Source organism: Pseudomonas sp. G5001 (assembly GCF_013385475.1).
GTDB lineage: Bacteria > Pseudomonadota > Gammaproteobacteria > Pseudomonadales > Pseudomonadaceae > Aquipseudomonas.
In genome coordinates this window covers 1-115,343 of record NZ_JACAPZ010000035.1, presented here as the reverse complement: position 1 = coordinate 115,343, position 115,343 = coordinate 1, and the positions used below count along the sequence as shown (strand labels likewise).

99 protein-coding genes and 1 pseudogene (1 of these 100 running past the window's edge) are annotated in these 115,343 nt (G+C 62.3%); 42 read left to right on the top strand and 58 right to left on the bottom strand.

The annotated features are described in order from the left end of the window. Positions 1-74: the end of a LysR family transcriptional regulator gene (locus HX805_RS25620; protein ID WP_003215222.1), read on the top strand. Its footprint begins 817 nt before the window's first position; the window shows 74 of its 891 coding nt (coding positions 818-891); its start codon lies off the left edge, out of view; the stop codon is at positions 72-74. Positions 75-207: 133 nt separating this feature from the next. Beyond that, on the top strand, positions 208-882 hold the full coding sequence (locus HX805_RS25615; protein WP_177019813.1) for a GNAT family N-acetyltransferase: 675 nt from the start codon (positions 208-210) through the stop codon (positions 880-882). Here the strand turns inward: HX805_RS25615 and HX805_RS25610 are convergent. Further along, the gene (locus HX805_RS25610; protein ID WP_032899501.1) at positions 879-1,481 is read right to left on the bottom strand and encodes a TetR/AcrR family transcriptional regulator; all 603 of its coding nucleotides are present in this window, start codon (positions 1,479-1,481) and stop codon (positions 879-881) included. The genes HX805_RS25615 and HX805_RS25610 overlap by 4 nt on opposite strands. 92 nt (positions 1,482-1,573) lie before the next feature. Between HX805_RS25610 and HX805_RS25605 the strand changes: the two genes are divergently transcribed. Continuing rightward, entirely contained in the window at positions 1,574-2,179 is a 606-nt protein-coding gene (locus HX805_RS25605) for an NAD(P)H-dependent oxidoreductase (protein ID WP_177117403.1), read from the top strand. On the opposite strand, the gene HX805_RS25600 is transcribed toward HX805_RS25605, so the two are convergent. Continuing rightward, on the bottom strand, positions 2,176-3,033 hold the full coding sequence (locus HX805_RS25600; protein ID WP_177009435.1) for a LysR substrate-binding domain-containing protein: 858 nt from the start codon (positions 3,031-3,033) through the stop codon (positions 2,176-2,178). The two genes, HX805_RS25605 and HX805_RS25600, sit on opposite strands and share 4 nt — an antisense overlap. A gap of 107 nt (positions 3,034-3,140) precedes the next feature. Between HX805_RS25600 and HX805_RS25595 the strand changes: the two genes are divergently transcribed. The 3 genes from HX805_RS25595 (at position 3,141) to HX805_RS25585 (ending at position 4,171) form a co-directional block, all read left to right on the top strand. Beyond that, positions 3,141-3,419: a carboxymuconolactone decarboxylase family protein gene (locus HX805_RS25595; RefSeq protein WP_177117402.1), complete on the top strand. Its 279-nt coding sequence runs from the start codon at positions 3,141-3,143 to the stop codon at positions 3,417-3,419. Between the two features lie 5 nt (positions 3,420-3,424). After that, entirely contained in the window at positions 3,425-3,799 is a 375-nt protein-coding gene (locus HX805_RS25590) for a tautomerase family protein (protein ID WP_177117401.1), read from the top strand. Positions 3,800-3,952: 153 nt separating this feature from the next. Further along, positions 3,953-4,171 carry a hypothetical protein gene (locus HX805_RS25585; RefSeq protein WP_177117400.1) on the top strand — a complete coding sequence of 73 codons (219 nt, stop codon included), beginning with the start codon at positions 3,953-3,955 and terminating at the stop codon, positions 4,169-4,171. A 528-nt stretch (positions 4,172-4,699) separates the two neighbouring features. Here the strand turns inward: HX805_RS25585 and HX805_RS25580 are convergent. The 3 genes from HX805_RS25580 to HX805_RS25570 form a co-directional block, all read right to left on the bottom strand. Continuing rightward, on the bottom strand, positions 4,700-5,089 hold the full coding sequence (locus HX805_RS25580) for a hypothetical protein (protein WP_177035594.1): 390 nt from the start codon (positions 5,087-5,089) through the stop codon (positions 4,700-4,702). A 32-nt stretch (positions 5,090-5,121) separates the two neighbouring features. Then, positions 5,122-6,378 carry a 3-phosphoshikimate 1-carboxyvinyltransferase gene (aroA, locus tag HX805_RS25575; RefSeq protein WP_177117399.1) on the bottom strand — a complete coding sequence of 419 codons (1,257 nt, stop codon included), beginning with the start codon at positions 6,376-6,378 and terminating at the stop codon, positions 5,122-5,124. Positions 6,379-6,478: 100 nt separating this feature from the next. Next, entirely contained in the window at positions 6,479-7,279 is an 801-nt protein-coding gene (locus HX805_RS25570) for an isocitrate lyase/phosphoenolpyruvate mutase family protein (protein ID WP_177117398.1), read from the bottom strand. 174 nt (positions 7,280-7,453) lie between these two features. On the opposite strand from HX805_RS25570, the gene HX805_RS25565 reads away from it, so the two are divergent. Beyond that, positions 7,454-7,807, top strand: a complete 354-nt coding sequence (locus HX805_RS25565; protein WP_003215254.1) for a DUF1428 domain-containing protein — start codon at positions 7,454-7,456, stop codon at positions 7,805-7,807. A 213-nt stretch (positions 7,808-8,020) separates the two neighbouring features. Continuing rightward, on the top strand, positions 8,021-8,650 hold the full coding sequence (locus HX805_RS25560) for a lytic polysaccharide monooxygenase auxiliary activity family 9 protein (protein WP_177117397.1): 630 nt from the start codon (positions 8,021-8,023) through the stop codon (positions 8,648-8,650). 84 nt (positions 8,651-8,734) lie between these two features. Here HX805_RS25560 and HX805_RS25555 read toward each other — a convergent pair whose 3' ends face one another. From HX805_RS25555 to HX805_RS25535, 5 genes are all read right to left on the bottom strand, one after another. Next, positions 8,735-9,289: a UPF0149 family protein gene (locus HX805_RS25555; protein ID WP_008430812.1), complete on the bottom strand. Its 555-nt coding sequence runs from the start codon at positions 9,287-9,289 to the stop codon at positions 8,735-8,737. 87 nt (positions 9,290-9,376) lie between these two features. Continuing rightward, positions 9,377-10,630 carry a chloride channel protein gene (locus tag HX805_RS25550; protein WP_087692701.1) on the bottom strand — a complete coding sequence of 418 codons (1,254 nt, stop codon included), beginning with the start codon at positions 10,628-10,630 and terminating at the stop codon, positions 9,377-9,379. Positions 10,631-10,744: 114 nt separating this feature from the next. After that, the gene (locus tag HX805_RS25545; protein ID WP_008430808.1) at positions 10,745-11,428 is read right to left on the bottom strand and encodes an anti-sigma factor domain-containing protein; all 684 of its coding nucleotides are present in this window, start codon (positions 11,426-11,428) and stop codon (positions 10,745-10,747) included. Next, on the bottom strand, positions 11,425-11,952 hold the full coding sequence (locus tag HX805_RS25540; protein WP_177117396.1) for a sigma-70 family RNA polymerase sigma factor: 528 nt from the start codon (positions 11,950-11,952) through the stop codon (positions 11,425-11,427). Before HX805_RS25540 ends, HX805_RS25545 begins: the two co-directional genes overlap by 4 nt. Positions 11,953-12,022: 70 nt before the next feature. Beyond that, entirely contained in the window at positions 12,023-12,544 is a 522-nt protein-coding gene (locus tag HX805_RS25535) for a DUF3455 domain-containing protein (protein ID WP_177117395.1), read from the bottom strand. A gap of 137 nt (positions 12,545-12,681) precedes the next feature. On the opposite strand from HX805_RS25535, the gene HX805_RS25530 reads away from it, so the two are divergent. Both HX805_RS25530 and HX805_RS25525 read left to right on the top strand, forming a co-directional pair. Continuing rightward, positions 12,682-13,461, top strand: coding sequence for a class I SAM-dependent methyltransferase (locus HX805_RS25530; protein ID WP_087692698.1), 780 nt, complete (start codon positions 12,682-12,684; stop codon positions 13,459-13,461). An 82-nt stretch (positions 13,462-13,543) separates the two neighbouring features. Next, positions 13,544-14,329 (top strand): sulfite exporter TauE/SafE family protein, encoded by a 786-nt coding sequence (locus HX805_RS25525; RefSeq protein ID WP_008430805.1) that lies wholly within the window; start codon positions 13,544-13,546, stop codon positions 14,327-14,329. Here the strand turns inward: HX805_RS25525 and HX805_RS25520 are convergent. Next, the gene (locus tag HX805_RS25520) at positions 14,326-15,561 is read right to left on the bottom strand and encodes an acyl-CoA dehydrogenase family protein (protein ID WP_177117394.1); all 1,236 of its coding nucleotides are present in this window, start codon (positions 15,559-15,561) and stop codon (positions 14,326-14,328) included. The genes HX805_RS25525 and HX805_RS25520 overlap by 4 nt on opposite strands. 263 nt (positions 15,562-15,824) lie before the next feature. Here HX805_RS25520 and sfnG point away from each other — a divergent pair, with 263 nt between their 5' ends. Continuing rightward, a complete protein-coding gene (sfnG, locus tag HX805_RS25515) occupies positions 15,825-16,916 on the top strand; it encodes a dimethylsulfone monooxygenase SfnG (protein WP_087692696.1) in 1,092 nt (363 codons plus the stop codon). On the opposite strand, the gene HX805_RS25510 is transcribed toward sfnG, so the two are convergent. Next, positions 16,900-18,000: a GNAT family N-acetyltransferase/peptidase C39 family protein gene (locus tag HX805_RS25510; RefSeq protein ID WP_177009424.1), complete on the bottom strand. Its 1,101-nt coding sequence runs from the start codon at positions 17,998-18,000 to the stop codon at positions 16,900-16,902. The genes sfnG and HX805_RS25510 overlap by 17 nt on opposite strands. A 94-nt stretch (positions 18,001-18,094) precedes the next feature. On the opposite strand from HX805_RS25510, the gene HX805_RS25505 reads away from it, so the two are divergent. After that, positions 18,095-19,681, top strand: coding sequence for a RimK family protein (locus tag HX805_RS25505; protein ID WP_003215278.1), 1,587 nt, complete (start codon positions 18,095-18,097; stop codon positions 19,679-19,681). A gap of 6 nt (positions 19,682-19,687) precedes the next feature. Beyond that, positions 19,688-20,629 carry a magnesium transporter CorA family protein gene (locus HX805_RS25500; RefSeq protein ID WP_008430799.1) on the top strand — a complete coding sequence of 314 codons (942 nt, stop codon included), beginning with the start codon at positions 19,688-19,690 and terminating at the stop codon, positions 20,627-20,629. Positions 20,630-20,764: 135 nt separating this feature from the next. Here the strand turns inward: HX805_RS25500 and map are convergent, their stop codons facing one another. Both map and HX805_RS25490 read right to left on the bottom strand, forming a co-directional pair. Then, the gene (map, locus tag HX805_RS25495; RefSeq protein WP_177042233.1) at positions 20,765-21,520 is read right to left on the bottom strand and encodes a type I methionyl aminopeptidase; all 756 of its coding nucleotides are present in this window, start codon (positions 21,518-21,520) and stop codon (positions 20,765-20,767) included. Further along, entirely contained in the window at positions 21,517-21,720 is a 204-nt protein-coding gene (locus HX805_RS25490; RefSeq protein ID WP_003215288.1) for a ParD-like family protein, read from the bottom strand. The genes map and HX805_RS25490 overlap by 4 nt, the downstream gene beginning before the upstream one ends. Before the next feature lie 258 nt (positions 21,721-21,978). On the opposite strand from HX805_RS25490, the gene ilvA reads away from it, so the two are divergent. Together ilvA and HX805_RS25480 are read left to right on the top strand one after the other, a co-directional pair. Then, positions 21,979-22,998, top strand: a complete 1,020-nt coding sequence (ilvA, locus tag HX805_RS25485) for a threonine ammonia-lyase, biosynthetic (protein WP_177081636.1) — start codon at positions 21,979-21,981, stop codon at positions 22,996-22,998. Between the two features lie 505 nt (positions 22,999-23,503). Further along, entirely contained in the window at positions 23,504-23,779 is a 276-nt protein-coding gene (locus HX805_RS25480) for a DUF1652 domain-containing protein (protein WP_003215295.1), read from the top strand. A gap of 161 nt (positions 23,780-23,940) precedes the next feature. On the opposite strand, the gene HX805_RS25475 is transcribed toward HX805_RS25480, so the two are convergent. Then, positions 23,941-24,201, bottom strand: coding sequence for a DUF2790 domain-containing protein (locus HX805_RS25475; protein WP_177035605.1), 261 nt, complete (start codon positions 24,199-24,201; stop codon positions 23,941-23,943). A 278-nt stretch (positions 24,202-24,479) separates the two neighbouring features. Between HX805_RS25475 and aqpZ the strand changes: the two are divergent. Next, a pseudogene (aqpZ, locus tag HX805_RS25470) lies at positions 24,480-25,173 on the top strand (aquaporin Z). A gap of 2 nt (positions 25,174-25,175) precedes the next feature. On the opposite strand, the gene HX805_RS25465 reads toward aqpZ, so the two are convergent. The 16 genes from HX805_RS25465 to HX805_RS25390 form a co-directional block, all read right to left on the bottom strand. Beyond that, positions 25,176-27,842 (bottom strand): autotransporter outer membrane beta-barrel domain-containing protein, encoded by a 2,667-nt coding sequence (locus tag HX805_RS25465; protein WP_177117393.1) that lies wholly within the window; start codon positions 27,840-27,842, stop codon positions 25,176-25,178. A 159-nt stretch (positions 27,843-28,001) separates the two neighbouring features. Next, a complete protein-coding gene (locus tag HX805_RS25460) occupies positions 28,002-28,940 on the bottom strand; it encodes a carbohydrate kinase (protein WP_177117392.1) in 939 nt (312 codons plus the stop codon). 12 nt (positions 28,941-28,952) lie between these two features. Beyond that, the gene (xylB, locus tag HX805_RS25455; protein WP_177117391.1) at positions 28,953-30,434 is read right to left on the bottom strand and encodes a xylulokinase; all 1,482 of its coding nucleotides are present in this window, start codon (positions 30,432-30,434) and stop codon (positions 28,953-28,955) included. A 146-nt stretch (positions 30,435-30,580) separates the two neighbouring features. After that, the gene (locus tag HX805_RS25450; RefSeq protein ID WP_177117390.1) at positions 30,581-32,062 is read right to left on the bottom strand and encodes a mannitol dehydrogenase family protein; all 1,482 of its coding nucleotides are present in this window, start codon (positions 32,060-32,062) and stop codon (positions 30,581-30,583) included. 18 nt (positions 32,063-32,080) lie between these two features. Beyond that, positions 32,081-33,184 (bottom strand): ABC transporter ATP-binding protein, encoded by a 1,104-nt coding sequence (locus HX805_RS25445; protein WP_003215310.1) that lies wholly within the window; start codon positions 33,182-33,184, stop codon positions 32,081-32,083. A gap of 37 nt (positions 33,185-33,221) precedes the next feature. Continuing rightward, a complete protein-coding gene (locus tag HX805_RS25440) occupies positions 33,222-34,052 on the bottom strand; it encodes a carbohydrate ABC transporter permease (protein ID WP_003215312.1) in 831 nt (276 codons plus the stop codon). A 10-nt stretch (positions 34,053-34,062) separates the two neighbouring features. Then, on the bottom strand, positions 34,063-34,989 hold the full coding sequence (locus HX805_RS25435) for a carbohydrate ABC transporter permease (protein ID WP_003215314.1): 927 nt from the start codon (positions 34,987-34,989) through the stop codon (positions 34,063-34,065). 178 nt (positions 34,990-35,167) lie between these two features. Further along, complete coding sequence (locus tag HX805_RS25430) at positions 35,168-36,478, bottom strand: sugar ABC transporter substrate-binding protein (protein ID WP_003215317.1); 1,311 nt, start codon at positions 36,476-36,478, stop codon at positions 35,168-35,170. Between the two features lie 336 nt (positions 36,479-36,814). Further along, the gene (locus HX805_RS25425; protein WP_003215319.1) at positions 36,815-37,720 is read right to left on the bottom strand and encodes an AraC family transcriptional regulator; all 906 of its coding nucleotides are present in this window, start codon (positions 37,718-37,720) and stop codon (positions 36,815-36,817) included. A 71-nt stretch (positions 37,721-37,791) separates the two neighbouring features. Next, positions 37,792-39,075, bottom strand: a complete 1,284-nt coding sequence (locus HX805_RS25420; protein WP_177117389.1) for a glycosyltransferase — start codon at positions 39,073-39,075, stop codon at positions 37,792-37,794. Positions 39,076-39,146: 71 nt separating this feature from the next. Beyond that, complete coding sequence (locus HX805_RS25415) at positions 39,147-40,229, bottom strand: nucleoside hydrolase (protein ID WP_008436139.1); 1,083 nt, start codon at positions 40,227-40,229, stop codon at positions 39,147-39,149. Positions 40,230-40,256: 27 nt separating this feature from the next. Continuing rightward, positions 40,257-41,567 carry an MFS transporter gene (locus HX805_RS25410; RefSeq protein ID WP_008436141.1) on the bottom strand — a complete coding sequence of 437 codons (1,311 nt, stop codon included), beginning with the start codon at positions 41,565-41,567 and terminating at the stop codon, positions 40,257-40,259. 223 nt (positions 41,568-41,790) lie between these two features. Further along, entirely contained in the window at positions 41,791-42,423 is a 633-nt protein-coding gene (locus HX805_RS25405) for an N-carbamoylsarcosine amidohydrolase (RefSeq protein ID WP_003215327.1), read from the bottom strand. A gap of 139 nt (positions 42,424-42,562) precedes the next feature. Next, complete coding sequence (locus tag HX805_RS25400) at positions 42,563-43,315, bottom strand: hypothetical protein (protein ID WP_003215329.1); 753 nt, start codon at positions 43,313-43,315, stop codon at positions 42,563-42,565. 11 nt (positions 43,316-43,326) lie between these two features. After that, entirely contained in the window at positions 43,327-44,136 is an 810-nt protein-coding gene (locus HX805_RS25395) for an alpha/beta fold hydrolase (RefSeq protein ID WP_177117388.1), read from the bottom strand. After that, complete coding sequence (locus HX805_RS25390) at positions 44,133-45,266, bottom strand: FAD-dependent monooxygenase (RefSeq protein WP_003215332.1); 1,134 nt, start codon at positions 45,264-45,266, stop codon at positions 44,133-44,135. Before HX805_RS25390 ends, HX805_RS25395 begins: the two co-directional genes overlap by 4 nt. A gap of 308 nt (positions 45,267-45,574) precedes the next feature. On the opposite strand from HX805_RS25390, the gene HX805_RS25385 reads away from it, so the two are divergent. The 4 genes from HX805_RS25385 to HX805_RS25370 all read left to right on the top strand — a co-directional run bounded on the left by HX805_RS25385 (position 45,575) and on the right by HX805_RS25370 (position 51,537). Further along, positions 45,575-46,627 (top strand): 2,5-dihydroxypyridine 5,6-dioxygenase, encoded by a 1,053-nt coding sequence (locus HX805_RS25385; RefSeq protein ID WP_102606101.1) that lies wholly within the window; start codon positions 45,575-45,577, stop codon positions 46,625-46,627. A 189-nt stretch (positions 46,628-46,816) separates the two neighbouring features. Further along, positions 46,817-47,251: a MarR family winged helix-turn-helix transcriptional regulator gene (locus HX805_RS25380; protein WP_003215338.1), complete on the top strand. Its 435-nt coding sequence runs from the start codon at positions 46,817-46,819 to the stop codon at positions 47,249-47,251. Between the two features lie 256 nt (positions 47,252-47,507). Next, positions 47,508-47,984, top strand: coding sequence for a (2Fe-2S)-binding protein (locus HX805_RS25375; protein WP_008436149.1), 477 nt, complete (start codon positions 47,508-47,510; stop codon positions 47,982-47,984). Between the two features lie 16 nt (positions 47,985-48,000). After that, entirely contained in the window at positions 48,001-51,537 is a 3,537-nt protein-coding gene (locus HX805_RS25370; RefSeq protein WP_177117387.1) for a molybdopterin cofactor-binding domain-containing protein, read from the top strand. Positions 51,538-51,658: 121 nt separating this feature from the next. On the opposite strand, the gene HX805_RS25365 is transcribed toward HX805_RS25370, so the two are convergent. Further along, the gene (locus tag HX805_RS25365; RefSeq protein ID WP_177117386.1) at positions 51,659-52,315 is read right to left on the bottom strand and encodes a TetR/AcrR family transcriptional regulator; all 657 of its coding nucleotides are present in this window, start codon (positions 52,313-52,315) and stop codon (positions 51,659-51,661) included. 153 nt (positions 52,316-52,468) lie between these two features. On the opposite strand from HX805_RS25365, the gene ggt reads away from it, so the two are divergent. Further along, on the top strand, positions 52,469-54,193 hold the full coding sequence (gene ggt / locus HX805_RS25360) for a gamma-glutamyltransferase (protein ID WP_177117385.1): 1,725 nt from the start codon (positions 52,469-52,471) through the stop codon (positions 54,191-54,193). On the opposite strand, the gene HX805_RS25355 is transcribed toward ggt, so the two are convergent. The 4 genes from HX805_RS25355 to HX805_RS25340 all read right to left on the bottom strand — a co-directional run bounded on the left by HX805_RS25355 (position 54,190) and on the right by HX805_RS25340 (position 58,756). Beyond that, a complete protein-coding gene (locus HX805_RS25355) occupies positions 54,190-55,707 on the bottom strand; it encodes an FAD-dependent oxidoreductase (RefSeq protein ID WP_177035615.1) in 1,518 nt (505 codons plus the stop codon). The two genes, ggt and HX805_RS25355, sit on opposite strands and share 4 nt — an antisense overlap. A gap of 141 nt (positions 55,708-55,848) precedes the next feature. Then, entirely contained in the window at positions 55,849-56,370 is a 522-nt protein-coding gene (locus tag HX805_RS25350; RefSeq protein WP_177117384.1) for an AAA family ATPase, read from the bottom strand. Next, positions 56,367-56,930 carry a nicotinamide riboside transporter PnuC gene (gene pnuC, locus HX805_RS25345; RefSeq protein WP_003215352.1) on the bottom strand — a complete coding sequence of 188 codons (564 nt, stop codon included), beginning with the start codon at positions 56,928-56,930 and terminating at the stop codon, positions 56,367-56,369. The genes HX805_RS25350 and pnuC overlap by 4 nt, the downstream gene beginning before the upstream one ends. 191 nt (positions 56,931-57,121) lie before the next feature. After that, a complete protein-coding gene (locus HX805_RS25340; RefSeq protein ID WP_102369157.1) occupies positions 57,122-58,756 on the bottom strand; it encodes a methyl-accepting chemotaxis protein in 1,635 nt (544 codons plus the stop codon). 229 nt (positions 58,757-58,985) lie between these two features. Between HX805_RS25340 and HX805_RS25335 the strand changes: the two genes are divergently transcribed. Together HX805_RS25335 and HX805_RS25330 are read left to right on the top strand one after the other, a co-directional pair. Next, positions 58,986-59,816: an undecaprenyl-diphosphate phosphatase gene (locus tag HX805_RS25335; protein ID WP_003215357.1), complete on the top strand. Its 831-nt coding sequence runs from the start codon at positions 58,986-58,988 to the stop codon at positions 59,814-59,816. Further along, a complete protein-coding gene (locus HX805_RS25330; protein ID WP_003215359.1) occupies positions 59,813-60,196 on the top strand; it encodes a DUF1294 domain-containing protein in 384 nt (127 codons plus the stop codon). Before HX805_RS25335 ends, HX805_RS25330 begins: the two co-directional genes overlap by 4 nt. On the opposite strand, the gene HX805_RS25325 is transcribed toward HX805_RS25330, so the two are convergent. Beyond that, positions 60,179-60,541 carry an MmcQ/YjbR family DNA-binding protein gene (locus tag HX805_RS25325; protein WP_032899493.1) on the bottom strand — a complete coding sequence of 121 codons (363 nt, stop codon included), beginning with the start codon at positions 60,539-60,541 and terminating at the stop codon, positions 60,179-60,181. The genes HX805_RS25330 and HX805_RS25325 overlap by 18 nt on opposite strands. Beyond that, positions 60,538-61,446 carry a LysR substrate-binding domain-containing protein gene (locus HX805_RS25320; RefSeq protein WP_003215364.1) on the bottom strand — a complete coding sequence of 303 codons (909 nt, stop codon included), beginning with the start codon at positions 61,444-61,446 and terminating at the stop codon, positions 60,538-60,540. The genes HX805_RS25325 and HX805_RS25320 overlap by 4 nt, the downstream gene beginning before the upstream one ends. A 125-nt stretch (positions 61,447-61,571) precedes the next feature. Here HX805_RS25320 and HX805_RS25315 point away from each other — a divergent pair, with 125 nt between their 5' ends. Both HX805_RS25315 and HX805_RS25310 read left to right on the top strand, forming a co-directional pair. Then, positions 61,572-62,183: an FMN-dependent NADH-azoreductase gene (locus HX805_RS25315; protein ID WP_003215366.1), complete on the top strand. Its 612-nt coding sequence runs from the start codon at positions 61,572-61,574 to the stop codon at positions 62,181-62,183. A gap of 227 nt (positions 62,184-62,410) precedes the next feature. Next, the gene (locus HX805_RS25310) at positions 62,411-63,448 is read left to right on the top strand and encodes a dienelactone hydrolase (protein ID WP_008436172.1); all 1,038 of its coding nucleotides are present in this window, start codon (positions 62,411-62,413) and stop codon (positions 63,446-63,448) included. Here the strand turns inward: HX805_RS25310 and HX805_RS25305 are convergent. From HX805_RS25305 to HX805_RS25290, 4 genes are all read right to left on the bottom strand, one after another. After that, positions 63,442-64,626, bottom strand: coding sequence for an MFS transporter (locus HX805_RS25305; RefSeq protein ID WP_177117383.1), 1,185 nt, complete (start codon positions 64,624-64,626; stop codon positions 63,442-63,444). The two genes, HX805_RS25310 and HX805_RS25305, sit on opposite strands and share 7 nt — an antisense overlap. A gap of 347 nt (positions 64,627-64,973) precedes the next feature. Next, positions 64,974-66,563 carry an ABC-F family ATPase gene (locus tag HX805_RS25300; protein ID WP_008436174.1) on the bottom strand — a complete coding sequence of 530 codons (1,590 nt, stop codon included), beginning with the start codon at positions 66,561-66,563 and terminating at the stop codon, positions 64,974-64,976. A gap of 162 nt (positions 66,564-66,725) precedes the next feature. Continuing rightward, a complete protein-coding gene (locus HX805_RS25295) occupies positions 66,726-67,964 on the bottom strand; it encodes an MFS transporter (RefSeq protein ID WP_087692676.1) in 1,239 nt (412 codons plus the stop codon). 541 nt (positions 67,965-68,505) lie between these two features. Then, positions 68,506-68,892, bottom strand: coding sequence for a TIGR03067 domain-containing protein (locus tag HX805_RS25290; protein WP_008436175.1), 387 nt, complete (start codon positions 68,890-68,892; stop codon positions 68,506-68,508). Positions 68,893-69,292: 400 nt separating this feature from the next. Between HX805_RS25290 and HX805_RS25285 the strand changes: the two genes are divergently transcribed. Together HX805_RS25285 and lpxO are read left to right on the top strand one after the other, a co-directional pair. Continuing rightward, a complete protein-coding gene (locus tag HX805_RS25285; protein ID WP_177117382.1) occupies positions 69,293-70,633 on the top strand; it encodes an LPS O-antigen chain length determinant protein WzzB in 1,341 nt (446 codons plus the stop codon). A 262-nt stretch (positions 70,634-70,895) separates the two neighbouring features. Continuing rightward, a complete protein-coding gene (gene lpxO / locus HX805_RS25280; protein WP_102369153.1) occupies positions 70,896-71,795 on the top strand; it encodes a lipid A hydroxylase LpxO in 900 nt (299 codons plus the stop codon). An 18-nt stretch (positions 71,796-71,813) separates the two neighbouring features. Here lpxO and ligD read toward each other — a convergent pair whose 3' ends face one another. Together ligD and HX805_RS25270 are read right to left on the bottom strand one after the other, a co-directional pair. Beyond that, complete coding sequence (gene ligD, locus HX805_RS25275; RefSeq protein ID WP_102369152.1) at positions 71,814-74,312, bottom strand: DNA ligase D; 2,499 nt, start codon at positions 74,310-74,312, stop codon at positions 71,814-71,816. Positions 74,313-74,323: 11 nt separating this feature from the next. After that, complete coding sequence (locus HX805_RS25270) at positions 74,324-75,172, bottom strand: Ku protein (protein ID WP_003218456.1); 849 nt, start codon at positions 75,170-75,172, stop codon at positions 74,324-74,326. A 196-nt stretch (positions 75,173-75,368) separates the two neighbouring features. On the opposite strand from HX805_RS25270, the gene HX805_RS25265 reads away from it, so the two are divergent. After that, complete coding sequence (locus HX805_RS25265; RefSeq protein WP_087692672.1) at positions 75,369-75,689, top strand: hypothetical protein; 321 nt, start codon at positions 75,369-75,371, stop codon at positions 75,687-75,689. A gap of 30 nt (positions 75,690-75,719) precedes the next feature. Continuing rightward, positions 75,720-76,880 carry a PQQ-dependent sugar dehydrogenase gene (locus HX805_RS25260; protein ID WP_003218452.1) on the top strand — a complete coding sequence of 387 codons (1,161 nt, stop codon included), beginning with the start codon at positions 75,720-75,722 and terminating at the stop codon, positions 76,878-76,880. 126 nt (positions 76,881-77,006) lie between these two features. Here HX805_RS25260 and HX805_RS25255 read toward each other — a convergent pair whose 3' ends face one another. Further along, complete coding sequence (locus HX805_RS25255) at positions 77,007-77,486, bottom strand: nuclear transport factor 2 family protein (RefSeq protein WP_008436190.1); 480 nt, start codon at positions 77,484-77,486, stop codon at positions 77,007-77,009. A gap of 32 nt (positions 77,487-77,518) precedes the next feature. Beyond that, positions 77,519-78,070, bottom strand: a complete 552-nt coding sequence (locus tag HX805_RS25250) for a TetR/AcrR family transcriptional regulator (protein ID WP_177117381.1) — start codon at positions 78,068-78,070, stop codon at positions 77,519-77,521. A 125-nt stretch (positions 78,071-78,195) separates the two neighbouring features. Here HX805_RS25250 and pssA point away from each other — a divergent pair, with 125 nt between their 5' ends. Then, positions 78,196-79,539 carry a CDP-diacylglycerol--serine O-phosphatidyltransferase gene (gene pssA, locus HX805_RS25245; RefSeq protein ID WP_102604991.1) on the top strand — a complete coding sequence of 448 codons (1,344 nt, stop codon included), beginning with the start codon at positions 78,196-78,198 and terminating at the stop codon, positions 79,537-79,539. An 18-nt stretch (positions 79,540-79,557) separates the two neighbouring features. On the opposite strand, the gene HX805_RS25240 is transcribed toward pssA, so the two are convergent. The 8 genes from HX805_RS25240 to HX805_RS25205 all read right to left on the bottom strand — a co-directional run bounded on the left by HX805_RS25240 (position 79,558) and on the right by HX805_RS25205 (position 88,436). Then, positions 79,558-80,001 (bottom strand): hypothetical protein, encoded by a 444-nt coding sequence (locus HX805_RS25240; RefSeq protein WP_008436193.1) that lies wholly within the window; start codon positions 79,999-80,001, stop codon positions 79,558-79,560. 107 nt (positions 80,002-80,108) lie between these two features. Beyond that, a complete protein-coding gene (locus HX805_RS25235; RefSeq protein ID WP_003218442.1) occupies positions 80,109-81,329 on the bottom strand; it encodes an MFS transporter in 1,221 nt (406 codons plus the stop codon). Between the two features lie 3 nt (positions 81,330-81,332). After that, entirely contained in the window at positions 81,333-82,112 is a 780-nt protein-coding gene (locus HX805_RS25230; protein ID WP_003218440.1) for an ABC transporter ATP-binding protein, read from the bottom strand. Between the two features lie 26 nt (positions 82,113-82,138). Continuing rightward, positions 82,139-83,206, bottom strand: coding sequence for an iron ABC transporter permease (locus tag HX805_RS25225; RefSeq protein ID WP_023658859.1), 1,068 nt, complete (start codon positions 83,204-83,206; stop codon positions 82,139-82,141). Continuing rightward, complete coding sequence (locus HX805_RS25220) at positions 83,203-84,318, bottom strand: ABC transporter substrate-binding protein (RefSeq protein ID WP_003218435.1); 1,116 nt, start codon at positions 84,316-84,318, stop codon at positions 83,203-83,205. Before HX805_RS25220 ends, HX805_RS25225 begins: the two co-directional genes overlap by 4 nt. Continuing rightward, positions 84,315-85,166: a PepSY domain-containing protein gene (locus tag HX805_RS25215; RefSeq protein WP_177117380.1), complete on the bottom strand. Its 852-nt coding sequence runs from the start codon at positions 85,164-85,166 to the stop codon at positions 84,315-84,317. Before HX805_RS25215 ends, HX805_RS25220 begins: the two co-directional genes overlap by 4 nt. Positions 85,167-85,171: 5 nt before the next feature. Further along, positions 85,172-87,400 carry a TonB-dependent siderophore receptor gene (locus HX805_RS25210; RefSeq protein ID WP_003218431.1) on the bottom strand — a complete coding sequence of 743 codons (2,229 nt, stop codon included), beginning with the start codon at positions 87,398-87,400 and terminating at the stop codon, positions 85,172-85,174. Between the two features lie 133 nt (positions 87,401-87,533). Continuing rightward, positions 87,534-88,436: an AraC family transcriptional regulator gene (locus tag HX805_RS25205; protein ID WP_003218429.1), complete on the bottom strand. Its 903-nt coding sequence runs from the start codon at positions 88,434-88,436 to the stop codon at positions 87,534-87,536. A gap of 352 nt (positions 88,437-88,788) precedes the next feature. Between HX805_RS25205 and HX805_RS25200 the strand changes: the two genes are divergently transcribed. The 9 genes from HX805_RS25200 to HX805_RS25160 are packed head-to-tail and all read left to right on the top strand — an operon-like array spanning position 88,789 to position 106,343. Beyond that, positions 88,789-90,441 carry a (2,3-dihydroxybenzoyl)adenylate synthase gene (locus HX805_RS25200; protein ID WP_003218428.1) on the top strand — a complete coding sequence of 551 codons (1,653 nt, stop codon included), beginning with the start codon at positions 88,789-88,791 and terminating at the stop codon, positions 90,439-90,441. Continuing rightward, complete coding sequence (locus tag HX805_RS25195) at positions 90,434-92,182, top strand: ABC transporter ATP-binding protein (RefSeq protein ID WP_177117379.1); 1,749 nt, start codon at positions 90,434-90,436, stop codon at positions 92,180-92,182. Before HX805_RS25200 ends, HX805_RS25195 begins: the two co-directional genes overlap by 8 nt. Further along, positions 92,179-93,936 carry an ABC transporter ATP-binding protein gene (locus HX805_RS25190; RefSeq protein WP_003218423.1) on the top strand — a complete coding sequence of 586 codons (1,758 nt, stop codon included), beginning with the start codon at positions 92,179-92,181 and terminating at the stop codon, positions 93,934-93,936. Before HX805_RS25195 ends, HX805_RS25190 begins: the two co-directional genes overlap by 4 nt. Then, the gene (locus HX805_RS25185; RefSeq protein WP_177117378.1) at positions 93,926-97,333 is read left to right on the top strand and encodes a non-ribosomal peptide synthetase; all 3,408 of its coding nucleotides are present in this window, start codon (positions 93,926-93,928) and stop codon (positions 97,331-97,333) included. Before HX805_RS25190 ends, HX805_RS25185 begins: the two co-directional genes overlap by 11 nt. Beyond that, a complete protein-coding gene (locus HX805_RS25180; RefSeq protein WP_177117377.1) occupies positions 97,330-102,753 on the top strand; it encodes a non-ribosomal peptide synthetase in 5,424 nt (1,807 codons plus the stop codon). The genes HX805_RS25185 and HX805_RS25180 overlap by 4 nt, the downstream gene beginning before the upstream one ends. Next, the gene (locus HX805_RS25175) at positions 102,750-103,838 is read left to right on the top strand and encodes a saccharopine dehydrogenase NADP-binding domain-containing protein (protein ID WP_177117376.1); all 1,089 of its coding nucleotides are present in this window, start codon (positions 102,750-102,752) and stop codon (positions 103,836-103,838) included. The genes HX805_RS25180 and HX805_RS25175 overlap by 4 nt, the downstream gene beginning before the upstream one ends. Next, positions 103,835-104,614 carry a thioesterase II family protein gene (locus HX805_RS25170; protein ID WP_003218418.1) on the top strand — a complete coding sequence of 260 codons (780 nt, stop codon included), beginning with the start codon at positions 103,835-103,837 and terminating at the stop codon, positions 104,612-104,614. The genes HX805_RS25175 and HX805_RS25170 overlap by 4 nt, the downstream gene beginning before the upstream one ends. A 12-nt stretch (positions 104,615-104,626) precedes the next feature. Then, positions 104,627-104,941: an isochorismate lyase gene (locus tag HX805_RS25165; protein WP_003218417.1), complete on the top strand. Its 315-nt coding sequence runs from the start codon at positions 104,627-104,629 to the stop codon at positions 104,939-104,941. Next, positions 104,934-106,343, top strand: coding sequence for an isochorismate synthase (locus HX805_RS25160; protein WP_003218416.1), 1,410 nt, complete (start codon positions 104,934-104,936; stop codon positions 106,341-106,343). The genes HX805_RS25165 and HX805_RS25160 overlap by 8 nt, the downstream gene beginning before the upstream one ends. Positions 106,344-106,390: 47 nt before the next feature. Here the strand turns inward: HX805_RS25160 and efeO (HX805_RS25155) are convergent, their stop codons facing one another. The 4 genes from efeO (HX805_RS25155) to efeU are packed head-to-tail and all read right to left on the bottom strand — an operon-like array spanning position 106,391 to position 110,620. Further along, on the bottom strand, positions 106,391-107,209 hold the full coding sequence (gene efeO, locus HX805_RS25155; RefSeq protein WP_003218415.1) for an iron uptake system protein EfeO: 819 nt from the start codon (positions 107,207-107,209) through the stop codon (positions 106,391-106,393). Positions 107,210-107,236: 27 nt separating this feature from the next. After that, a complete protein-coding gene (gene efeB / locus HX805_RS25150) occupies positions 107,237-108,544 on the bottom strand; it encodes an iron uptake transporter deferrochelatase/peroxidase subunit (protein WP_008436218.1) in 1,308 nt (435 codons plus the stop codon). Positions 108,545-108,558: 14 nt separating this feature from the next. Continuing rightward, positions 108,559-109,761 (bottom strand): iron uptake system protein EfeO, encoded by a 1,203-nt coding sequence (gene efeO, locus HX805_RS25145; RefSeq protein WP_008436219.1) that lies wholly within the window; start codon positions 109,759-109,761, stop codon positions 108,559-108,561. A gap of 10 nt (positions 109,762-109,771) precedes the next feature. Next, positions 109,772-110,620 (bottom strand): iron uptake transporter permease EfeU, encoded by an 849-nt coding sequence (gene efeU, locus HX805_RS25140; RefSeq protein WP_003218412.1) that lies wholly within the window; start codon positions 110,618-110,620, stop codon positions 109,772-109,774. Between the two features lie 168 nt (positions 110,621-110,788). Here efeU and HX805_RS25135 point away from each other — a divergent pair, with 168 nt between their 5' ends. The 3 genes from HX805_RS25135 (at position 110,789) to HX805_RS25125 (ending at position 115,201) form a co-directional block, all read left to right on the top strand. After that, the gene (locus tag HX805_RS25135; RefSeq protein WP_177070119.1) at positions 110,789-111,811 is read left to right on the top strand and encodes an AraC family transcriptional regulator; all 1,023 of its coding nucleotides are present in this window, start codon (positions 110,789-110,791) and stop codon (positions 111,809-111,811) included. Between the two features lie 189 nt (positions 111,812-112,000). Then, positions 112,001-113,431: a glutamate decarboxylase gene (locus HX805_RS25130; RefSeq protein WP_008436222.1), complete on the top strand. Its 1,431-nt coding sequence runs from the start codon at positions 112,001-112,003 to the stop codon at positions 113,429-113,431. 69 nt (positions 113,432-113,500) lie between these two features. Further along, on the top strand, positions 113,501-115,201 hold the full coding sequence (locus HX805_RS25125; RefSeq protein WP_168197511.1) for an aspartate:alanine exchanger family transporter: 1,701 nt from the start codon (positions 113,501-113,503) through the stop codon (positions 115,199-115,201). Positions 115,202-115,343: the final 142 nt, after the last annotated feature.

Below are 115,343 nucleotides of genomic sequence, written 5' to 3'. Positions count from 1 at the left end.
GGCACCCGCGCCTGGACGCCGACCTGGCCCATCGCTGGCTGCGCGGTTGCCTGCGGGAGGTATGTGCGCAATGAGCCGAGCCCGGACATCCAGCCCCCCTGTGGCGAGGGAGCTTGCTCCCTCGCCACAATGGGTGCTTGCGGGTCCACGGCGGCCCTTCAGCAGGTACAATCCGCCGGGCCTTGAAATGAAACACCAGGAATTCAAATGTTCAGCCTTACCCATTACGAAACCCCATGCCCCGAGCCGATCAACGCGCAGATCCTGCAGATGGTGGTCGACTACCTGACGGACATCAGCATGGTCGCCATCCCGCCAAGCAACCTGCTGTACAACGTCTACCAGTACGCCATCGGCTACGAGGTGCACCTGTACCTGGAAGCGCTGGACGGGTCCAAGGGCATTGCGGTGGAATTGATCGTCGCGCTGGACGCGCAGGAGCAGGTGATCGGCTTCCTGCTGTACCTGCCGGTGAAGGACGATCCCGAGGCGTGCGGCGTGGCTTACATGGCGGTGCACGCCAGCCATCGGCGCAAAGGCGTGGCGCGGGCGATGATGCAGGACATGCTGGCCCGCTACCCCCATGCCGAACTGACCTGCGCAGTGGAGAAGGTCCCGGCGTTCGAGTCCATGGGCTTTCAACTGCGCGGTGTGCGCGGTACCCAGGTGTTGATGAACACCCGCGACTACAGCACTGACGGCTTGATGGGGTTGCTGGATGTGGCGTCGATCTACAGCTCGCTGGAGGTGCGGCAGATCCACACCTACCTCCTGCAAAAGCACGGCAAGCGGGCGATGGTCGATGCCGAAAAACAGCGTGATCGTCACTTCGACCAGATGACCCACAAGGCTCGGATGTTCGTGCACGCAAGGCTGGGCTAACGCGCTCCTCGACTCACCATCGACTTGATGCTCGCAAACAGCTCCTCTTGCGCCTCCAGCGGGCTGATCTCCCCGCTGGCCGCAGCATGGGACAAGGCGTCCGCCGCGCCCAGCATTGCGCGTAAACCGGGCTGGCCAATCACACCGTCCACGGCAAAGGGGGCGAGGGCATCGCGACACTTGCCGAGGAAAATCACGTCGTACTCGCGCTTGATGGTTTCCAGTTCCGGGCTGCCGGCCAGGGCCGCAATCACTCCCGGAATTTCCCGCCCCTGCAACAACACACAGTCGACATAGCACGAGGCAATCACCCGGGCGCGATCATCCAGGGTGGGTTCGCTGGCCTCGATTGCAGCGGCAAATACCTGGTTCTGCCGCGCGTCGAAATCTTCATACAGCGCGGCCAGCAGCCCCGCGCGATCGCCGAAATGGTCATACACCACCGGCTTTGTAACGCCGGCCAACTCGGCCAGATGCCCGAGGGTCAGGGCATCGGTGCCTTCTTCGCGCACCAGTTGCCAGGCCACGTCGAGCAACTGGCGTAGCCGGTCATCCCGGGACAGGCGACGGCGAGGGGCAGGGGATTGATCGCTTGACATGCTTATATACCAAAAGTAACTTACCAACGGTAACTTAGCTCAAGCCTACTCAATTTGCCTGCTCATCGCCACCCCCCGAAGGAGTCATTGCCATGCACGCGCTGATCGTCGTTGCCCATCACGACCCACAATCCCTCACCCACAGCCTCGCCAAACAGGCTGCTGCCGGCATCACTGCCGCAGGGCACACCTTCGAGATCGCCGACCTCGCCGCTGAAGGTTTCGACCCGCGTTACAACGCCGCCGACCATAAAGTGCATCGCACCCGCGCCACGCCGCCGGCCGACGTACTGGCCGAACAGGCCCGACTCGACCGCGCCGACGCCTTGGTGCTGGTGTACCCGATCTTCTGGTGGTCGATGCCGGCCTTGCTCATGGGCTGGATCGACCGGGTATTCGTCAACGGTTGGGCGATCGACTACAGCCTTGAGACGAAGGTGGTGAAAAAACTCGGCCACTTGCAGGTGCACTTACTGGGCGTTGGCGGGGCGGACGAAGGGGTGTTTGAACGCCACGGCTATGCCGACGCCATGCGCACGCAAATCGACCATGGGATCTTTGATTACTGCGGTGCGAAAGTGCTGACATCCGAGCTGCTGCTGGACTCGGAAAGCGGCGCTGCCGAACAGCATCTGGAGACGGCGACGAAGTTGGGGCGACAACTGTTCGTCACCCTGCAACCCTGCGAAACCGCCTAAACCAGGCTGCTCTGTATGAGCGCTGCCAGCTGTGCGACCGCAGCGCCTGGCGCTGGATGGCTGCAATGCAATTCATAGCCAAGGGACGGCACCGGCGGCAGACCGTCGAGTACACGCAGGTGCGCAGGCAAACCGATACGGGTGCGCAAGGTCACACCCAACCCGGCATCGACCGCCGCCCAGATCCCACCCACGCTGGGGCTGGTCAAGGCAATGCGCCAGGCAATGCCGGCGCGGTCCAGGGCTTCGGTGGCGGCGCTGCGCAATACGCAGGGTGCCTCGAACATCACCAGCGGCAGCGGCGCGTCCTCGGCGCGCGGTAGTTGGGGTTTGTCCCGGGGCCCGATCCAGTGCATGGGTGTTTGCCCCAGGCGGGTGCGGCAGGACGATGTCTGACCGGTTTCCCAGGTCAGCGCCAGGTCCAGGCTCGCGCTGTCGATCAGGGTCAACAGCTCGGCATTGCGGCCTATCCGCACTTCAAGGCTGATCATCGGATAAAGCCTGGCGAAGCGCCGCAGGATGTCACTGAGCACATGCTCGCCGAAATCCTCCTGCAAACCGAGGCGCAAAGTGCCTGCGGTTTGGGTTTCGTTAAGGCTGCTGAAGACAGTGTCATTGAGGTCCAGCAACCGCCTGGCGTGGCCGAGCAGCGCTTCACCCACCGGCGTCAGCACCAGCCCGCGCCCGGATTTGCTCAGCACCGGCGTGCCGACCTGTTCTTCGAGTTTCTTTAATTGCGCGCTGACGGCTGAGGTCGAACGGCCCAGGCGATCCGCCGCCTTGGCAAAACTGTTCAGCTCGACGCCGGTGACGAAGGTGCGCAGTACATCAAGGTCGAAGGTGGGGCGGCGCATTGAATGGTCCATTAAAACGGGATGGTGGATGCTATTAAATCTGATATTCGGAATGATCCTGGCTTGCTAGTTTTTGCCCGTCAACTGAATTGTCGGAGCGAGCGTCCATGAGCAACAAATTTACCGAGCTGACCCGCGACGTGCTGTTCGCCGATATCTGGGAGCGCGAGGGCCTGTCGCCCAGGGAGCGCAGCCTGATCACCGTGGCGGCACTGGTGGCGATGTACCGTCTGGAGCAACTACCGTTTCACTTGCAGCGGGCGGTTGGCAATGGCTTGAGCGTCGAGGAACTGGGTGAAGTCATCACTCACCTGGCGTTTTACTCCGGCTGGCCGACAGCGGCGTCGGCGCTGAACGTGTTGGCAGCCATCCATCCTGCGGAGTAACCACCATGCCTTACGCTCGAATCTCCCTGCATCGCGGGAAATCCCCTGAGTATCTGCAAGCGCTTTCACAGGGATTGCATGATGCCCTGGTTGAAAGCTTCAAGATTCCTGACGCGGATCGCTTCCACGTGATCCACCAGCACGAAATTGGCGAGATGATCATCGACCCCAACTATTTGGCCGGCCCGCGCAGCCACGACTATGTACTCATCGCGATCACGGGCGGTAAACCTCGTGATACCGAGACCAAACGGCGGTTTTACCAGGTGTTGGTGGAGCGGCTGGAGGCTGCGATTGGGCTGAGCCCTGAGGATGTGATGGTGGTGATTACGACGACGGCGGCGGATGAGTGGTCGTTTGCGGGGGGAAGAGGGAATTAGTAGCACGGGCGTACTTTTCCAATTGGAATGATTGCCCACAAGATATGGAGAGGTGATCGGGAAATGTCAGTCTGGAAAGGAGGACCTTTCTGACAACCTTTCAGGCGGCTCAGTCTTACTCTTTGCGCTCTCGTGGAATCCAGGAGTAAAGGAATGACTTCCAGCGTCTTGAAGGACGGTTTTCCAGCTGCCTATCGCACCACCCGCGAACGGATCGAAGGCAGTATCGACCTCGGCCGGTTGTTTGCCGCGATCGATGCTCACTCGGCGATTGCGGGGGCAGGAGTGGGTGCAACCATGAGTGTCATAGGCAGCGGCGTCTCCGGGAATATCCGGACACTGGCCATCGGCCTATATGAAGAGTTTGAATAATGGAGCTGAGAAATTCCCCTAGAGCTTTTATGGCTCACTATTTCCCTGTTTTCATCAGTGCTTTTATGTTTGCGCTTTTTGCTCTTGCGGTAGCGGGGTCGTCGATGGGTAGTACCTACATGCGAGGCGTGCCTGCTTATCGTAGTTACACGGGACTGGATGTGGGCATCGCTTCCATTATCTTGTCAGCGGGCAACTTTCTTATCCTCCGAGGTCGCGCCTGGGGCGTCTGGATACTGGCAGGCAGTTGTGTGATGAGCTTTTTCATTGTGCTGTTCACCTACAGCTATCAGCCCCATCCTTTTATCTACACAACGGGGCTGTTGTTCCCGCTGCTAAGCCTCTACCTGCTCAATACCCACCGCCACCGCCAAATGCGCGCAGAACTCGTTCTACTTCGTCACGAACGCGAGCGCTACAAAGCCGGCTTTCGGCCCCCGCGTACTCAGGAGATGGCCCAGGCTCGCCTCGAATACAAAACGGCCCGCAGACTCAAGCGTGAAAATCGCCGCAAATGGAACGCGGCCCTCAACCCTCGCGAAACAAGTCATGAGCATCCAGCAACCGATACGCAATCTCCGGGCGCTTCTCCATGCCCTTGCGAATCGCCGCTGGAATCGACTGCCGGGTCTTGCGACACAACCCCGGCAAGTCATCGATAACGATCTGAATCCCGCGCATCGTCTTCACTTCCGTATGGCCCGGCGCGATATGCACGCGAATGCCCAGTTGCTGATACATCAGCTGTTGCATGCGCTCAAGATCGGGCAGGCTTTGCAGGTTTTCGAGGCGTTCGAGCAGGCGTTTTTCTTCCTGGCGCGTCAGGTGCAGGATGCGTGCATCGGCGCCGGGAAGGTCGAGCAGTTGCTCACGATTGCAGTCGCAGACGCCGGGTGGGCAGGGTTGGCGAATCGTCATGCAGTCTCCCTCCCGTTACCGGCGCCGGCGGCTTACCAGGTCAGATGGACCCCAAGGCTTTCCAGCTCTTTCCAGTACTCAGGATAGGTCTTGCCGACGCAGTCCGGGTCCTGAATCCTGATCCCCGAGACCTTCAGGCCCGCCAAGGCAAAGCACATCGCGATGCGGTGGTCGGCGTGGGTGTCGATCAGCGCGTTGCACGTGGTGCCCGCCAGGGCCGGATCGCTGGCTACCAGCAAGTCATCACCTTCAATGGTCGCCAGGCCTGGGCGGATTTCATTCAGACCGTCATGCAGTGCCTGCACCCGATCACATTCCTTGACCCGCAGGTTGGCCAGTTCCGTGAAACGTACCGGCGTGTTGTTGAACGCGGCGAGCACGGCGAGGGTGGGGATTGCGTCCTGCATCTGCGAACCGACAACCACCGGTTGCATGTGCGGGAACTGCGCGATCACTTCCTGGGCCTTGGCATCGGGCTGGGTGAAATCCTGCGGGGCGACACCGAGGTCGATGCGGCCACCGGTCAGCACTTCGGCAGCCCACAGATAGGTGGCGGCGGAAGCGTCAGGTTCGATCAGGTAATCGTGGGCGGTGTAGCCGGTCGGGGCCACGCGCCAGGTGCTTTCATCGACGATGTCCACCTGGGCACCGAAGGCGCGCATGCAGTCCAGGGTCAGGTCGACATAGCCACGGGCGCCGATGTCCTTGCCGGTCAGCGCTACTTCAATCGGCGCTTCGCCGCACGCCGCCAGCATCAGCAGCGCCGACACGTACTGGCTCGACAGGCCGCCGTCGATCTCGAAACGCTTGGCTTGCACGCGGCCAGTGCCATGGACGGTCACGGGGGGGCAACCGGTAGGGCTGTCGACCTGGATGCCATTCTGGCCGAGGGTCGCGAGCAGCGGGCCGATCGGACGCTTTTGCATGTAGGCGTCGCCATCCAGCACCACGGTGCCTTGCACGGTGGCCACGGCGGCGGTGAGAAAGCGCATCGCGGTGCCGGCGTTGCCGAGAAACAACGGCTGCGCCGGCAATTGCAGCTTGCCAATGCTGGTGACGACGAAGGTGGTGTCGTCCGGTTCATCGATCACCACGCCCATCTGCCGCAGGGCCACCGACATGTGGCGGGTGTCATCGCTTTTCAACGCGCCGCTCAGGCGGCTGGTGCCCTTGGCCAGGGCCGCCAACAGCAGGGCACGGTTGGTAATGGATTTGGAGCCGGGGGGCGCTACCTTGCCGTTCAGAGGAAAGTTGGGCGGTGTAACGGTCACGGTTTTCTGCGAACTCAAGGTACAAGGCTCCTGCTTCAAGGCGGGTGGCGTTTGGCGGACACGAATAATCGGCCAAACACGCTACCGTTGTCGAGCGGGGATCGTTCAGAGTCGCGGGTTATGGCGCCATGCGGCCATTCATGTCGCCATAGGTGAACGCCTTGAGCGCGTGCGTATCCAGTTGCCCGCTACGCAGGAAGCCTTCGGCGAGGCTGTGCATGGCGCCATACAGGAATTCGGCGATGCTCGAGCCGGCCGTGAGGCGGCGTACGCCCAAGGCTTGCAGCGTCTCGGGCGCGGGCAGGCCGGCCCAGGCCAGCACGTTGACTGGCAAGTTGGTCGCCTGGCAGAGCTGCTGGATTTCGTGCTCCAGGTGGATGCCGGCGGCAAACAGTCCGTCGGCGCCTGCGCCCTGGTACAACGCGGCGCGCTTGAGGAGTTCTTCAAGGCGCTGTGGCTCCGGGGCCAATCCTTTCAAATACACGTCGCTGCGGGCATTGATAAACAGCTTCACGCCACAGTTGTCCGCCACACGACGGGCAACCTCGATCTTGCGCGCCAGCAGTTCAGGGGTGCCGGCACCGTCCTCGATATTGACGCCGATGGCGCCCGCGTCGATTACGGCCTTGATCACCCGGCCCACGTGCTCCGGGTCGTCGGAATAACCGGCCTCGATGTCCACGCTCAGCGGCACGTCAATCACCCGGGCGATGGATTGCACGGTGCTGACCAGCAGCGGCAGCGGCAGCTGATTGCCGTCCTTGTAGCCGTGGGTCCAGGCAACGGCCGCGCTGCTGGTGGCGACGGCCTGGCTGCCCAGTTGCGCCACCAGGCGCGCGCCGCCGGCATCGGCGACGTTGGGCAGGATAAACAGTTGAGCATGGTGCAGGGCGTGGAAGGCGGTAGCGTGGGCGGTCATGGCGGGTCAGTCCTTTGAGTGGGCTTTGTTGTTGAAGGCGCCTGTCATATCAAGAATCGGCCCGGCATCGCAATCGATAACACACCACTGGTCGACATTTCCCACGTTGATGTCGATTGAGCGCCTGATGGATCGACTACAGGCACAACAACCCGTCGAATCAGGAGAGTGATCATGTCTTACGTAGATGGCTGTGTCATCGCGGTGCCCACCGCAAACCGCGAACAATTCATCCAGCATGCCAAGGCCGCCGCCGTGGTGTTCAAGGACCATGGCGCGCTGAATATCATCGAGTGCTGGGGCGATGACGTGCCCCAGGGGCAGGTGACCTCGTTTCCCATGGCGGTCAAGCTCAAGGAGGATGAAACCGTGGTGTTTTCCTGGATCGTCTGGCCGTCGCGGCAGGTGCGTGACGCCGGGATGAGCAAGGTGATGGAAGACCCGCGCCTGAAGGCAGACGTCAATCCGATGCCGTTTGATGGGCAACGGATGATCTATGGCGGGTTTGAGATGATCCTCAACACCTGAGGCCAGGCGTTCATGGACGGCGGCTGTAGTCCGATCGCCTGTCGCAGGGTAGGACCGACGATAACTCTGGTGCAAGACCAGTGCGAAAGCTACGCAAAAACAAGGACATGACGCGATTTGTCTGACAGAACCGTCGGGTAGACAACCCGGTGAGGTGGGCTAAGTTCAAGGCGCTTCCCATGAGGGGAAGTCTTCAATCAAGGAGTGACTGAAATGAACAAACCCCAGACTCAACTCAGGCATGGTCGCGTTGTGACACCCGCCAGCCGTGGCTCGGTGGCGGTAGAGCGTGGCCTGCTGGAAAACTGGCAAGTCAACGAAATGGAAGGCGGCAAGAACTTCCCGGCCCTCAACGCCGGGCCGTTTCCGGCACCTTACGAAACTGACGATCAGAGCGTCACGCCCCCCGCCGACGGGCACATCCTCAGCGGCGGCAAGACCGATGCCCGCGACTGTGTGAACTTCACCGACGAAGAAATGGGTAAGAAGCTCAACACCCCGTTTAACTGGCCGTTGTTGAATGTTGAAGCCGGCCAGGTATTCAAGGTGCAGTGGGCTTACACCGCCGCGCACGTGACCCGTGGCTATCGCTGGTTGATCACCAAGGACGGTTGGGACCCCAAGCAGCGCATCAGCCGTGCTCAACTGGAGGCCAAGCCTTTCTTCGAGGATTTCTACACCCAGGTGCCGTATTACCAGCACTCGGCAGAATTGAAGGCCAAGGTTGAACATCAAGTGACATTGCCCAAGGGCAAGAAGGGCCGGCATGTGCTGGTGTTGATGTGGATCGTGGCCAACACCGGCAATGCGTTCTATCAGGCGTTTGACGTCGATTTCAACTAGCGGCAACTGAACCTGGAGGAACAACATAAATGTGGAGAGGGAGCTTGCTCCCTCGCCACAGGTGTTGCGTTCAGCACCGCTCAATCAGCGCTGGGCCAACCAGTAGTCGTGCAACGCACGGGCGGCCGGTTCGATAGCGGCTACCCGTTGCTGATGGGCATTTACATCCAGGTCTGCCGGCAGTTCAAAGTTGTCCTGCTCGGCGCACCAGGAAATCTTCTCCAGTTGCCCGGCCTGTTCGGCAGGCAGCTCTGGCCAGTTGCCGATAGCGGCGCCACGGATATAACCAAAGCACCATTCTTCCGCCAGGGTCAGTGGCTGGTCCTGATGCTCGGTTTCCTCGAAACGTGCCTTGAAACCCTGGGCGTCGGTCGCCAGTTGCGTGGCAATGGCGTTCATATGGCGCACGCACAGTTCAAGGAACTGGCCAGCTTCTTCCGGGCTTTCCCAATCCGGGTTCTGCCCACCAAAGATACCGGGGAACCATTCGGCAACCTCCACCTGTGCGGGGCTTGAAACCAGGGCGGTGAAGTAACCGTCGAGCTCGGCCAGGTTCAGCACCGAATGGTCGTCGCCGTACTTGAGCAGGGTGTCGTCGATGAACTCGAAATCGGCGGGTGCGAGGGGTTGGTCGTGCATGGGCATATCCTTTGTGCGTGGAACGCCGCTGATGGGGCGGCTTAAAGCGCGGAGGATGGCGCGTGTCGGGGTTTTAATCCAGCTTCTTCAACGCTTTTCCCACAGGACGCACAGCTTGCTCATGCACATCGAACCTGCCACCGCGAGAATGATCGGCACCAGGAAGTCATGGTCGATGCGGGTGAATTCCGCCACCAGCACGATTGCCGTCAACGGCATGCTCATGCTCGATGCCAGGAACGCCGCCGCACCGATGATCGCGAAAGCCCCCAGCGGCACGCCGGGCCACAGCAGGCTCCAGGCGCCGCCGAGGATGATGGCGAGCAGGGCGCCGTTGGCCAGCGCTGGGGTCAGCAAACCGCCTTCGGCACCGGCGCGCAGGCTGCTCGCAGTGATCAGTACCTTGACCACCAGCAGCACCGCGGCAAGGCCGATGGTCAGCTCATTGTCAAAGCCCAGTTGCGCCGGGCCCTTGCCGTTGCCGAGGATCTGCGGCAAAAAAATCGCCAGGCCCCCGATGATCGTGAAGTTGATCAACGACAGTACCGGCAACCGCCAGCCACGGGCGGCGTTGCTGCGGGCCGCGCCGGTCAGCCGGTTGAATCCGTAGGCGGCCAGGCCAAACACCGGCCCGCAGGCCAGCGCCCAGGCGATCAAGCCAGGGCTGAGCACAAAGTGCGGCACCACGTATTGCGCCTCTGCGCCCAAGCCAATCCAGGCCACCGACGCGCCGATGGCCGAGGTGGCCAACGCAATCACTGCCGCCGGCCAACTGAACACACCCACCAACACTTCGAGCACAAACACCGCGCCGCCCAACGGCACGTTGTACACCGCCGCCAGCCCGGCGCCCGCACCGCAGGCGACGATCAGCCGGTGCATGTCCGGCGCCAGTCGCGCCCGCTGTGACAACCAGGTGGCGGCCAGCGCGCCGACTTCCCGTGGCGCCACTTCACGGCCCAATGGCGAGCCGAGGGCCACAGTGATGATTTGCAGCACGGCGTGGGCGAGGGTGGTCTTGGGCGGCATGATCGGTGCCTGGGCGGAGACCGCTTGCTTGATGCTCACCAGTGGCCGGCCATAGCGGTAGATCAACCACCAGCCCACACCGGCCACCAGGCCACAGGTGATCAGCACCAGCACCCGGCGTTCGGGCGCGGCGGCGGTGACGCCGAGCAAAAAGGTTTCATGGCTGATCAGGCTGTCGAGGCTGTAGCCGTAGGCCAGATGCTGGATGCCGTGCAGCAGCAAGGCAAGGAGCATGCCGCCCAGGCCGGCGCCGATGCCGGTGAAGATGACGACGAGTGCGAGAATCAGCAGCGAACGGGTTTTTGAGGGCATGAAGGGTCCAGGGAGCCGGGTTTCCGAGCCCGATTCTATAGCGCAATGGTGACGCCATAGCCCCGAGATGTAATGCACATGCGCGAACTGGCCTTCCACAACATTGCATTACGTTCAGATTACTTTAACGGCCCGGCCAATTGCCTGAATCGGACCTGTCGGCTTGCCGGTTTTCGACCCGCCGGGATTTTCCAGGGTCAGCTCAAACAGCTGGTTCGGCGCCAGTGGCGGGAGTTTGTCCAGGGGCACAGACAAGGTCTGCCCAGGCTTGACCAAGCCCAGCGACACCGGGCCTTGCCAGTCTTCGCCCTTGGTCCAGAACTGCAGCGTCTTGTCTGCCGGTACTTCCATGATGCCCAGGGGAATCAGCTGGATTTCCTGGGTATTGCTCGCCTGGATTACCCAGCCCGGGGCCTGGTTTTGCGGGGCTACCAGCACCACTACATAAGCGGTCGGGTTGATGGCGGCCGTACGGGTCAACAGCAGTGTCGCCAATACCAGGCTCGCCGCGATGCCGGCGCCGGCCAGTCCGCGCCACAACGCCAGCCTGTTCCACCATGAGACCGGCGAGTCCCGGGTGGCTGAATGCCCCAGGCTGCGCTCGATGCGTCGCCATAAATACACCGAAGGCGTTGCCGGGGCGGCCTGTCCAGTCAGTGGCAGCAGGCGCTGTTCCCAGGCGTCCACTGCCGCACGCAAGTCGGCATCGGTGGCCAGGCGCTGTTCCACCTCGGTGCGTTGCTCGGTGGGCAAGGTGCCCAGCACATATTCGCTGGCCAGTTCGTCGATGCTGTTCATGCCATGCACTCACGCAATGCCGCGAGGCTGCGTTTGATCCACGCTTTCACGGTACCCAGCGGGGTGCCGAGTTTGTGCGCGATTTCGCTGTGGGAATAACCGTCTACATACGCATGCAGGATGCAGTTGCGGCGGGCCGGGTCGAGTTGTTCGAGGCAGCTGTAGATCCGCGCCGAGTGCGCCTGATAGTCGAAGGTGTCAGCGCGCTCTGCGCTTTCATGCTCTTCGCTGAGGGGCACTTCGCGTCCATTGCTGCGCACGGCATTTAGCGCCAGGTGCCGGGTCACGCTGTATACCCAGCCGCGGGCCGAGCCTCTGTGCGGGTCAAAACTGGCCGCGCCGTTCCAGATCTTGATGAAGGCGTCATGCACGATATCTTCGGCCACCGCCTTGTCACGCACGATGCGCAACGCGACCCCCAGCAGCCGGCTGCTTTCCTGTTGATACAGCCGGCGCAAGGCCGGTTGTTCGCCATGGGCGCAGGCCAGCAGGCAGGCTTGATAGTCAAAATCGGCTTCAGGCAAAGACAGGTTTCCAGGTGGAGGCCCCGGCGGTGAGCCCGGGGCGCTTTGGCAGCAGCGTAGACGAATCTGGTCAGTTGGCCGCCCAGAAGATGTAGTCGGCCTGGTACTTGACCACTTCCTGCTTGCCCTTGTTGGCCGCCGTGCATTCCGTGCCTGGCGCCACGCCGCCCTTGAGGGCCACCCGCTGGATATACGCGACGCCACTCATCGCGCCCTTGCCTTCGGCGGGGTTGGCCTTGACCAGTTGATAAGGCAGGTTGCCAGGGCTGGACGGCGCCACGGCCAACTGGGTGCCGGTGACTTTCGAACCATCCTTGGCCTGCCAGGTGGCCGGCGGGCCGAAGTAGCTACCGACCTGCTGGCCGCTGCGGTCATTGAGCACCGCCTTGGGCCCGACGAAAAACCATTCGGTCTGGCCGGCAGCATTGGCCTTGTCCCGGCATTCGTAGGTGATTTCGCCGACTCCGGTGGTTTCCATGGTCACCTTGTGGCCGTCCGGCACCTTGATGCTGTCGGGTAAAACGGTCTGGGCAAAGGCAGTCGGTGCAGCGGCGAACAGGCAGGTCACGCAGAACAGGGCTTTGGCGTTCATCGGTGTCTCTCCATAAGGGCAGCAAGGCGCTGCTACCTGTACTACCCACGGCACGCGCAAACGGATGCAGCGATTAGAAAATAAATCTTCAAGGGCGCACACTGTGGGCCCCCGCACTACCAGAGGAGAGATTGACGATGACCGGTGTTCACAAGTCTGCTCAACAGGGTTTCTCTACTCAGGCCGTCACGTACGCCCAAGGCCGGCCGGACTATCCACGGCAACTCACGGGTTGGCTCACCGACGCCCTGCAGATCAATCCCCACTCCACGGTCATCGACCTGGGCGCCGGCACCGGCAAGTTCACCCGCTTGCTCAGCACCGTGGCGCCGACGTTGATCGCAGTGGAGCCGGTGGAGGCAATGGGCGCGCAGTTGCACAAACTGCTGCCCCAGGTGCGCCTGCTGTCGGGCACCGCTGAAGCCATCCCTCTGGAGGCGGCCACCGCTGATGCCCTGGTGTGTGCCCAGGCGTTCCATTGGTTTTCCACGGAAGCGGCCCTGGCGGAAATTCACCGGGTGCTCAAGCCGGACGGTCGCCTTGGGTTGATCTGGAATGTGCGGGATGAGTCGGTGGACTGGGTCGCGGCCATCACCGAAATCATCACGCCCTACGAGGGCGACACACCGCGCTTTCATACCGGACGTTGGCGCGAGGCCTTTACCGGCGAGTATTTTTCCGCCCCCGAAATGACCTGCTTCCCCTACAGCCATGTCGGCAGCCCCCAGGAAGTGATCATGGACCGCTTCCTTTCCGTGAGCTTTATCGCCGCATTGCCACCGGCAGAAAAGGCGCAGGTGACTGAGCAGTTGCAGTCGCTGATCAACACGCATCCGGCCTTGCGCGGCCGTGAGACGGTTGCGTTTCCGTACCAGACCCAGGCTTATCGCAGCCAGCGGCTGACCAGAAAGGCATAAAGTCAGATCGTTTTGATATAAGTACTTATAAGAAAAATCGCTATGCTGCGGCCAGAATTTTATAAGGCCGCAGGTAGTGGTAATGGATGTAGGTAATTTTGGTTTCTCGATTGCTGGCCTGATTGTTGGATTTATCGTGGGAATGACCGGTGTAGGCGGGGGCTCGTTGATGACGCCGATCCTGCTCTGGTTCGGCATCAACCCGGCCACCGCCGTGGGCACCGACCTGTTGTACGCCGCCATCACCAAGTCCGGCGGGGTGCTGGTTCACAGCAAGAATCGCAACATCGACTGGACCATCACCGGCTGGCTGACCCTGGGCAGCGTGCCCGCCGTGTTGCTGACCTTGTGGTTTCTCAAGAGCCTGGACACCGACCCCGCCGCCTTGAACGCGGTGATCAAGCAGTCCCTGGGCGTGGTCTTGCTGCTGACGGCCACGGCGATCCTGTTCAAGAACAAGCTGTTGGCCTTTGCCCAGCGGCATGCCGGCGACGACTACAAGATGGCGCCGCGCAACCTTAATGCGCTGACCATCATCACCGGCGCTGTCCTCGGTACCATGGTGGCCCTGACCTCCATCGGCGCCGGTGCCCTGGGCACGGTGGCGCTGTTTATCCTGTACCCGTTCCTGGCCACCAAGCGCCTGGTGGGTACCGAAATCGCCCACGCCGTGCCGCTGACCCTGGTCGCCGGCCTCGGCCACGCCAGCATGGGCAACATGGACTGGACCCTGCTGGGCTTCCTGTTGCTGGGCTCGCTGCCGGGGATTTATGTCGGCAGCCACATGGCCGGCAAGGTCCCGGACGGGATATTGCGTCCTTGCCTGGCGTTCATGCTGGTGATGATCGGCTTCAAGCTGGCGTTTTAACGCGCCGGCCCATTGCCGATCTGCCACACAAACGGCGGCTCGGTGCGGTTGATCACCCAGTCGCCGACAATCCGCGCCTTGTAGATCACCGGGTTGTGGGACGACACGGTGCGGGCGTTGCGCCAGTGCCGGTCTAGGGCTTTGCCCTGGCGCACATCCGAAGCCCCCAGTGCGTTGAACAGTTCAGTGGTGGCGCGCTGGATCAGTTCCGAGACTACCACCTGCGCCGTGGCTGATTCGATTTCGGCGGCCACATTGGCTTCGCGCTCCACGGCATCGTCCCCACCGAACCGCGCCACATAAGCCCGCTGCGCTGGAAGTGCGGCTTTCAATGCGCTGGCTTCGGCCGCATATACCAGCGCTGCAACTTCACCCACCACCTGCTGAATCTGCGAGTCCTGGCTCACATGGGCGGCATTGCCATGGCTGTAGATTCGTTTGCGGCTGCGCACCTGATGCGCCACATCCTTGAGGGCTGCGCGGCCGATGCCGGCGAGGGTGGCGAGCAGCACCAACTGATAGAACGCAGTCTGGTATTTGAAGCGCGTGGCAAAGTCGATGACGTTTTCCGCCTCCACCACTGCATCGGTAAAACGCGAGGTGCCGCTGCCGGTGGTGCGCTGGCCAAAGCCGTCCCAGTCATCGCTTTGCACCACGCCGGGCTGGCGGGTGCGGGTGGCGGCAATCACATCGCCGCCGGTGTCGCTGCGTTGGGCGTAGACGTCGATCCAGTCGGAAAACAGGCTGCCGGTGCTGTAGAACTTTTCACCGTTGAGTTTCCATTTGTCGCCGTCGGGGCTGACTTTAGTGACGACATCGCCGATGGCCACGCTGCCGATTTCGGTCCAGGCGCAGCCCACGATGTCACCGTCGACAAAGCGTTTGAACCAGAGGTCTCGCGCCGCGCCCGGGGCGGCATTCAGGCGGTCTTCGGCAAACGCGAAGTGCCCGCGCAGGGCCTGGGGCACGTTGGAGTCGGCTTCGGCCAGTTCGATCAGCAGTTCGAATAGCTGGGGCAGGGAGGCGCCGCCACCGCCGTATTCCACCGGGACGCGCACGGCGCCAAAGCCGGCTTGCTTGAGCCATTGGATCGGCTCGTAGGGCAGGGCGCGGGTTTGTTCGCGCTCTACGGCACCCTCGGCGATGCGCTGGAAAATCGGCCGGAAGCGTTCGGCCAGGGCGTGATAATCGACGCCGGTGGACAGTGGATTGATCACGTGATGTTCGGTCATGGGGACGGTTCCTGGGCAGTGAGATAGGTGAGCTATTGCACGGTCCATGCCGGGCGCGAAGGCACGTATTTACGGGACGGGTGCCGATTCAACTGTTGTTCCTGCAACAGCAAAACGACAAACCGCTGCAATCCATGACAGCTCGGAGCAGGCTGCTTTTCGCCTGTTTCCGCGCTCGAAGGCCGGTAGTGCGGGCCTCTCACGCCCACTGGCACAGTTGCTGCTCCACACCTCGTACATGCCAATCCGCGAGGTACAGTCCAATGAGTCAGCAAGCCGTCAAATTTGCCTACTGGGTGCCCAACGTCAGCGGAGGGCTGGTGGTCAGCAAGATCGAACAGCGCACCCACTGGGGCATCGACTACAACCGCAAGCTGGCGCAGTTGGCTGAAGAAGCCGGCTTTGAATACGCCCTGACACAGATTCGTTTCACCGCCGGTTATGGCGCCGAATACCAGCATGAGTCGGTCGCGTTCAGCCACGCGTTGCTGGCTGCCACCACCAAGCTCAAGGTGATCGCGGCAATCCTGCCGGGCCCCTGGCAACCTGCGCTGGCGGCCAAGCAACTGGCAACCATCGACCAACTCACCAACGGCCGCGTTGCCGTCAATATCGTCAGCGGCTGGTTCAAGGGCGAGTTCCAGGCCATCGGCGAACACTGGCTGGAGCACGACGAGCGTTATCGCCGTTCCGAGGAATTCATCCGCGCCCTGAAAGGCATCTGGACCCAGGACAACTTCACCTTCCGGGGTGATTTCTACCGCTTCGACAACTACAGCCTCAAGCCCAAGCCCCTGGGCGAGCCCCACCCGGAAATCTTCCAGGGTGGCAGTTCGCGGGCCGCGCGGGACATGGCGGCACGGGTATCGGACTGGTACTTCACCAACGGCAATACCCCGGAAGGCATCAAGGCCCAGGTCGATGACATTCGCGCCAAGGCGGCGGCCAATAACCATTCGGTGAAAGTCGGTGTGAATGCGTTTGTGATCGCTCGCGACACCGAGGAAGAAGCCCGCGCCGTGCTCGCGCAAATCATCGAGCAGGCCGACCCGGAAGCCGTCAACGCGTTTGGCGATGCGGCGAAACAGGCGGGCAAGGCGTCACCGGAAGGTGAGGGCAACTGGGCCAAGTCGACCTTCGAGGATCTGGTGCAATACAACGACGGCTTCAAGACCAATCTGATCGGCACCCCGCAGCAGATTGCCGAGCGCATCGTCGCCTTGAAGGCGGTCGGCGTGGACCTGGTACTGGCCGGCTTCCTGCACTTTCAGGAAGAAGTGGAATACTTCGGCAAGCGTGTATTACCGCTGGTGCGCGAACTGGAAGCCAAGGCCGGGATCAAGCAAGTCGCCTGAACACCACCACCGCTGCCCGCAATTTATTATTGCCGAACCGGCACATTCGCTCGAACTCCCCATGGCTGACCGGCAGATGCTGGCAGTCCATGGGCTGGCGGTGCTGGCTGTGATCCACGTCCGGGTCGTGCAGGTACACGAAGTCTTCGTCGCAGTCGGTGACGATTACCCAGTGGGGCGACTTGGAGCGGGTCAGGCGGTAGCTGCTGATCAACACCAGCGGCTGGCCGCCGTCGCGCAGCACCTGGGGTAAATCCAGCGGGCCGCCGAGCACTTGCTCAACGTCGCTCAAGGCCAACTCTTCCTCGAAGGCGTCATGCACCAAACGCATGACGTCTTTTTTATGCTGATCACGCACCCCGTCGAGAAACAACGGCCCGCTGACATTGACCTGCATGCGCACCCGAAAGCCCCGGCGCCAGGCGGCCAGCGCCAAACCCTGGGGGCTGCAGCCGCCATGGCCGGCGGTCATGAACACGGTGGTTGCCTCGCGCCAGATCTGCAGTTCTTCCCGGCGCTGGGCCACCCGCGCAGGTTCCAGGGCACCCATGGCCATCAGCAGGCTGGCGGCGCCGCAGGTGAAGTCGGTGGTTTGCTGGTAGTAGGGCACGCTCAAGGCGCGCGCGTCCTGGTGCTGGAGGATGCGTTTCTCCAGGCGCAGGGCCGGGGCGTGGTCTTCGTAGTAGTCGTTGACCAGGGCAAAGCGCCGGTAGCCGTTGCGCTCATACAGGGCGATGGCGCCGGGGTTGTCGGTACGCACTTCCAGGCGCAGGTAGGCGCAGTCATGCTCCACCGCACAGGCTTCGATGCGCGTCAGCAGTTGTTTGCCCAGGCCCAGGCCCCGGGAAGACTCGGCGATGGCGATGGAGTACAGGCGCGCCAGCGAGGTGCCACGGTGGAACAACACCAGGGCGTAGCCCAGCAATTCGCCGTGTTTTTCTGCCACCAGCAGTTGCCCGTGGGCGCGACTGACCATCCACTGGAAGCTGCGGGTGGAGAGCCGGTCCGTGGTGAAACAGTGCTGTTCCAATGCCACCAATGCAGGCACGTCATCGGGTGTTGCAACGCGAAAGGAAAGAGCCATGTGACCGCCGTAAAAGTTGCGTAACGAAACGGGACTTCTCTAAAAGATCGTGCTTAATAGAAAAGGTCTAGTTCTCTAAAGCGGATCAATCAATATGTCAGCGGTACAAGGTCATTGGCGTGAAGTATCCGAGCAAACAGTGGCGGCGACAATAACTTCCAACGGTTATTTTTCCAGCCCTCCCAAGAGTGCAAGTCAAGTCGTGATCATTGTCGAGCGCAAGGAAGACTGGGCCTCGTACTTCCCCAGCGAAGACATCGTCACCGCCCAGGAATACCTTGAGCAAACCCGGGAAAACGAGACGGGCAAGCGCGTGCAGGTGATCAACCTGTGCCGCAGCTACAAGTACCTGGGGCACGGCTATTACTGCTCGCTGCTGGCCGAGGCGCGTGGCCACAAGGTGATTCCGTCGGTGCGCACCATCAGCGAACTGACGAAAAAGTCCCTGTACGGCCTGGCCCTGGATGACCTGGATAAAACCCTCGATAAAGCCTTGAGTCATCATCTCTACAGCAACACCGAAGGCTTTACCCTGACACTTTACTTTGGCCGGACCAATATTGAACCCTTGCAGGATCTGGCCCGCCAATTGTTTGAAGCGTTTCCCTGCCCGATCCTGTTAGTTGAGTTTCGCAAGAATAACGGCTGGCACATCGAAGGCATCAAGTCTGGCGTATTGCACAAGTTGCGTGATGACCAGGAAGACCAATTCGCGAATGCCCTGGACAACTTCAGCCGCAAGATCTGGCGTCAACCGCGCTCCCGCCGTCTGGCCCGCTATGACCTGGCGATCCTGCACGACCCGCAGGAACAACTGCCGCCGTCCAACGCCCGCGCCCTGGAAAATTTCGTCCGGGTCGGCAAGGGGCTCGGCATCGACGTGGAACTGATCGAACGCAAGGACTACGCCCGCCTGGCCGAATACGACGCCCTGCTGATCCGCGAGACCACCAGTGTCGACAACCACACCTACCGCTTCGCGAAAAAGGCCGAAAGCGAAGGGTTGGTGGTGATGGACGACCCGGCCTCGATCCTGCGCTGTACAAACAAGGTCTACCTCACGGACCTGCTGAAAAGCCATCAACTGGGCATGCCCGCCACCGAAATTCTCTACAAGGAGCGACCCGAAGATTTCGAAAGGGTGGGTGAGCGCCTCGGCTTCCCGCTGGTGCTGAAGATCCCCGACGGGTGTTTCTCCCGCGGCGTGATCAAGGTCGAAAGCCAGCAAGCGCTGCTGACCGCCACCGCCGAACTGTTCGAGCATTCCGTGTTGCTGCTGGCCCAGGAATTTTTCTACACCGAGTACGACTGGCGCATCGGCGTCCTCAATCGCAAACCGATCTTTGCCTGCCAGTACTTCATGTCCAAGGGGCATTGGCAGATCTACAACCACAAGGCCATCGGCCAGGACATCAACGGCGAGTGCCGCACCCTGGCGGTTCACGAAGCCCCCAAGGCGGTGGTGGAACTGGCGGTAAAAACCGCCAACCTGATCGGCGACGGCCTGTACGGCGTCGACCTCAAGCAGTCCGGCGACAAGGTGGTGGTAATCGAGGTCAACGACAACCCCAACATGGACGCCGGCATCGAAGATGCCTACCTGCAAGACGACTTGTATTCCCTGGTACTGGAAGAGTTCGTGCGACGCCTGGAGTTGAAGCGTCAAGGCCAGGTGTGGTGACGCGCGATGATCCAGCGCTTTGAATTAACCGATGGCAAGTTGTACAACAGCCTGGGGGACGGCGGGGATGTCTTGCTGTTCAGCAATCCTGACCCCCACGAGCGCAAGTACCTGCGCGACTGCTACAAGCTCGATGAACACGCCCTGGCTTCGGCGCTGGACCCGGACGAAGTGTCGCGCATCGAGTTCCACCCCGATAACCTGTTCCTGATCTGGAAGCGCCCGGAGAACTATTCCGGCGGCGGCAACCTGGTGTTTGAAGTGTCGTCCTGCGGCCTGTTGTTTTCCGGGGACCAACTCCTGGTGATCGCCACCGACGACAGCCAGCTCTCCGGGCTGGGTGCGCGCCGGCCATTGCGCACGCCGCTGGATGTGTTGCTGGACTTGCTGCTCAACAACATCCATCACTACCTGGGCCACCTCAAGGTGATCAAGATGGTCGCCCGGGAACTGCAGCAGCAGTTCAATGCATCGATGAGCAATCGCCACCTGATGCAGATGTTCAACCTCAGCGAAAGCCTGATCTATTACATCAACGCCCTGCACAGCAACGGCGCGGTGCTGACGCGCCTGCGCAACCATGGGGAAAAGGAACATTTCAGCGCTGAAACACTGGGCCTGATCGATGACCTGATCATCGAGAACAACCAGTGCTACAAGCAGGCGGAGATTTACTCCAACGTGTTCTCCGGGCTGATCGACGCCCGGGGCAACCTGATGAACAACAGCATGAACAACCTGCTGCGCAAGCTGACGTTGATCAACGTGGTGTTCCTGCCGTTGAACCTGATCGCCAGCGTGGGCGGGATGTCGGAATTCAGCATGATGACGGCGGGCACGCCGTGGTGGATTTCGTACCCGTTGTTCATGGCCGCGATGGGACTCGGGGCGGGGTTGATGGTGCTGGGGTTGAAGCGGATTGCGGGGAGTGGCGACAAGGCAGTATGACTAAAATCCTGAATATCACTGAGGTCTAAATGTGGGAGCGGGCTTGCTCGCGAAAGCGGTGGATCAGTCACTGTAGATGGCGACTGTCACACCGCTTTCGCGAGCAAGCCCGCTCCCACAGGGGATGTGCGCCATTCAGACGTCCGGCTGCAACGTCAGCACCTCAAACCCATCCCGCGTCACCGCCACCGTATGTTCCCACTGCGCCGACAAGCTGTTGTCCCGCGTCACCACCGTCCAGCCATCCTTCAAGCTGCGCACCTTGGCGCTGCCCTGGTTGAGCATCGGCTCAATGGTAAACACCATGCCTTCACGCAGTTCGAGCCCGGTACCGGGGCGGCCGAAGTGCAGGATCTGCGGGTCCTCGTGCATCTCGCGGCCAATGCCATGCCCGCAATATTCACGCACCACGCTGTAGCCGTTGCTCTGGGCATGGTTCTGGATGGCGTAGCCGATATCCCCCAGGCGTGCACCGGGCTTGACCTGGCGGATGCCGGCCCACATCGCTTCGAAGGTCATTTCCACCAGGCGCCGGGCCTTGGGCGAGACATTGCCGATCATGTACATCTTGCTGGAGTCGGCGATATAGCCGCCTTTCTCCAGGGTGATGTCGATGTTGACGATGTCGCCGTCCTTGAGCACGGCCTTGGCGCTGGGCATGCCATGGCACACCACCTCGTTGATCGAGGTATTGATGCAGAAGGGGTAGTCGTACTGGCCCAGGCTCGCCGGTCGCGATTGCAGGTCATTGCGGATGAAGGCTTCCACCGCGCTGTCGATCTCCAGGGTCGACTGGCCGGCGGCGACAAAACCATCGAGCATGGTAAACACCTGGGCCAACAGGCGGCCGGATTCGCGCATCACGGCAAGTTGTTCGGTGGTCTTGATCATTCGCTGCGCCCCCGGATCAGGTCGGGCTTGTCCAGCAACAGTTTGTTGATCAGGTCGTTATAGGCCAGGTGTGGATTGAGTTCGGCGAGCAGGCCGATCTTGATCCAGAACTCGGCCTGGGCGTTGATGGAACGGTCCATGGTGGCGCTGGCCAGACGGAGTTGTTCGTGCAATTGGTCGGTGATCTTGACGATGCCCATGAGCTTCACTGTGCAGAGTTGATATACAAAGCGTATACGTTTCGTATGCTCTACGTAAAGCCTGGCGTTTCGCCATTGACTTGCCCGGTGGCGCCGGTTAATTTTGATTCATGACATTTCAAACCTTTCGTTGCCAGCCAAGCATTATTACCGCCATTCCTCATTTGGCGGGATAGCGCTCGGCTGTACCCAAACCCGCCCTAGAGGCGGGTTTTGTTTTTCCGTCTCCAGGGCCTTGTAAACACCCAGGAGACATCCATGAGTACCCGCCCGGCGAGCCAGCCCCAAGATTCGGGATTGCTTGAGCACTACGTGAAGAAGATCCTGGCCGCTCCGGTCTACGACCTGGCGGTGCGTACGCCGTTGCAGGTGGCGCCGGCGCTGTCGGCATTGCTGGGCAATCAGATCCTGCTCAAGCGCGAAGACCTGCAACCGACCTTTTCCTTCAAGATTCGAGGCGCCTACAACAAACTGATGCAGCTCAGTGCCGAGCAAAAGGCGCGAGGCGTGATCACTGCTTCTGCGGGTAATCATGCCCAGGGCGTGGCATTGGCGGCGCGGGAGTTGGGGATCAAGGCGACGATTGTCATGCCGTGCACCACCCCGGAGCTGAAGGTGTTGGGCGTGCGCTCCCGAGGCGGCGAGGCAGTGTTGCACGGGGCCAGCTTTCCGTTTGCCCTGGCCCACGCGTTGCAACTGGCCGAGGCCACCGGCAGCACCTTTGTCTCGCCATTCGACGACCCGGACGTGATTGCCGGGCAGGGCACCGTGGGCATGGAAGTGCTGCGCCAACAGCAGGGCCCGCTGGACGCGATCTTTGTCCCCGTGGGCGGCGGCGGGTTGATCGCCGGTATCGCGGCCTACGTCAAATACCTGCGCCCCGAAGTGCGCATCGTCGGCGTCGAGCCCGAAGGCTCCAGTTGCCTGCTGGCAGCCTTGCGCGCAGGGAGCCGGGTGGTGCTGCCGAGCGTCGACAGCTTTGCCGACGGGACTGCCGTGGCCCAGATAGGCGCCCATGGTTTTGAAATCTGCCGACACCACGTGGATGAGGTGATCACCGTCAGCAATGACGAACTGTGCAGCGCCATCAAGCTGATCTACGACGATACGCGATCAATTACCGAACCTTCGGGGGCGCTGGCGGTGGCGGGTATCCGCAAGCATGTCGCGAAGACCGGGATCCAGGGACAAACATGGGTGGCGATCAACTCGGGGGCCAATATTAACTTTGATAGTTTGCGACATGTTGCCGAACGAGTGGCGGCTCAAGCAGATTAAACGTTTAATCTAATGAAAATTTAATGTTAGTCGCAACCACCCGTTTGGAGGGTGTTTATTTTCGCTGTAAATAGTTTCGGGAAGGCGCTTGTTTTTACAGTCTTTCAATTTGCATGACGCCAACCGGTGCTTATTGCAGGATGCATGAGTCGGTGGCCCGTATTTCGTTCGAATATGCCGATTTTCCTGGGCCTTGGCAGGCCATGCCCGACGGCATGTTTAATGCTTCATAAGATCCTGTTACAACTCTGAATGAGCAACAAATACCGCTGCTGATCCCCCAAACGAACGGGTTAATGGCGGTCTGCCACGTAACTTATATAAGTAACGTTGTCGCTTATGAGGAAAGGATCCAACGCAACTCTGAACGGCCTAGTAGGCTGGGTACGTGAAGCCGTCTGCCAGGGCTGGCAAGGCGCAAAAAGGTGAACGTCTCATCACGGTCGCCAGCAATAAGAATATTGATAACAATCGATTGGCAATCTCATAAAAGGAGAGGTCGGCCATGCTTTCGGATCTGGAACTACGCGGCATCATTGAAGGAAGTTTTCTGCCCAAGCGCTGTGAAGTCACCAAGGCGTCGGACGCCTCGCTGACGGTCAAGGTCTATCACGAGATCGATCATGACCGGGTCGACCTGGTGGTCACCGGCATTTGCGCCAACAAGCTCGACAGCAGTCGGGCGATCTGCAACTTGATTACCGAGTTGCGTGAAGACCTCAAGCATACCCACACCCAGGCCCCGGCCCTCAAACGAGCCGGCGCGCGTCCTTTCTATTAAACGGACGGTTGAGCTTCAGTCAGTGAAGACTTGCGGGCCTGGATAAATGCCAGGCCAACGCCGTTTCCTTGATCCTTTCGGCCGTGAAGCGGCCGGCAAGGGTAACGCCTGGCGACCGCAGGAGCGAGCTCGCTCACCCCTGCAACGGCGCTGCAATCACATCAGTTCTGGAAATCACACGCCTCGGACATTTTGCGATAACCCACGTCCTGGACTTTCCCTTGGCTGTCCACGAACTTGATATCGGCATTGATCACTTTGCAGACATTGGTGTCGGGTTCGTGCATGGCAAGTACCTTCTGCACATCCATCTTCTCGCCGTAGTGGTAAGGCGTGATGACGGGTGCGGTGTCAGCCTGCGCCATCCCCGTTACAGTCGTCAGGGCCAGTGCAGCGCCGAGCATTAACGTACGCAGTTTCATGGTGTTTCTCCGCAAGTCGTTCGCAGGCTCAACAACGTGATGAGCCGCGGCCGCCCTGGGCAACGGCTGGAGCCGTGCGAGTGCGGTCGATTCAACTGTCGTCCCGGGGGATTAACCATCGATTAAGTGAGGCTTTACTGACAAAAGCTTCATCTTCAGCACCGTCGATATCTCGCGCGCTTTAACCGGAAAAGTCTGATACGAGCCGGTTAACCCCGCTTGCTACCGTCGCCGCCGGGTCCATCAATCGGATGGCGTTGGCATTGGGTGGAGTTGGTTTGCAAAAGAAAATCGCAGCAGAATTTCTTGGGACGTTCTGGTTGACCTTCGGCGGGTGCGGCAGCGCGATACTGGCCGCGGCGTTTCCGGAGCTTGGGATCGGCTTCGCCGGTGTCGCCCTGGCCTTTGGCTTGACGGTGCTGACCATGGCCTACGCGGTGGGCAGTATTTCCGGTGCGCACTTCAACCCGGCGGTGACTATCGGCTTGTGGGTGGGACGCCGGATGCCGGGGGGGGGACGTGGTGCCGTACATCATTGCCCAGGTGGCTGGTGCGATTGTCGCCGCCGCCGTGTTGGCGCTGATCGCCAGTGGCCGTCCGGGGTTTGAAGTGGGTGCTTTCGCCGCCAACGGCTATGGCCAGTTGAGCCCCGGGCAGTACAGCCTGCTGGCCGCGTTGGTGGTCGAGGCGGTGGCGACGTTCTTTTTTGTGTTCATCATCATGCGTGTCACCGGCCCGGGTGCGGCTGTCGGATTTGCGCCGATTGCCATTGGCCTGACCCTGACGCTGATTCACCTGGTGGCCATCCCCGTCACCAACACCTCGGTCAACCCCGCGCGCAGCACCGGGCCGGCATTGTTTGCCGGCGGGGAATACCTGATGCAGTTGTGGCTATTCTGGGCGGCACCGATAGCGGGTGCGGTGGTGGGCGCCATCGTTGCCCGCGCGGTTAGCTGCCCCCGGGAGGCGTGAGCCTACCAGCTCATGCGTACCCCGGCGTTACCGCTGAAACCCTCCAGCGTGTTGCTGTCCAGTTGGGTGTTGTAGTCCGCCGCCAGGTACACGCTGACGGTGGACGACAACTTGGCGACAACGCCCACACCGAGGTCGGCAGTGGATGACTTGTGATCGGTTTTAATCCGGTCCACGTCGTCGTAGGTCACCGTGTCACTGCCACCGAAGGTGCGCCAGGCGTTGGCTCGCACATACGGTTCGATCGGGGTGTTCTGCACCAGGTAACGCCCCTTCAGGCGTGCGCCGAGGCGGCCGGTCCAGTAGTCCTGGGAATCGAATGAAACCTTGGAGATGCCGTCATTCTGGTGGTCCATGTCAATCTGCTGGTTGATCACCTGCACCTGGGGTTCCACCACCCAGTGTTCGGAGACGGTAATCGGGTAGCCGGCTTCCGCCGAGAGGGCCAGGGCGTGGCCCTTGTTGTCGATCTTCACGTCACGGTCGGACTTGCTGTCACCGTCGAAGCGCGTGCCCATGGCCACCAGGTCAACGTACCAGCCCTTGGGATCGGTGAGGGTCCAGTAGGCGCCGAAGTTATCGCCATCCAGCTTGACCCGCCCGGAGCGGTTGTCCTGGAAGCCCATTGAAAAGCCCTTGATGTCACCTTGCAGGCGGCTTTGGCCGATGAACAGGCCGAAACGCTGGAGCTGTCCGCCGCTGGTCTCGGAGGCGTAGAGGTCATGGCCCACTTGATAGCCCTTGATGGAACCGTCGAAGCTCGGCGATACCGTACCCGACCAGCTCTTGTTGAAGTCACTGCCATAGGCACGGCCCCAGCCCGCCGGAACCGGTCCGGTCTCGCTGAGCAGGCTTTGTTCGCCCTGGCGGTCGTGGAAGGTGCCCAGGGCTTGCAGGGTCATCAACTGCGCGGCCGGGACGACCACCGAGTACACCGGCACCTCCAGGCGATACAACGGGATCGGCTCGGCCCCGGCGATGGCGTCAGGCAACACCGGGTTGCTCGCTGCCGACTCCGGCGAGGTGGCAGCCGCGACCTGGCTGGGCGGTGGAGCAGGGGGCTCGACCGGGGCGACGGGTTGCGCGGTCGGTGGCTCCACGGGCGGTTCATCCGGCGCGACCACGGGCGGCACTGGCGGGATCGGCGGCACGGGCACCACCACCGGGGGCGTCGGCGGTACAGGTGGCACCACCGGTGGCTGCACGGCGACCACCGACGAACGCAAGTACCAGTTATTTTCCGTGCCGGCGGTGACGCCCCCTTTGAACAGCAGATACTCATAAGCTCCGGCGGATACCGAGCCTTTCAGGGCAAATGCATCAGTGCTGCTGGTGGCACCGTTGAGGGCTTGCACCACTTCGATCCCGCTGTTTTGTGTGAGACCGCCCAGGCCGCCGAGATTGCTCACGGTCATTTGTGTGTGCCCGCTGATGGTCCCGTCAGACACTACCAGCTTGTCGGTGGCCGAGTTCTCGTCGCCCAGCACGGTTTGCAACCAGAGCTGCCCATTGTTGCCGACGTAGTTGCCGTCCACCGTCAACGTATCGGTGGCGGTGTTGCTGCGGCTGGTCATGTCGATGGTGCCTGCATTATTCAGGGTGGCCAGTGCGCCTGCGGTGTAGGGGCGGATACTGCCTTGCGTCACGCCCAGGGTGCTGCTGCCATCGATGTTGAAGGTGCCGGTATTGCTGGCACTGTCGCCGAGGAAAAAGTCGCCGGCCAGGTCGAAACGCGCGTTGTTGTTGAGGTTGACCGTTTCCCAGCCGATATAGCGCGCGGCTGTGCTGGAAGTGGTGTTGTCGAAGGTCAGTTGGTCGTTGCCCAGGCCGCCGTCAATTGAAGGCGTCGTGCCGAGCAGGTTTTCGTTGAGGCCGCTGAGCAGCGCGGTGTCGTCGCCATCGCCCATCAGCACCGCGGACCTGATCTGGCCGCCATTGAGCCAGTTGAGTGTGTCGTTGCCGACACTGGCGCGGATCTCGCCGTTGATCACGCCGCCACTGACGGTAATGCTGTCGTTGCCGCCACTGGTGCTGATATTGCCGCCGATGCTGCCGCCGGAGACGATGATGGTATCCGTGCCGAAACCGGTCACCAGGTTGCCGAGGATCGACCCGCCGGACATGTCGTAGATGTTGTTGTCGAGCTTCATGTCGACCCGGCCGATGGTGCCTGCGGTTTGCCGGGCCACGTCGCCATCCTCGAAAGCGCCGACGATGGTGCCGCCGGTCATCAGGAACGTGTCGCGGCCATCGCCCTGGGCCAGGGACTGGATCTGCCCGCCGCTCATCACGAAATCATCGATGCCGTTGCCCTGGGAAACCGCACCGGTCACGGTGCCGGCGCTGATTTGGAAGCGATCGGCACCGTCGCCCTGGGTGATACTCCCGACAATGCGCCCGGAGTTCATGTCGACAAAATCAGTGCCGGCGCCGAAAGTGATATTGCCGTTGATGGTGCCCGTGCCGCCTGCGGGCAGGGTCAGGGTGTTATTGCCGGCAAGGTCCGTAAGCCCAGTCGGACTGCTCCCGCTGTCGCAGGTGTAGGCATCGTTGCCAGGACCCGGGGTGAGCACGCAAGCCGCCAGGGCTTGTTGGGGGGCCAGGTAATGCAGTGAGAGGATGCCGACAGCCAACACGGCGCGAGGCTGAAAAGTCCGTTTATTGCGCATGGATCCTGCCCTGTTTTTGTTATAGAAACTGCACATGTTTCTTGGGTCTAGTACAGTTTTTTACACAATGCAGGATTTTCGGACAGATAACCGCAGGGCTGTAAGCCACGTGATACGTGGCTTACATAGTGGCATGTTGATTTTTTTGCCACGTATTTGTCAGTCCAACTGACGACGATAGGGCAGGTCCGGACCGGTCTTGCTGCAGGTGAGTGCCGCGGCGCGGATAGCGAAGGTGAGCATGCTGCTGATCTGCTCGCGGGTCAGCCGTTGCAGGCCCTCTACCGAGTCCAGTTGCTGCTCGGTCAGCCAGGCAATCAACGCGGCCTGGAAGGTATCGCCAGCCCCAACCGTGTCCGCCATGACGACCTTGGCCGCCGGCGCCGACCAACTGCCGTGCTGGCGGCTGAACACCGTCGCGCCGTCGCCGCCACGGGTCAGGAACACCAGTTGGCAACGGTGTTGCAACCAGCCTTGCAGAATGCTTTCCGGAGCCTGGCCGGGGTAGAGCAGGTGCAGGTCTTCGTCACTGACCTTGATCAGGTCGGCATGCTTGACCAGCTCGGCCACGCGGGCGCGCCACAGCGCGATGTTCGGCTCCGGGTTCAGGCGTACGTTGGGGTCGAGGCTGATCAGGCGCTTGCCAGTTTCCCGGCGCACCAGGGCCAGCAGGGTGTCGGCAATCGGCTGCACCACCAGTGAGAACGAGCCGATGTGCACGCCACGCACTTCGTCACCCAACACGGGCAGATGCTCAAGTTGCAACTGGCGGTCAGCGCAGCCTTCACCGCGAAAGCTGTATTGCGGTGAGCCATTGGCGCCCACTGCGACCATTGCCAGGGTGGTGGGCGCGGAGAATTCCACGAGGTAATCCTCGCCCACGCCTTCGTCCTTGAGCACCTGCAACAGGCGTCGGCCCAGGTAGTCGTCGGAGATCCCGGCGAAAAATCCCGCGTCGATTCCCAGTCGACGCAAGCCTACCGCGACGTTGAACGGCGAGCCGCCGGCAATCGCCTTGTAATTGACCCTGGATGCCTTGCCGCTGGCATCGTCCTCGCTGAAAAAATCAAACAGCGCTTCGCCACATACCAAATACATATTCGTTCGCTCTTAAAGGGATGCCACGTGCTGTTGATAACGCTCATAAGCCTGCTGGTAGGCGCTGACGCTGCCGGCATCCGGCAGTGTGCGGCTGGCTGCGTCGACGCTCACGCAGCGCTGGCACAACTGCGCCAGGCTTTCACCGGACTGGCACCACGCGGCCTGGATTGCCGCACCCAGGGCCGCCGCTTCGCTTTGTTCGGTGCAGACCACTTCGGTGTTCATGATATCCGCGACCATCTGCCGCCACACCGGGCTTTTCGAGCCGCCGCCGATCAGGCGGATGCTCTGGCTCTGCAGGCCGGTCTGGCGCAGCAGGTCCAGGCCGTAGCGCAGGCCGAAGGTGGTGCCTTCGACCACGGCGCGGCACAGGTTGGCGCGGGTCAGATTGGTCATGGTCAGGCCGTGCAGGCTGCCGGTGGCGTGGGGCAGGGCGGGCACCCGCTCGCCATTGAGGAACGGCAGCATGCTCACGCCGTCGGCGCCGATCGGTGCCTGGGCCACCAGCGCGTTGAACGCCGCCAGGTCCAGGTCGAACAGCTCGCGGATGACCCCGGTGGCGTTGGTCAGGTTCATGGTGCAGATCAACGGCAGCCAGCCGCCGCTGGATGAACAGAAAGTCGCCACCGACGCCTGCGGGCTGACATTGGCCTGATCGGCAAAGGCATACACGGTACCGGATGAACCCAGGCTCATGGTGATCACGCCGGGGGCGATATTGCCGGTGCCGATGGCGCCCATCATGTTGTCGCCGCCGCCGCTGGACACCCGGGCGTTCGGGTTGATGCCCAGGCGCTCGGCGATGGCTGGCAGGAGGGTGCCCACTGGCTGGTTGGCCTCGATCAACTCGGGCAGCGCAGCTTCCAGGCGCCCGTCGGGATCGATGTGGCGCAACAGTGCCAGGTCCCATTCACGGGTGCGCACGTTGAAATAACCGGTGCCGGAGGCATCGCCGTATTCGGCGCAGGCGCGGCCGGTGAGCCAGTAGTTGAGGTAGTCGTGGGGCAGCAGGATATGCGCGATGCGTGCGAACACCTCCGGGTGCTGTTCGCGGGTCCAGAGCAGCTTGGACACGGTGTAGCCCGGCGCGATGGCCACGCCGAGGCGTTCCAGGGAGCCGCTTTCACCGCCCAGGTGTTGCAGCAGGCGATCATTTTCGGGCGCGGTTTCGGTGTCACACCACAGCTTGGCGGGGCGCAGCACCTGGCCTTGGTCATCCAGCAACACCAGGCCGTGTTGCTGGCCGGAAACGCCGATGGCGAGGATGTCCTGGCCGTCCACCCCGGCCTGTTGCAAGGCGCGGTGAGTGGCTTCGGTAAACGCGTCCAGCCACTCCTGGGTGTGCTGTTCGCGGCGGCCGTTGGCACCGCTGATCAGCGTGTGGCTGGCGGCGCCCAGGCCCAGGACTTTGCCGCTGCTGGCGTCGAGGACAATGGCCTTGGTGCCCTGGGTGCCGCAGTCGATGCCGAGGTAGAGGTTTTGCTGGGTCATGGTAGGTCGCTCAGCATATTGTTATGGAGAACTCGGTCAATGTGGGAGCGGGCTTGCTCGCGAATAGGGTGTGTCAGTTATGCAAATATTGACTGATCCACCGCTTTCGCGAGCAAGCCCGCTCCCACATTTTTGATTCGGTTCCGTCAGTTGAGATTGGCGAGCAGCCGCTCCAGCGTTTTGCTCACACCCACATCCTGCAGGCTCTCGAAACACCGCTCAAACGCTGCCACAAACTCGGGCGAGTTGGGAATAGCCGTACCAAAAATCTCTTCCACCCCCAGCAGCCGCTTGCTGATCAACGCATCTTCCGTCACCAGCCCCTGGCAAAACTCGGCGCGAGGGTCTGGAATGCGGTAGATCACCCCATTCTCATCCACGCCTTTCAAGTACAACGCCCAGGCCGCCACCACCAGCGCAGCACGCTCGGTCTCGCGACCATCGGCAATCAGGCGGTTGATGGTCGGTACGGTGAACTTGGGAAACTTCGACGAACCATCGGAACACACGCGCTCCAGCTGGTCGGCAATCGCCTGGTTGGAAAAGCGGTCCACCAGGGTCTGCTTGTATTCGGTCAGGTCGATACCCGGAACCGGCGCCAGGTTGGGCGTGACGTCCAGGTCCATGTAGGCGCGCATGTAGGCCACGAACAACGGGTCGTTCATGGTCTCGTGGACGAAGCGATAGCCCTTCAGGAAGCCCAGGTACGTCAATGCCAGGTGGCTGCCGTTGAGCAGGCCGATCTTCATCTCTTCATACGGTGTCACGTCGTCGGTGAACTGCACGCCCACCGTCTCCCACGCCGGGCGGCCGTTGACGAACTTGTCTTCCAGCACCCATTGCACAAACGGCTCGCAGACCACCGGCCAGGCGTCGTCGATGCCGTGATCGTCATGCAGTTGCAGGCGGTGCGCGGTGCTGGTCATTGGCGTGATGCGGTCGACCATCGCATTCGGAAAGCTCACGTTGGCCTTGATCCACTCGTGCAGGCCAGCGTCATGCAGCGCGGCGAAGGCCAGCAACGCCTTGCGAGTCACGGCGCCGTTGTGGGGCAGGTTATCGCAGGACATCACGGTAAATGCCGGCACCCCGGCGGCCCGGCGCTGGGTCAACGCCGCGCAGATAAACCCGAACACGGTTTTCGGCGAGCCCGGGTTGGCCAGGTCATGCTGGATCTGCGGCAGGTGGGCCATGAACTCGCCGTTGCTGTCGTCGATGCAGTAGCCGCCTTCGGTGATGGTCAGCGAGACGATGCGAATCTGCGGGCTGGCCAGCTTGTCGATCAACGCCTGGGCGCCGTCTTCGGCCAGCAGCATGTCGCTGATGGAGCCGATCACGCGCACTTCGGTATCGTCGGTGTCGCCCAGTTCATACAGGGTGAACAGGTAGTCCTGGCCGGCCAGGTCGTCCCGCGCCTTGCGGTCCTCGCTGCGCAGGCCCACACCACAAATGCTCCAGTCCAGGCCTGTGCCGGTATTCATCAAGGCATCGGTGTAATACGCCTGGTGGGCGCGGTGGAACCCGCCAACGCCGATGTGCGCGATGCCCTGGCTGGTATTGGCAATCGCATAGGCCGGCAGTTGCACTTCGGGCGCCAGTTGCGTGAGGTTTTGCTTGTTCAGTTTCATCGGGAAATTCTCGCGAAATCAGGCGGCGGCGCGCAGTGGGCGGGCCACGGCAACACCCTCAGCGTCGAACAGATGGCATTGGGTCGGGTCCAGGTACAGCTGCAGGGTCTCGCCATACTGGCTGGCCATGTCGCCACGGATCCGCAGGGTCAACGGCTCCTTGCTGGCGGTAATCACGTGGCAGAAGGTGTCGCTGCCGAGGCGCTCGCCGACGTCGGCGGTGACGGTCAGGGTGGCTTGCCCCGGCGCGGCGATTTCCAGGTGCTCCGGGCGAATGCCCAGGGTCACGGCGCTGCCGACGCTCAAGGTCGCGCTGCTCAGGGGCAGGCTGATGCGGCCGCCGGCGTCCAGTTCGACTTCGCAGCTCTGTGGGTCAACGCGAGTGACCTTGCCCTTGAGGAAACCCATTTTCGGCGTGCCCAAAAAGCCTGCCACAAACAGGTTGGCCGGCTGGTGATACAGCTCCAGCGGCGAGCCCACCTGTTCCACGCGGCCGCTGTTGAGTACGACAACCTTGTCGGCCAGGGTCATGGCTTCGACCTGGTCGTGGGTCACGTAGATCATCGTGGCTTGCAGCTCTTTATGCAGGCGCGACAGCTCCAGGCGCATCTGCACCCGCAGGGCGGCATCGAGGTTGGACAGGGGTTCGTCGAACAGGAAGATCTTCGGGTTACGCACAATCGCACGGCCAATGGCGACACGCTGGCGCTGGCCGCCGGACAACTGCTTTGGCTTGCGCTCAAGCAAAGGGCCCAGCTCCAGGATACGTGCTGCTTCGTTGACCTTGCTCTCGACAATCTTCTTGTCGACGCCGGCCAGGTCCAGGGCAAACGACATGTTCTTGCGCACGCTCATGTGCGGGTACAGGGCGTAGGTCTGGAACACCATTGCCAGGTCGCGCTTGGCCGGGGTGACCTCGGTGATGTCGCGGCCATCCAGTTCGATGGTGCCTTCGGTGACTTCTTCCAGGCCCGCAATCAAGCGCAGCAGGGTGGATTTGCCGCAGCCCGACGGGCCGACGAACACCACGAATTCCTTGTCGTTCACTTCAAGGTCGATGCCCTTGATGATGGAGAAACCTTCGAAGCCTTTTTGCAGATTCTTGATTTTCAGGTTGGCCATGATGGGCCTCCGCTTCTAAATATTTTTGAAGGAGCCGTTACTTCACGGCGCCGAAGGACAGACCGCGGACCAGCTGTTTCTGGCTGATCCAGCCAAAGATCAGGATCGGCGCACAGGCCAGGGTCGACACGGCAGATAATTTGGCCCAGAACAAGCCTTCGGGGCTGGAGTAGGAGGCGATCAATGCAGTGAGCGGCGCGGCGTTGGACGAGGTCAGGTTCAGCGACCAGAACGCCTCGTTCCAGCACAGGATCAGCGACAGCAGCACCGTGGAGGCCAGGCCGCCCTTGGCGATCGGCAGCAGCACCCGGACCATTTCCTGCCACAGGGTGGCGCCGTCCAGGCGGGCGGCTTCGAGGATGTCCTTGGGGATGTCCTTGAAGTAGGTGTAAACCATCCAGACCACGATCGGCAGGTTGATCAGGGTGTAGATGATGATCAGCGCAATGCGCGTATCCAGCAGGCCGAAGCTCTTGGCCAGCAGGTAGATCGGCATCAGTACGCCCACCGGCGGCAACATCTTGGTGGAGAGCATCCACAGCAGCGTGCCCTTGGTGCGCTTGGTCTCGTAGAACGCCATGGAGTAGGCGGCCGGGACCGAGATCAGCAGGCACAGGGCGGTGGCGCTGAAGGAAATCAGCACCGAGTTCCAGGCGTAGCTGAAGTAGTTGCTGCGCTCGTTGATGTGCAGGTAATTCTCCAGCGTCGGCGTGAAGATGAACTGCGGCGGCGTGGCGAACGCGTCGATTTCGGTCTTGAAGCTGGTCAGCACCATCCAGAAGATCGGGAAGAAAATCAGGATCGCGATGGCCCAGGCCAGGGTGCCGAGCAGTACGCTTTGCAGGCGGCGGGATTGTTGAAGCGTCATGGCGCGGCCCTCAAGGCTTGTCAGTCAGGTTTTTGCCGATCATCCGCACCAGGATGATCGCCGCGATATTGGCGATGACCACGGCAATCAAGCCGCCGGCCGAGGCCATGCCCACGTCGAACTGCACCAGCGCCTGGTTGTAGATCAGGTAGGCGAGGTTGGTCGAGGCGTAGCCGGGGCCACCGTTGGTGGTGGTGAAGATTTCGGCGAACACCGAGAGCAGGAAGATCGTTTCGATCATCACCACCACGGCAATCGGACGTGCCAGGTGCGGCAGGGTCAGGTGCCAGAAGATCGCGATGGCGCCGGCACCGTCGAGGCGGGCGGCTTCCTTCTGTTCCTGGTCGAGGGACTGCATGGCGGTCATCAGCAGCAGGATCGCGAAGGGCAGCCACTGCCAGGACACGATGATAATGATCGACAGCAACGGGTAGTGGGCCAGCCAGTCCACCGGCTGGGCGCCGAACAGCTTCCACACGTAGGCGAGGATCCCCGACACCGGATGGAAAATCAGGTTCTTCCAGATCAGCGCACCAACGGTGGGCATGATGAAGAACGGTGAAATCAGCAACACCCGCACCAGGCCGCGACCAAAGAACTCGCTGGCTTCCAGCAGGGCGCTGATCAATACGCCAAACACTACGCTGATCAGCAACACGCTGCCCACCAGCAACAGGGTGTTGGTGGCGCCGGGCAGGAAGCCCGAGTCGGTGATGAAGTAGGTGAAGTTCTCCAGGCCCACGAATTGGTTTTCGCCGGGGTAGAGCAGGTTGTAGCGAATCAGCGAGAAGTACAGGGTCATGCCCAGCGGCACGATCATCCACAGCAGCAACAAGGCCACCGAGGGGCTGACGAGGAACCAGCCGGGGTTGATCAGGCGGCTTTTACGCGGCTTGTCCGGCGTAGCGGTTTGCACTTGGGCAGTGGTGGTATTCATGGTGATCAGGACCAGTCAGGTACATGCGGAATGCGGGTCGGAGTGCGGTCAAATGTGGGAGCTGGCTTGCCTGCGATGAGAGCGCCTCGGTGAAACTGACAGACCGAGTTGTCTGCATCGCGGGCAAGCCCGGCTCCTACATAAAGCGGGTTCCCACATTCAGTGTGGTGAGACCGCTTTACTTGGGATAACCGGCCCGCTTCATTTCGCGTTCGGTGAAGGTCTGTGCATCCGCCAGGGCTTTTTCGGCAGTGGAGCCACCGGTCAGTGCGCTGGAGAAGAACTTGCCGACCTGGGTACCAATCGCCTGGAATTCAGGAATGGTCACCAGCTGGATGCCCACATACGGCACCGGCTTGGCCGACGGGTCTTTCGGGTCGGCGACTTTCAGCGATTCCAGCGTCACCTTGGCAAACGGCGCGGCCTTCATGTATTCGTCGCTGTAGGTCGATTTGCGGGTACCTGGCGGTACGTTGGCAATCCCGTCGGTCTTGGCGACCAACTGGCTGTATTCCTTGGAAGTGGCCCAGGTGGTGAACACCTTGGCAGCGTCCTTGGCTTTGGAACTGGTTGGAATCCCCAGGGACCAGGAGTACAGCCACGAAGTACCTTTGTCGGTCTTCTCGTGCGGGGCAAAGGTAAAGCCGACGTGGTCAGCCACCTTGCTTTGGGTCTTGTCGGTGACGAACGAGCCGGCGACGCTGGCGTCGACCCAGATCGCACACTTGCCGCTGTTGAACAGCGCCAGGTTTTCGTTGAAACCGTTGCTGGAAGCCCCCGGCGGGCCGGATTTCTTCATGTTGTCGACGTAGAAGTTCAGCGCGTCTTTCCACTCAGGCCCGTTGAATTCCGGCTGCCACTTCTCATCGAACCAGCGTGCACCGTAGCCGTTGGCCAGGGTGGTGATCAGCGCCATGTTCTCGCCCCAACCGGCTTTGCCCCGCAGGCACAGGCCGTACTGTTCCTTGTCCTTGTTGGTGAGTTTGGCGGCGAATTCGCCGATCTGGGTCCAGGTCGGATGCTCGGGCATGGTCAGCCCGGCGTCCTTGAACAGGTCGGTGCGATAGTAGGTGATGGAGCTTTCGGCGTAGAACGGCAGGGCATACAGCGAGCCCTTGACGGAAAGACCGTCACGCACGGACGGGAAAACGTCGTCCAGGTCGTAGGAAGCAGGCAGGTCCTTCATCGGTTCCAGCCAGCCTTTGGCGCCCCAGAGTGCAGCTTCGTACATGCCGATGGTCAACACGTCGAACTGTCCGCCCTGGGTGGCGATGTCGGTGGTGAGGCGTTGGCGCAGGACGTTTTCTTCGAGTACCACCCAGTTCAGCTTGATCTCCGGATGCTCGGTCTCGAAGGTTTTCGAGAGCTTTTGCATGCGGATCATGTCGCTGTTGTTGACGGTGGCAATGGTCAGGGTTTGCGCGCCAAGACTGACGGCGCTGAGGGTCATGCAGGTGCAGGCAAGCAGAGCTTTGGCTGTGAACTTCATCGCGCACTCCATTTCTGCGCCCAGGGGCTGCAGAAGGACAGTTATTGTTGTTGTGTCTTCCACGACAGCTGGAAGAGTGTGCGTTGATTACAGCCTTCAATTGACGTGCTGACAAATCCTTGGGAGCACTTTTACTGATACTTTTTTGCACTGCAGCGGAAAATTGCTGAAACGATTCGCTGGGAGCGATCGGCTTCCTGCGTGAGCGCGATGCAAATGTGGGAGCGGGCTTGCTCGCGAAGGCGGTGAATCAGCCGACATTTGCGCTGCCTGACACACTGCATTCGCGAGCAAGCCCGCTCCCACACAAGCGGGTTCCCACAGGAACGCGCGTTTTCAGGCGAGGTTCTGCTCGGTCAGGCGCTGCACCGCCAGGCGCCGGTAGTGCGAGGGGGTCATGCCCTTGAGCTGTTGGAAGCGGCGGTTGAAATTGGAGATGTTGTTGAAGCCTGACTCGAAGCACACATCGGTCACGGCTTTGTCACCATCGGCCAGCAGCTCGCAGGACTTGCTGATACGCAGGCGGTTGACGAATTCGATGAAGGTGCGGCCGGTGGCTTGTTTGAACACGCGGGAGAAGTAGGTGGGTTTCATGCCGAGGTATTCGGCGACTTCTTCGAGGGACAATTCCCGCGCGTAGTGGGCAAAAATGTAGTCCACCGCGCGGTTGGTGCGGTCGATGCTGTGTTCATCCGCCAATTGCGGCGTGGTCACGCCGGAGAGCAACTGGTAGTCCTCGCAGGCACTCAGCACTTCCATCAGGATGAAGAAGTGCCCCAGGCGCGCCATGCCTTGGGCGTCCTCGATGCGCTGCATCAGGGTCATGGCCTGGGCGATGGTTTTCTTGCAGCGAAATTCGATGCCGTATTGCGCCCGTTCCAGCAGTGGCGCCAGGGTCTTGAGCTCGGCAAAGACATGGCTGCCGCCGTCGAACAGCTCGTCGGTGAAGTTCACCAGCATGTCGCGCTTGGGCACCACTTCGTCCTCGGCCACCTGGCTGATCCAGTTGTGGGGCAGGTTGGGGCCGGTGAGGAACAGGCTTTCCGGGTAGAAGTTGCCGATGTAGTCGCCGATAAACACCTTGCCGGAGCTGGCAACGATCAGGTGCAGCTCGTATTCCTTGTGGAAATGCCAGCGCACCAACGGGCACGGGAAGCCGTGTTGGCGATAGATGATGGACAGACCGTTGTGATCGTCCATCAGCTCGTAGGAAGGATCGGTGATTCTCGCTGCTCGGGTCATGCTGCAGTCGCTTTATTGTGGTTGCGAAAAGGATAATGCCCCCTTGCGCGCCACCTCGCCAGCGTCTGTGTCTACAGCGTACGGTTTTTCGCCTCGATCCACTGCGCCATGTACTGGGTACTTTTGTGCAGGTGGTGGCGCAGCATGCTGCCGGTGAAATTGTTCCGACGGTGCTCGGCCAACTGGCGGCGGCACTGCTCCAGGCGCTCCACCAGGGCCGGGCCGTGGAGGTCGTGGGCGTAACGGCGGGCCAGTAACTGCCGGCCATCTTCCTGGGCCTGGGTCCAGCGTGGCGGGTCTTGATACAACGCAACCGCCGCAGCAGCCAGTGCACTGGCGCTGTGTTCGACCACGCCGGGCCACGGTTCGCCCATGGCTTCGGCGCCAATCGGTGTGGTAACGCTGGGTGTGCCGCAGAGCATCGCGTCGGCCAGCTTGCCCTTGATCCCGGCACCAAAGCGCAGTGGCGCCAGGCAGATACGCGCAGCGCTCATGACCTGCAATGCATCCTCGGCCCAATTCATCACGTGGAAGCCCTGGGCCGGGTTGTGCAGCGCGGTGGCCTTGGGTGGCGTATAGGCGCCGTACACGTGGAGTTGAGCGCCGGGCAGTTGCTGGCGGATCAGCGGCCACACACTGTTCTTCATCCACAACACCGCATCCCAGTTCGGCGCATGGCGGAAATTGCCGATGCTCAGGAAGTGGGCACGGTCCTCAAAGGGGGCAAAGGCTTCGGTGGGCGGCACCAGCATCAGCGGGCACCAATGGAGCAGGGCAGCGGGCACCTTGAAGTGTTCGGTCAGCAACTGGATTTCCACATCGGAGATCATCAGGCTGATGTCGCAGCGGTAGATCGCGGCGATCTCGCGCTTGGCCAGGTCGGTATCGGCCATGTCATCGAATTCGGCGGCCAGGTCCCGGCTGAACAGCGCGTCGAAGTCATCAGCTTCGGGGTGCGCCTTCAGGAAATCCTTGAGGCGCTGGTGGCGGGCGTCCCGCAGGCTTTGCAGGTCGGATGCTTCCAGCACCCGAAGAGCATTCGGGCAGGATTTTTCCACGCGCCAGCCGAACTGTTCTTCCATCATGAAACGGTCGAACAGCACGATATCCGGAGCCAATTGCTGGATAAACGCGTCGAAACTGCTGTTATTCAACTCGATCGCGCATTCGCGAATGCCCAGGGCGGGCAGGTCGGCCTTGTGTTCGCCGGTGACCGCCGGGCTGCTGAAGGTGATGTCCCAGCCTTGGGCCAGGAAACTCTCCATAATCTGCATCATGTGCCCGCTGGCCGCCGAGGAGCGAGGCTCTGGCCAGACGTAGCCAATGACCAGGACTTTGGTGGCGGGCTGATTCATCGACAACGGATTCCTTGAAGGGCTGGGCAAAGGCGCGCAATTAAACCACAGCCCCTCAAGTTCCGGCGCACTCAGCGGAAGATGTTGACCGGCGTCGGCAGCGTCACCAACCCTACATAACCGTCCCAGAACTGCTTCTGGTCCACCGCGAAGACCACCTTGGCCTTTTGCGTGCCGACCGGCGCGCCTTTCTTGTAGCCCAGTGCCCGGCCATAGTCGGCGCCGAAGGTGGCATCCACGTCCACCCACAGCTCGCGGGATTCGGTGACGATCCCGGGGTTCACGAGAAACAGTGCCGGCAGGCTGTCCCAGGTGAAGCTGTGGTAAGCCGGGTCCTTGGCAAACAGTGGCCCGAACTCGTGCTTGTACAGGTCGGCAATCGGGCCTTTGTGTGCGATCACCCGCTCATACACCGACTTGTCGAAGGTGACTTTCTCACAGACATCGTTGGGAAAAATCACGTGTTCGATGGGCGAGCGCAACACGATCTTCGCGGCCTCCGGGTCGAACCACCAGTTGAACTCCGCCGCCGGCGTGGTGTTGCCCGGAATCTCCAGCGCGCCGCCCATGTACACGATGCGCTTGATCAGCGGCACGATGTCCGGTGCCGAGCGAATCGCCAGGGCAATGTTGGTCAGCGGGCCGACCGCCAGGATCGTTACCTCGTGGGGGTTGGCCCGTACGCTGTCGACGATGAACTGGGCGGCGGTTTCCTTGCGCAGCCTGGTGTGGGTCGCCAGGCCGTCCGGTGGCGCGACCAGTTGTGAGGCACTGGTTGGCCGCGGGTTCTTGAACGCACCCGGCCAGCCGGAACCGAACAGGGCTTTTTCCGCCTCATAGGTGGCGTAGTCATGCAGCAGCGGGTAGGCGGCGCCGGAATACACGCCGACTTCCTTTTCCACACCCATGCGTTCCACCGCCTTGAGGGCGTCGACCTGTTCCTGGTCGACCCAGGCGTTGCCGCTGACCAGGGTCATGCCCAGCAGGTCGATGCGTTTTTGCCCGTGCAGCTGGGCGAGCATGATAAAGGCCTGGCCGTCATCGTTGAGCACGTTGAAGTCGGTGTCGAAGATGACCTTTTCTGCGGCCTGCGCCGTACCGGCACACAGGCCCACGGCGACAAGCAGGGCACAGCGCTTGATGAAACCTTGCATGGAGACTCACCCGAAAAATTGTTGTTGTTAGCGGTTTACCAGCTTCGCCGGCAAGGCGATCACCAGGAAGCTGCTGAGAATCAGGCAGCCGGCAAAAAACCACAAGGCCCCTGCGCTGCTGCCGGTGACGTCAATCGCCACGCCCATCAACGAGTTGCTCACCAGGCCCGCGATGTTCGCCAGCGAGCAGGCCAGGGCAAAGCCGGTGGCCGCTGCGGTGCCTTTCAGGAAGGTCGCCGGCAGGCTGAAAAACACCGGCACCGCACCGATGATCGCCGCCGAGGCAATCGCAAACAGCGCCACGGTGGCGACCACGTTATGGGTGAAGAACGTACTGGTAGCCATCGCCGCCGCGCCGATGAAGAACGGCACGATGATGTGCCAGCGGCGTTCGCGGTGTTTGTCGGAGCTGGCGCCGATCAGCAGCATGCCCAAGAGGGCCGCCACGCTGGGCAGGGCCGTGAGGATGCCGATGTGGAAAGTGTCGGTAATCCCGGCGTTGCGGATGAATGTGGGCATCCAGAACCCCATGGCATAGGCACTGAGCAGGATCGAGAAGTCGATACCGCCGAGCATCCACACCTTGAGGTTGAAGAAGCCGTCGCGGAAGCTGTGTTTGCTGGCGGCACCGTCGGCGTCGTCCTTGCGCAGTTCGCTTTCCAGCAGGTTTTTTTCTTCCGGCGACAGCCACTTGGCTTGCTGATAGGTATTGGGCAGCGCCCAGAAGGTCCACACACCGAGCAGCACGCTGGGCACCGCTTCGATCAGAAACAGCCACTGCCAGCCGCGCAGGCCGGCCATGTTGTCGAAGTGGCCCATGATCCAGCCCGACAACGGGCCGCCGATCACGCTGGACAGCGGCAGGCCGATCATGAACAGGGCGATGATCCGCCCCCGGCGATGGGTGGGAAACCAGGTGGTCAGGTAATACAGCACGCCCGGTAGAAACCCGGCTTCGGCCGCACCCAGCAGGAACCGCAGGATGTAGAACTGGGTGGTGGAGGTGACCAGCATGGTGCAGGCCGAAAGCAGGCCCCAGGTGATCATGATGCGGGCGATCCAGATCTTCGCCCCGACCTTTTCCAGGATCAGGTTGCTGGGGACTTCGAAGATGATATAGCCGACAAAAAACAGCCCGGCACCGAGGCCGAACGCGGTTTCGCTGAAGTGCAGCTGGTCGAGCATCTGCAGTTTGGCGAAGCCGATATTGATGCGGTCCAGGTAGGCCGCGAGGTAGCAGAAACACAGGAACGGAATCAGCTTCCAGGTGATCTTGTGGTAGAGCGTGTGGACCGGATCGGCGACCGTAGTCGCGGGCGCTGCATTCGCAATGGGCATTGAGGTGTCTCCTGGCGGTGACTTATGGTTTTTATACAGCCGCTTTTTCAGCACTTCGGAGTGCTGTGAAAGCGACTTCCAAAGGCAGTGACAGAAGACTGAGGTGGCCCTGTTGGAGGTGATCAAGTGTGGGAGCGGGCTTGCTCCCACATTCGACTGCACTCCAGCGTGGGCGCTCAGTTTTTTCCGGACCACGCTCTTTGTCGTGGTTCCTGTTGACGCGTTACTGCTCCTTGAACTTGCTCATCGCCTCCTGCTTGCTCACCACGTCGCCGTACTTGCTGTCGATATCGAACAAGTTGGCTTCATGGGGCGCCGGGTGGCGGTCGCCGACGCATTCGCGCACGACGATGGTACGAAACCCGTGTTGCACCGCATCCACTGCGGTGGCCCGGATGCAGCCGCTGGTGGAACAGCCGGCGAGCACCACGGTGTCGATGCCCTGGGCGTGCAGCATCGGGGCCAGGCTGCTGCCGAAAAACGCGCTGGCGTATTGTTTGGTGATGACCACTTCATTGGCCAGGGGCAGCACTTCGGTGCAGAAGGCGGCGAGGGGGTTACCCTCGACCATGTCTTTCATCACCGGGGCCTTTTTTACCCAGATACCGCCGTCGGCGAAATGGCCCGGATGGTAGCGGATATTGGTGTGCACCACGCTGATTCCGTGACGCCTGGCGCAGGCCAGCAGCTCGACGCTTTCGGCCACGGCGATGCGCACTTCGGGGGCAAACAGTGGCGCGCCTTCGGTGGTATAGCCTTGCATGAAGTCGATCATCAGCAGGGCGGATTTTTTGCCGAAGCCGATTCGGTTACCCCAGACGCCCTGGTAGTTGGCGTCGGCGGATTGTTCGCTCATCTTTCAGTCCTCGGTAATGGACAGTGCACATAACCTTGTGGCGAGGGAGCTTGCTCCCGTTGGGCTGCGTAGCAGGCCTGTTTTTTTGGGGGCGCTTCGCACCCCAGCGGGAGCAAGCTCCATCGCCACAAAAGCGTTTTTAGTAGGCGCCGGAGAGCAGGGCGCCGGCGCCGGGGACGATGGGTTCCAGGTCCAGGGCCTTGAGCATGGCGTAGGTGGTGGCGATGGCGGCGGTGAGCACCGGCAGGCCGGTCTGGGCTTCGACCTTCGCGACCACGGGCAGCGACTGCATTTGTACGCAGGCCGACAGTACGATTACGTCGACACCTTCCAGGTTCATCCCGGCAACAATCGCCGGCAGGTTGGCCGGGTCGTGGCGGGCCACTTCGAGGTTGTCGGGGATTTCCAGGGCGCGCCAGTCCACCACTTCAAAGCCTTCTTCGCGGATGTAGTTCACCACCAGTTCGGTCAGCGGTTTCATGTACGGCGCAACAATGGCGATGCGTTTGGCGCCCATGACTTTCAGGCCTTCGATCAGGGCGCCGGCGCTGGTGATCACCGGGGCGTTGGCGTCGTTGTCGGCGGTGGCCTTGCGCAGGCGTTGCTCGGACTTGCGGTGGTAACCCAGCCCCATGGCCATGATCGCTACCAGGCAGGCGTAGCCCAGTACGTCGACCTTGGCGTCGGACAGTTCGATGGCGCAACGGTCGGACTCACCGTCCATGGCCGCCAGTTCTTCCTTGCGCACTTGCTTCATGCGCATGCGGCTGGAGTGAAAGGTGAAACGTTCCGGGCGGATCGCCTGGCGCGCGTTAAGCATCGCCGGGATCTCGGTTTCCATGGTGGTGTTGGAGCTCGGCACAATCTGGCCGATGCGATAAGGCTTGAGCATGATGGTCTCCGTTATGCAGTCAGGGGCTGGCCGAGGAAGTCGCCGAAGGCAGCGAAAAAGCCTTCAAGGTCGTCCCAGGGGATCATGTGTCCTGCATTTGGCACATGGGCGACCTGTAGGGTCGGCTGTAACTGTCGGACTTCCGCGACATCTTCGGCCTGAATTACACCGCCGCGTCCGGCAACAATCAGCAGGGCAGGAGCCTCCAGGTGCGGCAGGTCCTGATGGAAGTCGACGGTATGGAAGTCATTGAACGCACGCACGATCGCCGGCTCGTAGCAGGTGTGCAGCCATTCGGCGCGCAGTTGCAGTTGTTCGTCGGTCCAGGTGGCGCAGAAGGCGCGCATCGCCTCTGCATCCATGCCGACCTGGGATTGACGAATCGAATCGACGTACCACGGCAGTTTGCTTGGGTATTCGCGGCGACCCGGGCCGGACATCGGCGGGTCGATCAACACCATGCGGTTGACACCTTGTGGATGGCGCACCGCACTGCGTACGGCAAACCGCGCGCCCATGGAGTGGCCGACCAGGTGATAGCTGTCGAGCATCAGGGCGTCGGCAAACGCGCCAATGTCATCGGCGCAGGTGTCGGCGCTGTAGTCCAGTTCCGGTCCGGTGGACGACAGGCCGCGACCGCGCACGTCCAGCACGTAGGTGTCGAAGTGCAAACCCAGGCGTTCGGCGACAAAACCCCAGGTAATCGCCGGGCTGGTGATACCGGGAATCAGGATCAGTGCCGGGCCCTTGCCGCCGTAACGCAGGTAATGCTGGCGGATACCATTGGCCTGGACGTTGCCGCCATAGAGAAAGCTGCTCACGCCGCCACCCCCGATTTCAGTTGCTGGGCGTAGAGGTCATAGCCGTAGACCCAGTCCGGATCTTCCTGGGTGCGCAGCCAGGTGTTGGCGTTGGACACGGCCTGCACCCGGGACGCGCGTTCCTTGCGGTTGGCTTCATACAGCTCGAACGCGGTGCGGTAGTCGCCGATCCCTGTTTCCTGCAGGCAGCGCGTCAGCATCGCGGCGTCTTCGATGGCCATGCCGGCGCCCTGAGCCATATGGGGTTTCATCGGGTGGCAGGCATCGCCCAGCAATACCAGGCGACCACGGCTCCACAACGGCAGCGGGTTGCGGTTGCGCAACGGCCATTTGGTCACGCTTTCGGTGGATTCGATCAGGGCCTGGACGGTCGGGTGGTAGCCCTTGAAGGCGTCGAACATCTCCTCCCGGCTGCTGTCGACGAAGGCGCCCTGGAAGTCCCATTCCGGGTGCGGCACGCCGGTGACGTAGTAGTACTCGTCGCGCTTGCCGGTGGTGTAGTAGACCATCATGTGCCGGTCCTCGGTCCACCACTTGATGCAGTCTTCGAACTTCAGGTCGTACTTGGCCAACTGGTCGCCACGGATCAGCGCACGGTGCGCGACCCAGCCGCTGTACAGCGGTTTTTCGGCACCCAGCAGCTCTTCACGAATGCGCGAGTTGATGCCGTCGGCACCGATCACGATGTCGGCGTAGGTTACCTCGCCGTCGGCGAAAGTCAGGCGCACCTGGGTATCGGTTTCTTCAAGGGTTTCCAGGCGCTTGTTGAAGTGCAGGGTGCCGGGCTTGAGGGTGGACATCTGCAGCGCGTGCAGATCGCCGCGGTGCACGGTGATGTAGGACGCGCCGTAGCCAGTCAGGGGAATGCGTGACAGGTAGTCGCCGGTTTCACCATCGCGGCTGAACCAGTGCTCGGGGTGCGAACCCATCAGGTCCAGCTGTTTTTCGATGCCCATGCGGCGGAAGATTTTCATGATGTTGGGGCCCATGTGGATCCCGGCACCCAGGCGGGAAAACTCCGGCGCCTGCTCGTAGATGTCCACGTCGAACCCTGCCTGTTGCAGCAGGGTGGCAGCGGCGGCACCGCCAAGGCCGGCGCCGACGATTGCGATTTTTTGTGTGCTTCCCATGGGGCGTGGTCCTCTTTTTCGAATAATGGCCGGCGGCGTCTGTCCGCAAGGTTTTCAAAGTGTATACGCTCATTTTTTCAAATGAAAAGCCCACGCCTGAAAAATTGTTTTTTTGGCCATATCGATCCCCTGTAACCGGTTATCTCCATATATCACTGGGTTTGTGTGGATTCGTAACGTTTTGGCGTGGTGCTTGCAGTCCATGCTGAAATCAGTTCTTATCGTGATTAATTGGCGTATACGCTATAAAAACGCACTAGAGTGAAGCGCCCTGCAAGATCTTGGTGCAGCAGCTGAGGAGACAGGAAATGCCGGTAAGTGATTGCGAACTGACCCAGATGTTTGAGCATGTGTTGAAGCTCTCGAAGGTCGACCCGACCCAGAGCGTCGCCGTGCTCAAGAGCCATTACTCCGACCCGCGCACCGTGCGCGCCGCGATGGACGCGGCGCAGCGCCTGGGGGCCAAGGTGTATGCGGTGGAGTTGCCGTCGTTCAACCATCCCCGGGCTATGGGCAATGACATGACGGCCTACTGTGGCGACACGGCCCTGACCGGTAATATCGCGGCGCAGCGGGCGCTGGAAGCGGCAGACCTGATCGTCGACACCATGATGCTGTTGCACTCGCCGGAGCAGGAACAGATCCTCAAGACCGGCACGCGCATCCTGCTGGCGGTGGAACCCCCGGAAGTGCTGGCGCGCATGCTGCCGACCGAAGAGGACAAAGTGCGCGTGCTGGCCGCTGAAGAACTGCTGAAAAAAGCCCGCTCGATCCACGTCAAATCCCGCGCCGGCAGTGATTTCCGGGCGGCGCTGGGGCAATACCCGTCCGTCACCGAATACGGCTTTGCCGACGAACCGGGACGCTGGGACCACTGGCCGAGCGGCTTCCTGTTCTCCTGGCCCAATGAGGAAACTGCAGAGGGCGTGCTGGTGCTGGATATCGGCGACATCCTGCTGCCGTTCAAGACCTACACCCGGGAGAAAATCACCCTGGAGATCGAGAAGGGCTTCATCACCAGAATCCACGGTGGTTTCGAGGCCGAATACCTGCGCGACTACATGAAATACTTCGACGACCCCGAGGTATATGGCATCTCCCACATCGGCTGGGGCCTGCAGCCACGGGCGCAATGGACGGCCATGGGCCTGCACGACAAGAACGACGGCATGTGCATGGACGCCCGCGCGTTCTACGGCAACTTCCTGTTCTCCACCGGCCCGAACACCGAAGTCGGCGGCACCCGCAAGACCCCGTGCCACATGGACATCCCGCTGCGCAATTGCGACGTCTACCTCGATGATGAGGCCGTAGTCATCGCCGGCGACGTCGTAGCCCCTCAAGCCTCCCTGGCCCACTAAACATCCAATGTGGGAGCGGGCTTGCTCGCGAATGCGGTACGTCAGTCACACATGCGCCACCTGACACACCGCATTCGCGAGCAAGCCCGCTCCCACATTTCAACCGCGTTCCGGCAATGAGATCCTTGAGTCATTTCCACAACCCCGCCATCATGCCACCCCATCGACCACCGCCTTCCCGAGCCCGCCGTGCCTGATTCCTACGTTTTCTCCGAACAAGTCGGCCACCTGCTGCGCAAGGCCTACCAGCGTCACCTGGCGATCTTCCAGCAGAACGTCGGCGACTCCCAGCTCACCGCCGTGCAGTTCGTCACCCTGTGCGCCCTGCGCGATCACGGTGCAAGTTCGCTCACCGAACTGGTCAAGGCCACCGCCGTCGACCAGGCGACCATCCGTGGCATCGTCGAACGCCTCAAGGCCCGCGAACTGATCACCCTCGAACCCGACCCGCAGGACAAACGCAAAGTCGTGGTCAACCTATCCGACTCCGGCGCCGCCCTGGTGCAGCAAACCGTGCCCTGCGCCGCCACCATCACCGAACTGACCCTGAGCAACCTCAACCCCGCCGAACGCGTCGCCGTACTCTTCCTGCTACGCAAAATGATCGAAGACCCCCAAACCTGACCCCGATCCCCTGTGGTGAGGAAGCTTGCTCCCGCCGGACTGCGCAGCAGGCCCATCTTTTGGGGTCGCTTCGCAACCCAGCGGGAGCAAGCTCCCTCGCCACAGCTATTCATCCATCTTCTGGCACCGTTTTTGCTCTACGTTGATGTAGTAACCACTTCACCCGTCAAGTGTGTCGCGAGACCCCAGGTACGCGACGCTTTTTTTTGACTGTTTGATGTAGTGGACACTTCACCAAATCCAACGGGCGAAGCGAATGACCAGCCAGAACATCACGGTAACGCTTGAGGTCAACGGCCACACCAGCGAAGTCAGCGCAATGGCCGACACCCCGCTGTTGTTGATTCTGCGCAATGACCTGCAACTCAACGGCCCCAAATACGGCTGCGGCCTGGGGGAGTGCGGCGCCTGCACGGTGATCATCGACGGCGTGGCTGCACGCTCCTGCGTCTTCCCCCTGTCGGGTGCCGTGGGCCGCAACATCGTCACCCTCGAAGGCCTCGGCACCCGCCAGACCCCGCACCCGGTGCAGCAGGCCTTCATCGATGAACAGGCCGCCCAGTGCGGCTACTGCCTCAACGGCATGATCATGACCGCCAAGGCCTTGCTCGACCGCAATCCCAACCCCAGCGAAGCCGAGGTGCGCAGCGAACTGTCTGGCAACCTCTGCCGCTGTGGCACCCATATCGAAATCCTCCGCGCGGTGCTGCGTGCCGCCCGCCAAACGCCTTGAACGTGGATCGATGACCATGACTGACGCAATCCCTTCCCGCGACCAATGGCTGGCCAAGGCCGGCGTCCTGCTGATCGTCGACGATGTGCTGCCACCTTCGGGGCCGGTGGCCAAAGGCGGCACACCGACGGTCAAGCCCAAGGAACTGGGGCTGTTTATCGCAGTGAACGATGACGGGCTGGTGTACGCCTTCAACGGCCACGTGGACCTGGGCACCGGCATTCGCACCTCCCTGGCGCAGATCGTCGCTGAAGAACTGGACCTGACCATGGACCAGGTGCGCATGGTGCTGGGCGACACCGAGCGTGCGCCGAACCAGGGCGCGACCATTGCCAGCGCAACCTTGCAGATCTCCGCGATTCCGCTGCGCAATGCCGCCGCCGAAGCCCGGCGTTTCCTTCTGGCGCGGGCGGCGCAACGCTGGTCCGTAAATGCTCAAAGTCTCAAGGTCGACGCAGGCGTTATCCGCGGCGAAGACGGGCGCACCATCACTTATGGCGAACTGGTGACGGGCGAGCATGACCAACTGCGCATCAGCGGCGATGCACCGCTCAAGGCCACCGCCGATTACCGCCTGGTGGGCAAGGGCGCAGCCCGGGTGGATATCCCGGGCAAGGCCACCGGCGAACTGACGTACGTGCACGACATGCGCGTGCCGGACATGCTCCACGGTCGGGTGATCCGCCCACCGTATGCGGGCCTGGATTGCGGTGACTTTGTCGGCAACAGCCTGCTGAAGGTCGACGAGTCTTCCATCGCCCATATCCCGGGCATTGTTGCGGTGGTGGTGATCCGTGATTTTGTCGGCGTGGTGGCCTTGCGCGAAGAGCAGGCAATCAAGGCCGCCCAGGAACTGCAGGTGCACTGGAAACCCTGGAACCACCCACTGCCGGACATGAGCGATGTGGAGCAGGCAATCCGCGACAACCCGCGGGTACGCCGCACCGTGCTCGACCAGGGCAACGTCGACGCAGCCCTGGCCGCCGCCAGCCAGCGCATGCCGCGCACCTACCTGTGGCCATACCAGATGCACGGCTCCATCGGCCCGTCCTGTGGCGTGGCGGATTATCAGCCCGGTGGCAGCCGCGTCTGGTCGGGCAGCCAGAACCCGCACCTGCTGCGGGCCGACCTGGCCTGGTTGCTGGAATGCCCGGAAGCGTCCATCGACGTGATTCGCATGGAGGCCGCCGGCTGCTACGGCCGCAACTGCGCCGATGATGTATGCGCCGACGCCTTGCTGCTGTCGCGTGCGGTGGGCAAGCCGGTGCGGGTGCAACTGACCCGCGAACAGGAGCACCTGTGGGAGCCCAAGGGCACCGCGCAATTGATGGATGTCGACGGCGGCCTGAACGCCGACGGCAGCATCGCCGCCTATGACTTTGAAACCAGCTACCCGTCCAACGGCGCGCCCACCCTGGCGCTGCTGTTGACCGGCCGGGTCGAGCCGGTGGCGGCGATGTTCGAGATGGGCGACCGCACCTCGATCCCGCCCTACGACATCGCGAACATGCGCGTCACCATCAACGACATGGCGCCGATCGTTCGCGCCTCGTGGATGCGCGGTGTGTCGGCGTTGCCCAACACCTTCGCCCATGAATCCTATATCGACGAACTGGCGTTTGCCGCCGGGGTCGACCCGGTGGAGTACCGCCTGCGTTACCTGAAGGACGAGCGCGCCATCGACCTGGTGAAATCCACCGCCGAACGCGCCAACTGGGCACCGCGTACCGCGCCGATGCAAACCGCGAATGAGGACCACCTGCTGCGTGGTCGGGGCTTTGCCTACGCGCGCTACATCCACAGCAAGTTTCCCGGCTTCGGCGCGGCGTGGGCGGCGTGGGTCGCGGACGTGGCCATCGACAAGCAGACCGGCGATGTCTCGGTGACGCGCGTGGTGATCGGGCATGACTCGGGGATGATGATCAACCCCGCAGGGGTGCAGCATCAGATCCACGGCAATGTGATCCAGTCCACCAGCCGTGTGCTCAAGGAACGCGTGACCTTTGAAGAGTCGACCGTGGCGAGCAAGGAGTGGGGCGGTTATCCGATCCTGACCTTCCCGGAAGTGCCGCAGATCGACGTACTGATGATGCCGCGCCAGGACCCGCCCCCGATGGGCGCCGGTGAGTCGGCCTCGGTGCCCAGCGCGGCGGCGATTGCCAATGCGATCTATGACGCCACCGGCATCCGTTTTCGCGAGCTGCCGATTACCCCCGAGCGGGTATTGGCGGCGCTGAATGCAGGCACCCTGGGCGAGCCGGCGAAGTCCCCGGAAAAGCGCCGCAAATGGTTGTTCGGCTCATTGTTCGCCGCCTTTGGCGCGGTGCTGGGCATGGCTGCTACCGCGTGGCCGTTTCACAGCGAAATTGCCCCGATTGCACCGCCCAGTGCAGGCACCTGGTCCAAGGCCACCCTGGAGCGCGGGCGCTTGCTGGCCGCCGTGGGGGATTGCGCGGTGTGCCACACGGCACCGGGCGGTGCCACCAATGCCGGCGGGCTGGCGATGCACACGCCGTTCGGCACCCTTTACAGCAGCAACATCACCCCGGATGAGAAAACCGGGATTGGCAACTGGTCCTACCCGGCGTTCGAGCGGGCGATGCGCGACGGCATTGGCCGCGACGGGCGCAACCTGTACCCGGCGTTTCCCTATACGGCGTTTCGCAATATCAACGATGCCGACATGCAGGCGCTGTATGCCTACCTGATGTCCCAGGCGCCGGTGAGCCAGGCACCGGTGCCGAACGCGATGAAGTTTCCGTTCAATATCCGGCCGTTGATGGCCGGCTGGAATGCGCTGTTCCTGCGCCGTGGGGAAATCAGCGTGCAGCCCCAGCGCAGCGAGCAATGGAATCGTGGCGCTTACCTGGTCAACGGTTTGGGGCACTGCGCGGCGTGCCATTCGCCGCGCAACCTGATGGGGGCGGAGAAGGGCGGCAAGGCGTTCCTCGCGGGCGGCAGGGTGGACGGTTGGGAAGCGCCGGCCTTGAATGGCTTGTCCAAGGCGCCGACGCCGTGGACCGAAGACCAATTGTTCAGCTACCTGAGCACTGGTTACTCCGATGCCCATGGCGTGGCAACGGGGCCGATGGGACCGGTCGTGACTGAACTGGCGAAACTGCCCAAGACCGACATCCGCGCGATGGCGGTATACCTGGCTTCGCTGAACGACAGCGGCGCCGCCGAAGCGCAGGTGGTGGCAGCTGCGACGGTGCCCAATGCCAATGGGCGACGGGTATTCGAAGGTTCATGCAAGGCCTGCCATGCCGACGGACAGGGCCCGAAGCTGTTCGGCGTCAGCCCGTCACTGGCGACCAATACCAATGTGCACAGCGATCAACCGGACAACCTGATCAAGGTGATTTTGCAAGGGATCAGCACTCCGGCGACCAAGGATCTGGGTTACATGCCGGCGTTCAAGGACAGTTTGTCGAACACCCAAGTGGCGGAGTTGGCCGCCTACCTGCGCGGGCGCTTCGCACCCCATGCACCGCAGTGGGAAGGCCTGGAGCAAACCGTGGCACACCTGCGAGCCAATCCCGGTACCCATTGATTCACACGGTCAAAAAATGTGGGAGCGGGCTTGCTCGCGAAAGCGGTTCGTCAGTCGCCAAATATATTGACTGATACACCGCATTCGCGAGCAAGCCCGCTCCCACATTTAGATCCAGGTTCTACCGTTGGATGGGCGGTGTCACGCATACCCCGCGCAACACCAGATCACTGATAAACCCCAGCCAATCCCGCTGCTGGGTCTTATCCGCCAAATCCTCCCCCAAAAACGAACTCAGCGTGTGCTGGTTGGAGTTATAGAAGTAGCACAACGAAGCAATCATCAAGTACACATGCTTGATGTCCACATCTTCACGAAACAGCTCCTGGGCCTGGCCCGCTTCGATGATCGGCCGCAACACCCCAACCGCCTCCCCGGACAACCGCCGCAGTTCACCCGACTGCTTCGCATGCTTGCCCTGGTGCAGGTTCTCGATGCTCAGGATCGCCACAAACTCGGGATGCTTGACGTAGTAATTCCAGATAAACCCCACCAGCGCCTGCAACGCTTGCACCGGTGCAGTCAGGTCGAGCTTGAGCTTGCTTTCGGCCTTGTTGAACTGTTCATAGGTATGCTCCAGCACACACACAAACAGGTGCTCCTTGCTGCCGAAGTAGTAATACAGCATGCGGTCGTTGGAGTCGGCCTCGCGGGAAATGCTTTCCACACGCCCGCCGGAATAGCCGTCGCGGGTGAAGACCTTGACCGCCGCCTGGAGAATCCGCGCGCGGGTCTGGTCGGCTTGCTGGGCGCGGATACCGGTCTTCTTGATCACCATCGAAAAGCCTCTGCTGCGCGGCGTAAAGGCCCGGAATATAGCATGGGCATTATTCCGTTACCGACAGGCTCTGTCACAAACGCGGCATAACGCTGGGGCTTGGATCGGAAACGTATTACTTTCTAGTTCTTCTAATAAACAGAGTATGCAGGGATGAAATACCAACCGTTTACCCGAACTTTGATTGCCACCGCGCTGGTGCTGACTGCCAGCGGCGTGCAGGCGGCCTCCCAGGCCCCGGTGGCTGGCGAAAATGGCATGGTGGTCACCGCCCAGCATCTGGCGACCCATGTGGGCGTGGATGTGCTCAAGGCCGGCGGCAACGCCGTGGATGCGGCGGTGGCGGTGGGCTACGCCCTGGCCGTGGTGTACCCGGCAGCCGGCAACCTCGGCGGCGGTGGGTTTATGACCGTGCAACTGGCCGACGGCCGCAAGACCTTCCTTGATTTCCGCGAAAAAGCCCCGCTGGCCGCGACTGCCGACATGTACCTGGACAAGGACGGCAACGTGGTCCCGGACCTCAGCTCCAAGGGCCACCTGGCGGTCGGCGTACCCGGCACCGTATCGGGGATGGAACTGGCGCTGAGCAAATACGGCACCCTCAAGCGCGCCCAGGTCATCGCCCCGGCGATCAAGCTGGCCGAAGACGGTTTTGCCCTGGAGCAGGGCGATGTCGACCTGCTGCACACCGCTACTGACGAATTCAAGAAAGACAAAGACCTGCGCGGCATCTTCCTGCACGGCGGCGAGCCGATGCTGGTGGGCCAGAAGCTGGTGCAGAAAGACCTGGCGAAAACCCTGCGGGAAATCTCCGCCAAGGGCACCGATGGCTTCTACAAAGGCTGGGTAGCCAAGGCGATTGTGGATTCCAGCCAATCGGGCAAAGGCATCATCACCCAAGCCGACCTGGACAAATACAAGACCCGCGAACTGGCGCCCATCGAGTGTGACTACCGTGGCTACCACGTGGTGTCCGCACCACCACCGAGCTCGGGCGGGGTGGTCATCTGCGAAATCATGAACATCCTCGAAGGCTACCCGATGGCCGACCTCGGCTATCACTCGGCCCAGGGCCTGCACTACCAGATCGAAGCCATGCGCCACGCGTACGTCGACCGCAACAGCTACCTCGGCGACCCGGACTTCGTGCAGAACCCGGTCGAGCACCTGCTGGACAAGGATTACGCCGCCAAACTGCGCGCCGCCATCGACCCGCAGAAAGCCGGGATCTCCCAGGACATCAAGCCGGGCGTTTCGCCCCACGAAGGCAATAACACCACCCACTACTCCATCGTCGACAAGTGGGGCAACGCGGTCTCGGTGACCTACACCCTCAACGACTGGTTCGGCGCGGGCGTGATGGCGAGCAAGACCGGGGTGATCCTTAACGACGAAATGGACGACTTCACCTCCAAGATCGGCGTGCCGAACATGTACGGCCTGGTGCAGGGCGAAGCCAACGCCATTGCTCCGGGCAAGACGCCGCTGTCGTCCATGAGCCCGACCATCGTCACCAAGGATGGCAAGGCGGTGATGGTGGTGGGTACGCCGGGTGGCAGCCGTATCATCACGGCCACCTTGCTGACCATCCTCAACGTGATCGACTACAAGATGAACATCCAGGAAGCCGTGGACGCCCCGCGTTTCCACCAGCAATGGCTGCCTGAGGCGACCAATATCGAACGCTTTGCCCTGAGCCCCGACACCCAGAAAATCCTCGAAGGCTGGGGCCACAAGTTTGCCGGCCCGCAGGACGCCAACCACCTGGCGGCGATCCTGGTAGGCGCGCCGTCCCTGGATGGCAAGCCGGTTGGCAATAACCGTTTCTATGGCGCCAACGACCCTCGGCGCAATACCGGGTTGTCGCTGGGCTACTAAAGCCCGCGGATCAGCTCCAGCACCTCGGCCTTCTTCAGCGGGTGCTTCAGGCGTTGCGAGAGCAGCGCCATGGCCCGCTGATGTTCACAGGCAACTACCGCTTCCACTTCGTCGCCCTGGCAGAGCAGGGCGATGAAGTCGTGGCGCTGCAGGTCGCCTTCCACGTGGAGCTGATTCCAGTGGCGGGGGTGGCCCAGCAGTTCAAAGGTCTTGCCGAAGTGATACGTCCAGAAGAACGGCACATCGGCAAACACCTGTTGTGCGCCCAGCATATTGCGCGCCGCCAGCACCCCGAGTTGCTGCGCCACACGCCAGTGTTCGATGCGCACGGGTTGGCCGTTCCATGGAAAGGTCACCATATCGCCCGCCGCCCATAGTCCGGGCGCGACAGACAAACCGGCATCGGCTTTGAGCGACTGGTCCTCGGCTTTTTCCAGCCCCTCGACAAACCCCGTGGCAGGCGTGACGCCGACGCCTATCAGTACCAGGTCTGCGGCCAATCTGTGGCCGTTTTTCAGCACCACCGTCGTCACGTCCATGTGGCCCTCCAGGCGTGCAGGCTCGCTGGCGGTGTGGAATATCACGCCGTTGGCTTCATGCAATTGGCGCAGTGAGGCACCGATGCGCTTGCCCAGTTGGGCCGCCAGCGGAATCTCGTGACGGCCCACCACCTGCACCGTCAACCCGCGCTTGCGTAAGGCGGACGCGGCTTCCAGGCCGATAAAACTGTCGCCGATGATCACTGCACATGTGCCCGGTTGAGCCGCCTTGACGATACGCGCCGCATCGTCCCGGGAGCGCAACACGAATACGTTGTTGAGTACGGTGCCCGGAACATCCAGCGGCCTGGCTTCGCCGCCGGTGGCCAGCAGTGCGGCGTCGTAGTCGAAGTGGCGACCGTCCGCAAGCTCGAGGCGCTTGGCTTGAGGGTCGAGGTGGCGCACTTCGCCGTGGATCCGCGACGCGTGGCAGGTGGCCTCGTCCAGCAAGGGCGGTGTTTCCTGCGGCGGCATCTCGCCGCAGATGACGAATTTGCTCAGGGCGGTGCGGTCGTAGGCGGGGTCCTGTTCCTGGTCGATCCACAACAACCGGCCGCTGAAACCCTTGCGGCGCAGCGTGGCCACGGCCGCCGAACCGGCTGCACCGGCGCCAATCACGATAAAGCAGCGCGAATCGTTGGTGTGCGGGGCAACGGGCGAGGGCAGTGCCTCGTCGCCCACACTGACCACGCCGTCGTGAATCTCCACCGGGTACTGCTTGAGCTGCACCAGCGCGGGCGGCTCGCAGACCTGGCCGTCATCCACCCGGAAGGCCGCCTTGTGCCACGGGCAAATGATCCTCCCGTCACAGACCACGCCTTGCTCCAGGGGCGCCCCGGCGTGGGGGCAATCCGCCTGATAGGCACGGACCTCGCTACCCGAACGCACCAGCAGGATGTGATGGGCGGCGGTTTCAACACGAACGCCACGGTCTTCGGGCAAGTTGATCAAGCGGGCAACGATGCGCATGTTCATAGGCCAATCTCCTTTTAAGGATTGACCTGTGCCCCGGGTAGAGGACTGCGTTGACCCGATAACCGGTCTTCAGCCCTGCGCGCCAGAGCGTTGAAAGTGGGCCATGCGTAACGAGCGGTGCATGAAAATCGTCCCCGCCGGTCAATCCAGCAGTTGTTCCACAGCTGAAAAGGCCTGGTCCTGGCGTGCTTGCCAATCCCCACGGATGACCCGTAGCGGTAGATGATGTTGCTCCAGCCAGTCACGACTGGCCTGGAAAAACGCCAGGCGATCGGCAAACTCCGGCTGGCAGCGCTGGCCATCGGCGGTCCACTCCACGTCTTCCGGAGACAGCAGCAGGTGCAGGTCGTAGTGGCGGGCGAGCAGTTCGCTGTCGAGCCACGCCGGGTAGTCGCCAAACAGGGTCTGGCTCCACAGCTTGTTGGTCAGCAGGTTGGTGTCGAGGATCAGCAACGCCGGCTGCGCGGCGCGGGCGGCATCTTCCCAGGCCAACTGGCCCCGGGCGATCTCCGGGATATCCGCCAGGGTGGTATCGCGCTGCTGGTGGTCGATGAAATAACGCACGTATTCGCCCACCATCACCCCGCCAAAATGTGCCTGCAACTGGGCGGCCAGCCAGCTTTTACCGCTGGATTCCGGGCCGGCCAGTACCACCACCTTCATGCGTGCAACGCCGGGTCAGCGCGCCATTCACGCCAGCCCTGCACGGCGATCACGGTGAACAAGGCGTAGAGCGCGGCGGTGAGGTACAGGCCTTTGTAGAGGAACAGCCCGACGAAGATCACATCCACGGTGATCCACAACGGCCAGCACTGCACGCGTTTTTGCGCCATCCACATCTGCGCCACCAGGCTGAAGCCGGTCAGGGCCGCGTCCAGCCAGGGTTGGGCGGCGTCGGTCCAGTGGGCCATGGCTGCGCCCAGCAACAGGCTGCCCACAGCACCCACAGCCAGGCCTTGCAGGATCGGTTGCAAGCCCAGGCTGGTGACTTGCCGGCCTTGCTTGACCTCACCGGCGCGGGTCCACTGCCACCAGCCGTAGAGTTGCAGGGCGGCGTAGATCACTTGCAGGAGCATGTCGGAGTAGAGCTTCACATCGAAGAAGATCCAGGTGTACAGCAGCACCATCACCAGGCCTATGGGCCAGCACCACGGGTTCTGTTTAACCGTCAACCAGACAGCGATCACCCCCAGGGCGGCGGCAAACAGTTCAAGCCCGGACATGGCGGTTCCTTGGGGGAGTCGAAGAGGGCGCTGATTGTAACCAATGTGGGAGCGGCGGTGCGACGATAGATCGTTCCCACGCTCTGCGTGGGAATGCAGTTCCGGACGCTCCGCGTCCCGGCTCTGCGCAACGGTGACGCAGAGCGTCACAGGATGCGTTCCCACGCAGAGCGTGGGAACGATCATCGGCGTCAGACCTTGAACTGGCGCAGAAGGCTGTCGAGTTGTTCGCTCAGGCCTTTCAAGTGCGCACTCGCGACGCTGGACTGCTGCGCCGCCAGCGCGGTGCTGTGGGACAAGCCGGCTGCCTGGGTGACGTTCTGGTTGATGTCTTCCACCACATGCGCCTGCTGCAACGTGGCACTGGCAATCGAGGCGTTCAGCCCGTTGAGATTACGCAGCGCCTGGCCGATGGCAGTCAGGCTCGCTCCCGCCTGGCCTGCTTGTTCGATAGTCAGTTGCGAGGCCTGGTGGCTGTCGCTGATGACCTTGACCGCTGCCTCCGAATGGCCTTGCAGGCGCTCGATCATCGCCTGGATCTCTGCCGTGGATTTTTGCGTGCGCTGGGCCAGCAGCCGTACTTCGTCGGCCACCACCGCAAAACCACGGCCTTGCTCCCCGGCGCGGGCCGCTTCGATGGCGGCGTTGAGGGCCAGCAAGTTGGTCTGGTCGGCAATCGAGCGGATCACTTCCAGCACGCCGCCAATCTGCGTGCTTTCAGTCGACAGCGTACGGATCACCTCCACGGCCTGGCTGATGGTGCCGGAGAGCTGGTCGATCCGTTGCAGGCTGCCATCGATATTGAGCTGGCCCTGTTCGGCCTGCACCTGGGCATCGCGCATTTCGCTGGCGGCATGCTCGGCATTTTTGGCCACGTCCTGTACGCCATAGGTGACTTCATTGATCGCCGTCGCCACCAGTTCCATCTGCTGCGATTGCTGCTGGCTGCGGTCATGGGCATCGCTGGCGTTGCTGCCCAGCTCGGTGGACGACTGGCCCAAGGCGTTGGCGCAGGTCTGCAACTGGCCCACTACCTGCCGCAGCTTGGCGGTAAAGCTGTTGAAGTGCCGCGACAATTGAGTGACTTCATCCTGGCCATGGGTGTCGAGGGTGCGGGTCAGGTCGCTTTCGCCACTGGCGATATTGGCCATCGCATTCACTGCCTGCTGCAACGGGCGCACGATGCTGCGGGCGATCAGCACCACCAGCAGGGCCATGATCAGCGCGATCACCAGGCCAACCACCGAGGCTTTCCACACCTGGCCGCGGAACTCGCCTTGCACGTCATCGACATACACGCCGGAACCGATGATCCAGCCCCAGGGTTCGAACAGCTGGATATAGGAGGTCTTGGCCACCGGCGCATCGGCGCCGGGCTTGGGCCAGCGGTAATTTACCATCCCCGCGCCCTTGGCCTTGGCCAGGATCACGAACTCGTTGAACACCGCAAAGCCGTCCGGATCGCGGATGGCCGACAGGTTCTGGCCGTCGAGCTTGGGGTTGGCCGCGTGCATGATCATCACGGGCGTGAGGTCGTTGATCCAGAAGTAGTCGTCCTTTCCGTAGCGCAGGCCACGTACCGCGCTCAAGGCTTGCTTCTGCGCCGCTTCACGGGTCAGGACGCCGCTGGTTTCGAGGCTGTGATAATAAGTCAGGATCCCGCTGGCGGTTTGCACCACGCGCTGGGTCTGCTCACTCTTGGCCTGGTACAGGTCGTCATGAATCTGCTTGAGCATAAGCAGGCCGAGGGTTAGCAGCATCAGCACGGCGACGATCAGGATCAGCCAGAGGCGCCGGCTGATAGACATATTGCGCAAACTGTTCATGGTCCTGTCACTCCGTGTTCTTATAATTTTGGGTGCTGCATCGACATTTCCGGCTTGTCTGATAGGCTTTCGGCCCAGAATCAAAAAACCTGAGTCCTGCCTGATTTTTCACGGAATTTTCGCAGTTCGGCCTTGATTATTTGCGCTGTGCTTGCAGCGCACTCTTCGTTAGTGAACGTCTAAAAAATATCAACGAGGCATGCCGTGGGCATGACCTTTGGGGGAATCGATGGATCTTTGGACCGCCGTACAGGCACTGATACTCGGCGTTGTAGAGGGGCTGACGGAGTTTTTGCCGATCTCCAGTACCGGGCACCAGATTATCGTGGCCGACTTGATCAACTTCGGTGGCGAACGCTTTGAAGCGTTCAATATCATCATCCAGCTGGGCGCGATCCTGGCGGTGGTGTGGGAGTTTCGACGCAAGATCCTCGACGTGGTCATTGGCTTGCCGACCCAGCGCAATGCCCAGCGTTTCACCGTCAACCTGATCATTGCCGTATTGCCGGCGGTGGTGCTGGGGGTGATTTTCGCCGACCTGATCAAACACTACCTGTTCAACCCGATCACCGTTGCGGCGGCGTTGGTGGTGGGCGGCGTCATCATGTTGTGGGCCGAGCGCCGCCAGCATGAAGTGCACGCCGAAACCGTCGACGACATCACCTGGAAGGACGCGATCAAAGTCGGCTTCGCCCAGTGCCTGGCCATGATCCCGGGCACCTCGCGCTCGGGCGCTACCATCATTGGCGGCCTGTTGTTCGGCCTGTCACGCAAGACCGCCACCGAGTTCTCGTTCTTCCTGGCGATGCCGACCATGGTCGGCGCAGCGGTGTATTCGGGCTACAAGTACCGTCACCTGTTCCAGCCGGATGACCTGCCGGTGTTTGCCATCGGCTTTGTCACCTCGTTCATCTTCGCGATGATCGCGGTCAAGGCGCTGCTCAAGTTCATCGCCAGCCACAGCTACGCGGCGTTCGCCTGGTACCGGATCGCCTTCGGCCTGGTGATCCTGGCCACCTGGCAGTTCGGCTGGATCGACTGGTCGGCCGTCAAGCCATGATCATCCAGCATCCGCGCTTCAAGGCGTTGGTGTTTGCACTGTTGTGCGCCGCGCCGCTGTTTGGTGCGGCGCTGCTGGGGTACCGCGGGGTTTCGCTGATCCCGCTGGTGGCCTATGGCGTGGTCAGCGTGGTGGCGTTCCTGCTGTACTGGAGCGACAAGCGCAAGGCTCGCGAAGACAGCTGGCGCACCCCGGAAAACGTCCTGCACGCGGTGGAGCTGGCAGGCGGTTGGCCGGGGGCGTTGATTGCCCAGCAGGTGTTCCGCCACAAGACGCGCAAGGTGTCTTATCAGGTGGTGTTCTGGCTGATCGTGTTGCTGCACCAGGTGTTCTGGATTGATCAGCTGTTCCTGGGTGGCACGCTACTCTCGATCTTCTAGCAACAAGCCGACCTGCGTGCGCTTGGGCAGCTTGCTCACCACCAACTGGTGGGAACGCTGCAACAGGCCACGCAGTTCCTCGGCGCCCAGCGGGTAGGGCGTTTCCATGATGATCCACTGCGCCCGCGCCAGGTACGGCGCCGGGTGGATGCCGGGGCGATCCACATGGCCCAGGAACAGCTCCTTGTCGACCTTGAAGGCCAGCGAGTCGCCCCGCAGGTTCTGCAAGGCAAACATCTTGTTGCCGGCAATCGAAAACACCCGTACGCCGCCCCATTTGTAATCTTCCCGCGCGCCGGGCAAGCCCAGGCAAAACGTGGCGACTTGTTCTTCGGTCATTCTCATAGCAAACGGTCTCCGCAACCTTTGAAGGCGTTATCCAGGTGGTCGATCCAGGCCCGCACGGCCGGCAACACACCGCGCCGATGTGGGTACACCGCCTGCAACCAGCCACCCGGCAATGACCATTGCGGCAAGAGCTGCACCAATTGGCCGTTGGCCAATTCCTCCTCGCAATACATCATCGGCAGCACGGTAAACCCCAGGCCGGCGAGGGCGCAGGCCTTGCGTACCAGGAAATCATCGATCCCCAGCCGCGCTTCCATCACCAGGTCGTGGCTGCTGCCCTCCGGGCTGAGCATGCGGAAGTGCACCATGCGGTCTGCTTCCAGGGCGCCCAGCACCGGCAGTTGCTTGAGGTCTTCCAGGGTGTCGATCTGCCGCTCACGCACAAAGTCGGGGCTGGCGACAATCGCGGTCTGGGCCTGGCGCAGGCGCTTGGTCACCAGCAGCGGGTCTTCATCCCCAAGCTCGCGCACGCGCAAGGCCACATCAATGCCTTCGGCCACCAGGTCGACGCGGCGGTTGACCAGGTTCATCTCCAACTGCACCAGCGGGTTGGCGGTGAGAAACTCCGCCACCACGGTCTGCAGGAATTGGTGAGCCAGGCCCACGGGGCTGCTTACCCGCAGCCGACCGCGGGGTTCGCTGGACATGCTGGCCACTGCCTCGTCGGCCATTTCCGCCTCCAGCAGCATTGCCTGGCAGTGGCGCAGGTAGCGTTCACCCACGGCAGTGAGGGTCAGTTGGCGGGTGGTACGTTGCAGCAAGCGGGCGCCGAGGCGTTCTTCCAGCTCGGCAATGCGCCGCGACAGCCGCGACTTGGGAATCCCCAGCAGCCGCCCGGCAGCGGCGAAACCGCCGGCTTCCACCACCTTGGCGAAGTAGTAGAGGTCATTCAGATCTTGCATGGTCGGCCTATTGTCCTGTCAGTGGGACGAATAATCGCATATTGCCTGACTAATCGCTGATTGGTTTCATCTGTAGGCTTATTTCCATTCCGTCGCCCTTGGCGATGCTTACTTGGAGATTAACCATGAAACTGTTGCATATCGATTCCAGCATCCTCGGCGACAACTCGGTCTCCCGTCAGTTGAGCGCAGGTGTCGTCAAGACCTGGCAGGCGGCCGAGCCAGGCGTTGAAGTGACCTACCGTGACCTGGCCAGCGAAGGCATCAACCACTTTTCCGGCGTGACCCTGGGTGCACTGGGCACCGCTGCCGAGCTGCGTGATGCCGTACAGAAACATGAAGCCGAGCTGAGCGCCAACACCCTCGCCGAATTCCTCGCGGCCGACGCCATCGTCCTGGCTGCGCCGATGTACAACTTCACCATCCCGACCCAACTCAAGGCCTGGATCGACCGTATCGCCGTCGCCGGCCAGACATTCCGCTACACCGAAAACGGTCCTGAAGGCCTGGCCGGCGGCAAGAAAGTCATCATCGTGTCGACCTCCGGCGGCCTGCACGTTGGCCAGCCGACCGGTGTGGCTCACGAAGACTACCTGAAAGTGCTGCTGGGCTTCCTCGGCATCACCGACATCGAAATCGTCCGCGCTCACGGCCTGGGCTATGGCGATGAAGTGCGCAGCAAGGCGATCAGCGACGCCAACGCAGTGATCAACGAACAATTGTTCGCCGCAGCGTAAGACTTGTGTAAATTTTGCTGTTCCTCGATATCAATCTGATTCGAGGCGCCTAAACTCTGTATTCTGCTCGCCTGAAAAGCGATCGGAGTACGGAGTTTTTTCGTTTACCCGCTGTCACTACTTTGGCCCAGGTTATGCACGCATGGGTAAACCCTGCCAGTCCGAGCGCCTGAACCATGGATACTTCAACAGCTACGCGGGCTTACGCAACAAAGGTGGACATCCCCATGATGCGTCTTTGTGCAGTCTTGGTTCTCTCCCTGCTCGGCGGCCTGATTTCAGTGCAAGCCGCGCCCGCGCCGCACCCCCATTGGAGTGTGGGCTTCCACCGCATGACTTTTCTCGACCCGCTGGATCTGCAGCCGATGAAAGCCGTCGCGTTCTACCCGTCCACCGGCCTGGAACACACCACCCAGGTGGGCGCTTATCACATCGCCGCCACTGAAGACTCGAAAATCGCCATCGGCCGCTTTCCAATGCTGATGCTGTCCCACGGCAATACTGGCACGCCCCTGGCCCTGCACGACCTCGCCACCTCCCTGGCGCGCAAGGGGTTTGTGGTGGTGGCGGTGCTGCACCCTGGCGACAACTACAAGGATCACAGCCGGCTGGGCACCTTGAGCAACCTGTACGGGCGCCCGATCCAGATTTCCGAAGCGATCACCGCCACCCTCGGCGACCCGATGCTGTCGCCATTCGTCAACGTCGACCAGGTAGGCGTCATCGGTTATTCGGCCGGTGGCGAAACCGCGCTGATCCTCGCGGGCGCCAAGCCGGACCTCGACCGCCTGCGCCGCTACTGCCAGCAACGCCCGGAAGATCGCGACGCCTGCACCACCAAGGGCGAGTTGATCGTCGACCGCGACGATCTGCAACCGCAGGCCGACCCGCGTATCCATGCCTTGATGTTGATGGCGCCGTTGAGCCTGATGTTTGGCCGCCACACCCTGGCGGACGTGCATGTACCGGTGCTGCTCTATAGCGGCGACGGCGACAAGCTGGTGGCCGTGGACAAGAACGCCGAGGCCCTGGCGCGCAAACTGCCGGAGCCGCCGGACTTCAAGCTGCTGGCCGGGGCAGGGCACTTTGTGTTCATGGCGCCTTGCGACGAGAGCCAACTGGCCGCGATGCCCGCCATGTGCACCGATGCCGACGGGGTTGACCGTGAAAGCATCCACCGCGACCTGATTTCCGAGGCCGGGCGGTTCTTTAATCACACCCTCGGGCAATCCACCCGGGCGGGCTTGCAGACGGCTGATCAGTAAGCGCGGCGCTTGAGCAGTAACGTCAGGCCCAGGCCGCTGATGGAAAGCAGGGCGGCGCAAAAGAAGATCCACGAGTAGCCCAGGTTCAGCGCCACCGCACCCATCACCGGCCCGGCAATGGCCAGCGCCAGGTCAAAAAACACCGCATATGCACTCAACCCGGCGCCCCGGCTGCTGTTGGGCACCTGCTTGATCGCCTCCACGCCCAGCGCCGGGTACACCAGCGACAAACCAAAGCCGGTCAGCCCGGCGCCGATCAAGGCCACGCCGGTGGACGGTGCCAGCCACAGCAGCGTCAGGCCCAGGGTTTCGATGGTCATGCAGGCAATCGCCGCGGTGAAGCCGCCGAAGCGGTTGATGGCAGAGATAAACACCAGCCGTGACAGGATGAAACACACGCCAAATACCGTCAGGCACCAGGCTGCGCCCGTCCAGCCACGGCTCAAGTAGTAGAGGGTGATAAAGGTGGTGAGGGTGCCGTAGCCAATCGATGCCAGGCACAGGCTGGCGCCGAACGGCGCGATACGCCCGAATACCGCCCAGAAGGGCAGCCGCTCGCCGCGCACCACGGGCACCGAAGGTTTGTTGCGAATCAGCAGCAGGCCCAGGGCGGAAAGTGCCGTGAGGGCGATTCCGAGGCTGGTGTAGCCGTAGTCGGCAACCATCACCACCCCAAGTGGGGCACCAATGGCAATCGCGCCGTAGGAGGCGATGCCGTTCCACGAGATCGATCGTGCCGTATGTTCGGCACCGACCGCGCCCATGCACCAACTGATGGTGCCGACGCCGATCAGGCCCTGCGCGACGCCGAGTAACAGCCGGCCGACAATCAATATGCCGAGGCTCAGCAACGGCAGGCTTTGCACCAGCGTGGCGATGAACGTCAGCACCCCGCTCAGCAGAATCCCGCTCAGGCCCAGCACGATAGCGCGCTTGGTGCCCACGTTGTCCGACATGCGCCCGGCCATGGGGCGGCTGAGCAGCGTGGCCAGGTATTGCGAGCCGATGGTTATCCCGGCGACCACCGCGCTGAAACCCAGCTCACCGTGGACATAGCCGGGGATGACGGCAATCGGCAGGCCGATACAGATAAACGCGATAAACGTGTAGAAAACGATGGAGACGATCTGCAGGGTGATCGACAAGGAGCTGGGGGCGGCGGGCTGTGTGGCAGGCATGGGGACTCGTTCGCGGGCGGGCGGTGCGGGCATCATGGCAAGGGCTTGGGGTAAAAGGAAGCAGGCTAACTATATTTGATGATATTGCGGCCCGTGCCTATCCGGCTTTGGATCCATGGGGCCTCCCTGGCCCGGGACGACTAAAGCTGACGCGGTGAAGTGTGGGAGCTGTCGAGCTGTAGCAAGGCTGCGAAGGCGGCGGCATGGTCAATAAAGATGTTGCCTGGCACACCGCTATCGCGGCCTCGCTAAAGCTCGACGGCTCCCACAGAAAAGCAGAGCCATATCCCAAAAAAAAGCCCCATCACACTGGACGGGGCTTTCGCATTTCAAACTACCGGTGGCTCTTAGAAAACCACACCCTGACTACGCAGGTAATCGTCATAAGTCCCGCTGAAGTCGATCACCCCACTCGGGCTCAGCTCGATGATGCGGGTGGCCAGGGACGACACAAACTCCCGGTCATGGCTGACAAAGATCAGCGTACCCGGGTAGTTCTCCAACGCCAGGTTCAGCGCCTCGATGGACTCCATGTCCAAGTGGTTGGTCGGCTCGTCCATGATCAGCACGTTCGGCTTTTGCAGGATCAGCTTGCCGAACAGCATGCGACCTTGCTCGCCACCGGAAATCACCTTCACCGACTTCAGGATCTCGTCGTTGGAGAACAGCATGCGGCCCAGGGTACCGCGAACCACTTGCTCGCCTTCCTTGGTCCAGCGGCCCATCCAGTCGAACAGGTTGGACTCGTCTTCGAAGTCCGAAGCATGGTCCTGGGCGTAATAGCCCAGTTCAGCCGCGTCGGTCCACTTGACCGTACCGGCATCCGGGGTCAGTTCGTTGACCAGGGTACGCAGCAGGGTGGTCTTGCCGATACCGTTCGGGCCAATGATCGCCACGCGCTCGCCGGCTTCAACCTGGAAGCTGAAGTCCTTGAACAGCGTCTTGCCGTCAAAGCCCTTGGCCATGCGATCGACGATGACCGCCTGGCGGTGCAGCTTCTTGGTCTGGTCGAAGCGGATGAACGGGCTGACGCGGCTCGATGGCTTGACTTCGGCCAGCTGGATCTTGTCGATCGCCTTGGCACGGGAAGTGGCCTGCTTGGCTTTCGAGGCGTTGGCCGAGAAGCGGCTGACGAAGGATTGCAGCTCGGAGATCTGCGCTTTCTTCTTGGCGTTGTCCGACAGCAACTGCTCGCGGGACTGGGTCGCCACGGTCATGTATTCGTCGTAGTTGCCCGGGAACAGGCGCAGCTCGCCGTAGTCCAGGTCGGCCATGTGGGTGCAGACGCTGTTCAGGAAGTGACGGTCGTGAGAGATGATGATCATCAGGCTGTTACGCTGGGTCAGGATGTTTTCCAGCCAGCGGATGGTGTTGATGTCCAGGTGGTTGGTTGGCTCGTCGAGCAGCAACACTTCCGGATCGGAAAACAGCGCCTGGGCCAGCAATACACGCAGCTTCCAGCCTGGTGACACTTCACTCATCGGGCCGTTGTGCTGCTCGATGCCGATACCCAGGCCCAGCAACAACTCACCGGCGCGGGATTCGGCGGTGTAGCCGTCCATCTCGGCGAAGTCGGTTTCCAGCTCGGCCACGGCCATGCCGTCGTCTTCGGTCATTTCCGGCAGCGAGTAGATGCGGTCGCGCTCGGCCTTGACCTTCCACAGCTCTTCGTGACCCATGATCACGGTGTCGAGTACGGTGAATTCCTCGTAGGCGAACTGGTCTTGGCGCAGTTTACCCAGGCGCACGTTCGGCTCCAGCATGACCTGGCCGCCCGACGGGTCGAGGTCGCCACCGAGGATTTTCATGAAAGTCGACTTGCCGCAACCGTTGGCACCGATCAGGCCATAACGGTTGCCTGCGCCGAACTTGACCGAAACGTTCTCAAATAGCGGCTTGGCGCCGAACTGCATGGTGATGTTAGCTGTGGAGATCAATTACTTTACCTATCAATAGCTTGGAGTGCGCTAATTTGAGCCGGGCCCATTTTGTGGCCCAGGCCAACGGGCATACGTCGGCAGCGACATCAAGGCTTGGGGCCCAGTCGCTGAGCAGAAAAATGGGTGCATGTTGGAATTTGGCGCGCATTGTCGCATATGTCAGGCGGGAGTTGTATGGCGCTGCACGGATGGATTCGCCCGAGTCTCCGGCATTGCCACCCACACCAGCCCCAATGCGACGGCCGCCACGCCGGCCAGGGTCAGGAACGCCGCGTTGTAACCCGCCCACTGCACGACAAAACCTGCCAGGCTGCTGCTCAAGGCCGCGCCGAGGCCGAATGCCGTGGACAGCGCGCCCAGGCTGACATTGAAGCGTCCGGTGCCCTGGGTGAGGTCTTTGACTATCACCGGAAACAGCGCGCCGAACACCCCGGCACCGACCCCGTCAAGCATCTGCACCGCCACCAGCCAATATGGATCACTGGACAGCGTATACAACACGCCCCGCAGCGGCAGGATCATGAAACCGGCGAGCAGCAACGGCTTGCGCCCCCACACGTCGGCCTTCACGCCCACCAGCCAGGCCACCGGCACCATCACCAACTGGGCCGCGACGATGCAGGCCGAGGTCAGCGGCGTGGCCATCTGCAGGTTGATCTGCGACAGCTTCTGGCTGACCAGCGGCAGCATGGCCGCATTGGCCAGGTGAAACAGCGCGCAGCAGATGGCAAACAGCATCAAGGGCCTGTTCGCCAGAAGCACGGCCAACCCCGACGGTTGTTCATGGCCGGTGCCATGCGCAGGGTCGAAACCCCGTGCGACTTCGTGGTCGATTGCCTGGGCTGACACGCAGCTGACCGCGATGACACTCGCCGCAGCCATGACTGCCATCAGATAGAACACCGCCACCGGGCCGAACAGGTAGGCAAATCCACCGGCGAGGAGGGCCGCCACCGCGTTGCCGGCGTGGTTGAAGGTTTCATTGCGGCCGGTGCGCCGGGTAAAAGCGCGCGGCCCGGTGATCCCGAGGGAAATCGCCGAGATGGCCGGCGCAAACACCGAGGCCGCCGCTGCACTGGCCGCCTGGGTCAGCGCCACCAGGCTGAAGGAGCTGACGAAGGGCAGGAGCAGGCAACTGGCAGTCACCAGCAGCGCGGCGATCACGATCACTGCCCGTTTGCTGCGGGTTCGGTCAATCAATGCGCCGGCCGGCGTCTGGGTGAGCAGGGCCGCGATGCCGGCCAGGGTCATGACCACGCCGATGCTGGCGGGGTCCCAGTGGTGCACGGCCAGCAGATAAATCGCCAGGTACGGCCCCAGTCCGTCACGCACGTCCGCCAGGAAGAAGTTCAGGCTGTCCAGGGACAGGGTGTTGCGCAGGTCAGAGCGAGTGGCCATGGCACGGTCTTCAGGCAAGAGGTCGGTAGCAGTAGTGACCCATGGCATGAAGGTATAGTTTCTGAAGGCGGCGTTGCACTCGTATGGCAATACAAGCAAAAACATTTACAAAGTGGAGCCATTTGCATCGAAAAATAGCGCTGATCGAGGCTTTTTCAGGGCTTTTTATTGTTAACAGTTGAACATCCAATAAGCCTGGCTTATTTTCCGTCCGTTCGCCCTACAGTGAAGGCTCTTTACCGGTTCAAGGATGGCGAGGCTTTCGGTGTAGGGCGGACTTCTTTTGTCGCAATGACCGGAACATATTGGAGACGCAATGGACATGCTGTCAGCCCAGGTATCAAAACCAGCCCGCTCAACTGCCCCGTGCTACACCCTCACCGCCATCAAGCGCCCGTGCTGATTGGCTGCCGTGCAGGCAAAAAAAGGCCCGTGGGGTAGACGGGCCAAGGTGTTCACTGGAGTAGGTAGCCTTCACCCTATAGGTCAACACGTGAAGGCCATGTGAAAACCATGTCGCAGGAACGGATGTATATCCGTGTCAGGGTTTGCGCACGAACGTGCGCATGGTTTGCCCTGGGCCGGTACTGAAGCGGGTAGGGCGGGGCATGCCTTCATCTGCCGCAATAAACACGAAGTGATCACCTTCCAGCCGGTAACTCGCGGGTAACTGTTTGCCGGCATCCTCTCCCATCGAGTCAACCCAGGTAATGCTTTTGGGTGCCGTGCTGGCATCGAGCGTGAAGCTGCCTGCCAGTAAAACCTCGCCGTCGACCGTCACCACCTGGAATTGATCGCCCGAGATTGTCGTGATCGCGCCTGGCGCGCTGTGTTCATCCGTGGGATTGAGCACACCATTGTCTTCCAGCGCCGTTTGTTCCCATGCCCCCTGGAGCGCCTGGAAATCCGCATTTGAAGCACGTGTCATACAAATTCCTTTTTGGTTAAAAAACGAGCAGTCAATACCTTGGTGCGTAGATGCCTGACGGATAAGCTGAATCGATTTTGTGAGAATTGTCTGGTTTCTCTTTGTTGCGTACGAATTTTCCCAGTATTCACGGGTATTTAGCGCCATTTTGTGCGTTGATTCGGAAACGGTTCTTTACAAGTTCGTCTACGCTCAGCACCAGGGTAGGGGCTCCTGCGTAATCTGAACGAAAACAATCTACGGTGATGTGGGATTTTTCCATGATCGAGGTGGTCCGATGACCATCGGTAGACCGTTCGTGTCTTGTGTACAGGGCGTTGTCCCTGATTTTCAAGCGGCCATTCAGTATTTGATGAATATGTGTGACCGCTGACTGTCGACTTTTTAAGGTGCATCAGTTTTGAATAAAACTCCTCGGCTCCACGCTCATGCGGCATCGGACGAAATTGATCTGTTTGAACTGTGTCATGGTATCTGGCGGCAAAAGAAGTTGGTGCTGGGGTGTACGATTCTGGCGGGGATGCTGGGGGCGGGCTACGCTTTTCTGGCCCCGCGGGAGTATCAGGTCAGCAGTGTGCTGCGCCCGGCTGCCATCAATGAGCTGGATGCTCTGAACCGCTCCGAAGTCTATAAGTTGCCGCCGGCCGACGCCCTGAACAAAGTGGGGGCGCAACTGGACTCATACGAAGCGCGCCTGGGGTTTTTCAAGTCCCATGAGGACCTGTTCAAGGCGTTCCAGAAAACCGGGCAAAGCCTCGAGCAGAGTTTTGAAGAATTCAATCGAAACTCCATCAACCTGAGCCTGCCCGATCCCAAGAAGTCCGACTCCCTGAGCAGCTATATCAAGCTTGAGCTGGAATACCCGGCAGACATCGACGGGGTAGCGATTCTCAACGGCTTTGTAGACTACGCAATTGATTCGGAACGTGCCCAGGTCGGTGCTGACCTTAAAGTGATCGTCAATAACCGCTTGAACGAACTCAAGGGCAAAATCGACGCGGCGCGCTCCAATTACGAAACCGACAAGGAATCGAAGATTGCCAAGCTGCTTGAAGCCGACAGGCTCAAACGGGCCAAGCTGGAGGACGAACTGGGTGCCCTGCGCTTACAGATGAAAATGGAGCGCACGGACCGGCTGGCAGAGCTGGCGGAGGCCATTTCCATCGCCAAGTCGATGGGCATCAAGACCCCGACCACTCCTTCGTCCATGGCAGATGCCTCGCGTAGCGGCTCGAATCAAGTAATGCGCACCGAGGTCAACAACCAGAAAATCCCGCTGTACTTCCTCGGTACAGAGGCGCTTGAGGCGGAACGTGCCGCGTTGCAGGCGCGTACGAGCGACGACTTTACCAACAGCCGCATTGCACAGATTGGCAAAGAGTTGCAGATGCTGGAGGTCAACCGTGAAGTGGAGGTGCTGAAAAATCGCGGGAATGAAGACATTTTCTTGCAGGATGTTGAACCGTTACGAGCGGAAGTCGCGCGTTTGCGAGGCCTGAATATCGACATGAGTGGCCTCAAGCTGGTAACCATTGACCGTCGTGCCCAAGAGCCGCTGAGCCCGATCAAGCCCAAGAAAGCCCTGGTTATGATACTGAGCCTGCTGGCAGGGTTGACCGTGGGTGTACTGATTGCGCTGGGCCGCCATCTGCTGGCACGACGCGAAGCCGTACCCTACTCGGAGTTGGATGAATATCGGCTTTCTCTGCGTACACGCAAGGATGATGAACCGAAAAGCTGACGCCTTCAGCAGCGGGCAGGCCGCCCGGCAAGCCCGCTGCTGCTCTTCCTGGCACACTCACTGGACACCTTTTCACAAATCTTGATTAACCTTTGGTTACAAAGTGTGGCTAAAATAGCTGCCAATGGCCACGACCGGATTGTCACCCAGCCGTTCGTGTTGCCGGTTTTGTGAATTGTGATTTCAGGTGCTGCATCTTCAATCCTCGGCCGTTGTGGGCACGCGGGAGCAGCCTGTTCTCTTCTGACTTGTGACGAATACCTTGAAACTCATCATTGTTGCTCTCTACATTGCCTCTATTGCGTATGTCCACCTGCGTGGCCGGGTGCGCCACAAGCTGGGGCGCCAGCTCAGTGATCACTCGACCTTCCTGGCTCCGGTGAACTGCTTTCTCTACCTCTTTTCCAAACTGCCCAGCCGACCGTACCTGTCCCCCAGCGACTTTCCCGACCTGAGCCCGCTTCAGGAGCATTGGCAAGAGATCCGCGAGGAAGGCCAGAACCTGCTGCGCGCAGGCGAGATCAAGCGCTCCGACCAGTACAATGACGTGGGTTTCAATTCGTTCTTCAAGTCGGGCTGGAAGCGTTTCTATTTGAAGTGGTACGGCGACAGCCATCCTTCGGCGATGAAGCTGTGCCCGCGCACCACCGAGCTGGTGCAAAGCATCGGCTCGATCAAGGCCGCGATGTTTGCCGAGCTGCCACCGGGCTCAAAGCTGGTACGCCATCGTGACCCGTATGCCGGTTCCTACCGTTACCACCTGGGCCTGGACACGCCCAACTCCCCGGGCTGCTACATCAACGTGGACGGTGAAAACTACTACTGGCGCGACGGTGAACCGGTGATGTTTGACGAGACCTTCATCCACTACGCCGAAAACACCACCGAGCAGAACCGGATCATTCTGTTCTGCGATATCGAACGCCCGATGAAGTACCGCTGGGCGGCCGCGTTCAACCGTTGGTTCAGCCGCAATGTGATGGCCGCGGCCGGTTCGCCCAACGATGCCGGTGACAAGACCGGCGGCCTGAACCGTGCGTTTACCCGGCTGTACAAGATTCGCCTGCGGGGCAAGGAGTTGAAGAAACGCAACCGCACCCGTTACTACCTGGAAAAGTGGGCGATCTTTGCCGGCCTGGCCGCGATCTTCATCCTTATCTGAACCGGGCAGCGGAGCGCATCAGCCTGGCGGATGCGCCCCCAGCTTCTCCCACATCTTCTTGCTGATCTTCTGCCGATTGGCATAACCCGCCCACGGGTCCTTCTTCAAACCCTGCAAACGCTCGTGCAGGTTAGCCACCGTCCATTGTTGGGCGCTGTGCAAACTCTTCAACTCATCACGACTCACCGGTACCGATACCGGCAGGCCGGGCCGCGCCCGCACCGAGTAGGCGGCTACCGTGCTGGCGCCCCGGGCGTTGCGTAGGTAGTCGATGAAGATCTTGCCCACGCGATTCTTCGGGCCCGAAGTCGCGGTAAAGCGTTCAGGCAACTGCAGCGTCATGAACTGGGCGATGGCCTTGGCGAAGGCTTTTACCGAGTCCCAGCCGTCGCGGCGCGCCAGCGGCACCACCAGGTGCAGGCCTTTGCCGCCGCTGGTCTTGACGAACGCTTCAAGCCCCAGTTCATCGAGTACCGACAAGGTCAGTTGCGCCGCTTCAAGCATGCTTTTCCACGGCAGTGCCGGGTCCGGGTCGAGGTCGAGCACAAACAGGTCCGGGGTTTCAATCTTGTCAGCGGTAGCGCCCCAGGTATGCAACTCGACGGTACCCATCTGCACGGCACCGATGAGCGCGGCCGGGCTGTCGATTTCCATCAGCCGCGCATGGCCCGGGTCCAGGGCCTGGTCCAGTTGCTTGATATTCGGGATCGACAGGCGCTCGGAGTGCTTCTGGAAAAACTGTTCGCCGGCAATGCCTTCCGGTGCCCTGAGCAAGGACACCGGCCGGTTGCGCAGAAAGGGCAGGAGCCATTCGCTGATGCCCTCATAGAACTGTGCCAGTTGCAGTTTCTGTGTAGCGCTCTGGGCATCGATGACTCGGTCCGGATGGGTAATCCTGACCCCAGCCACGGCGCCGGTGCCCGCCGTCTTTTTGCGGGGTTTTTCCTTCAGCGATTTGGCCGTCCGCGGCTGCTCATGCACAATCTGCTCCGCCGGCTTGTCGGTGCGCAGCCCGACAAACGCCGCCTGGCGCACCACACCTTCGCGGGTCCATTCGGCAAATTGCACTTCGCCCACCAGCTGCGGCTCGACCCAGTGCACGCCGCGTGCCTGGGCACTGGTCAGGGGCTTGGCCAGCGGTGAAGTCTGGCGTTCCAGCGCCTTCAACTGTGCACTGATCTTTTTCAGCGCGGCCTGATCGAATCCGGTACCTACGCGCCCGGCATACACCAGGTCGCTGTCATCATTGACCGCCAGCAACAGCGCGCCAAACCCGCTGCGCGAACCTTGCGGGCGGGTGAACCCTACGATCACGAATTCCTGGCGCAGCCGGCACTTGAGCTTGATCCAGTCCGGGCTGCGCCTGGAAACGTAGGGGCTGCCGGCACGTTTGCCGATCACGCCCTCCAGCGCCAGGTCGCAGGCACTTTCGAAGATATCCCGCTGGTTGGCAGCAAAGGACTCGGAGAAGCGCAGCAGCTTGCTCTTGCTGCGGCTAACCGCGTCCTTCAGTGCGGTGCGGCGCTCTTCGACAGCGGCTTCGCGCTGGTCGCGGCCGTCCAGGAACGGCGCATCGAACAGGTAATAGACAATGTCCAGGCTGCGGCCGATATCAAAGGCGTTTTGCAGCGCCTGGAAATCCGGCAGCCCGTCGGCGTTCAGGCTGACCACCTCACCGTCAAGCCAACTGTCCTTGAGCTTCAGGGCTTCCAGGGCCTTGGCCTGGCGTGGCAGGCGATCGGTCCAGTCATGGCCATTGCGGGTGAACAGCCGAACTTCGCCATCGCGAATCCGCGCGAGGATGCGATAGCCGTCGAATTTGATCTCGTACACCCAATCGCCTTCCGGTGCACGGTCCACCAGTGTCGCCAGCTGTGGCGCGAGTTGATCGGGCAGGTCGGTTGAGGGCTTGCGCCTGGCTTTCTTCGGCGCTGCGGGCTTTTTCGCAGCCCCCACCGTTGCGTCGCTCAGCACGCTTTTCGGTTCAGCCTGAACCACATCGTAGTCAGCCACCGGGCGTGCCTGCTGATCGTTCTCCTTGATCAACAACCACTGCTCCTTGTCGCCGCTGCCCTTGAGTCGGGTGCGCACCAGCGTCCAGTCGCCTGCCAGTTTTTCGCCGATCAGGCTGAACTTCAGCTTGCCGGCCGCGTAGGCCTTGTGCGGGTCATCGTGGGGCTGCCACACGCCGCGATCCCACACGATCACATCGCCAGCGCCGTATTGGCCTGCCGGAATGCTGCCCTCGAAACTGCCGTAGCCCAATGGATGATCTTCCACATGCACCGCGAGGCGCTTCTGGCTCGGGTCGAGGCTTGGGCCCTTGGGCACCGCCCAGCTTTTGAGGACGCCGTCGAGCTCCAGGCGAAAGTCATAATGCAGGTTGCGCGCATCGTGCTTTTGAATCACGAACGACAGGGCATGCGCCCGGTTCCTGGCGCGAGGCGCACTGCCGGCGGGTTCGGCGGTCACGTCGAAGTCGCGCTTGGCGTTGTATTCACTCAGGGGCTTGGCCATGGCGGTCTACCTCATGAAGCCTTGCTGGTCTTTTTCGCGGCAGGTTTCTTGGCTGCAGCCTTGGTCGCGGGCTTGCCGGCCAGGCTGCGCTTGAGCAACTCCGTCAGGTCGATCACGTCCGCAGATTTGCGCTCGTCGACACCTTCGCTGGATTCCACGTCTTCGATCTTGCCGGCCTTGGCCTTCTTCGCCACCAGCGCCATGATCTTTTCCTGGAAGCTGTCGCGGTATTCGTCCGGCTGCCAGTCGGCACTCATGTCTTCCACCAGACGCTTGGCCATGTCGAGTTCGCCCTTGGCCAATGTCGGTTTGGTCACGTCGCTGCCCAATTCCAACTCGTCCAGGCCACGCACTTCGGCAGGCCAGCGCAGCATCACCAGCACCAGCGCCGACTCCAGCGGCATCAGTGCCGCCAGGTGCTGCTTGGTGTGCAGCACCACGTTGGCCAGGGCGACCTTGCGGGTTTTCTTCAGGGTTTCGCGCAGCAGGGCATACACCTTGCCGCCGCGCTTGTCGGGGGCCAGGAAGTAGGGCGTGTCGATGTTCTGCAACGGGATCTGGTCGCTGGCCACAAACGCGATGATTTCGATGGTCTGGGTGGACTTGGGGTGGGCCGAGCGGATTTCGTCTTCGCTGAGGATCACGTAGCGACCTTTCTCGTAGGCCACGCCCTTGACGATATTCTCCTTGGTGACTTCCTTGCCGGTGGTCTTGTTGATGCGCTTGTAACCCACCGGGTCCATGCTGCGTTTGTCCAGCCAGTCGAAGTCGACGCCCTGGGAGGACGTGGCCGAGACCAGTGACACGGGGATGTGCACCAAGCCAAAACTGATTGCGCCTTTCCAGATAGCCCGTGGCATGTCGGTATTCCTGAAGTGTGTGGTCTTCAGGTGACAGGGCGGATTCGGCAAAAGTTTCCCTGGCCAGCCGGCTGGCACCAGGGTTTCAGACAGATCGTGTTACACCTGATGAGAAACTATTTAGTTACCAACGCCGAACCCAAGGCGTAGCGTGTTATCGAAAGCACGTATTACTTGCGCCCAGAGAGGCTTTGTCATGAACACCCGTTTGCGCAACCTTGCCGTATTGGCGTTGGGCCTGGCCTTGAGTTCGTTGGCACAGGCGCAAAACCTGCCCGGCAGCAGCAACAACCCCTACAACGGCCCCATCCACCAGGCCAATCCCAACAGCATGCAGGGCACCCAGCCCAACGCGCCGGCAGCGCGAGGCACCTATATTCCGCCGGCACAGCGGCCGCCGACCCTGCAAAACGGCGGTATCGGCAACAGCGTCCAGCGCCGTGACGGCGCGCAGACCCCGCCGGCTATCCAGCCCAAGGCTCCCACCCGTGACGCCAATGGCAATCGCGGCGATTGAGTGTGTAAAGACGACAAGGAAACCCACCGTATGCTGTTACGCAAAACCCTTCTAGCGACCTTCTGCGCCGCTGCCTTGCTGCCCCTGGCGCTGCCTGTCTCGGCGGCCGCCACCCAGCAGTTTCCCAGCGAGCAAGGGAGTATCACCGTCACCCCGATTGCCAAGGGCCTCGATCACCCGTGGGCGGTGGCGTTCCTGCCGGACAAGCAAGGCTTCCTGGTCACCGAACGTCCCGGCAACCTGCGGTTTGTCAGCCCGGACGGCAAACTGTCCGCGCCCCTGAGTGGCGTGCCGAAGGTGTTTGCCAAAGGGCAGGGCGGCCTGCTGGACGTGGTGCTGTCGCCGGACTTCAAGGAGGACCGCCTGGTGTACCTGTCCTACGCCGAGGGCGGCGGCACGAATGGCACCGCAGGCACCGCAGTCGGGCGTGGGCGCTTGAGCGATGACCTGAGCGGACTGCAAGACTTCAAGGTGATCCTGCGTCAGGAGCCCAAGCTGTCCACGGGCAACCACTTCGGCTCGCGGCTGGTGTTTGACCGCGATGGGTACCTGTTCGTGACCCTCGGGGAAAACAACGACCGGCCCACCGCCCAGGACCTCGACAAGCTGCAAGGCAAAGTGGTGCGGATCTTCCCGGATGGTCGTATACCGGAAGACAACCCCTTTGTCGGCCAGGAAGGCGTGAGGCCGGAAATCTGGTCCTACGGCCAGCGTAACCCCCAGGGTGCGGCACTCAACCCGTGGAGCGGCACACTCTGGGAAAACGAACATGGCCCGCGTGGCGGGGATGAGATCAATATCATTGAACGAGGGAAAAACTACGGCTGGCCGCTGGCGACCCATGGCATCAACTATTCCCTGACGCCGATTCCCGAGGCCAAGGGCAAGACAGTCGAAGGCACCGTTGCACCCCACCACGTCTGGGAAAAATCCCCGGGTGTGAGCGGCATGGCGTTCTACGACGCTGACCGGTTCAAGGCCTGGCAGCACAACGTGTTTATCGGGGCATTGGTCAGCCAGGAGTTGATTCGCTTGCAGTTCGATGGGGACAAGGTCATCCACGAAGAGCGACTGCTGGGTGGCCTGAAAGCGCGGATCCGCGATGTGCGCCAGGGCCCGGATGGTTACCTGTATGTGCTCACGGATGAAGATAACGGCGTGTTGTATCGGGTGGGTTTGAACCAGGACTGACGGATACGGCAAATACCAATGTGGGAGCGGGCTTGCTCGCGAAAGCGATGGGTCAGTCGCTGGAGATGTTGGCTGAGCCATTGCCTTCGCGAGCAAGCCCGCTCCCACAGTTGTGTAGCGTCGAGCCTACAACCCAAGCTCCGACAACCCCGGATGCTCATCCGGACGCCGCCCCAGCGGCCAGTGGAACTTGCGCTCGCTTTCCTTGATCGGCATGTCGTTGATGCAGGCAAACCGGTTCGCCATCAAGCCGTTCTCGTCAAACTCCCAGTTCTCGTTGCCGTAGGAGCGGAACCAGTTGCCGGAGTCGTCATGCCATTCATAGGCATAGCGCACCGCAATGCGGTTGCCGGTAAACGCCCACAACTCCTTGATCAACCGATAATCCAGCTCTTTGGCCCATTTGCGGGTCAGGAAAGCCTTGGCCTCTTCGCGGTTGTGGGCGAACTCGGCGCGGTTGCGCCACTGGGTATCCAGGGTATAGGCCAAGGACACCCGTTGCGGGTCCCGGGAGTTCCAGCCGTCTTCGGCCAGGCGAACTTTTTCAATCGCCGACTCACGGGTAAACGGCGGCAACGGCGGGCGTATTTCTGCGTTGGATGACATGGGACGGCTCCTTAACAGGTTTAAAAGTCAGGTCAAAGTTGCAATAGGGTTCGCGCCATGGATTGCGCATTATCGGCAGCGGTGGTGTCGCCCATCACCAGGGCAACGGTAATGGCGCCATCAATCAGGATCAGCAGGTGCGCGGCCTGGCGTTCCGGGTCGGGGGTGCCATGTGCTTGACACAGTTCAAGGGCGTACTCGAACAGTTTCTGTTTATGGGCCTTGACCAGCAGGCGGACCGGGTCTTGCGGGTCGCCGGTCTCGCCGCTGGTGTTGATGAAGGCGCAGCCGCGAAAGTCATCGGAGCCGAACCAGGTTTTCAACGCGCTGAACACACCCAGCAGGCGCTCGCCCGTGGTGGAGTGGTGTTCAACTTCGCTGCGCAGCCACTGCATCCAGCGCTCGTCGCGGCGTTGCAGGGCGGCAATCACCAGTTCGTCCTTGTTGGCGAAGTAGCGGTAGACGCTCTTTCTGGAGACGCCGGCGGTTTTCACCAGAAGATCCACGCCGGTGGCAGCGATGCCATTTCGGTAGATCAACTTTTCGGTAACGTCGAGGATAATGTCGCGAGTGATATCGTTCATGGAGATTACAGTAGAACGATCGTTCTCCTTGGTCAATTAATTATTTTTAACCCTGGGCGGGAAGACCTGAGCCAGCCCATGGTGTAAGCTCTGGAGTCCTTCGGATTCGACCCATTGCGAGCCCTATGCCGTCGTTATTCAAACGCTCCCTGTTGCCCAAGCTGCGCGGTTTTCCCCTCACGCCCGACGCGATCGAGGTGCTGTCCGGCGCCGCCGAGTACCGCCGTTGCCTGCTGGAGAAAATTTCCCAGGCCACCCAGCGCATCTACATCGTAGCGTTGTACCTGCAGCAGGATGAGGCGGGGCAAGAGATCTACGACGCGTTGCACGCTGCCAAGGCCGCCCGGCCCGGGCTGGATATCGTGGTGGTGGTCGACTCGCTACGGGCCCAGCGCGGTTTGATCGGTGCCGGCAAGCAACCGGGCAACAGCGCCTGGTACCAGGCCATGACCCAGTCCCACAGCACCGAAGTGCCGGTGTACGGCGTGCCGGTGCAAACCCGCGAACTGTTCGGCGTGCTGCACCTCAAGGGCTTCGTGATCGATGACAGCGTGCTGTACAGCGGCGCCAGCCTGAATAACGTGTACCTGCACAAGTTCGACAAATACCGCTACGACCGTTATCACCTGATCCACAACAAGGCGCTGGCCGACTCGATGCAGCACCTGGTGGAGCACGGCCTGGTGGCCGCCAAGGCGGTGCATCGCCTGGACCTGCCCAACCCGCCGACCACTCGCAGCCTGCGCAACGACATCGGCGACCTGCGCAGCCGCCTCAAACACGCGGTGTATGACACCTCGGCGGGGCAGTTGCCCAACGGCAACCTGACGGTCAGTCCGTTGCTGGGCGTGTGCAAGAACAACCCCCTGAGCCGGGTGATCTGCGAGCTGATTGCCAGCGCCCAGCACCAGCTGACCATCTGCACGCCGTACTTCAACCTGCCGCTGCCGGTGACCCGGGAAATCAACCGCGCCCTGGCCCGCGGGGTGAAGATTGACATCATTGTTGGCGACAAGACTGCCAACGACTTCTACATCCCGCCGAGCGAGCCGTTCAAGGTCATCGCCGCGCTACCGTATCTCTACGAAATAAGCCTGCGTCGCTTCGCCAAGCGCCACCAGCGCATGATCGACAGCGGCCAGCTGAACCTGCACCTGTGGCGCGACGGCGACAACACCTACCACCTCAAGGGCATGTGGGTCGACCAGCGCTACACCTTGCTGACCGGCAACAACATCAACCCACGAGCGTTTCGCCTCGACCTGGAAAACGCCTTGCTGATCGATGATCCCAAGGGTGAGTGGGTAGGGCCACGGCGCACCGAGCTTGCCGAGATTTTCCAGCACACCTCGCGTATTGAACGCTACCAGCAGCTGGAAACCCTGGTGGAGTACCCGGCGGCCGTCGGCAAGTTCTTGCGCCGGGTCAGCCGGGTGCGGATCGAGCGTTTGCTGTATCGGATTTTGTAGGGCCCGTGACCTTGCAGGTTAATCCGGAATCGACCTGACAAGAATGTTGTCCAAGTCGTAGCGATGGGGTTCGCTGCCTGCACTTCTTGACCAGAGTCTGATTGAGATTGGGTGAGTGCCTCCGTCCTCTTTCACGTACGGAAGAGGGACAGTCAGGCGCGTCCAGCCGGGAGACGGTGGATGTGGCCCGTATGCTTGCTCCAAGCCTCCCGCCAACACGATGATGTCCGTTTCCGATAGGGTCCGGTATTCAAAGATCACTGTGTATTCAGTGCCCTTTATGAATGAGTAGGACTTGGAGATACCCATCTCATGAACCGCATCGGATGCATTGGTGAGGTAGAACTCGTGATCGTTCCCAGGCGTCCGTGGCTCAAGCTTTGCGGTGTCTGGGCGGTCCGGGTGCCAGCCATTCCAATTTCTGTCAGTAAATGTCGTCAAGTCATTCAGGTCGTCGCTCATGGTGCTTGTCTCCAGAAAAGGTAGGTGGCCTCAGCTAATGCTGTGGCCACGCGCTTTATCAGAGGCTTTTCAGGGATGGACGTCTACTGTCAGAAATAACAGGTAGCTCAACCTGGGGTGTTACCTGGTTGCCGTGCCGCCGGCCAGCACGCGATCAATAGCAGCAGCGCCGCCGCCACCAAGTAGGGCAGGCGAGGTTCGATCGCGTAGATCAAGGTCCCGGCCAACGGCCCGACCACCACGCCCAGGCCTTGGGCCGCACCCACCGAACCTGCCGTGGCGCCTTGCTCCGACGCATCCACCGCATTCGCCGCCAGCGCCGCGAAAGACGGGAAGATCCAGCCCATGCCGGCCGCGGACACAAAAAAGCACAGCCACAGGATCCAGGCCGTATCAGCGAACATGCTGCCGGCAAATCCCAGGGCTGACACCACCGCACCGATGCGAATCATCCGCAGCGGCGGCCACTCCAGTTTGCGCACTACCAGTTGCGAACAGATCAACGCCAGCCCGACCATGGTCAGGGCGATACCGGCAGTTTGTGCCGCATCGGCCGGGTTCATCTTCAAGCGATCCAATGCGAAAAAACCCACGGTTATCTGCGCGATCGACACACACAGCATCGCGACAAACGCCACCACCAACGGTCGACGCAGGCGTGGGTCCGAGAGGTTGACCGGCTTGGGCGGCTGCTTGAGGTGCAGCTCCTGGCGCGGCAATTTGGCCAGCAGCAACAAGAATCCCAACAGCGGTAACACCGCCATCGCATAAAACGGCAGGCTCAGGCTGTGACGCGCCAACAGCGCAGCAATCGCCGGGCCCAGCACCAGGCCGCAGGCGTTGGCGGCGCCCAGGGAAGCCATGGCCTTGGCGCGGTGCTCAGGCTCAATGTTGTCGGCCACCAGCGCATAGCCGCCCACCGGTATCGCAGCGTAGAACACGCCGATCAGGCCACGACCCAGAATCAGCCCGATAAACGCCAACATGGCCGATGGCAGCAGTTGCAGGGACGCATCGATAAACACGCACAGCGCCCAGTAGGCCAGGGTGAAACCACCGGTGCCCAGCAGCAGCACACGGCGCCGGCCCAGTCGGTCACTGGCCTGGCCCCATGGACGAGCCAGAAGCATCCAGATCACCCCGGACACGGTGACCGCCGCACCTGCCTGCCAGGTGGCCAGGCCAAGCACCCGAGCGATCGGGCCAATCAGCGAGACAAATGCCATCATCGCCATGGTGCAGGCCATGTTGGCCAACAGCAGCGGCCTCAGGTTGAATGGGCGGTCAGTGTGCAAAGTCGCGAGTGCAGCGTCTTGGGAGCTGTTCATCGGTTATCCAAGGGCAGGAGAAAAGGGCAGTCGTGCATCCACCATCACCAGCGGGCGGCCATGCACCTGTTCCAGGCGGCCACTCACACCATAGACGTTTTTCAGCAACGCCTGATTGATCACCACTTGCGGTGGCCCGGCAGCGGCCAACTGACCGTTGTGCAACACCACCACCTGATCACTGAAGCCCAGGGCGAGGTTGATGTCGTGCACCACCACCAGGGTGATCAGGTTGCGTTCGCGGGTGGCCTGGGTGATGGCTTCCACCACCTGGCACTGGTGATACAGGTCCAGGGCGCTGGTGGGTTCGTCCAGCAGCAACACCCGAGGCTGGCGCACCAGGGCCTGGGCCAGGCCCACCAGTTGGCGCTGGCCACCGGAAAGTGCATCGATCGGGCGGTCGGCGAGGGCGGTCAGGTCGAGGTCGGCGAGGATTTTTTCCACGCCCTTGAGCACCGTCGGGCTCGGCCGCCCAGGCGCAAAACCCGCGCCGCGATGGCCGGCCATGGCCGCACTCAGTACCGCTTCGAAGGCGCACAGGCGCGTACGCTCCGGCAGGCTCTGAGGCAGGTACACCACTTGTTGCGCGCGCTCGACTTGCGGCAGGCGATTGAGATCGACACCCTCCAGCCAGATCTGGCCGTGCGCCTTGTGCAGTCCGGCGATGCCACGCAACAAGGTCGACTTGCCGGCAGCGTTGGGGCCGATCAGCGCGGTGATGGTGCCGGGCAGCAACGCCGGCAGATGAATGTCCTGCAGCACGCTGCGACTGCCGTAGTGCATGCTCAATGCTTGTGTGCTTAATCCGGTCACAGAGCACCTCGGCGGTTACGCATCACAATCGCCATGAAAAACGGAATTCCCACCAGTGCGGTGACAATCCCCACCGGAATCAACACGCCGGGCATCAATGCCTTGCTGGCAATCGACGCCATCGACAGGATCAAGCCACCGCTGAGCACGCTCGCTGGCAGGAACAAGCGGTGATCTTCACCCACCAACAGCCGCGCGATATGCGGAGCAATCAGCCCGATAAAACCGATAGTGCCGACAAACGAAACCGCCAGCGCCGACAGCAGGCTGATGCGCAGCAACGACAGCACCCGCAGGCGGCCGACATCAATCCCGAAACTGCGGGCGCGTTCCTCGCCCAGGGTCAGGGCAGTCAACGCCCAACTCTGACGCAGGGAAAACGGCAGGCACAGCAGCAACGCCGCAGCGAGGATCGCGAGCTTTTCCCAGGACGCCCGGGCCAGGCTGCCCAGGGTCCAGAACACCAGTTGCTGAAGGCTGTCCTGGCTCGCCACAAACTGCAGCAGTGCCACCAGCGCATTGAACGCAAACACCAGGGCAATCCCGAACAGCACCAGGCTCTCCACACCAAACCCACGCCAGCGTGCCAACAGATACAGCAATGCCACCGATGCCAGTGCGAACAGAAAGGCGTTGGCCGAAATCAGGTACTGCGCCGGCACGCCAGGAATGCCCATCCCGAGCACAATGGCCAGGGCTGCACCGAAGGCGGCGGCGGCGGAAACGCCGAGGGTGAACGGGCTGGCCAGCGGGTTATCCAGCACCGTCTGCATTTCGGCGCCGGCCAGGGCCAGTGCCGCGCCCACCAGTACCGCCATCAACGCGTAAGGCAGGCGCACATTCCATACGATCACCGCCTCCACCCGCGGCATCGAAGCCGGGTCCCACAGCACTTGCAACAGGCGCGTCAGGCTCATGCCGGAAGGCCCGGTGGTGATGTCCACCGCCAGGGAAACCACCAATGCCAACGCCAGCGCCGACAACAGCAATACCCGTCGTCCATGGCGGTGGCGATAGCGCTCACCTGCGCCATCGGCGCTCGCACAGGCTTGCACCTGCGTCACGGCACAAGGCTCGTGGTGAATACGCCGCTGGCCGGAATTGGCATAAAGCGCCGGTACAATTCGGCTCGGGTCTGTTCCGGATCCAGGTCGGCGAACAACTCAGGATGCAGCCACTTGGCCAGGGCCTGCACTGCGATCAAGTGTTCCGGCGAGTCATAGAAAATATGCCAGAGGCCATGCACGTTGCCTTCACGTACCGCCCGCAGTTCATTCAGCGGCGCGCGCTGGGACACTTGCTTGAGGCTGTCGTTGGCCTGCTGCGGCGTGGCCGAATAGCCGAGGGTCACACCGCCCTGGCCGTGGCCGAATACGCCGGTGGCGACGTACACATCCGGATCGCTGGACAGAATGTATTCGACGTTCAATGTGCCGATCGGGCCGGGAATGCGCCCGTCGGCGATGTTCCGGCCACCCGCGAGCTTGATCATTTCCCCGAAGTTGCCGGTGCCCGGCGAACCACAGCAATCCTGCAGGCCGGCGAGCATGTCGATGAAGATCTTCGGCCGTTTTACCGTCCCGGCCTTGGCCAGGGTATCGGTGACCTTGGCCAGCGAGGCCTGGTAAAACGCGATGTAGTCCTCGGCTTGTTGATTACGGTCCAGAGCCTTGCCCAGCAGGCGCATGCTCGGCACCGTGTTGCTCAGCGGATGGTCGCTGAAGTCGACGAAAATCACCGCCACGCCGGCCGCTTCCAGCTGCTTGACCGCCTCGCTGTCGGGGCTCGGGCCATGGCCGCCGCTCAAGGCCATGATCGCCAGGTCCGGGTGTACCGCCAGGGCCTTTTCCACACTGAAGGTTTCGGCGGAGGTGCCGCCTACCAACGGTACGTTGTCGGCTTCGGGAAAGTGCTTCTGGAACGCGGCGTAACCCTGCACGTCCAGGCCGCGAAAATCCCCTTGCCAGCCGGCGATGCGGGTAAACGGGTTCTTGCCTTCAAGGAGCGACAGCGAGTAGATCATCCGGCCTTCACCCAGCAGGATATGCGAGACCTTGTCCGGTACGTCGACCTTGCGCCCCGCCAGGTCGGTGACGGTGTGGGCGCAGGCCAGGCCGCTCATTAACAGGCCAAGACCGAGCAGCAGGCCGCGTTGCAACAACAGAGGGTGTTTCATGAACAATTTCCTTGAACAGTTGGGCGCACGTGGCGGACGCGTTTGCGCCACCACAACAACAGCCCGGTGAGATAGAGCAGCGGCAATGCCAGGCCGCAAAGAAAGGCCAGGGCCGCGCCGGGCAACCCGAGCAACAGGTGGCCGTGGGCGGCGGAGAACAGCGGTTTGATCGCAGCGGGGTTGGCGAAGAACCAGTCGGGCCGGGCCAGCCAGGCGCCGCTGCCGGCAATCACCGCCAACGGCAGGCACAGCCAGGCGGCTGCGACGTTGTGCCATTCCCGCAGGCGGCGCAGGCCCTGGCTGCCCGGGCGCAAGCTGGCGGCTTTCCACCAGCTGCGCCGCCCCGGCCACCACAGGTACAGGCCGCTGCCCACCGAGCCCAGCAGCACCAGGCCACAGGCAAACAGGGCGACGGCGCCAATGGGCGGCGGCAACAGCAGTGCCTGGTGCAGCGCCACCAGCTTCGCCAGCCACAGGTCATCGAACACAAAAAATGCCCGTGGCTCGGCACTGTAGGGATCGATCATCGCAATGCCGATGCCGGGCCGATCCTCCAGGGCTCCGAAGACGATCGCGTTGTCCGATTCCAGGAAACCCTGGCGCGGTTTTGCGGCGCCAAAGACTTTCTGAAATTGCGGGTAGGCACCCAGTGCCGCGCTGATCCACTGCGCGTCATCCAGCAGTGCGCCGTGTTCAACCGGAGCCAGGTCCAAGGCCTGGCTGCCGACCTCCCAGCGCAGGATCGGCCCCTTGAGTTCCAGCAGCGCACCGCTCAAGCCAATCAGCGCCAGCAGCAGGCCGACGCTCAGCGCCAGCCATCGATGCACACGAAGCCACCACCCACGCATGGCAGTTACCAGCGATAGCGCAGGCTGGCGATGACACTGCGGTCATACCCGGCACTGCAGCTGGAGAGGGAGCAGCCTTCGTAATAGTGCTTGTCGGTCAGGTTGGTGGCATTCACCGCCAGGCGCAGGCCCTTGGCCGCCGGGATCAGCTTGTCGAAATCGTAGTGCACCGCCGCGTCGAGCAAGGTGTAGGAGGGCACGCTCACAGTGTTGGCAGCATCGGCCTCGGTGGAACCGATATAGCGTACGCCGACGCCAAATCCGAGCCCGGTGAGCGGGCCAAAGGGCAGGGTGTAGTCAGCCCACAACGACGCCATTTTTTCCGGGGTGTCGGTGGGGCGGTTGCCTTTTTCCAGCGGGTTGTTGCTCTTGCTGACTTCGGCGTCGTTGTAGGTCAGGGTTGCCAGCAGGTCCAGGCCCTTGGCGAGGCTGGCCTTGCCTTCCAGCTCCACGCCGCGCACGTTGACCTCACCGGTCTGCACGCTGTTCAGCGGGTTGCTCGGGTCGGTGGTCTTGACGTTCTGCTGGGTCAGGTCGAACAGCGACAGGGTGATGTAGCTGTCGATCCCGGGCGGCTGGTACTTGATGCCGACTTCCGACTGCTTGGCGGTGCTCGGTTTGAAGCTGGTGCCGTAGAAATCAGTGCCGAGCACCGGGTCGAACGAGGTGGCGTAGCTGATGTACGGCGACAGGCCGTTGTCGGCCAGGTAAACGAGGCCTGCACGGTAGGTGAACTTGTTGTCGTCCTGCTTCTGCCCGGTGTCGGTCAGGCGGTTGTCGGTGCGCGCACTCGAATGATCCTGGCGACCGCCGACGGTCAGTACCCAACGGTCGTTGAACGTCATCTGCTGCTGGGCGTAGAGCCCGGTCTGGTCGGCGCGCTGCAAGGTGCTGGCGAACGGGGTGTTCGGCGCGAACACACCCCCGTGCACCGGGTTGTAGATGTCGATCGACGATGCCGCGCCGCCGTTGAGGTAATAGTCTTCACGGGTGCGCCGGTAATCGACCCCCAGCAGCGACACCATCTGCACCTCGCCAAGGTTCCAGCGGGCCTGGGCATTGTTGTCCAGGGAGTACACGTCGCCGACGATGCGGAAGCGGTAGGCCGACCGGTTCAAGGTGCGCAGGTCCGGCGCCAGGGACATGCCGCTGGCGGTGTTGGTCAGCAGGTTGACGTGGCCATAACGTGCGCTGGAATTCAGGCTCCACACATCGTTGATCCGGTGCTCCAACAGGTAGCCCAGCGAGTATTGCGTGCGGCCGTTGTCCAGGCCGGGTTCGTCGAGAAAGACGTTGTGTTTGACCTTGCCATTCGGGTTCGGCTTGAGCGTGCCCACCGTCGGCAGGAACACCCGGGGCGCGCCGAATTCATCCTCCGAGTAATCGGCCAGTACGGTCAGGCTGGTGTCGTCGTTCGGCCGCCAGGTAAACGACGGCGCGATGAAGGTTTTGTCGTCCTTGATGTGATCGAACTGGGTGCCGCTGCTGCGCTCCAGGCCCACCAGCCGATAGAGGAATTGCCTCTGGTCATCCAGTGGCCCGCTGAAGTCGAACTGGCCCTGGGCGCGGTCGAAACTGCCGCCCTGGAGCTGCACTTCATGGAACGACTGGTCCAGTGGCCGCTTGCTGATCTGGTTGACCACACCGCCCGGTGCGTTCTGGCCGAACAACACCGAGGCCGGGCCCTTGAGCACGTCGATGCGTTCCAGGCCATAGGCTTCGGCTTTTGGCCAGGCCTGGGTGGTGGTGCCACGTAAGCCGTCGCGCAACATGCCGGTGCTGGTCACGTCGAAGCCGCGAATCGAGAGGTTGTCGAAGCGCTGGCTGGCGGCGGTAGTGTTGGCCTGCACGCCGGCCGTGTAGCGCAACGCTTCGCTCACCGATTGCACTTGCTGCGCGTCCATCTGGTCGCGGGTCACTACGGAGATCGACTGGGGGATTTCATTGAGCGCGGTGTCGGTCTTGGTCCCGCTGAGGCTACGCTTGGCCACGTAGCCGGCCTGTTGTCCGGTGGGGCTGTCGGCTTGGGTCCCGGTGACCACGCTGCTGTCGAGCACCAGGGCGTGATCGGTGTCCGCCTCGGCGGCCTGCACAAGGTTCATCTGGGTCAGCGACAGGCCCAGGGCAACGCCATGGATCAGGGTTGCCAAGGGCTTGCGACTGGTTTTCAAGTGCGGGACTGCGGTATCGATTGGCAAACCTGGGGTGTCTCGGTACAGAACGCGGGTGCCCATGCTTCACTCCATGATGAGGTGTTCAATGCGAATGCAAACGTATCTCATCCAGGCGTTGTGACGCAGGGCTATTGCTTTGGGTCGAGCGATCATTTCTTTCGTTTGCGGGGCAGGGCGGAACTTTCACAACCCGTCAGCGCAACGCCTTGGGCGAAACCCCGAAACGCTTGCGAAACGCCGTGGAGAAATGCGCCGGGCTGTAACCCACGCGGTACGCGGCGCTGGACACATTGGTCTCACCGCTGGCGAGCAGGCGATAGGCTTCGGCCAGGCGCTGTTCCTGCAAGTACACATAGACACTGGTGCCGAATACCTGACGAAAGCCCGCGGTCAATTTGCGCGGGTTGAGGCCGACTGCGCGAGACAGCTCGGCCAATGACGGCGAAGCCTGCAACGAACCGAGCAACAGGTCGCGGGCGGCATGAATGCGTTCGATGTCCGCTGAGTTGCAATGGGCGTCCTGCACCGGGCGCGACTCGGTTTGCGCGAGAATTCCCTCCACCCCCAGCGCTGTCAGCTCCAGGGCCTTGCCGCCCAGATAGAAGGAGCGGGCAGGGCCCTGCAACGGGCAGGTGAAAATCTGTTGGGCAAGGGCGAGCAACGGTTTGCTCGCGGGCTGGCAGAACATCATCGGCCCGCCGCCGCGTTTATCCAGCAGGCGCTCAGGCTCAAGGCCGACGCTGCGGATCGACGGGAAATCCAGCTGCACGGTGGTGTAGCGCACCGGCACACCACTGGCGAACAGGTGATCGCCACAATGTTCACCCTGGTTGGCCACGGCGCACAGGGTCGGCCCGCGAATCTCCACTTCCTGCTGGCCTTCGACCCGGCAATTGAGCTGGCCGCTGAGCACCAGGATGATCTTCAAACCTTGCCACAGCGGCTCTTGCATCCACATCTGGCTGTCCATCAACACAGTCCCGGCGGACAGGGTGATTTCCGGCACGACGGTGGCGGCACCCGTGTTCAAAGTGTTGGGAAAATTGAGGGTGAAATCCCTTTGGGTCGGTAGCGGCGCAGCGTGTGGGCTGAGCATGGCGGACTCCCTGTGAACCGGAAAAGAGGGGCATACGCTAGCAGGAAATTTCTTACCTGTAATTAAGAATGATTATCCTTTAGCCGAAAGCCCGGACCACGCCTCATCGCTGCAGGCCGCAGAAACTCACGCTGTAGCGCAATCAAAAGAAAAAGCCGCGCAAACGAATGTCCTGCCGGTTGCCGTGCTGCGGCTTTTGCCTATTAATAATCACTCTCATTTCCGCAGCCCTTGGCGACTCATGGATGAACCGCTCAATGACCCATTCTCCCTAGCCCTTTTCACCCTTGCCCCGCAGGCCTTTTGTTCACGGCATCGGCCCCTTATTGCCGAAAAAAACTCTGGAGACCCCATGACTATCATTGACGACTGCCCCGATTGGCCCGAAGCGTTTGCCCAACGCTATCGCGACGCAGGCTATTGGCGCGACGAGACCTTTGGCGACCTGCTGCGCAACGCCGCCCGCACCTTTGGCGAGCGTGAAGCGATCACCGATGGAACGCTGCGGGTGAGCTATCGCCAACTGGATCAACGGGTCGATCAACTGGCCGGCGGGTTCTCCCGGCTGGGGTTGGTGGCAGGGGACAACGTGGTGGTGCAACTGCCGAACTGCGTGGGTTTTGTCGAAGTGTGCTTCGCCCTGTATCGCCTCGGCGTACGGCCAATCTTTGCGTTACCGGCCCATCGTCATCTGGAAATCGGCCGCTTCTGCGAGTTTGCCCAGGCCAGGGCATACCTCTGCGCTGACGTCACGGCAGGTTTTGATTATCGGGGCATGGCCCGTGGCTTGAAGGCGGCCCATGGCGACCTTGCGTGGGTGATCGTGGCCGGTGAGGCTGAAGAATTCATCGCGCTCGAAGACCTTTATCTGGACGACCCGCAGCCAACCTTTTCTGCGCCGCCCGCGGATGCCGTCGCGTGTTTCCAGTTGTCCGGTGGCTCCACCGGCGTGCCGAAACTGATCCCGCGTCGCCACAATGAATACCTCTACAACGTGCGGACCAGCGCCGAACGTTGCGGCCTGACCGACGCCACGGTGTACCTCGCCGCGCTGCCCATGGCCCATAACTTTCCCATGTGCTGCCCGGGGTTCATGGGCACCTTGCTGATGGGCGGCCGTGTGGTGCTGAGCGGCTCGCCAAGCGCCGAAACCTGCTTCGCCCTGATCGAGCATGAACGCGTGACCCATACCGCGCTGGTGCCGCCACTGGTGCTGGTCTGGCTGGATGCCGCCCAGGCGCGCGGGCAGGGCCTGCCAGGATTGCAACTGCTGCAAGTCGGCGGCGCCAAACTGAGCTTCGAGGCTGCCCGCCGCGTGGAACCCACCCTCGGCTGCCGCTTGCAGCAAGTGTTCGGCATGGCCGAGGGGCTGATTTGCTATACCGATCCCAACGACCCACCGCAACGAGTCCTGCACACCCAGGGCAAACCCATGTCCCCGGGCGACGAAATCCGGGTGGTGGACGACAACGAACAGGACGTGATACAGGGCCAGGTCGGCCAATTGCTGACCCGTGGTCCGTACACGATTCGCGGTTACTACCGCCACCCTGCGCACAACGCCCAGGCGTTTACCACTGACGGTTTCTACCGCACCGGCGACCGGGTAATGCTCACCGACGACGGCTACCTGATGGTCGAAGGTCGCGACAAGGACGTGATCAACCGTGGCGGCGAAAAGATCGCCGCCGAAGAAGTCGAAAACCTCCTGCTCAGCCATCCTGCCGTCGCCGATGTGGCCTTGGTGGCGATGCCGGACGCCTACCTCGGCGAACGCACCTGCGCCTTCGTGATTCCCCGTGGCACGGCACCGCGCCCGCCGGAACTGCTGCGCCATCTGCGTGAGCAAGGGTTGGCGGCCTTCAAGCTGCCGGACCGCTTCGAATTTATCCCCGGTTTCCCGCAAACCGGCGTGGGCAAGGTCAGCCGCAAGCACCTGCGGGAGGCTATCCAGCAGCTGTATTTCGGGGCAAAACAACCTGAGGGAAGCGCCGCCCGTGGCTGATCAAGACTCGCTGCGTGAACTGCTCGCGCCTGTACGTGGCCGGTTGATCTGCGCCATGCTGCTGCAAGCCCTGGCGACCCTGATCGGCCTGCTGCCGTTGATCGCGGTGGCGGAGTTGGCGCCGTCGTTGCTGGACGGAAAACTCGATCTGCACGATGGGTTCTGGTGGTTGTTGGCCGGTGCGGGCGCTTTGCTGTTGCGCATGCTCGGGCTGGCTGCCGCCTTGCAGATGACCCACCTGGCCGACAGCGACCTGCAACGCCAGGTTCGCCAACGGCTGGCCGCGCATTTGGCGCGGGTTCCGCTGGCTTGGTTCAGCGCCCGTGGTGGGCAAAAAGTCGACCGTGTTTTGCTCGACGACGTAGGTGCGCTGCATCAACTGGTGGCGCACTTGCCAAACAACCTCGCCGCCGCATTGGTAGCGCCCCTGGCGTGCCTGTTGTACCTGCTGACGGTAAGTGTGCCGATGACCGTTGTGGTGCTGCTGCCTCCAGCGCTGGCGCTGTGGCGACTGCGAGCCTTGCGCTCCCAGGCTTATCGGGATGACCAGAAGGCACTGGGCGCCGCGCTGGGCAACCTGTCCCTGGCCACCCAGCAGTTTGTGCAGAGCATCGCCATGGTCAAGTCATTCGGCCGGGCCGATCGGGTGCAGTCAAAGTTCTTCGGTGCGGTGGAACGTTTCGCCAGTTTTTTTTCCTGCTGGGCCCAACGCTGGGCCGGGCTTGGGGCGAGTGTCGAGGTGCTGCTTTCGCCGTTGCTGGTGCTGGCCCTGGTGCTGTTGGGCGGTGCGTCGCTGGTGGCTGGCGGTTGGCTGATGCCGGTGCAACTGCTGCCGTTCCTGCTGCTGGGGCCGGCCCTGGCAGCGCCGGTCGCGGCCGTCGGGCATGGTGCGGATGCACTGGTGCAGGGCCGCATGGCCGCCAGCCGTATCGCCACCGTGCTCAACAGCGCGACGTTGACGCAACCTCGCGAATCCCGCGAGCCCAAGGGCCGCCAGGTGAGCTTTGAAGGCGTGGACTTTCGCTACCCCGACGGCACGCAGGTGCTGCATGGCATTGACCTGGATCTACCGCCCGGCACGCTGACCGCATTGGTGGGCGACTCGGGCGCCGGCAAATCCACCCTGGCCACTTTGCTTGCGCGCTTTGCCGATGTGAGTGCCGGGGCGATCCGCATCGGCGACGTCGACCTGCGGGACATGCACAGCGCCACCTTGTATCGCCAGGTCGCCTTTGTGTTCCAGGATGTGCGCCTGCTGCGCACCAGCGTCCTCGACAACCTGCGCCTGGCGCGCCCCGACGCCACGCAAATCGAGGTGGAAGCCGCCGCCCGGGCCGCGCAGATTCACCAGCGCATCCTCGCGCTGCCCCAGGGGTATCACACCGTCCTCGGAGCCGGCGTGCAACTGTCCGGCGGTGAAGTGCAACGCCTGGGCATTGCCCGGGCGATGCTCAGTGAAGCGCCGATCCTGATTCTCGATGAAGCCACCGCCGCCAGTGATCCTGAATCCGAAGCCGCGATCCAGCAGGCGCTGTCTCGCCTGGCCCGTGCCCGCACGGTGCTGGTAATCGCCCACCGCTTGAGCAGCATCCAGGACGCCGACCAGATCGTCGTGCTGCAAGGCGGGCGGATTGTCGAGCGCGGTACGCATCACGGCTTGCTGGACCAGCAGGGCACTTACGCCGGGCTGTGGGCCGCTGAGCAGTTTTCGGCGGCCGCACTGAAGAGGGCACGGGCATGATTCGCGCGCTGTTACGCAGCCTGCAACCCCGTGAAGCCGGCTTGTTGCGGCGTGCGCTGATGGCGATGGCGTTGAGTGCGTTGGCCCAGGGCGCAGCGTTGGCGTTGTTGCCGATGGCCTTTGCCCAGTGGTTCGGCAACACCACGCCTTGGGCCTGGGCCATCGGTTTCACCGGCATGGCCTTGTTGTGCCTCTGGCTGCGCCGGTATGCCCAGCTGGCGGGCTATCGCGCCGGTGCCGAAGCAGCCCAGGCGTTGAACCGACGCATTGGTGACAAGCTGGTGCAACTGCCGCTGGAATGGTTTGTGGAGCGGCGCAGCGCTGAACTGAATCGCCTGGTGACTCACACCGTGCTGCAAATCATGAGCACCCCGGCGCACCTTTTGCAGCCAATGGCCAATGCGCTGTTGACGCCTTTGGCACTCCTGCTGGCGCTGTTTTTCTACGACCGCTCCATGGCGTTGGCGGCACTGGCCGCGTTGCCGTTGCTGGTGCTGGTGTACCACTGGGGCGTGCGCTGGGGCGGGCAAGCTGAAGCACTGAGCGAAGCCGCAGCCAATGAAGCGGCGGCCCGGGTGATGGAGTTTCTGCGCCAGCAACCGTTGCTGCGCTCCAGCGGGCGCACCGAGCAAGGTTTCGACCTGCTCACCGAGGCCCTGGCCCAGCAGCAACAGGCACAGCGTCACGCCCACTGGCGCACTTTTCCCGCCGCGCTGGGTTTGGCGGTGGTGTTGCAGGCCGGCTACAGCGCCATCCTGTTATGCGGCCTGTATGCCGTGTTGGGTGGCACCCTCGATGCGGCGAAGTTCCTGGCGCTGGCGATTCTCGCCACCTGCCTGGTGGAGCCAATGGGCGCGCTGGTCAACCTCGGTACCACGTTGCGCCAGACCCGCCACGGCTTGAATCGCCTGCGCCACCTGCTGCAGATGCCGGGGTTGCCTGAGCCTCTCGAACCCCAACCTGCCCTGGGTTACGACGTGCAAGTGCGGGACGTAGGACTGGTCCGCCAGGGCCAGGCGATCTTGCAAGGCATCGACTTCACGTTGCAGGAGCGTTCGCTGAACCTGGTGGTGGGGGCGTCCGGCTCCGGCAAGTCCAGCCTGTTGCGCCTGCTGGCGCGCTTCAGCGATGTAAGCAGTGGCGCGATTCACCTCGGCGGTGTCGACCTGCGGCAACTGTCGGCCCTGGCCCGAGATACCCAGGTCGCCTTGATGTTCCAGGACAGCCCGCTGTTGCCGGGCAGCCTGCTGGACAACCTGCTGCTGGGCCGCCCCGACGCCAGCGAAGAGCAATGGCAGCACGCCGCCCGCGCCACCGGCCTCGACCGCCTCGCCGAGCGCCTGCCCCAGGGCTGGCACACCGTGCTGGGCGAGCAGGGCGTCAGCCTGTCCGGCGGCGAGCGCCAATGCCTGGCGTTGTCGCGGGTGTTGCTCAAGGACGCGTCGCTGATCCTGCTGGACGAGCCGACCGCCGCCCTCGATGCCATCAGCGAGGCGCGGGTCAATCGGACCCTGTTGCAACTGGCCCGCCGGCACACGGTGGTGCTGGTCACCCACAAACCGACCTTGGCGCCCCATGCCGACCAGATTCTGCTGCTCGACCACGGCCAGTTGGCCCAGGTCGGCCGCCATGACGCGTTGATGGCCACGCCCGGCCGTTACCGCGAGTTGTTCCACGAGCGCGAAGCGATCAATCGCTGGCGCTTGCGCCCAGACCCTACCGTTCCCCAAAGGACCGTCCCCCATGACCGATAACCCATCACTGGCATGCGTTCATCCTGCACCCGGCGGCCTCGCACACAGCCCCGAGGCGCTGTGCGCCGGTGTCGCGCAGTTGCTCGACTATGCCCCCCAGGACCTGGAGCCCGATGCCTCGCTGATCGAGCAGGGCCTGGACTCGGTGAGCATGATGCGCCTGCCGGCCTTGCTCGCCCGCGAAGGTGTGCAGGTGAGCTTTGCCGAACTGATTGAGCAGCCGACCCTTGAGGCCTGGTGGTTGCTGATCGACCGCCGTCGCGGGCAGGCGACGCACCTCAAGCCCGTCGCCGCCGACAACGATTTCGCCCTCACACCGTTGCAGCAGGCTTATTGGTTTGGTCGCGACCCGGCCATGCCGCTGGGGGGCGTTGGCTGTCACCTGTATCAGGAGCTGGACGGGTATCAGGTCGACGCTCAACGCCTGGAAAGCGCGGTGATGCGCCTGACTCACCGCCATCCCATGCTGCGCGCCTGTTTCCCGAACGCCACTTGCCAGCGCGTGCTGCCGACCAGCCCGTGGCCTGGGTTGACCGTGCATGAACGGCCGGATGAGTTGGCCTTGCGTGAGCGCCTGGCCCACCGCTGCCTGGATGTGCGCCAGGGCGAGGTGTTTGATGTGCAACTCAGCCGCTTGCCCGACGGCCGCAGCCGGGTGCACCTGAACATCGATTTGCTGGTGGCGGACGTCCTGAGTATCAGCGTACTGCTGCGGGATCTGGCGCTGATCTACAGCGGGCAAGAGGCGCAGCTGCCACGTCTGGAATGGGATTTTGCCCACTACCTGGGCGCCACCCGAACCAGCGATGCCGGCGCGCGGGACTACTGGCTGCAACGTCTGGATGACCTGCCCGACGGCCCGCAACTCCCCTTGGCACACGAGCCGCAATCCCTCGGCCCGCCGCGTTTTCGTCGCCTGACGATGCGCCTCGGCCGCGCGCAGTTGCGAGCCCTGGAAGACCAGGCCCGCCAACACGGCCTGACCCTGGCCAGCGTGCTGTGCTGCGCCTATACCCAAGTGCTGGGCCGCTGGAGCGCCAGCCAGCATTTCCTGTTGAACGTGCCGCTGTTCAACCGCCAGGAGCTGCACCCCTGCGTCCCGCATCTGCTGGCGGATTTTTCCAACCTGGTGCTGCTGGAGATCGACCAGCGCCAGGCGGGTTCTTTCGCGCAGCAGGCGCAAGCCCTGCAACGCCAACTGCACCGCGACATCGCCCACAGCGCCTGGCCTGGTGTGGAAGTGCTGCGTGAGTTGTCCCGCACCCGGCAAGGCGGCGCCCCCGTAGTGTTTGCCTGCAACCTTGGCGAAGCGTTTGTCGACGCCACTTGCCGGCAGCACCTGGGCGAACCGGGCTGGGCCTTGTCGCAAACGCCCCAAGTGTGGCTTGACCACCAGAGCTATCCGCTGCCCGATGGCCTGTTGCTCAACTGGGACGGGGTAGATGCGCTGTTCCCCGAAGGCCTGCTGGACGAAATGTTCACCGCCTATGGCGACCTGCTGGCGTGGCTGTGTACCGGTGACTGGCGCCAACCCGCGCCGCTGCCGTTGCCCCAAGGCCAGCAAGAGGTCCGTGCAGCGGTCAACCACACGCCCTGGGCCTATGACAAAGGCTTGCTGCACGATGGCTTTTTCCAACAGGCGCAGGTGCACCCGCAGCGGGTGGCATTGATCACCGAGGACGCTGAGTTGAGTTACGCCGAGCTGGCGGCCCAGGCCCTGCAAGTGGCAGGTGCCCTGCGCCAGTGGGGGATTGAACCGGGTGATACGGTGGCGATCACCTTGCCCAAAGGCCAGGCGCAAATCGTTGCGGTGCTCGGCATATTGGCGGCGGGCGCGGTGTATGTGCCGGTGGGTATCGAACAGCCGGCAGCCCGTCGCGACATGATCTATCAACGCGCCGGAGCCAAGGTGGTGATCACCGATACGGCCCACCGTGATCGCGGTGTATGGCTGGCGGACTTGCAAGTGGTGGACCTGGCCCAGGCGCGTTCGGCCAGGGCCCTGAAACAACCGATCGAGGTGGCGCCGGACGCACTGGCCTATGTGATTTTTACCTCTGGCACTACCGGCGAACCCAAGGGCGTCGAGGTTTCCCACCAGGCGGCGCTGAACACCGTCGCCGCGATCAACCGGCGTTATCAGGTGGGCGCGGATGACCGTGTGCTCGGGGTTTCCGCCCTCGATTTCGACCTGTCGGTGTACGACCTGTTTGGCCTGCTGAGTGTCGGTGGCGCCGTGGTGCTGCCAGCGGATGCGCGGCGCAAGGAGCCGTCCGAATGGTTGCGGCTGATCCGCCAGCAGCGCGTGACCCTGTGGAACTCGGTACCGGCGTTGCTCGACATGCTGACCCTCAAGGCCCGCGAGCCGAATGCCCTGAGCGGATTACGCCTGGCGATGGTCTCGGGTGACTGGGTCGGGCTGGACCTGCCACGCCGCCTGCGATTGGCAGCCGGCGAAAGCGCCCGGTTCGCCGCTCTCGGCGGCGCCACTGAAGCGGCCATCTGGTCCAACGTCCAGGACGTCGACGAAGTGCCGGCTCACTGGCTCTCGATTCCCTACGGCAAACCCCTGGATAACCAAAGCTTTCGAGTCGTCGACAGCCAGGGCCGCGATTGCCCGGACTGGGTGGCGGGGGAGTTGTGGATCGGCGGCGCCGGGGTTGCCCAGGGCTATCGTGGCCTGCCGCATCTCAGCGCCCAACGCTTCGTCGAGCACGCCGGGCAACGCTGGTACCGCACCGGCGATCAGGGCCGTTATTGGCCCGACGGCAGCCTCGAATTTCTCGGGCGTATGGACCAGCAGGTCAAGGTCCGTGGCTTCCGCATCGAACTCAGTGAGATCGACGTGGCCCTGGAACGCCATCCGGCCGTCAGTCGTGCCGTCACCCTGGTGTTGCCCGGGGCCAACCCGCAGTTGGCAGCAACCCTGATGGGCGACGCGCTGCCGGATGCCGAAGCCATGCGCCAGTGGCTCTGCCAATGGTTGCCGGAACACATGTTGCCGGACCACTGGCTGAACCTCACCGAACTGCCCCTGAGCGCCAACGGCAAGGTCGACCGCGCCGCACTGCTGTGGCTGGTGCAGGAGCAACGCCAGGGCGCCAGACCCGAGCATGAAGACGCGCCTCAAGGCGAAGCCGAACAACTGTTGGCCGGGCTCTGGCGCGAATTGCTCGACATTCCCCTGGTGGGACGCAACCAGGGCTTTTTCGCCCTCGGCGGCAACAGTCTGTTGGCCGCTCGCCTGATCGAACGTATCGCCCGACAGTTCGACGTCGAACTGTCGCTGAAGGACTTTTTCAACGCGGCCACCGTCGCCCGCCAGGCCCAATGGCTTGTCGCCCGACGAGAACAGGACCACGTCAACCGGAACGCAATGGTGGAGGGTGCGCTATGACACTGCAGCAACTGCAACAGGACCTCGAAGCACTGGGTGTGGAACTCTGGGAAGAGCAGGGCCGCCTGCGCTACCGGGCGCCCGCCGGGGTGATGGATGAAGGCCGCCTGCAACAATTGCGCGAACACAAGGACGCGTTGTTGCAGCAATTGATGGAACCGGTGATGCCCACCGTCTCGGCCGACCTGGCTGCCCGCAGCGAACCGTTTCCGCTGACCGACGTGCAGGCCGCTTACCTGATGGGCCGCACCCAGGCATTCAGCTACGGCGGGGTGGCGTGCCACGGTTACCTGGAATTTGAACTCAGGGAACTGGACCCGGCGCGCCTGGAGCAGGCATGGAACCATCTGATTGCGCGTCACGACATGCTGCGGGCGGTGGTGCTGGAAGACGGCTACCAACAAATCCTGCCCCAGGTGCCGCATTACCTGATCGCCCGGCATGACCTGCGCGAAGACGACGGCCGTGCACTGGCCGCTCTGCGCGAACGCATGGAAATTCGCCTGGCGTCGCCCCAGCAGTGGCCGCTGATCGAGTTGTGCGTCAGCCAGGGCCGTGAACATGCGCGCCTGCATCTCTCAGTGGATCTGCTGGTGTGCGACTACCAGAGCGTGCGCATGCTGTTGGCCGAGTTGCAGCAGGTCTATCGTGGCGAAGCCTTGCCGCCGGCGGCGCCCATCAGTTTTCGCGACTACGTACTGGGCGAGCGCCGGTTGCGGGAACAGCCGCGTTACCAGCGTGACCGCCAGTACTGGTGGGCGCGGGTCGACAGCCTGCCCGGTGCTCCGGAATTGCCCATGCAGGGCGCTCCCAGCGGACCGCGTTTCGAGCGCCGCGCCCTGAACCTGGAGGCCCGGGATTTCAACGCCCTGCGCCTGAATGCAGCGGCGGCCGGCGTGGGTGCGTCGGCGGCGATTCTTTCCTGCTATGCCGAAACCCTGGGGCGCTGGAGCCGCAAGGGGCATTTCTGCTTGAGCCTGACCTTGCTCAATCGCCTGTCGCTGCACCCGCAGGTCGATCGGCTGGTGGGGGATTTCAGCTCGGTGGAATTGCTGGAAGTCCAGACCCTGCAAGGCGGCAGCTTTGGTGAACGCAGCCAGCAGTTGCAGGAGCGACTGTGGCAAGACATGGACCACCGCCTGTGTTCCGGCATTGAAGTACTGCGCGAACTGGCGCGGCGCAAAGGCCGTGATGCGGCCTTGATGCCCTATGCCTTCACCAGCACCCTGGGCGCCGGTGGCGAAAGTGGCGGCGGGGCATTTATGCCCGGCGCAGAACTGGTGCACGGCATCAGCCAGACCCCGCAAGTGTTGATTGATTGCCAGGTCAGCGAGCGCGACAACGGCCTGTTCATCAATTGGGACATTCGCCAGGGCGTGTTCAATGAGGCCATGCTGGAAGCGATGTTCGACACCTTCGAACGTCTGCTCAAGCGCTTGGCGCGGGAGCCTTCGGCCTGGACCCTGGACGATTGCCTTGAACTGCCGGCACCCCAGCGACTGGTGCGGGAGTTGATCAACCAGACGGCGCAGCCGATTCCCCCAGGCTTGCTGCATGAACCGTTCTTTCGCCAGGCCCGGGCGCAACCCCAACGTGTCGCCCTGATCCAGGGCGCGCGACAGCTCACTTACGCGCAACTCGCCGCCCGTGCCGAGGCGATTGCCGAGCAGTTACTGGATGGCGGTTGCCAGCCCGGCGAGCGGGTCGCGGTATGCATGGAAAAAGGCATCGACCAGGTGGTCGGTGTACTCGGGATCTTGCGGGCCGGCGCGGCGTACCTGCCGCTGGACACTAATCAGCCGATGGCGCGGCGCGCGTTGATTCTTGAGAACGCCGAGGTCAGCCGGGTGCTCAGCCAGTCGTGGTTGAGCGAGGACGTGGCCTGGCCCGCCCAGGTGACCCAGTGCATACCCGTTGATCAGGCCGCAGCCAGTGCCGGACGTGAACTGCCGGCGCCGCAGGTGACACCGCAACAACTTGCCTACGTGATCTACACCTCCGGCTCCACCGGGATTCCGAAGGGTGTGATGATCAGTCACCAGGCGGCCCTCAACACGGTGGTGGATATCAATCAGCGCTTCGCCATCGGCGCCGAAGACCGGGTACTCGCCTTGGCCAGCCTGGGCTTCGACCTCTCGGTGTACGACATCTTCGGCCTGCTGGCCGTAGGTGGCGCCCTGGTGTTGCCCGACGCCGGACGCCGCGCCGACCCGTCCCACTGGGCCGAATGCGCCCGCGAGCACGGTGTGACCCTGTGGAACTCGGTGCCCGCGCAGTTGCAGATGCTTGCCCATTACCTGCAAGCCGTGCCGGCCGCGGCACCTCAGAGCCTGCGCCTGGCCTTGCTGTCCGGCGACTGGATCCCGCTGAACCTGCCCGCCGAAATCGCTGCGTTGTTGCCTGAGCTCCAACTGATCAGCCTGGGCGGCGCCACAGAAGCGGCGATCTGGTCGATTGCCTATCCAATCACCGAGGTGGACGCACAATGGCGCAGCATTCCCTACGGCGCGCCGCTGGCCAATCAACGCTTCATGGTGCTCGACGAACAAGGCCGCGATCGCCCGCAAGGCGTTGCCGGTGAGCTGTTCATCGCCGGCACGGGGTTGGCGATGGGGTACCTGGGGGACGCGGAGAAAACCGCCGAGCGTTTTATCGAGCATGCCCACAGCGGCGAGCGGCTGTACCGCACCGGCGACCTGGGGCGCTACCTTGAAAGCGGGTTGATTGAGTTCCTTGGCCGTGAGGATTTCCAGGTCAAGGTTCGCGGGCATCGCATCGAGTTGGCGGAAGTCGAAAGTGCCTTGCTCAGTCATCCTCATGTCGAATCGGCCGTGGTGGTCGCTGCGGGCGAGGGCGCGTTCGAGCGGCGTTTGCAGGCCTGCGTGCGCGGGACTTTGCGTGATACTCCATTGCCTTGGCCGACCCGGTTGGCACCCAACGCCTTGGCGGCGGCCAACGGCGTGAAAGGCCAACTGACGGAAGCGCTGATTACGCAGATGTCCGATTGCGTCGAGCGTGCCGCGTTGCTCTCCATGGGCCTGGCCCTGCAACGCCCGGGGCTGTTTGATCAACCGGGCGTCGAGCACGACCTGGCCCAGATCATGAGCCTGTGCGAAGTGGCGCCACGCAACGAACGGCTGATCCGCCGCTGGCTGCAAGCGCTGCATCGCGAACAACTGGTAGACCGCAACCCAGGCACCGGCGCCTATTCGTCACTGCGGGTCTCGGGTGCTGAATACCGTCAGCTGTGGCAGCGCATCGAGGCGCTGGAACCGAGTGTGGGCTGGGGCGGTGAAGTGCTGCGCTACCTGCGGGAAAGCCAGGAGCAATTGCCTGCCCTGATGAGCGACCGGCTCGACCCGTTGCACTTGCTGTTTCCCGAAGGCCGTACCGACACCGCCGAAGGCGCCTATCGCAAGAACCTGATCAGCCAGTACCTGAACCAGGCGGTGTGTGCGGCGGTGCAGGAAATCGCCGCACTGCAACCGGCGGGCTGGCGTCTGCAGTTGCTGGAAATCGGCGCAGGCGTGGGCGGCACCAGTGCCGACCTGATTCCGGCCCTGGACGGCTTGGCGGTGGACTACCAGTTCACCGACCTGTCGCAGTTTTTCCTCAACGAAGCGCGGGAGCATTTCGTCGAGTTTCCGTGGGTCAGCTACGGGCTGTTTGACCTGAACCTCGACCACTGGGCCCAAGGCATCGCCGCCAACTCCCTGGATGTGATTCTGTGTGCCAACGTGCTGCACAACTCGCGGCATGCCAGCCAGGTACTCGCCCGGCTGCGGGAAATGCTCGCCCCCGGCGGCTGGCTGATCTTTATCGAAGCCACCCGCGACACCTACCAGATCATGGCGTCCATGGAGTTCAAGGAGGGCCTGACCGCGTTCGAGGATTTCCGCGCCGAGCAGGACACCACGTTCATCCGCCGCGAGCAGTGGCAGCAACTGTTGCAGGAAGCCGGCGCGCAGACGCCGCTGTGCATGCCGGCAGCTGACGATGCGATGTCACAGATCGGCCAGCACCTGTTCATCACGCGCTTCAAGACCGAGCGCCAGACCCTTGAGCCGGAGGCGTTGCGCGCGCATCTGGGCCAGCGCCTGCCGGATTACATGGTACCCACCGAGTGGCGGGTACTGGATGAAATGCCGCTGACGGTCAACGGCAAAGTCGACCGCCAGGCGTTGGCCAACCTCGGCATGGCCCAGGCCACGCAACAGGCCAACAGCGGGGCTGCACCGCTGGATGCGCTGGAGCGCAGTATCGCAGAGGTCTGGCAAACCCTGTTGCGGGTGCCCAGTGTGGGCCGTGAACAGGGCTTCTTTGAGTTGGGCGGTGATTCATTGCTGGTGACGCAGGTGGTTGGTCGCCTGCGGGAAAGCCTGCCCCAGGCCCGTAACGTGCCCTGGGGGGATTTGCTGCGCCAGTTGATCAACCAGCCCACCGTTGCGGCCCTGGCGGATTACCTGCGGGGGCAGGGCAGCGAGAGCCTGTCGCCGCTGGTGCGGATTCGTGAGGAGGCGCAAGGCCCGGCGCGGATCTTTGTCCATGATGGCAGCGGCACCCTGGCACCGTATCGCGCGCTGTTTGCTGCACTCGGGGAAGAAGCGCCACTGGAGGGGCTGGTGCTCAATGATGTACCGGGTTACCTGGCTCTGGCACCGGCTACGGCGATTCGTGAACTGGCCGAGCGTTATGCCGACACCTTGCACGCCGAAGGCCGGCGCCAGGTGAGCATCGTCGGTTATTGCCTCGGCGGGTTGCTGGCGACGGAGCTGGCGTCATGCCTCGCGGCGAGGGACATCGAGGTGCTGCAACTGACAGTGATCAGCAGCTACCGCGTGCCGTTCATGATCGAGGATGACCTGCTGGCGGAGTACGTGTTCGCCCGCGTGATGCAGGCCGACCCGCACACCCTGGGTTACCCGGTGGATGAACAGGCGATGGAGCGGGCGATTGCCAAGGTGCTGCGCCAAACTCCGGGCCGCGTGCCCCAAGGTGCGTTGCTGGCGCTGCAGGATGAGCCCGACTGTGCCACGGCCCTGGCCTGCCTGCGGGCCCTGGCATCCAAGTCGGCAGATGAGCGCTTGCAGGCAATTGCAGACGCGATGCGCCACGCCGGCTCGCAACTGAGCGACCTGGACTGGCTGCGCGAGCAACTGCAGGTGCTGCGCCACAGCCTGGCCGCCGTCGCCTTGCATCAGGCCACGCCTTACGACGGTGACATGGTGTTTATCCGCCAGTGCGGTGAAGTCCAGGTACTGCCCGGCATGCACCGCGACATGAGCCAATACTGGCAGGCCCTGTGCCTTGGCGAATTGCAGGTGGTGGACGTGCCGGGCGACCACTTCAGCTGCATGCAGAGCCCCCAGGTCGAAGCCGTGGCCCGCGCGTTCGAACGGCTGGCGCAGGTGGCGGCGTGAGAGTCGGGATTGTAGGCGGCTATGGGCATGTCGGTCGGCAGGTTGCGCGGGTGCTGGTCGGTCATTGCCGCTTGCGCCTGGGCGGTCGCGACCCTGGGCAAGGGCAGCGTTTTAACGACGGCGAGTTGAACGGGCAGGCCGAGATCCGTGAAGTGGACCTGTGGGACGCCCAAAGCCTGGCGGCGTTTTGCAGCGGCTGCGACCTGCTGATCAATTGCGCGGGCCCCAGCTACCAGGTGCTCGACCGGGTGGCGCTGGCCGCTTTGGCCAGTGGCGCCGATTACATCGATGTCGGCGGCGATGATCCGCTGCATCAGCTGCTGCCCGCTCAGTTGCCGCCGGGTCGTCGTGTGGTGTTATCAGCCGGCATGTTGCCCGGGCTGTCGGGGTTGTTTCCCAAGTTGCTTGCGGCGTCGTTCGAGCGCGTCGATGCCGTGCATTGCTATGCCGTCGGACTTGGGCGGTTGTCGACAACGGCGGCCGAGGACTTTCTATTGAGCCTCGGCAACGGCTATGGCCAGGCCTCGATGGGCTGGTGCGATGGCCGTGCAATCAAGTCCGCCGTACTCGTCGATGAACACTTCGAGCGGCCCTGGCTGGTGGGCGGTCCCGTAACGGCCCACCCGTATCTAACCACTGAGCAACAGCGCTTGTTTACTGACTTGCGGGTGCGCGAAGCCCAGGCCTACAACCTGTTCGACGGCGGCCACCTGCGGGCCGCACTCGGGCGCATTCAGGGCTCGCCACCGGCTCTGCGACACACGGCAGAGAACATTGCCGCCCTGGTACAGGCCAGTGCGCTGGACCTGGCAGGGCGCACGCCTTACCAGTTGCTCGCAGTCGAAATGGCAGGCCTGCAACACGGCGAACCGCAGCAGGCCACCGCCTGGTTGCGTGCCGCCGACGGCTCGGCGTTGACCGGCACAGTGGCGGCAATCTGCGCCCTGCAACTGGCCAAACTGCCCGAAGGCACGCACTACGCTGCCCAGGTGATGGACGCCGATGACTGCTTGCGCCAGGTGCTGCGCTGGTTGCCGCAGACCCGGATCCACGTCACCACTGAACTGGAGGAGGGCGTGTTATGAAGAAAATCCCCAGCCCATGGCTGCGACGTTACCCGCAGCATCAAACGCCGCGTTGCCGATTGGTCTGCCTGCCCCACGCCGGCGGCAGCGCGGGATTTTTCAGCGGTTGGCAGGCACTGTTGCCGGCTGACATCGAACTGGTCAGCGTGCAATACCCCGGCCGCGAAGAGCGCCTGAGTGAAACCTGGCCCGGCAGCCTGGAATGGATGGCGGGCACTATTACCCGGGCGCTGTGGGACCTGTCCGACCGGCCGCTGGTGCTGTTCGGCCACAGCATGGGTGCGGCGCTGGCCTATGAGGTGACGCGGCGCCTGAACCGCCAGGGCAAGGACCTGCAACGGCTGATCGTCTCCGCCCATCCGGCCCCTCACCGGCAACGTCACAGCCAATTGCACCAGGGCCCGGATGCCGGTCTGCTGGCGGATGTGCGGCGCCTGTCGGGTGGTGCGCCATCACCCCTGGACGAACCCGAGATGCAGGCACTTTACCTGCCCGCATTGCGCAATGATTACCGCCTGATCGAAAACTACTGCGGCGATATCAGCGAGCTGCTGGACGTGCCCGTGAGCGTATGCCTGGGCAGCACCGACCGCGAAGTCGATCGGGAGGAAGCCCATGCCTGGTCGGAAGTGACGCGCCAGGTCACCGACTTTCGAACCTTCAACGGCGGGCATTTTTACCTGCGCGACAGCCAGGCCGACCTGATCGAGCACCTGGAACTGTTGCTGGGCAGCCCCGCCGAACCGGCGTGGCAGTGCTGGCCGTCGACCCCATGACCGGAGAATCCTATGAAAACACCTGAGCAGTGCAGCGGGCTGGAAGACGTCCGCCTGGGTATCGACACGTTGGACGAACAGATCATCCGCGCTCTCGGCCAGCGGTTGGCCTATGTGAAAGCTGCGGCGCAGTTCAAGCCTGACGAAGCCAGCATCGCCGCCCCCGAGCGGGTGGCCGCCATGCTGCCCCATCGCCGCCGCTGGGCCGAGCGCGAAGGGTTGGACCCGATGTTCGTGGTCCCGCTGTTTGCGCAGATCATCCAATGGAATATCGACCAGCAAGTGCGCCACTGGCGCCAGCAGCATCAAGGAGCGGAGCATGAGTGAACGTCTGCCGGGATTGCTTCAGGCGCTGACCGAGGGCGAACGCCTGGCGCGCGAGAAGGGCGGCGCAGTGCTGGTGGTGTTCAGCCTGGCCTCGGAGCGCCTGGACCCGCTGCGGTTATTTGCCGCCAACCGCCAGGTACTCGGGCAAAGCCTGTTCTGGTCAAGTGACCGGGGCGCACTGGCCATGGCCGGCTTTGGTTGTACCGAGGAAATCAGCCCCGGGGCCGATGACCGCTTCAACGCCAGTGCCCTGGCGTGGCAGGCGTTGCTCAGCCAGGCCCATCAGGTGGGGCCGCGCCAGCCGTTGCTGTGTGGCGGCTTTGCGTTTGACCCGAAGGGCCCACGCTCGCTCAAATGGCAGTCATTCGCCGCCACCTCCCTGGTGCTGCCGCGCATCCTGCTGCTGCGGGAAGCCGAGCAACATCATGTGATCTTCAGCCAGTGGCTGGAGCCCGGGGCGGACGCGGTGCGTTGCGCCCAGAGCCTGGAAACCCAGTGGACGTTGCTTCTGTCCCGCTACGCCAGTGCGCCACGCCAGGAGATTCCCCTCGGCACACCGAGCGACGAAAACACCATCAGCGCGCAGCAATGGCAAGACACCGTAGCGACGGCCGTGCAGCGCATCAACGCCGGCGACCTGCGCAAGGTGGTGCTGGCCCGCGAAGTGCGGTTGACCACCTCACGGACGATCCCCTGTGGCCCGCTGCTGGAAAACCTCAAGGCGGCCTATCCCCAGGCGTACCTGTTTGCGTTCAGCCGTGGTGACAGCTGCTTTCTCGGCGCAACGCCGGAGCGGCTGGTGCGGGTGACTCGTGGCACGCTGAACACGGTGGCGTTGGCCGGTACTTGCCCGCGTGGTCGTCACGAGCAGCACGATGCCGAACTTGGCCAGGCCTTGATGGACAGCCCCAAGGACCGCCACGAACACACCCTGGTGGTTCAAACCCTGCGCGAAGCATTGCAGCCCTATTGCGCGATGCTCGACATTGCCAGCCAGCCGCAGTTGCACCGGCTGGCCAACGTGCAGCACCTGTTGACGCCGGTGATGGGCCGCTTGCATCCCCAGGTGCAATTGCTGCAACTGGTGCAGGCCCTGCACCCGACGCCGGCGGTGGGTGGCTTGCCGCGACGTGAGGCGATGGCCTATATCCGAGAGCACGAGCAGCTCGACCGTGGCTGGTACGCAGCGCCAGTGGGCTGGATGAATGCGCAGGGTGATGGTGAATTTGCCGTGGCGTTGCGCTCGGCGTTGATCAGAGGCTGTGAGGCGCACCTGTTCGCCGGCTGCGGCATTGTCGCCGAGTCGGATCCCGGGAGTGAGTACGAGGAAACGTGCTTGAAGCTGCGGACTATCCGCGATGCCTTGCGGCCTTCGGACGGAGTGCAGGTGGCGTCAGCCTGAGGAAGGCTCTCGCCCGGCAGGCCGGGCGAGAGCATGCAGCGTCTGGATCAGTTCAAGCCAAGCTTGCCACGCAGTGTGGACAGGTCTTCCGCCAGGGTATTGACCGGGCCAACCAGGGCTTTGCGGTCGGCTTCCTTGACCTTGTCGTAGGTCTCGAAACCGCCATCCTTGGTTTTGTACTTGGCCAGGATCTTGTCCACGGTGGCGAAGTTCTTGTCGACTTTGGCAACGAAGGCCTTGTCTTGCTTCTCGATCTGCGGACGGAACAGGTCGACGATTTTCTTCGCGCCGTCGATGTTGCCCTGGAAGTCATACAGGTCGGTGTGGCTGTAGCGGTCTTCTTCACCGGAGATCTTGGTCGCGGCGACTTCTTCCAGCAGGGCAGCAGCACCACCCACGACTTTTTCCGGCGGGAAGGTCAGGCCGTCCACGCGGGTTTTCAGGTCCAGTACGTCGCTGTTGAGCTTGTCCGCCAGGGCGTCGAGGCCTTTGGTGGTGTTCTCGGAGAACAGGCTGTACTCGATGCGGTGGAAGCCGGTGAAGTCTTCGGCTTTCACGCCTTTCTCGTGGTCGTCCACGCGGGAGTCGATGGAGGCGTCGAGGTCGCTGAACAGTTCGGCGATCGGCTCGATCGACTCATAGTGCACGCGGGTTGGCGCGTACAGCTTCTTGGCGGTGGCCAGGTCGCCTTTTTTCACGGCGTCGGTGAACGCCTGGGTTTGGGTGACCAGCTCGCCGATTTCTTCGGTGACGTAAATCTTGTAGTCCGACACCGGCCCTACCAGATCCAGCGGCGCGGTGGCGGCGAAGGCGGCCAGCGGCGAAAGGCTCATTAACAACGACAATGCGAGAGACGACTTCTTCATGGGACGATTTCCGCTCTGGGGTTTGTTTTAGGTTTTGGCAGTGGTTTGTGGATGTGTCGCATCAAGCAGCGTGCGCCCGATGAAATCCTGGGCCCCGGTGACGCCTGGCAAGGTGAAGAAGTAACCGCCGCCAACCGGCTTCAGGTATTCCTCCAGAGGCTCGCCGTTGAGCCGGGTTTGCACGCTGATAAAGCCTTTCTCCAGGTCAGCCTGATAGCAGATGAACAACAGCCCCATGTCCAGCTGACCGTTTTTGTTGACGCCGTTGGAGTAGTTGAACGGCCGGCGCAGGATCAGGTTGGCCTGGGTCTGTGCAGTACGCGGGTTGGCCAGGCGGATGTGGGCATCGAGCTTGGTCAACTTGCCTTCCGGGTCCTTGCTGTAGTCCGGGACCTGGGTTTCTTTCTGGCCGTCCATGGGCGCGCCACTGGTCTTGATCCGGCCAATGATGCTTTCTTGCTCTTGCAGCGGGGTGCGGTCCCAGCGTTCGACGAAGTTGCGGATGATCCGCACCGCCTGGTAGCTGCCATTGGCGGCCCAGGCCGGTTCGTCGCTGCCTGGCTGGACCCACACAATCTGATCCATCGCCTTGTTGTCGTTGGAGTTCGGGTTGGCCGAACCGTCGCGAAAACCGAGGAAGTTGCGCGCGCTTTGTGCCGGCTCGCCGGGGCGGGCTGGGGCCTGGGGCGGCACGCTGCCTTCCTGCTTCCAGCGCACCAGCAGCAGGTCCGGCAGGTTTTTCACGATATCGCGCAGGGCGTGGATGTTGGTGTCCGGGGTGTTGGAGCTGAACTGCAGGCTCAGGTCGCCGTGGCACTGCGCCGGTTCCAGTGCATCGTTGGGGAAACCGACCATGCGGATCAGGCGCTTGGGCTTGGCCGCGGCCAGGCCGAAGCGTTCGTCGAACAGCGACTCGCCCACCGATACGGTGATGGTCAGGTTGTCCGGTGTCACCACCGGGCCGAGGATGCCGGAATCGGTGGGGGGCAGTTTCGGGTCGACTTGCACCACGGTGCCGCCGGTCATCAGGAACGCGATACGCTCGTTCAAGGTGCGGAACAGCCGCTCCAGGTCTTCACGGTCGCTGGCCAATACGTCGAATGCCACCAGCATGCCGCAGGCCGGGCGCGGAGTGACGATGCCGGTCTGGTGCTTGCCATGGAAATCGTGGTGATCCTGGGTCTTTTCACTGCTTGGCGCGGTGGTCACTTGTGCCGCCGCGTTGGCAGCCATTGCCGGGCAGCTCAGGCTGCTGCCGGCAATGGCCGCGCCAGTGGCGGCCATACCCAACAATACACGACGACGCTGGGCGGAAAATTGTTCTGAATCACTCATGTCTACGGTCGTCTTCACTTCAGGCCGGAAAGGCCAAGGGCGGGGTCGATTCCATCGAGTGCAACGGCCAGAGCCTTGGCCTTGTCGGCGATCTGCTTGCGCTGATCGGCGGTAACGCTGTCATACGAGGCGTAGCGGCCATCGACTTTCAAACCGTTGAGTTCGGCATCGAGGGCGGTGATCGCGCTGTCGATCCCCGGCAGCAATTGCGCGGCAGATTTGGTCAGCAGCGGGCGCATCAGGTCGACCACTTTGCGGGCGGCGTCCAGGTTGGCGGCGAAGCCGTTGAGGTCGGTATGGCTGTAGCGTTCTTCCTCACCGCTGGCGGCACGTACGTCGGCCAGGCTGTTGAGGTTGCGCACCACGATGCTCACCAGTTGCTCCGGCGGCAGCGACTGGGCCAGCAGCTGTTGCTTGAGGCTGGTGACGTCGGTGACCAGGCGCTGGGCAATCGGCGCCAGGCCGTCGAGATTGCGTTGCTGGAACAGGCCGTATTCGAGACGGTGGAAGCCGCTGAAGGCCGGGTCCTGCTCGCGCTTTTCAAAGTAGTCGGCGCGGGCGTTGATCGCGTTGTCCAGTTCCGCCAGGCGTTGCGAGGCCGGGGCCAGGCGCTGGTAAGCCTCGCGGGCCGGTACGTAAAGCGCCTGGGCCTGGGCGAGGTCGCCGGCTTCGATGGCTTGGTCCAGCGCGGTAACGGCCTTGACCAGGGCGCTACCCTGGCTGCTCAGGTACACGCGGAACTCCGACAGCGGGCCGATAAACGCGACCATCGACGGCTTGGCCTTGGCTTGGGCGTCAGACTCGGCAGTCGGTGTCACCTTCAAGGTGCCACGCGGGTTGCTCAGCAGGCCGCAGGTGATCTGGTAGTCGCCGGGCAGCAGGTTGGCGTTGATCACCTGGCTCAGGCCCGGGGCGATGTTCTCGCGCTCTTCGACCACCAGCACGCCGTCGAGGATTTCCCATTCCACGGCACGGTCCGAGCGGTTGATGATGCGGAAGCTGGCGCGTCCGGCCGGTACCGTCAGCGCATTCGGCTCGCAGCTGTGGGCGTGGATGGTGACGGCGATTTCATTGTGGTTGGCCTGGCGCTTGGAGGCGGCCAGTTGCGAGGCGTAGTAGAACAGGCCACCGGCGGCGATCATCACGACCACCGAGCCGCCCACCGCCCAGCGCAAGGCGCGGGAGGGCGGAGCCGGTTGAGGGGTTTGGTTGGACAAGAGGCGGTCCTTACTGGCTGGAAACGGAAGAGGTTGTGCGGGTAGCCGGCTTGCTCGGCGGCGCCGGCAGGAAGAACATCACCAGGGCCACCACCAGGTAAATCAGGTAGGCACCGAGGGTGCTGATGGTCGGGGCGTCCTGATAGCCGAACATGCCGGCCAGCACCGAGCCCAGCGGGCCATCCATCGGCAGCGTCGCGCTGAAATCGAACAGTACGGTTTGCAGGTGGTTCCATACCCCGGCTTCGTGCAGGGCTTGTACCGAGTTGGCGAGGATGCCGGCGGCCACCACCAGGATGAACAGGCCGGTCCAGCGGAAGAACGCACCAAGGTTCAGGCGCATGCTGCCGGTGTAGATCAGGAAGCCGACGATGATCGCCAGGATCAGGCCGAGCAGGGCGCCAATCGGCGCGCCCGGACCTTCGCTTTGCTGGAACACGGCCAGCAGGAAGAACACGGTTTCCAGGCCTTCACGGGCCACGGCGAAAAACACCATGGCAATCAGTGCGGTGACCTGGTGTTTGGAGCCGGCCAGGGCATGATCGAGGGATTCATGCAGGGAATGCTTGATGGAGCGCGCGACCTTGCGCATCCAGAACACCATGGAGCTGAGAATGCCCACGGCCACCAGGCCGACGATGCCTTCGAACAGTTCCTGTTGTTTCTGCGGGAATTCGGCACTCACCAGTTCCAGGCCACCGCCGACCAGCAGCGCGAGGGCCGCTGCCAGAAATACGCCGATCCACACTGCGGGCATGTACTGGCCACGGCCAGTTTGCTTGAGGTAGCTGGCAATAATGCCAACGATCAAGGCGGCTTCTATGCCTTCGCGCAGCATGATTAAAAAGGGAACAAGCATTCGGCACCGAATCGTCACTAGATAGGATGCTAAGTTGTAACATAATGATACTCATTACTAAACAGGGAATATTGACCTTTACTGAACCTTGACTGAACGGTGGTGGCAAACCGCATCCGACACTAGAATGCGCGGCATCGTCCCAGTCACCGGATTGCGCCATTCCCCATGTCGGAAAAAGACACGATTTCCATCCAGCTGGTCCGCGAAGCCCTGTTGCAGAGCTGTGCGCCGGGTGCGGCGACCGATGAAGTGTTGACCAAGGTCGGGATTGATCCAGCACTGCTGGGCCAGCCAACCGCACGCGTCCCGGCAACCGCTTACGCACGCTTATGGCGCTTGCTGGCACGGCGAATGGACGATGAATTCTTTGGCATGGACCCGCGCAAGCTCAAATCCGGCAGCCTGGAGTTCCTCTGCCGGGCCTCCATGGCACAACCGAGCCTGGCCACTGCGCTGGAAACCGGCCTGGGGTTCCTGTCACTGATGCTCGAGCGCCTGCCGGCGCAACTGGTGCGCCAGCAGAGCCTGGCGGAAATCGTCCTGTTGGAGCCGGAGCCCGCACCCAGGCGCGCCTTCACCTATTTCGCCTACTGGATGATCGTCCACGGCGTCGCCTGCTGGCTGGCGGGGCGCCGGATCCCGATCCTGGCGATTGAACTGCGTTGCCCGCAGCCGGACTTCTGCGACGACTACCAGGTGATGTTTTCCGACAACTTGCGCTTTGACCGGCCGCGTACCCGGATGATCTTTTCCGCCGACTGCCTCGACCTGCCGATCAAGCGCAGCCCGGAGGAGCTCAAGCGCTTCCTGGCCCATGCGCCCGCCAACATCCTGGTCAAATACCGCGACCCGGACAGCCTTGCCACCCGCATCAAGACCGACCTGCGGCACATGCCTGCCGACACCTGGCCGGAAACCGAAGGCCTGGCCGCATCCCTGTGCATCTCGGCCTCGACCCTGCGCCGGCGCCTGGCGGAAGAAGGGCAGACCTACCAGGGCCTCAAGGACAGCGTGCGCAAGGAGTTGGCGATCGTCTGGCTGGCCGATTCCGACATCAGCTTTGCCGAGATCGCCACCCGCCTGGGGTTTGCCGATGCCAGCTCGTTCTACAAGGCGTTTCGCAAGTGGTCGGGCTCCAACCCCGGGCACTATCGCAGCCTGATATTGAACGAAGCACTGAGCCAGTAGGTCACTGCCAGGCACCCCCGGCACGTCTGCCTGCTTATCCACGCCTTTAATGATCTGGGTCACTTTCCTGCGCCGCCGTGCGTGTGATATTCGGCGCCACCGCTCCATCGTTCGTTTCCTGACGCAGCCTGATCGGCATTTGTCGCGATCAACGTCTACGCCATTTCCCTCATTCAAGAGCAGGATTTCATGGCACTTCACAGAACCGTAGAGACCCAGGACCAAGCCATCGAAGACGTCTATTCGAGTGGCTCCGCCCAGCACAAACTGCCCAAATACCGCCTCCCGGACCACTCGACCACGCCGTCGGCCGCCTACAACCTGGTGCGCGACGAACTGCTGCTGGACGGCAATTCCCGGCAAAACCTGGCGACTTTCTGCACCACCTGGGTCGAGCCCGAAGTGCAGCAGTTGATGGCCGATGCCCTCGACAAAAACATGATCGACAAGGATGAGTACCCGCAGACGGCCGAGATCGAAAACCGTTGCGTGCACATCATTGCCGACCTGTGGCACGCGCCGAAATCGTGGCAAACCGTGGGTTGCTCCACCACCGGTTCCAGCGAAGCGGCGATGCTTGGCGGCCTGGCACTGAAGTGGAGCTGGAAGAAACGCCGGGAAGCGGCGGGGCTGCCCACCGACAAACCGAATTTCGTGTGCGGCCCGGTGCAGATCTGCTGGAAGAAATTCGCCCGTTATTTCGATGTGGAAATTCGCGAAGTGCCGTTGCGCGGTGACGCATTGGGCCTGCGCCCGGCCGACCTGCGGGAATATTGCGACGAAAACACCATCGGTGTCGTCGCGACCCTGGGCGTGACCTTCACCGGGATCTACGAACCGGTCGCAGCCCTGGCGGCCGAGCTGGACTCGATGCAACGTGACCTCGGCCTGGATATCCCGATCCATGTCGACGCGGCGAGCGGCGGGTTTATCGCCCCGTTCATCCAGCAAGAGCTGCAATGGGATTTTGTCATCGAGCGCGTCAAGTCCATCAACGCTTCCGGCCACAAGTACGGCCTGGCGCCGCTGGGCGTCGGCTGGGTTATCTGGCGCTCCACCGAAGACCTGCCGGAAGAGTTGATCTTCTACGTCGACTACCTGGGCGGCAACATGGCGACCTTTGCCCTGAACTTCAGCCGGCCCGGCGGTGAAATCATCGCCCAGTACTACAACTTCCTGCGGCTGGGGCGCGACGGCTACACGCGGATTCAACAAGCGTGCTCCGACACGGCGCAATGGCTGGCCTCGGAAATCACCAAGTTTGCCCCGTTGGAACTGGTGTACGACGGCAAGGATGGGCTGCCGGCGGTCTGCTACAAGCTCAAGGACGGCGTCGACCACGGCTTCAGCCTCTACGACCTGTCGGAGCGCGTGCGCATGCGCGGCTGGCAGATCGCGTCATACCCGTTGCCGTCCGATCGGCAGAACGTCGTGGTACAGCGCATCCTGGTGCGGCATGGCGTGAGCCGTGACCTGGTGGCGTTGCTGCTGGAAGACCTGCGCAAGGCCGTTGCCCACCTGCAGAAAAACCCGGTGGAGCATTCCGACGCGGGCCCCAGCTTCAGCCATGGCGCCATCGCCGACCCGGTCATCCCGGCCGACACCCCGAACCTCGACTGAACGCACTGAACACTCACCGGGCCTCGAGGCCCGGTGCCTTTAGCGTTGCATCGCCAGGTACGAATCATCGTGACTGCCTTCTTTACTTTCCTGCACGACAACCCCTACATCCTGCTGTTCCTGGTGGTTGGCCTGTCCGTCTGGGTCGGGCGCGGCACCATCAAGGGTTATGGCCTGGGCGCGGTGGCCGGGGCCATCGTGATCGGCTGCGCGATTGCGACGTGGGCGTCTTACTACGGCGTGCATTTCGAACTCGATAACTTTACCAAGAGCCTGTTTTATTACCTGTTCATGTACGGCGTCGGGCTGCGGGTCGGGCCTTCGTTCATCAACAGTCTCAAGGGTGATGGCCTGAAATTCACCTTCCTGGCGATCCTGTCCTCGTTCCTCGGGCTGGGTATCGTGGTGCTCGGCGTGCGGCTGTTATCCCTGCCGGTGGGCGCGGCGGGCGGGATTCTTGCCGGTTCGCAAACCATGTCGGCGGCGATTGGCTCCGCCGAACAGGCGATTACCTCGGGCGTGGTGCCGCTGCCACCGGGCACCACGGCGGCGGCGGCCACCGCGATGATCGCCCTGTCTTACGGCATCACCTATATCTGGGGCACGGTCGGCATCATCCTGATCTGCAAATACCTGCCGCGCTGGTGGGGTGTGGATGCGCGCAAGGCGGCCAAGGAATTCGAGCTGGAGCACGGTGTGCCGAACGTCGACGATGCCGGGCTCAGTGGGTATCGGCCGTTTGACCTGCGGGCCTATCGCCTGGTGAACCCGGAGCTGGTGGGGCAGAGCATCGCGCAGTTTCGCCAGCGCTTTGCGTTGTACCAGATCGAGAACGTCGAGCGTGGTGAAGAGTTGCTGGGGGCTGATCCGACGCTGGTGTTGCAACTCGGCGATGTGATCGCCCTGGGCGGTAGCCTGGATGCGCTGACCGATCACATGGGCCTGATCGGGCCGGAAGTACCGGATGCCCGGGCGTTGAATATACCGCTGGATGAGGCGGTGATTCTGGTGACCCACAAGGATGCCGTGGGCAGGGCGCTCAAGGAATTCAGCCAGTCGCCGATTGCCGGGCAGGTGCAGTTGGTGGGGATTGAGCGGGGTGGAGCGCCGATTCCGGTGGGGCTGGAAACGCGGTTGCAGCGCCTGGATGTGATGCACTTGATTGGCTTGCGCAGTGCCATCGACAAGGCCACGGCGTTGCTGGGCAAGGCGGGGCGGGCGAGTACGGCGACGGATTTGCTGACGCTGTCGCTGGGTATGGTGCTGGGGTTGTTGATCGGGCTGATTCAGGTGCCGGCGTTCGGTGCGGCGGTGGGGCTGGGCAATGCGGGCGGGTTGCTGGTGTCGGGGATTATCGTCTCGTCGCTGGTGTCGCGGGTGCGGTTTTTTGGGAATACCCCGAATGCGGCGCGCAACATTCTCGAGGACATGGGGTTGATATTCTTTGTCGCGATTGTGGGGGTGAATGCGGGGGCCAACCTGGTTTCGCAGATTAGCGCGATCATTGCGTTGAAGATCTTTTTGCTTGGGTTCGTGGCTTGTACGATTCCACCGTTTATTGTTTGGGCTGTGGGTTTTCATGTGTTCAAGATCAACCCGGCGATTCTCATGGGCGGTGTTGCGGGGGCGCGGAGTCACTCGGGGCCGGCGCGGGAGGCGGCAAAGGAAATTGATAGTACGGTGCCGTGGATCGGGTTTCCGGTGGCGTATGCGGTGTCGGGGATTTTGCTCACGGTGTTTGGGTATTTTGCCATGGTGCTGGCGCGGTAGCTGTATTGGGTACATATCCGTTGCTGCGGTATCGGCCACTTATGGTTCCGCTCTTACAGCGGGTCACTTTTGGCAAACGCCCGGAATGCCGGCCCAGCCAAAAGTAACCAAAAGGTCTTGGCCCCACCACTCGGTGCCTCGC

What these genes read in the sequence shown, in the direction of transcription:
- HX805_RS25525 (WP_008430805.1), top strand. Translation starts at nt 13,544, where the DNA reads ATGGATGTAGGTAATTTTGGTTTCTCGATTGCTGGCCTGATTGTTGGA.
- HX805_RS25130 (WP_008436222.1), top strand. Translation starts at nt 112,001, where the DNA reads ATGGCACTTCACAGAACCGTAGAGACCCAGGACCAAGCCATCGAAGAC.
- HX805_RS25475 (WP_177035605.1), bottom strand. Translation starts at nt 24,201, where the DNA reads ATGAAACTGCGTACGTTAATGCTCGGCGCTGCACTGGCCCTGACGACT.
- HX805_RS25460 (WP_177117392.1), bottom strand. Translation starts at nt 28,940, where the DNA reads ATGTATTTGGTATGTGGCGAAGCGCTGTTTGATTTTTTCAGCGAGGAC.
- HX805_RS25180 (WP_177117377.1), top strand. Translation starts at nt 97,330, where the DNA reads ATGACACTGCAGCAACTGCAACAGGACCTCGAAGCACTGGGTGTGGAA.
- HX805_RS25400 (WP_003215329.1), bottom strand. Translation starts at nt 43,315, where the DNA reads ATGCTCAAGCCTTATCGCATCGGCCAGATTGTGCCGAGCTCCAACACC.
- HX805_RS25445 (WP_003215310.1), bottom strand. Translation starts at nt 33,184, where the DNA reads ATGGCCAACCTGAAAATCAAGAATCTGCAAAAAGGCTTCGAAGGTTTC.
- HX805_RS25555 (WP_008430812.1), bottom strand. Translation starts at nt 9,289, where the DNA reads ATGCACGACCAACCCCTCGCACCCGCCGATTTCGAGTTCATCGACGAC.
- HX805_RS25260 (WP_003218452.1), top strand. Translation starts at nt 75,720, where the DNA reads ATGCTGTTACGCAAAACCCTTCTAGCGACCTTCTGCGCCGCTGCCTTG.
- map (WP_177042233.1), bottom strand. Translation starts at nt 21,520, where the DNA reads ATGATCAAGACCACCGAACAACTTGCCGTGATGCGCGAATCCGGCCGC.
- HX805_RS25365 (WP_177117386.1), bottom strand. Translation starts at nt 52,315, where the DNA reads ATGGTGATCAAGAAGACCGGTATCCGCGCCCAGCAAGCCGACCAGACC.
- HX805_RS25450 (WP_177117390.1), bottom strand. Translation starts at nt 32,062, where the DNA reads ATGAAACTGAACAAGCAAAACCTCACGCAACTGGCGCCCGAAGTGCAA.
- HX805_RS25605 (WP_177117403.1), top strand. Translation starts at nt 1,574, where the DNA reads ATGCACGCGCTGATCGTCGTTGCCCATCACGACCCACAATCCCTCACC.
- HX805_RS25170 (WP_003218418.1), top strand. Translation starts at nt 103,835, where the DNA reads ATGAAGAAAATCCCCAGCCCATGGCTGCGACGTTACCCGCAGCATCAA.
- HX805_RS25510 (WP_177009424.1), bottom strand. Translation starts at nt 18,000, where the DNA reads ATGGCTCTTTCCTTTCGCGTTGCAACACCCGATGACGTGCCTGCATTG.
- efeO (WP_003218415.1), bottom strand. Translation starts at nt 107,209, where the DNA reads ATGAAGAAGTCGTCTCTCGCATTGTCGTTGTTAATGAGCCTTTCGCCG.
- HX805_RS25185 (WP_177117378.1), top strand. Translation starts at nt 93,926, where the DNA reads ATGACCGATAACCCATCACTGGCATGCGTTCATCCTGCACCCGGCGGC.
- HX805_RS25415 (WP_008436139.1), bottom strand. Translation starts at nt 40,229, where the DNA reads ATGCAAGGTTTCATCAAGCGCTGTGCCCTGCTTGTCGCCGTGGGCCTG.
- HX805_RS25220 (WP_003218435.1), bottom strand. Translation starts at nt 84,318, where the DNA reads ATGAAACACCCTCTGTTGTTGCAACGCGGCCTGCTGCTCGGTCTTGGC.
- HX805_RS25440 (WP_003215312.1), bottom strand. Translation starts at nt 34,052, where the DNA reads ATGACGCTTCAACAATCCCGCCGCCTGCAAAGCGTACTGCTCGGCACC.
- HX805_RS25230 (WP_003218440.1), bottom strand. Translation starts at nt 82,112, where the DNA reads ATGCACTACGGCAGTCGCAGCGTGCTGCAGGACATTCATCTGCCGGCG.
- HX805_RS25330 (WP_003215359.1), top strand. Translation starts at nt 59,813, where the DNA reads ATGATCATCCAGCATCCGCGCTTCAAGGCGTTGGTGTTTGCACTGTTG.
- HX805_RS25530 (WP_087692698.1), top strand. Translation starts at nt 12,682, where the DNA reads ATGACCGGTGTTCACAAGTCTGCTCAACAGGGTTTCTCTACTCAGGCC.
- efeU (WP_003218412.1), bottom strand. Translation starts at nt 110,620, where the DNA reads ATGCTTGTTCCCTTTTTAATCATGCTGCGCGAAGGCATAGAAGCCGCC.
- HX805_RS25290 (WP_008436175.1), bottom strand. Translation starts at nt 68,892, where the DNA reads ATGACACGTGCTTCAAATGCGGATTTCCAGGCGCTCCAGGGGGCATGG.
- HX805_RS25370 (WP_177117387.1), top strand. Translation starts at nt 48,001, where the DNA reads ATGACTGACGCAATCCCTTCCCGCGACCAATGGCTGGCCAAGGCCGGC.
- HX805_RS25325 (WP_032899493.1), bottom strand. Translation starts at nt 60,541, where the DNA reads ATGAGAATGACCGAAGAACAAGTCGCCACGTTTTGCCTGGGCTTGCCC.
- HX805_RS25520 (WP_177117394.1), bottom strand. Translation starts at nt 15,561, where the DNA reads ATGACCGAACATCACGTGATCAATCCACTGTCCACCGGCGTCGATTAT.
- HX805_RS25610 (WP_032899501.1), bottom strand. Translation starts at nt 1,481, where the DNA reads ATGTCAAGCGATCAATCCCCTGCCCCTCGCCGTCGCCTGTCCCGGGAT.
- HX805_RS25340 (WP_102369157.1), bottom strand. Translation starts at nt 58,756, where the DNA reads ATGAACAGTTTGCGCAATATGTCTATCAGCCGGCGCCTCTGGCTGATC.
- HX805_RS25295 (WP_087692676.1), bottom strand. Translation starts at nt 67,964, where the DNA reads ATGGCCACTCGCTCTGACCTGCGCAACACCCTGTCCCTGGACAGCCTG.
- HX805_RS25215 (WP_177117380.1), bottom strand. Translation starts at nt 85,166, where the DNA reads ATGCGTGGGTGGTGGCTTCGTGTGCATCGATGGCTGGCGCTGAGCGTC.
- HX805_RS25585 (WP_177117400.1), top strand. Translation starts at nt 3,953, where the DNA reads ATGACTTCCAGCGTCTTGAAGGACGGTTTTCCAGCTGCCTATCGCACC.
- HX805_RS25615 (WP_177019813.1), top strand. Translation starts at nt 208, where the DNA reads ATGTTCAGCCTTACCCATTACGAAACCCCATGCCCCGAGCCGATCAAC.
- HX805_RS25550 (WP_087692701.1), bottom strand. Translation starts at nt 10,630, where the DNA reads ATGCCCTCAAAAACCCGTTCGCTGCTGATTCTCGCACTCGTCGTCATC.
- HX805_RS25265 (WP_087692672.1), top strand. Translation starts at nt 75,369, where the DNA reads ATGAACACCCGTTTGCGCAACCTTGCCGTATTGGCGTTGGGCCTGGCC.
- HX805_RS25335 (WP_003215357.1), top strand. Translation starts at nt 58,986, where the DNA reads ATGGATCTTTGGACCGCCGTACAGGCACTGATACTCGGCGTTGTAGAG.
- ilvA (WP_177081636.1), top strand. Translation starts at nt 21,979, where the DNA reads ATGAGTACCCGCCCGGCGAGCCAGCCCCAAGATTCGGGATTGCTTGAG.
- HX805_RS25545 (WP_008430808.1), bottom strand. Translation starts at nt 11,428, where the DNA reads ATGAACAGCATCGACGAACTGGCCAGCGAATATGTGCTGGGCACCTTG.
- HX805_RS25560 (WP_177117397.1), top strand. Translation starts at nt 8,021, where the DNA reads ATGAACAAACCCCAGACTCAACTCAGGCATGGTCGCGTTGTGACACCC.
- HX805_RS25480 (WP_003215295.1), top strand. Translation starts at nt 23,504, where the DNA reads ATGCTTTCGGATCTGGAACTACGCGGCATCATTGAAGGAAGTTTTCTG.
- HX805_RS25385 (WP_102606101.1), top strand. Translation starts at nt 45,575, where the DNA reads ATGCCGGTAAGTGATTGCGAACTGACCCAGATGTTTGAGCATGTGTTG.
- HX805_RS25315 (WP_003215366.1), top strand. Translation starts at nt 61,572, where the DNA reads ATGAAACTGTTGCATATCGATTCCAGCATCCTCGGCGACAACTCGGTC.
- HX805_RS25135 (WP_177070119.1), top strand. Translation starts at nt 110,789, where the DNA reads ATGTCGGAAAAAGACACGATTTCCATCCAGCTGGTCCGCGAAGCCCTG.
- ggt (WP_177117385.1), top strand. Translation starts at nt 52,469, where the DNA reads ATGAAATACCAACCGTTTACCCGAACTTTGATTGCCACCGCGCTGGTG.
- sfnG (WP_087692696.1), top strand. Translation starts at nt 15,825, where the DNA reads ATGAGTCAGCAAGCCGTCAAATTTGCCTACTGGGTGCCCAACGTCAGC.
- HX805_RS25305 (WP_177117383.1), bottom strand. Translation starts at nt 64,626, where the DNA reads ATGCCTGCCACACAGCCCGCCGCCCCCAGCTCCTTGTCGATCACCCTG.
- HX805_RS25595 (WP_177117402.1), top strand. Translation starts at nt 3,141, where the DNA reads ATGAGCAACAAATTTACCGAGCTGACCCGCGACGTGCTGTTCGCCGAT.
- HX805_RS25600 (WP_177009435.1), bottom strand. Translation starts at nt 3,033, where the DNA reads ATGCGCCGCCCCACCTTCGACCTTGATGTACTGCGCACCTTCGTCACC.
- pnuC (WP_003215352.1), bottom strand. Translation starts at nt 56,930, where the DNA reads ATGTCCGGGCTTGAACTGTTTGCCGCCGCCCTGGGGGTGATCGCTGTC.
- HX805_RS25320 (WP_003215364.1), bottom strand. Translation starts at nt 61,446, where the DNA reads ATGCAAGATCTGAATGACCTCTACTACTTCGCCAAGGTGGTGGAAGCC.
- HX805_RS25240 (WP_008436193.1), bottom strand. Translation starts at nt 80,001, where the DNA reads ATGAGCGACGACCTGAATGACTTGACGACATTTACTGACAGAAATTGG.
- HX805_RS25390 (WP_003215332.1), bottom strand. Translation starts at nt 45,266, where the DNA reads ATGGGAAGCACACAAAAAATCGCAATCGTCGGCGCCGGCCTTGGCGGT.
- HX805_RS25420 (WP_177117389.1), bottom strand. Translation starts at nt 39,075, where the DNA reads ATGAATCAGCCCGCCACCAAAGTCCTGGTCATTGGCTACGTCTGGCCA.
- ligD (WP_102369152.1), bottom strand. Translation starts at nt 74,312, where the DNA reads ATGGCCAAGCCCCTGAGTGAATACAACGCCAAGCGCGACTTCGACGTG.
- HX805_RS25565 (WP_003215254.1), top strand. Translation starts at nt 7,454, where the DNA reads ATGTCTTACGTAGATGGCTGTGTCATCGCGGTGCCCACCGCAAACCGC.
- HX805_RS25165 (WP_003218417.1), top strand. Translation starts at nt 104,627, where the DNA reads ATGAAAACACCTGAGCAGTGCAGCGGGCTGGAAGACGTCCGCCTGGGT.
- HX805_RS25200 (WP_003218428.1), top strand. Translation starts at nt 88,789, where the DNA reads ATGACTATCATTGACGACTGCCCCGATTGGCCCGAAGCGTTTGCCCAA.
- HX805_RS25350 (WP_177117384.1), bottom strand. Translation starts at nt 56,370, where the DNA reads ATGAAGGTGGTGGTACTGGCCGGCCCGGAATCCAGCGGTAAAAGCTGG.
- xylB (WP_177117391.1), bottom strand. Translation starts at nt 30,434, where the DNA reads ATGACCCAGCAAAACCTCTACCTCGGCATCGACTGCGGCACCCAGGGC.
- HX805_RS25430 (WP_003215317.1), bottom strand. Translation starts at nt 36,478, where the DNA reads ATGAAGTTCACAGCCAAAGCTCTGCTTGCCTGCACCTGCATGACCCTC.
- pssA (WP_102604991.1), top strand. Translation starts at nt 78,196, where the DNA reads ATGCCGTCGTTATTCAAACGCTCCCTGTTGCCCAAGCTGCGCGGTTTT.
- efeB (WP_008436218.1), bottom strand. Translation starts at nt 108,544, where the DNA reads ATGAGTGATTCAGAACAATTTTCCGCCCAGCGTCGTCGTGTATTGTTG.
- HX805_RS25435 (WP_003215314.1), bottom strand. Translation starts at nt 34,989, where the DNA reads ATGAATACCACCACTGCCCAAGTGCAAACCGCTACGCCGGACAAGCCG.
- HX805_RS25190 (WP_003218423.1), top strand. Translation starts at nt 92,179, where the DNA reads ATGATTCGCGCGCTGTTACGCAGCCTGCAACCCCGTGAAGCCGGCTTG.
- HX805_RS25310 (WP_008436172.1), top strand. Translation starts at nt 62,411, where the DNA reads ATGATGCGTCTTTGTGCAGTCTTGGTTCTCTCCCTGCTCGGCGGCCTG.
- HX805_RS25235 (WP_003218442.1), bottom strand. Translation starts at nt 81,329, where the DNA reads ATGAACAGCTCCCAAGACGCTGCACTCGCGACTTTGCACACTGACCGC.
- HX805_RS25425 (WP_003215319.1), bottom strand. Translation starts at nt 37,720, where the DNA reads ATGACCCGAGCAGCGAGAATCACCGATCCTTCCTACGAGCTGATGGAC.
- HX805_RS25375 (WP_008436149.1), top strand. Translation starts at nt 47,508, where the DNA reads ATGACCAGCCAGAACATCACGGTAACGCTTGAGGTCAACGGCCACACC.
- HX805_RS25160 (WP_003218416.1), top strand. Translation starts at nt 104,934, where the DNA reads ATGAGTGAACGTCTGCCGGGATTGCTTCAGGCGCTGACCGAGGGCGAA.
- HX805_RS25210 (WP_003218431.1), bottom strand. Translation starts at nt 87,400, where the DNA reads ATGGGCACCCGCGTTCTGTACCGAGACACCCCAGGTTTGCCAATCGAT.
- HX805_RS25535 (WP_177117395.1), bottom strand. Translation starts at nt 12,544, where the DNA reads ATGAACGCCAAAGCCCTGTTCTGCGTGACCTGCCTGTTCGCCGCTGCA.
- HX805_RS25205 (WP_003218429.1), bottom strand. Translation starts at nt 88,436, where the DNA reads ATGCTCAGCCCACACGCTGCGCCGCTACCGACCCAAAGGGATTTCACC.
- HX805_RS25500 (WP_008430799.1), top strand. Translation starts at nt 19,688, where the DNA reads ATGATCCAGCGCTTTGAATTAACCGATGGCAAGTTGTACAACAGCCTG.
- HX805_RS25250 (WP_177117381.1), bottom strand. Translation starts at nt 78,070, where the DNA reads ATGAACGATATCACTCGCGACATTATCCTCGACGTTACCGAAAAGTTG.
- HX805_RS25405 (WP_003215327.1), bottom strand. Translation starts at nt 42,423, where the DNA reads ATGAGCGAACAATCCGCCGACGCCAACTACCAGGGCGTCTGGGGTAAC.
- HX805_RS25505 (WP_003215278.1), top strand. Translation starts at nt 18,095, where the DNA reads ATGTCAGCGGTACAAGGTCATTGGCGTGAAGTATCCGAGCAAACAGTG.
- HX805_RS25590 (WP_177117401.1), top strand. Translation starts at nt 3,425, where the DNA reads ATGCCTTACGCTCGAATCTCCCTGCATCGCGGGAAATCCCCTGAGTAT.
- HX805_RS25465 (WP_177117393.1), bottom strand. Translation starts at nt 27,842, where the DNA reads ATGCGCAATAAACGGACTTTTCAGCCTCGCGCCGTGTTGGCTGTCGGC.
- HX805_RS25580 (WP_177035594.1), bottom strand. Translation starts at nt 5,089, where the DNA reads ATGACGATTCGCCAACCCTGCCCACCCGGCGTCTGCGACTGCAATCGT.
- HX805_RS25410 (WP_008436141.1), bottom strand. Translation starts at nt 41,567, where the DNA reads ATGCCCATTGCGAATGCAGCGCCCGCGACTACGGTCGCCGATCCGGTC.
- HX805_RS25255 (WP_008436190.1), bottom strand. Translation starts at nt 77,486, where the DNA reads ATGTCATCCAACGCAGAAATACGCCCGCCGTTGCCGCCGTTTACCCGT.
- HX805_RS25355 (WP_177035615.1), bottom strand. Translation starts at nt 55,707, where the DNA reads ATGAACATGCGCATCGTTGCCCGCTTGATCAACTTGCCCGAAGACCGT.
- HX805_RS25490 (WP_003215288.1), bottom strand. Translation starts at nt 21,720, where the DNA reads ATGGGCATCGTCAAGATCACCGACCAATTGCACGAACAACTCCGTCTG.
- HX805_RS25570 (WP_177117398.1), bottom strand. Translation starts at nt 7,279, where the DNA reads ATGACCGCCCACGCTACCGCCTTCCACGCCCTGCACCATGCTCAACTG.
- HX805_RS25270 (WP_003218456.1), bottom strand. Translation starts at nt 75,172, where the DNA reads ATGCCACGGGCTATCTGGAAAGGCGCAATCAGTTTTGGCTTGGTGCAC.